91 protein-coding genes, 1 tRNA gene and 9 pseudogenes (1 of these 101 running past the window's edge) are annotated in these 115,343 nt (G+C 55.7%); 70 read left to right on the forward strand and 31 right to left on the reverse strand.

Annotated features, from left to right (window positions below):
- Positions 1–108 (forward strand): annotated as a pseudogene (locus tag F3J41_RS15140) (IS110 family transposase); the annotation flags it as partial.
- Between the two features lie 574 nt (positions 109–682).
- Here F3J41_RS15140 and F3J41_RS15145 read toward each other — a convergent pair.
- From F3J41_RS15145 to wbaP, 11 genes are all read right to left on the reverse strand, one after another.
- Entirely contained in the window at positions 683–2,023 is a 1,341-nt protein-coding gene (locus tag F3J41_RS15145; RefSeq protein WP_166711686.1) for an MOP flippase family protein, read from the reverse strand.
- Positions 2,020–3,243 carry a glycosyltransferase gene (locus tag F3J41_RS15150; protein ID WP_166711687.1) on the reverse strand — a complete coding sequence of 408 codons (1,224 nt, stop codon included), beginning with the start codon at positions 3,241–3,243 and terminating at the stop codon, positions 2,020–2,022. Before F3J41_RS15150 ends, F3J41_RS15145 begins: the two co-directional genes overlap by 4 nt.
- A gap of 3 nt (positions 3,244–3,246) precedes the next feature.
- Complete coding sequence (wcaK, locus tag F3J41_RS15155) at positions 3,247–4,509, reverse strand: colanic acid biosynthesis pyruvyl transferase WcaK (RefSeq protein ID WP_166711690.1); 1,263 nt, start codon at positions 4,507–4,509, stop codon at positions 3,247–3,249.
- 314 nt (positions 4,510–4,823) lie between these two features.
- Positions 4,824–7,034 (reverse strand): phage tailspike protein, encoded by a 2,211-nt coding sequence (locus tag F3J41_RS15160; RefSeq protein ID WP_031280062.1) that lies wholly within the window; start codon positions 7,032–7,034, stop codon positions 4,824–4,826.
- Between the two features lie 69 nt (positions 7,035–7,103).
- Positions 7,104–8,138, reverse strand: coding sequence for a glycosyltransferase (locus F3J41_RS15165; RefSeq protein ID WP_021509330.1), 1,035 nt, complete (start codon positions 8,136–8,138; stop codon positions 7,104–7,106).
- Positions 8,139–8,293: 155 nt separating this feature from the next.
- The gene (locus F3J41_RS15170) at positions 8,294–9,046 is read right to left on the reverse strand and encodes a glycosyltransferase family 2 protein (protein WP_058769966.1); all 753 of its coding nucleotides are present in this window, start codon (positions 9,044–9,046) and stop codon (positions 8,294–8,296) included.
- A gap of 70 nt (positions 9,047–9,116) precedes the next feature.
- Positions 9,117–10,034, reverse strand: coding sequence for a glycosyltransferase family 2 protein (locus F3J41_RS15175; protein ID WP_058757292.1), 918 nt, complete (start codon positions 10,032–10,034; stop codon positions 9,117–9,119).
- A 407-nt stretch (positions 10,035–10,441) separates the two neighbouring features.
- A complete protein-coding gene (wzc, locus tag F3J41_RS15180) occupies positions 10,442–12,619 on the reverse strand; it encodes a tyrosine-protein kinase Wzc (RefSeq protein WP_021509327.1) in 2,178 nt (725 codons plus the stop codon).
- Between the two features lie 12 nt (positions 12,620–12,631).
- Positions 12,632–13,066, reverse strand: coding sequence for a protein-tyrosine-phosphatase (locus F3J41_RS15185; protein ID WP_021509326.1), 435 nt, complete (start codon positions 13,064–13,066; stop codon positions 12,632–12,634).
- Positions 13,067–13,075: 9 nt separating this feature from the next.
- The gene (locus tag F3J41_RS15190; RefSeq protein ID WP_031280061.1) at positions 13,076–14,206 is read right to left on the reverse strand and encodes a polysaccharide export protein; all 1,131 of its coding nucleotides are present in this window, start codon (positions 14,204–14,206) and stop codon (positions 13,076–13,078) included.
- Positions 14,207–14,505: 299 nt separating this feature from the next.
- The gene (gene wbaP / locus F3J41_RS15195; protein ID WP_058757291.1) at positions 14,506–15,939 is read right to left on the reverse strand and encodes an undecaprenyl-phosphate galactose phosphotransferase WbaP; all 1,434 of its coding nucleotides are present in this window, start codon (positions 15,937–15,939) and stop codon (positions 14,506–14,508) included.
- A 789-nt stretch (positions 15,940–16,728) separates the two neighbouring features.
- Between wbaP and F3J41_RS15200 the strand changes: the two genes are divergently transcribed.
- Positions 16,729–18,297, forward strand: a complete 1,569-nt coding sequence (locus F3J41_RS15200; protein WP_166711692.1) for a TerC family protein — start codon at positions 16,729–16,731, stop codon at positions 18,295–18,297.
- A gap of 118 nt (positions 18,298–18,415) precedes the next feature.
- Here the strand turns inward: F3J41_RS15200 and asmA are convergent, their stop codons facing one another.
- The 3 genes from asmA to udk form a co-directional block, all read right to left on the reverse strand.
- A complete protein-coding gene (asmA, locus tag F3J41_RS15205) occupies positions 18,416–20,215 on the reverse strand; it encodes an outer membrane assembly protein AsmA (RefSeq protein WP_166711694.1) in 1,800 nt (599 codons plus the stop codon).
- 59 nt (positions 20,216–20,274) lie between these two features.
- A complete protein-coding gene (dcd, locus tag F3J41_RS15210; protein WP_021509321.1) occupies positions 20,275–20,856 on the reverse strand; it encodes a dCTP deaminase in 582 nt (193 codons plus the stop codon).
- Between the two features lie 120 nt (positions 20,857–20,976).
- Positions 20,977–21,615, reverse strand: a complete 639-nt coding sequence (gene udk, locus F3J41_RS15215; protein ID WP_010615887.1) for a uridine kinase — start codon at positions 21,613–21,615, stop codon at positions 20,977–20,979.
- 229 nt (positions 21,616–21,844) lie between these two features.
- On the opposite strand from udk, the gene F3J41_RS15220 reads away from it, so the two are divergent.
- The 3 genes from F3J41_RS15220 to yegD all read left to right on the forward strand — a co-directional run bounded on the left by F3J41_RS15220 (position 21,845) and on the right by yegD (position 26,792).
- Entirely contained in the window at positions 21,845–22,456 is a 612-nt protein-coding gene (locus F3J41_RS15220) for a phosphatase PAP2 family protein (protein ID WP_021509320.1), read from the forward strand.
- 343 nt (positions 22,457–22,799) lie between these two features.
- Positions 22,800–25,364, forward strand: coding sequence for a diguanylate cyclase (locus tag F3J41_RS15225; RefSeq protein WP_166711696.1), 2,565 nt, complete (start codon positions 22,800–22,802; stop codon positions 25,362–25,364).
- Between the two features lie 75 nt (positions 25,365–25,439).
- The gene (gene yegD, locus F3J41_RS15230; RefSeq protein WP_166711698.1) at positions 25,440–26,792 is read left to right on the forward strand and encodes a molecular chaperone; all 1,353 of its coding nucleotides are present in this window, start codon (positions 25,440–25,442) and stop codon (positions 26,790–26,792) included.
- 115 nt (positions 26,793–26,907) lie between these two features.
- Here the strand turns inward: yegD and F3J41_RS15235 are convergent, their stop codons facing one another.
- Both F3J41_RS15235 and F3J41_RS15240 read right to left on the reverse strand, forming a co-directional pair.
- A complete protein-coding gene (locus tag F3J41_RS15235; protein WP_021509317.1) occupies positions 26,908–28,242 on the reverse strand; it encodes a carbohydrate porin in 1,335 nt (444 codons plus the stop codon).
- A 221-nt stretch (positions 28,243–28,463) separates the two neighbouring features.
- A complete protein-coding gene (locus F3J41_RS15240; RefSeq protein ID WP_021509316.1) occupies positions 28,464–29,426 on the reverse strand; it encodes an aldo/keto reductase in 963 nt (320 codons plus the stop codon).
- A 240-nt stretch (positions 29,427–29,666) separates the two neighbouring features.
- On the opposite strand from F3J41_RS15240, the gene F3J41_RS15245 reads away from it, so the two are divergent.
- From F3J41_RS15245 to yegS, 8 genes are all read left to right on the forward strand, one after another.
- Positions 29,667–30,896: an MdtA/MuxA family multidrug efflux RND transporter periplasmic adaptor subunit gene (locus F3J41_RS15245; protein ID WP_166711700.1), complete on the forward strand. Its 1,230-nt coding sequence runs from the start codon at positions 29,667–29,669 to the stop codon at positions 30,894–30,896.
- Positions 30,896–34,018 (forward strand): MdtB/MuxB family multidrug efflux RND transporter permease subunit, encoded by a 3,123-nt coding sequence (locus tag F3J41_RS15250; protein ID WP_166711702.1) that lies wholly within the window; start codon positions 30,896–30,898, stop codon positions 34,016–34,018. The genes F3J41_RS15245 and F3J41_RS15250 overlap by 1 nt, the downstream gene beginning before the upstream one ends.
- Positions 34,015–37,089, forward strand: coding sequence for a multidrug efflux RND transporter permease subunit MdtC (mdtC, locus tag F3J41_RS15255; protein ID WP_166711704.1), 3,075 nt, complete (start codon positions 34,015–34,017; stop codon positions 37,087–37,089). The genes F3J41_RS15250 and mdtC overlap by 4 nt, the downstream gene beginning before the upstream one ends.
- Before the next feature lie 98 nt (positions 37,090–37,187).
- A complete protein-coding gene (gene mdtD, locus F3J41_RS15260) occupies positions 37,188–38,594 on the forward strand; it encodes a multidrug transporter subunit MdtD (RefSeq protein ID WP_166711706.1) in 1,407 nt (468 codons plus the stop codon).
- A complete protein-coding gene (baeS, locus tag F3J41_RS15265; RefSeq protein WP_058757282.1) occupies positions 38,591–39,976 on the forward strand; it encodes a two-component system sensor histidine kinase BaeS in 1,386 nt (461 codons plus the stop codon). The genes mdtD and baeS overlap by 4 nt, the downstream gene beginning before the upstream one ends.
- Positions 39,977–39,985: 9 nt before the next feature.
- Complete coding sequence (baeR, locus tag F3J41_RS15270) at positions 39,986–40,693, forward strand: two-component system response regulator BaeR (protein ID WP_031280058.1); 708 nt, start codon at positions 39,986–39,988, stop codon at positions 40,691–40,693.
- Positions 40,694–40,832: 139 nt separating this feature from the next.
- On the forward strand, positions 40,833–42,203 hold the full coding sequence (gene yegQ, locus F3J41_RS15275; RefSeq protein WP_166711708.1) for a tRNA 5-hydroxyuridine modification protein YegQ: 1,371 nt from the start codon (positions 40,833–40,835) through the stop codon (positions 42,201–42,203).
- A gap of 229 nt (positions 42,204–42,432) precedes the next feature.
- Positions 42,433–43,332, forward strand: a complete 900-nt coding sequence (gene yegS, locus F3J41_RS15280) for a lipid kinase YegS (protein WP_141495220.1) — start codon at positions 42,433–42,435, stop codon at positions 43,330–43,332.
- A gap of 131 nt (positions 43,333–43,463) precedes the next feature.
- Here yegS and F3J41_RS15285 read toward each other — a convergent pair whose 3' ends face one another.
- A complete protein-coding gene (locus tag F3J41_RS15285) occupies positions 43,464–44,585 on the reverse strand; it encodes a Gfo/Idh/MocA family protein (protein ID WP_136545886.1) in 1,122 nt (373 codons plus the stop codon).
- 308 nt (positions 44,586–44,893) lie between these two features.
- Between F3J41_RS15285 and F3J41_RS15290 the strand changes: the two genes are divergently transcribed.
- The 28 genes and pseudogenes from F3J41_RS15290 to F3J41_RS15425 form a co-directional block, all read left to right on the forward strand.
- Positions 44,894–44,969: transfer RNA gene (locus F3J41_RS15290), tRNA-Asn, on the forward strand.
- Between the two features lie 161 nt (positions 44,970–45,130).
- A complete protein-coding gene (locus tag F3J41_RS15295) occupies positions 45,131–46,381 on the forward strand; it encodes an integrase arm-type DNA-binding domain-containing protein (RefSeq protein ID WP_166711710.1) in 1,251 nt (416 codons plus the stop codon).
- Between the two features lie 421 nt (positions 46,382–46,802).
- On the forward strand, positions 46,803–47,810 hold the full coding sequence (locus F3J41_RS15300) for a TauD/TfdA family dioxygenase (RefSeq protein ID WP_047955801.1): 1,008 nt from the start codon (positions 46,803–46,805) through the stop codon (positions 47,808–47,810).
- A 26-nt stretch (positions 47,811–47,836) separates the two neighbouring features.
- Positions 47,837–49,420 carry a phenylalanine aminomutase (D-beta-phenylalanine forming) gene (locus tag F3J41_RS15305; RefSeq protein ID WP_166711712.1) on the forward strand — a complete coding sequence of 528 codons (1,584 nt, stop codon included), beginning with the start codon at positions 47,837–47,839 and terminating at the stop codon, positions 49,418–49,420.
- The gene (locus F3J41_RS15310) at positions 49,417–50,469 is read left to right on the forward strand and encodes a histidinol-phosphate transaminase (RefSeq protein WP_047955802.1); all 1,053 of its coding nucleotides are present in this window, start codon (positions 49,417–49,419) and stop codon (positions 50,467–50,469) included. The genes F3J41_RS15305 and F3J41_RS15310 overlap by 4 nt, the downstream gene beginning before the upstream one ends.
- A gap of 71 nt (positions 50,470–50,540) precedes the next feature.
- Complete coding sequence (locus F3J41_RS15315; protein ID WP_223813098.1) at positions 50,541–51,263, forward strand: alanyl-tRNA editing protein; 723 nt, start codon at positions 50,541–50,543, stop codon at positions 51,261–51,263.
- Positions 51,264–51,271: 8 nt separating this feature from the next.
- The gene (locus tag F3J41_RS15320) at positions 51,272–52,324 is read left to right on the forward strand and encodes a hypothetical protein (RefSeq protein WP_047955804.1); all 1,053 of its coding nucleotides are present in this window, start codon (positions 51,272–51,274) and stop codon (positions 52,322–52,324) included.
- A 45-nt stretch (positions 52,325–52,369) separates the two neighbouring features.
- The gene (locus F3J41_RS15325) at positions 52,370–53,725 is read left to right on the forward strand and encodes an FAD-binding oxidoreductase (RefSeq protein WP_047955805.1); all 1,356 of its coding nucleotides are present in this window, start codon (positions 52,370–52,372) and stop codon (positions 53,723–53,725) included.
- Positions 53,726–53,774: 49 nt separating this feature from the next.
- Positions 53,775–55,010 carry an acetyl-CoA carboxylase biotin carboxylase subunit family protein gene (locus tag F3J41_RS15330; protein WP_047955806.1) on the forward strand — a complete coding sequence of 412 codons (1,236 nt, stop codon included), beginning with the start codon at positions 53,775–53,777 and terminating at the stop codon, positions 55,008–55,010.
- A complete protein-coding gene (locus tag F3J41_RS15335; RefSeq protein ID WP_047955807.1) occupies positions 55,007–56,191 on the forward strand; it encodes an MFS transporter in 1,185 nt (394 codons plus the stop codon). The genes F3J41_RS15330 and F3J41_RS15335 overlap by 4 nt, the downstream gene beginning before the upstream one ends.
- A 259-nt stretch (positions 56,192–56,450) precedes the next feature.
- Entirely contained in the window at positions 56,451–57,368 is a 918-nt protein-coding gene (locus F3J41_RS15340; protein WP_047955808.1) for a hypothetical protein, read from the forward strand.
- Positions 57,369–57,717: 349 nt separating this feature from the next.
- The gene (locus F3J41_RS15345; RefSeq protein ID WP_041165340.1) at positions 57,718–57,912 is read left to right on the forward strand and encodes an AlpA family transcriptional regulator; all 195 of its coding nucleotides are present in this window, start codon (positions 57,718–57,720) and stop codon (positions 57,910–57,912) included.
- A gap of 53 nt (positions 57,913–57,965) precedes the next feature.
- Entirely contained in the window at positions 57,966–58,553 is a 588-nt protein-coding gene (locus F3J41_RS15350; protein WP_047955809.1) for a DUF2857 domain-containing protein, read from the forward strand.
- Positions 58,543–58,752 carry a TraR/DksA family transcriptional regulator gene (locus F3J41_RS15355; protein ID WP_047955810.1) on the forward strand — a complete coding sequence of 70 codons (210 nt, stop codon included), beginning with the start codon at positions 58,543–58,545 and terminating at the stop codon, positions 58,750–58,752. The genes F3J41_RS15350 and F3J41_RS15355 overlap by 11 nt, the downstream gene beginning before the upstream one ends.
- 395 nt (positions 58,753–59,147) lie before the next feature.
- Complete coding sequence (locus F3J41_RS15360; RefSeq protein ID WP_047955811.1) at positions 59,148–59,369, forward strand: hypothetical protein; 222 nt, start codon at positions 59,148–59,150, stop codon at positions 59,367–59,369.
- Positions 59,370–59,441: 72 nt separating this feature from the next.
- A complete protein-coding gene (locus F3J41_RS15365) occupies positions 59,442–60,086 on the forward strand; it encodes a lytic transglycosylase domain-containing protein (protein WP_047955812.1) in 645 nt (214 codons plus the stop codon).
- Positions 60,083–60,361: a TrbC/VirB2 family protein gene (locus F3J41_RS15370; protein ID WP_047955813.1), complete on the forward strand. Its 279-nt coding sequence runs from the start codon at positions 60,083–60,085 to the stop codon at positions 60,359–60,361. The genes F3J41_RS15365 and F3J41_RS15370 overlap by 4 nt, the downstream gene beginning before the upstream one ends.
- Positions 60,362–60,372: 11 nt before the next feature.
- A complete protein-coding gene (locus F3J41_RS15375) occupies positions 60,373–63,120 on the forward strand; it encodes a VirB3 family type IV secretion system protein (protein WP_047955814.1) in 2,748 nt (915 codons plus the stop codon).
- 22 nt (positions 63,121–63,142) lie between these two features.
- Positions 63,143–63,871: a type IV secretion system protein gene (locus F3J41_RS15380; RefSeq protein ID WP_047955815.1), complete on the forward strand. Its 729-nt coding sequence runs from the start codon at positions 63,143–63,145 to the stop codon at positions 63,869–63,871.
- A gap of 11 nt (positions 63,872–63,882) precedes the next feature.
- On the forward strand, positions 63,883–64,158 hold the full coding sequence (locus F3J41_RS15385; protein WP_047955816.1) for an EexN family lipoprotein: 276 nt from the start codon (positions 63,883–63,885) through the stop codon (positions 64,156–64,158).
- A gap of 71 nt (positions 64,159–64,229) precedes the next feature.
- A complete protein-coding gene (locus F3J41_RS15390; protein WP_047955817.1) occupies positions 64,230–65,261 on the forward strand; it encodes a type IV secretion system protein in 1,032 nt (343 codons plus the stop codon).
- An 89-nt stretch (positions 65,262–65,350) separates the two neighbouring features.
- Entirely contained in the window at positions 65,351–65,491 is a 141-nt protein-coding gene (locus F3J41_RS15395; protein ID WP_047955818.1) for a hypothetical protein, read from the forward strand.
- Positions 65,484–66,167 (forward strand): virB8 family protein, encoded by a 684-nt coding sequence (locus F3J41_RS15400; protein ID WP_047955819.1) that lies wholly within the window; start codon positions 65,484–65,486, stop codon positions 66,165–66,167. Before F3J41_RS15395 ends, F3J41_RS15400 begins: the two co-directional genes overlap by 8 nt.
- Positions 66,164–67,054, forward strand: a complete 891-nt coding sequence (gene virB9 / locus F3J41_RS15405; protein WP_185939365.1) for a P-type conjugative transfer protein VirB9 — start codon at positions 66,164–66,166, stop codon at positions 67,052–67,054. Before F3J41_RS15400 ends, virB9 begins: the two co-directional genes overlap by 4 nt.
- A complete protein-coding gene (gene virB10 / locus F3J41_RS15410; protein WP_047955821.1) occupies positions 67,051–68,358 on the forward strand; it encodes a VirB10/TraB/TrbI family type IV secretion system protein in 1,308 nt (435 codons plus the stop codon). The genes virB9 and virB10 overlap by 4 nt, the downstream gene beginning before the upstream one ends.
- Positions 68,348–69,040 (forward strand): annotated as a pseudogene (locus F3J41_RS15415) (ATPase, T2SS/T4P/T4SS family); the annotation flags it as partial. The gene virB10 and the pseudogene F3J41_RS15415, both read left to right, overlap by 11 nt.
- 625 nt (positions 69,041–69,665) lie before the next feature.
- A complete protein-coding gene (locus tag F3J41_RS23475; RefSeq protein WP_247656304.1) occupies positions 69,666–70,379 on the forward strand; it encodes a CHAT domain-containing protein in 714 nt (237 codons plus the stop codon).
- Between the two features lie 408 nt (positions 70,380–70,787).
- Positions 70,788–71,025 (forward strand): annotated as a pseudogene (locus F3J41_RS15425) (Arm DNA-binding domain-containing protein); the annotation flags it as partial.
- Positions 71,026–71,239: 214 nt separating this feature from the next.
- On the opposite strand, the gene F3J41_RS15430 reads toward F3J41_RS15425, so the two are convergent.
- The gene (locus tag F3J41_RS15430; RefSeq protein WP_047955833.1) at positions 71,240–72,157 is read right to left on the reverse strand and encodes a LysR family transcriptional regulator; all 918 of its coding nucleotides are present in this window, start codon (positions 72,155–72,157) and stop codon (positions 71,240–71,242) included.
- Between the two features lie 146 nt (positions 72,158–72,303).
- On the opposite strand from F3J41_RS15430, the gene F3J41_RS15435 reads away from it, so the two are divergent.
- From F3J41_RS15435 to F3J41_RS15480, 10 genes are all read left to right on the forward strand, one after another.
- Entirely contained in the window at positions 72,304–73,071 is a 768-nt protein-coding gene (locus F3J41_RS15435; protein WP_200900453.1) for a 5-oxoprolinase subunit PxpA, read from the forward strand.
- Positions 73,072–73,100: 29 nt separating this feature from the next.
- Positions 73,101–73,352, forward strand: coding sequence for an acetyl-CoA carboxylase (locus F3J41_RS15440; RefSeq protein WP_047063028.1), 252 nt, complete (start codon positions 73,101–73,103; stop codon positions 73,350–73,352).
- A gap of 16 nt (positions 73,353–73,368) precedes the next feature.
- Positions 73,369–74,766, forward strand: coding sequence for an acetyl-CoA carboxylase biotin carboxylase subunit (locus tag F3J41_RS15445; RefSeq protein ID WP_047955834.1), 1,398 nt, complete (start codon positions 73,369–73,371; stop codon positions 74,764–74,766).
- A complete protein-coding gene (locus tag F3J41_RS15450; protein WP_047063026.1) occupies positions 74,756–75,646 on the forward strand; it encodes an allophanate hydrolase subunit 1 in 891 nt (296 codons plus the stop codon). The genes F3J41_RS15445 and F3J41_RS15450 overlap by 11 nt, the downstream gene beginning before the upstream one ends.
- Positions 75,627–76,454, forward strand: coding sequence for a biotin-dependent carboxyltransferase family protein (locus F3J41_RS15455; RefSeq protein WP_223812790.1), 828 nt, complete (start codon positions 75,627–75,629; stop codon positions 76,452–76,454). Before F3J41_RS15450 ends, F3J41_RS15455 begins: the two co-directional genes overlap by 20 nt.
- 111 nt (positions 76,455–76,565) lie before the next feature.
- A complete protein-coding gene (locus F3J41_RS15460; RefSeq protein WP_047063024.1) occupies positions 76,566–77,240 on the forward strand; it encodes a TetR/AcrR family transcriptional regulator in 675 nt (224 codons plus the stop codon).
- Positions 77,241–77,292: 52 nt separating this feature from the next.
- A complete protein-coding gene (locus tag F3J41_RS15465; protein ID WP_080346974.1) occupies positions 77,293–78,537 on the forward strand; it encodes a S9 family peptidase in 1,245 nt (414 codons plus the stop codon).
- 54 nt (positions 78,538–78,591) lie between these two features.
- Entirely contained in the window at positions 78,592–79,461 is an 870-nt protein-coding gene (locus F3J41_RS15470; protein WP_047063023.1) for an aldo/keto reductase, read from the forward strand.
- Positions 79,406–80,755 carry an alpha/beta fold hydrolase gene (locus tag F3J41_RS15475; RefSeq protein ID WP_223812791.1) on the forward strand — a complete coding sequence of 450 codons (1,350 nt, stop codon included), beginning with the start codon at positions 79,406–79,408 and terminating at the stop codon, positions 80,753–80,755. The genes F3J41_RS15470 and F3J41_RS15475 overlap by 56 nt, the downstream gene beginning before the upstream one ends.
- Positions 80,756–80,780: 25 nt before the next feature.
- Positions 80,781–81,710, forward strand: a complete 930-nt coding sequence (locus tag F3J41_RS15480) for an NADP-dependent oxidoreductase (protein ID WP_047063021.1) — start codon at positions 80,781–80,783, stop codon at positions 81,708–81,710.
- A 371-nt stretch (positions 81,711–82,081) separates the two neighbouring features.
- On the opposite strand, the gene F3J41_RS15485 is transcribed toward F3J41_RS15480, so the two are convergent.
- Positions 82,082–82,732, reverse strand: coding sequence for a TetR/AcrR family transcriptional regulator (locus F3J41_RS15485; protein WP_052768068.1), 651 nt, complete (start codon positions 82,730–82,732; stop codon positions 82,082–82,084).
- Positions 82,733–82,759: 27 nt separating this feature from the next.
- Between F3J41_RS15485 and F3J41_RS15490 the strand changes: the two genes are divergently transcribed.
- The 8 genes from F3J41_RS15490 to F3J41_RS15525 all read left to right on the forward strand — a co-directional run bounded on the left by F3J41_RS15490 (position 82,760) and on the right by F3J41_RS15525 (position 91,729).
- A complete protein-coding gene (locus F3J41_RS15490) occupies positions 82,760–84,229 on the forward strand; it encodes an efflux transporter outer membrane subunit (protein WP_080346975.1) in 1,470 nt (489 codons plus the stop codon).
- Between the two features lie 14 nt (positions 84,230–84,243).
- A complete protein-coding gene (locus tag F3J41_RS15495; RefSeq protein WP_047063019.1) occupies positions 84,244–85,404 on the forward strand; it encodes an HlyD family efflux transporter periplasmic adaptor subunit in 1,161 nt (386 codons plus the stop codon).
- Positions 85,405–85,424: 20 nt separating this feature from the next.
- A complete protein-coding gene (locus F3J41_RS15500) occupies positions 85,425–86,972 on the forward strand; it encodes a DHA2 family efflux MFS transporter permease subunit (protein WP_072208238.1) in 1,548 nt (515 codons plus the stop codon).
- An 18-nt stretch (positions 86,973–86,990) separates the two neighbouring features.
- Positions 86,991–87,650, forward strand: coding sequence for a paraquat-inducible protein A (locus F3J41_RS15505; RefSeq protein ID WP_047955835.1), 660 nt, complete (start codon positions 86,991–86,993; stop codon positions 87,648–87,650).
- Entirely contained in the window at positions 87,647–88,270 is a 624-nt protein-coding gene (locus tag F3J41_RS15510) for a paraquat-inducible protein A (RefSeq protein WP_047063016.1), read from the forward strand. The genes F3J41_RS15505 and F3J41_RS15510 overlap by 4 nt, the downstream gene beginning before the upstream one ends.
- Entirely contained in the window at positions 88,267–89,928 is a 1,662-nt protein-coding gene (locus F3J41_RS15515) for an intermembrane transport protein PqiB (protein ID WP_047955836.1), read from the forward strand. The genes F3J41_RS15510 and F3J41_RS15515 overlap by 4 nt, the downstream gene beginning before the upstream one ends.
- Positions 89,925–90,542 (forward strand): membrane integrity-associated transporter subunit PqiC, encoded by a 618-nt coding sequence (locus tag F3J41_RS15520; protein ID WP_047063014.1) that lies wholly within the window; start codon positions 89,925–89,927, stop codon positions 90,540–90,542. Before F3J41_RS15515 ends, F3J41_RS15520 begins: the two co-directional genes overlap by 4 nt.
- 146 nt (positions 90,543–90,688) lie before the next feature.
- Complete coding sequence (locus F3J41_RS15525) at positions 90,689–91,729, forward strand: hypothetical protein (RefSeq protein WP_047063013.1); 1,041 nt, start codon at positions 90,689–90,691, stop codon at positions 91,727–91,729.
- 139 nt (positions 91,730–91,868) lie between these two features.
- On the opposite strand, the gene F3J41_RS15530 is transcribed toward F3J41_RS15525, so the two are convergent.
- The 5 genes and pseudogenes from F3J41_RS15530 to F3J41_RS15550 all read right to left on the reverse strand — a co-directional run bounded on the left by F3J41_RS15530 (position 91,869) and on the right by F3J41_RS15550 (position 99,531).
- Positions 91,869–92,831 carry an MBL fold metallo-hydrolase gene (locus F3J41_RS15530; protein ID WP_047955838.1) on the reverse strand — a complete coding sequence of 321 codons (963 nt, stop codon included), beginning with the start codon at positions 92,829–92,831 and terminating at the stop codon, positions 91,869–91,871.
- 171 nt (positions 92,832–93,002) lie between these two features.
- Positions 93,003–93,839, reverse strand: a pseudogene (locus tag F3J41_RS15535) (MipA/OmpV family protein).
- A gap of 258 nt (positions 93,840–94,097) precedes the next feature.
- Positions 94,098–97,181, reverse strand: a complete 3,084-nt coding sequence (locus tag F3J41_RS15540) for an efflux RND transporter permease subunit (RefSeq protein WP_047063008.1) — start codon at positions 97,179–97,181, stop codon at positions 94,098–94,100.
- A complete protein-coding gene (locus tag F3J41_RS15545) occupies positions 97,178–98,308 on the reverse strand; it encodes an efflux RND transporter periplasmic adaptor subunit (protein WP_047063006.1) in 1,131 nt (376 codons plus the stop codon). Before F3J41_RS15545 ends, F3J41_RS15540 begins: the two co-directional genes overlap by 4 nt.
- Before the next feature lie 632 nt (positions 98,309–98,940).
- Entirely contained in the window at positions 98,941–99,531 is a 591-nt protein-coding gene (locus F3J41_RS15550; protein ID WP_047063004.1) for a TetR family transcriptional regulator, read from the reverse strand.
- A 443-nt stretch (positions 99,532–99,974) separates the two neighbouring features.
- Between F3J41_RS15550 and F3J41_RS23310 the strand changes: the two genes are divergently transcribed.
- Entirely contained in the window at positions 99,975–100,175 is a 201-nt protein-coding gene (locus tag F3J41_RS23310; RefSeq protein ID WP_052768067.1) for a helix-turn-helix domain-containing protein, read from the forward strand.
- Between the two features lie 317 nt (positions 100,176–100,492).
- On the opposite strand, the pseudogene F3J41_RS15560 reads toward F3J41_RS23310, so the two are convergent.
- Positions 100,493–100,708: pseudogene (locus F3J41_RS15560) on the reverse strand (LysR family transcriptional regulator); the annotation flags it as partial.
- A gap of 258 nt (positions 100,709–100,966) precedes the next feature.
- Positions 100,967–101,175 (reverse strand): annotated as a pseudogene (locus tag F3J41_RS15565) (recombinase family protein); the annotation flags it as partial.
- Positions 101,176–101,322: 147 nt separating this feature from the next.
- Here F3J41_RS15565 and F3J41_RS23480 point away from each other — a divergent pair.
- Positions 101,323–101,571 carry a helix-turn-helix domain-containing protein gene (locus F3J41_RS23480; RefSeq protein ID WP_072057116.1) on the forward strand — a complete coding sequence of 83 codons (249 nt, stop codon included), beginning with the start codon at positions 101,323–101,325 and terminating at the stop codon, positions 101,569–101,571.
- A gap of 156 nt (positions 101,572–101,727) precedes the next feature.
- Here the strand turns inward: F3J41_RS23480 and F3J41_RS15575 are convergent, their stop codons facing one another.
- On the reverse strand, positions 101,728–101,874 hold the full coding sequence (locus F3J41_RS15575; RefSeq protein ID WP_154400831.1) for a hypothetical protein: 147 nt from the start codon (positions 101,872–101,874) through the stop codon (positions 101,728–101,730).
- A 338-nt stretch (positions 101,875–102,212) separates the two neighbouring features.
- On the opposite strand from F3J41_RS15575, the pseudogene F3J41_RS15580 reads away from it, so the two are divergent.
- The 5 genes and pseudogenes from F3J41_RS15580 to F3J41_RS15600 form a co-directional block, all read left to right on the forward strand.
- Positions 102,213–102,528: pseudogene (locus tag F3J41_RS15580) on the forward strand (IS110 family transposase); the annotation flags it as partial.
- A gap of 220 nt (positions 102,529–102,748) precedes the next feature.
- Positions 102,749–104,101, forward strand: coding sequence for an MFS transporter (locus F3J41_RS15585; protein WP_047955839.1), 1,353 nt, complete (start codon positions 102,749–102,751; stop codon positions 104,099–104,101).
- Complete coding sequence (locus F3J41_RS15590; protein ID WP_047062999.1) at positions 104,079–105,422, forward strand: enolase C-terminal domain-like protein; 1,344 nt, start codon at positions 104,079–104,081, stop codon at positions 105,420–105,422. Before F3J41_RS15585 ends, F3J41_RS15590 begins: the two co-directional genes overlap by 23 nt.
- Before the next feature lie 9 nt (positions 105,423–105,431).
- On the forward strand, positions 105,432–105,563 hold the full coding sequence (locus F3J41_RS23590; RefSeq protein WP_255467567.1) for a hypothetical protein: 132 nt from the start codon (positions 105,432–105,434) through the stop codon (positions 105,561–105,563).
- Between the two features lie 161 nt (positions 105,564–105,724).
- Positions 105,725–106,776 (forward strand): annotated as a pseudogene (locus tag F3J41_RS15600) (IS3 family transposase).
- 120 nt (positions 106,777–106,896) lie between these two features.
- Here F3J41_RS15600 and F3J41_RS15605 read toward each other — a convergent pair.
- From F3J41_RS15605 to F3J41_RS15620, 4 genes and pseudogenes are all read right to left on the reverse strand, one after another.
- Positions 106,897–108,011: pseudogene (locus F3J41_RS15605) on the reverse strand (IS30 family transposase).
- 403 nt (positions 108,012–108,414) lie between these two features.
- Entirely contained in the window at positions 108,415–109,188 is a 774-nt protein-coding gene (locus F3J41_RS15610; RefSeq protein WP_021509306.1) for a molybdopterin-binding protein, read from the reverse strand.
- On the reverse strand, positions 109,185–110,015 hold the full coding sequence (locus F3J41_RS15615) for a cytochrome b/b6 domain-containing protein (RefSeq protein WP_166711716.1): 831 nt from the start codon (positions 110,013–110,015) through the stop codon (positions 109,185–109,187). Before F3J41_RS15615 ends, F3J41_RS15610 begins: the two co-directional genes overlap by 4 nt.
- A 41-nt stretch (positions 110,016–110,056) precedes the next feature.
- Complete coding sequence (locus F3J41_RS15620; protein ID WP_104093096.1) at positions 110,057–110,692, reverse strand: hypothetical protein; 636 nt, start codon at positions 110,690–110,692, stop codon at positions 110,057–110,059.
- A gap of 230 nt (positions 110,693–110,922) precedes the next feature.
- Here F3J41_RS15620 and F3J41_RS15625 point away from each other — a divergent pair, with 230 nt between their 5' ends.
- The 4 genes from F3J41_RS15625 to F3J41_RS15640 all read left to right on the forward strand — a co-directional run.
- Positions 110,923–111,468: a chorismate mutase gene (locus tag F3J41_RS15625; RefSeq protein WP_058775774.1), complete on the forward strand. Its 546-nt coding sequence runs from the start codon at positions 110,923–110,925 to the stop codon at positions 111,466–111,468.
- A 296-nt stretch (positions 111,469–111,764) separates the two neighbouring features.
- Complete coding sequence (locus F3J41_RS15630; protein ID WP_021509302.1) at positions 111,765–112,775, forward strand: Zn-dependent oxidoreductase; 1,011 nt, start codon at positions 111,765–111,767, stop codon at positions 112,773–112,775.
- Between the two features lie 151 nt (positions 112,776–112,926).
- The gene (locus tag F3J41_RS15635; protein ID WP_021509301.1) at positions 112,927–114,210 is read left to right on the forward strand and encodes an MFS transporter; all 1,284 of its coding nucleotides are present in this window, start codon (positions 112,927–112,929) and stop codon (positions 114,208–114,210) included.
- A gap of 52 nt (positions 114,211–114,262) precedes the next feature.
- On the forward strand, positions 114,263–115,343 hold the 5' portion of the coding sequence (locus F3J41_RS15640; RefSeq protein WP_166711718.1) for a mannitol dehydrogenase family protein. The gene runs 380 nt beyond the window's last position; the window shows 1,081 of its 1,461 coding nt (coding positions 1–1,081); the start codon lies at positions 114,263–114,265; the stop codon falls past the right edge of the window.

Genomic DNA, 115,343 nt, shown 5'->3' on the forward strand with positions numbered 1-115,343 from the left:
ACGGGAAAAGTCGTGGTGTGCGCGGCGATGAAGAAGCTGCTGCAGCTGGCTTATGGCGTGCTGAAATCGGGTCGTCCGTTCGATGCCGAAATATGTCTTGCCAGGTAACCGGCAAGACGGTATCTACAGGATCACAGCAGGTTTTTGTAGGGTGCGCATTGATGCGCACCGGCAACTGCACGTCAGTCACCGATCACATCTGATTTTAAAGGTCGCCATGAATGGCGCCCCTGCGAGATCACAGCAGGTTTTTGTAGGGTGCGCATTGTTGCGCACCGGCGGCTGCACGTCAGTCACCGATCATATCTGATTTTGAAAGGTCGCCATGAATGGCGCCCCTGCAGGATCACAGCAGGTTTTTGTAGGGTGCGCATTTGATGCGCACCGGCAGCTGCACGTCATTCACCGTCCACATCTGATTTTGAAAGGTCGCCATAAATGGCGCCCCTACGGGATCACAGCAGGTTTTTGTAGGGTGCGCATTGATGCGCACCGGCAACTGCACGTCAGTCACCGATCACATCTGATTTTAAAGGTCGCCATGAATGGCGCCCCTGCGAGATCACAGCAGGTTTTTGTAGGGTGCGCATTGATGCGCACCGGCAGCTGCACGTCAGTCACCGATCACATCTGATGATGCCGGGCGGTCGCAGTTGCTAACGACCGCCCCCGTCATCACCGCTTACAGCCAGCCCTCAAACCACTCGGGCATCACGAACAGGTTGAAATGATTCACCAGCAGCATCAGGCCGACAAACACCACCGACACCGACACCCACTGGCGCGCATACGGCATAAAGCGGATGCCAATCACCGGTTTGATGAAGAACGGATGCGCGAAGGCGGAGATCAGCACCTGTGAAATCGACAGCGTCAGCGCCACGTAAATCACGTTCGGCCAGATCCACGTAGTGGCCAGCACCACCACCACCACCAGGCTGGCGACGATATTCCAGTAGAACTCGACGTTGGTGCGTCCGTTCGCCTGGGAGACCGCGCCGGTCAGGCCGCCCATCGGGCGCAGCATACCGAACAGCAGCATCAGCGGGATCAGGTGATATACCTGCTCGTGCGAAGCGCCATACAGCACACGCACAATCACCGGAGAGAGAATACCAATCGCCAGGTACATCGCACTGCTGAACAGCATGATGACGAAGGTGCCCTTGAGGAACAGTTTTTTCAGCTGCTCGGGATCGTGCTGCTTCTCAGCGAAGCGCGGCAGCGCCAGGCGGTTAATCACCGGCGACACCAGCTTCAGCGGCTGCAGAATCAGCTCTTTCGCCAGTGAGTAAATCCCCAGCATCTCGGCACCCATCACTTTACCGACGATCAGCGCATCGGCCTGAGTACGCAGCTGGTTAATGGTCTGCGAACCCAACTGATAGATACCGTAACGCACCGCGCTGACAAAGGTTTTGCCGTCGAACTCCCAGGTTGGCCGCCACGACTTCTCGCCAAAGTAGATCATGCAGAGAATGCGCGTGAAGGCGTTGATGAACAGCCCGAGAATCGCCGCCGCCACCGTCAGCGAGGTGAAATAGAGCATCGCCACCGTACACAGGAAGGCAAACAGCTTGGTGCCCATCTCAATCTTCGCCAGCGTCACCATGCGTTTGGTTTTGACATAGTGCGCCTGATACTGCGACAGGTGACCGAGCACGAGGAAGTTGAGACTGGTAAGCATAATCAGCGCCGTCAGCTCCGGCAGATGGTAGAACCACGCCACCGGCCAGGCGATGGCCAGCATGATCAGACCGGTACAGAAGCTCAGCGAGACGTTAACCCAGTAAATGGTGCTCTGCTCACGACGTGTAATCTCCTGACGATGCACGATGTAGCTGCTCATGCCCATGTCCTGCAGCACGGTAGCCACCGCCAGAATGGCGTTGATGATCGCCAGCAAACCCAGCTCGTGCGCTTCCAGCTTGCGCGCCAGCACCGCCAGCTGCAGCACCTGCAGCAGCGCGGCAAAGCAGGTGCTGCCAAACAGCCACACCGCCTGTTTTTTTAATCCACTCACACCATGCGCTCCAGAATTTTCGCCAGCTCGCCGTAAGCGATGTGCTGATTGAACTCGGTTTCCACTTTATGGCGCGCTGCGGCCACCACCGGTGCAACTTCAACGTCGCCGCGCGACAGGCGCAGCAGCGTGTCCGCCAGCTCGTCGGCATCATTTTCCGATACCAGCCAGCCGCTGACGTTATTCTGAATCAGCTCCGGGATGCCGCTGTGGTAGGTGGACACCACCGGCAGGCCGACCGCCATCGCTTCCATCAGCGCCACCGGAATGCCTTCCATATCGCCATCGGCGGCGGTTTTCGACGGCAGCAGGAAGATATCGGCCTCGCTCAGCGCCTGACGAATCTCCTCCTGCGGCTTGAAGCCCGGCATGGTCACCATGTCTTCCAGGCCGGCACGTGCGATGTGCTCACGCATCATGCCGTCCTGCTCGCCGTTACCAATGATGGTGAACTGGAACTGACCGCCGTTATCGCGCAGGATTTCACTGGCTTTTACCGCCACGTCCAGCCCTTTTTTCTCGGTCAGGCGCGCCACCGAAACGATGCGCAGCGGTTTGTGGAACGCGTCGCGTGGCTGGAAGTTAAACTTCTCCGGCTCGATGCCCATGCGCGTGACGTGCACTTTCTCGCGCGGACAGCCCATCTCAATCAGCTTGTTCTCCCACAGATGGCTGATCGGCAGCATCAGTTCGCTCTGTCTGAACAGGTTGATGTAATCCAGTTTGTGCTCTTCAAGAATGTGGCGACGCGAGATATCAGCGCCGTGGAACACCGTCGCCTGCTTGCCCTTCAGTACCCCCAGCTCGCGCAGTTTATTTGCCAGCGCACCGGCATAGCCGAAGTGCACCAGGAACACATCGGCGGTAAAGGTCTGCCGGGCGTTTGCGACAATGGCTGGCAGCAGCAGCTTTTTCGCCTGCGCACCGTAGCGGCCAACGTTAAGCGACTTCAGCAGCGCCGGTTTGGCGATTTTCGGCAGCATCAGACCGATGCGCTGGGTCAGTTTGTCGAGGTTTGATACCTTCTCTTCCGGCAGCAGATAGTGGGTTTTCGCCGCCAGATTGTACTCATCGAACGCGGCATGACGGTTGATCATGTCGCCCGGAAACACCGAGATGACCTCGACGTCATAGCCGGCATCGATGAAATGCGTCACCTGATTGAGGACAAACGTCTCAGAGGCAACCGGAAAACGCATGGTGAAAAAGGTTAGCTTCATCACTTACCCCAGGACGTTGAGAATTTCTTCGGTGATGCGGTTGCCGATTTCACGCTCCTGCGCCACCGCGGTGTTCACTTTTTGCTTCACGTTGTCGTAGTCCGCCAGCACCGTCTGCACTTTGTCGATCAGCGAGCCGTCCATCAGGCTCTGCACGTCGGTGGCCATCTGCGGCAGACCCAGCTGGTTCATCACGCCGAGCGATTTGTGCTCGTAGTTGATGGCCACGGCTGGCGTGCCGAAGTTCATGGAGATGATTGCCGAGTGCAGGCGCGTGCCGATGGTGAGATGGCAGTGGCTGAGCAGGATGCCGAGTTCCAGGTCGTTGAACTCGTCCATGATCACATGGTAGTGCTCCGGTTGCTCAACGTGGTCGCGCAGCGTCAGCGCCACCATACGGTCATCTTTGGCATAGCTGTCGATGCCGGTACAGGTGGAGAACGCCACCACCTGATAACCTTCGGCGATCATGGCGTTGATCACCCGGCCAAACGCGGCTTCATACTCTTTCTGCGTAACGCCAAGACGTTTGTCGAACGGTGCCAGCTCACGCACGGTGATGGCGATGGTTTTGCGCGACTGAATGATGTTCTGCCAGTGCAGCAGGTTGTGGCTCGGATTTTTCACCTCGCGCGCCTGCACCAGGAACGCGGTGTCCACGCCCTTCTTCACCCGGCTGGTGGTCACGCCATCCTGCTTCAGGCGATCGAGGCTGACCTCTTCGCGCAGCACCAGGCTGTCGACGCGGTCAAAAACAAAGTTTGCCAGCGCATTGACGCGCGGGTTTTCGAACGGGCCCACCGAGTGACCGATCATGTGCAGCGGCTTCTTCGCCATCAGCGCGCACAGCGCGTGATCGAACTGGGTGACGCCGTACAGATCGACGAAGAACGAGCCGCCGACCTGAATGATGGCGTCATATTTCGCCAGGCTGCGGGTGAATTCCGCCAGATGCGGCGGCACCGAGAAGGATTTATACACGCCACCTTTGCCGAGGTGCGCCATCATGATGTCCGGCATCAGACGGTTGGCGACTTTGCGCTTCAGGCTGCTGACCAGCCCTTTTGGCGCCTTGCTGTTATGCAGAAACAGCGAATCCTGCTGGATGTGCTGCTGCAGTAAATATCCGGAGCTGGTTGGATAGCGGCTGATGACATCGATATCCAGATCCCCACGCGCGGCCTGCAATGAATCAATCAGTCCACGTAAAATCGCGCCATCCCCACGATTTCCACAGGTATGGTTACCCACCAATAAAATCTTCATAAAAACTCCAGATAAATTTTTGTAATTTTTTACAAGCCGCCAGTTCCATACTGGCTAAGTGAACTCTGTAAGAAAAAACTGCTAATGGGCCAGCGGCCCGAAATTAACGACTACCTGTTGTGACGTAAATGCGTTACCTGTTTAGCGGTGCGCATAAATGCGCACCCTACATATCTGGCGCTGCGCCGGGTATCAATCCGCGCCCTGCATCGCCGGTATACGGTGCGCATAAATGCGCACCCTACAAGTCCTGTGCGCGATGATGAGAAGTGCACAGACGTAGGGTCGCCATTCATGGCGACCGCCGCTCACCCTCACGACTTCAGCGCAAAATACGGCAGCGCCACCTGCTCGCCGTTGATCACCACTGAAACAAACCCCTTCGGCTGGCGCGTGTCCACCTCTTCGGGCTTGAGCGCGCGCGACGCCAGCAGCAAATCGCCCTGCTCGTTGCCGCCGATGCCGGCTTTACCGTTGTGCAGGCTAAACCGCTGCGGGGCCGGCTGGCTGCCGCTGGTCGGACTGCCCTGCGCCATGGTGGCGTCAACGCGCGCACAGCGGCCGGTGAGGAAACGGTCTTTGGCGGTGCTCTTAATCAGCACCACCGCCGTCGGCGTCCAGCCCGCCAGTTTGACGAACACTTTGCTATCGGTATCGCTGCGCGCATCGACGCGCACCTCCAGCACCGGCGAACTGCCTTCCGCAGACCAGCTGGCTTCCGCCTTGCTGGTTTTGCGCTGCAGATGAATCACTGCGCGACCGCCGGTCTGTTTACCGCCCATCACGTCGAGCAGCGGCTGTTTATCGCTGCCGTTGCTGAACTGCGACTGACCAAACAGCTCGATCTCCCAGCTGTCACCCACGGTTGGCGAGTAAAAATTACCCAGCTCGAACCAGGTGGCCTGATTGGTGTTGTTGGTCAGACGGAAACGCGACGTGATGTAGTTGTATTTCAGGCTGCCGTCGATGGCCACGCCGTAAGACTCCACCCGCGTTGAGCCCATCTCCCAGATATTCAGCCAGCGCTCACCTTCCAGCGAGTTATCGATCCAGCTGCCAGACTGCAGATTGGTCTGGCGCATGTTGAGGCGGGAATTGCGCGCGTTCAGCGGGTTTTTACAATCTTCCAGGCTCAGCGCATCAATAATCCACTGGCCGTTCGAGATGTCGCCGGGGTGCTCACTGTGCTCAATCCAGCCGTTATGAATGATCGACTGGCTGCAGCGCGGCAGGTTGAGCACCATGCCGCCGGTACAGCGCTGGGCATTGAAGTTCGACAGTTCAATCGCCGTACTGTGGTCCCACGCACCCTGTTTCTGTCCGGACCAGCTGGCTTTGATCACGTCACCGGTACAGGTGTCGGCGTACCACTGGTCGATTTTGCAATCCAGCGTATCCAGCAGGCTGATTGAGGTGCCGCCGACGCGGTTGAAGCGCAGGCAGGCACCGCGGAAGAACTGGCCGCCCGGACAGGTGTTGCGGAACAGCCCCTGTTTGTTTGGCCGCTTGTCGTTCTGACCGTTGAAGATCAGGTTGGAGATTTCGGTCCAGCGCGCATTCACCTGGAACAGGAATTCGGAACGACCGTCAGATACCAGCGTGGTCGCCGGGAAATAGCCGAAGTTAACCATCGCGCCGGAAATGCGGAAGAAGCGCTGCTGCTGATCGCCAAAGTCACAGCCGGTCACGAAGAAGGTGCCTGCCGGAAACTGTACGCAGATCTGCTGGTTAGCCTTGAGCGACCACTGATACATGGCTTTGATCGCCGGTGCCGTATCGGTTTTGCCATCGGCGATGGCGCCGAAGTCAAACAGCGTCAGACGGTTGAAATCTTCCACCACGCGGCGCCAGTAGAACCCGTTGCCGCTGAAAATCACGCCGCCATCATCTTCGCCTTCGCCATACACGCCGACAAACTCGCCGCCGCCCACTTCCAGCCCTTCGTGCCAGCTTTTCAGCTTGATTTTCGCTCCGGCAAACAGCGGTCGGGTTTTACGCAGCTCTTCCACCGACGGGATTTCGCCGATCAGCTGATAACCATTCGGCTGCGCCAGGCGCTGGCTGAAGTTGCTGGCGTTCGGGCGCGACACGTCGCTGATGGAAAACAGCGTATTGCCCTGATTATCTTCCACCACCATCGAGTGCGCGGGATTGGCGATTAACGCGGCATTATCGTGAATAAACTGGGCAAAGTTGCCTTTATTGAGCGCAATGGGCTGACTCACCTGGGAAACCTTACCGCTGGCGTCGCGCAGATACACCGGAATCTGGTTGCCGGCCTGGCTGGCATCTTTGCCTGCTGCGCCAATCCACAGTTTGCCCTCAAAGTTCTGCCAGAACTGCGGTGGCATGGTATAGACGTTTTCCGGCGTCAGAATCGGCACATCGCCCGGCGGGACGCTGGAGGCATCAACCGCTTTCAGCGCCGGCTGACCACTTTTGGCGGCGTAACTGGAAAACGCGCTCACCGACAGCGCGGCAACAATGGAGGAGGCTGCAGTTTGCAAGACTTCTCTTCTTTTCATGCTAACAATCCCGTGGTCATGGGGCCGCATGGCGGCCGAAAAGGTATCCCCGAGGCACGATAAAAGTGGTTATACCAGCGCCAGCCAGCTCTGTTTGATCTGATTACCGTCAAACTTTAGCGCCGTCTCTTTGGTTTTTTCGCTCATGGCAAAGAACAGGCGATCGTCGCTGGCCAACTGCTCCATGCGCGCCAGGAAAGTGGCTTTGTCGTTCATTGGGACCAGGAAGCCATCTTCGCCGTGATTGATGATCTCCTGCGGTCCGGTCGGACAGTCATAGGCCACCACCGGCAGCGACCAGGATTTGGCTTCCAGCAGTACCAGCGGCAGTCCTTCATAACGTGAGGTCATCAGCGCCATGTCACTGTCGCGGTAGTAATCATTGATATTGCTGACTTTGCCGACAAAGTTAACGCTGCCGGTGATGCCCAGCGCCGCGGCCTGATCGTGCAGCTGCTGGCGCAGTTCGCCGTCACCGGCGATCACCAGCTTCCACTCCGGGTGTTTTTTGCTGAAGTCGGCCCAGATATCCAGCAGCAGGTCAAAGCCCTTCTGGTTATCGAGGCGGCCTACCGCCAGCGCCTGACGGCTGCGCGTCTCGCGCTGCCAGGATTTGTACACCACCGGGTTAGGAATTTGCTGGCTGGGGATATGCCAGCGGGTGAAGACCTGATGGTCTTTGTCAGTCAGCACGATCACCTGGTCGTAGTAGCGCAGCAGCAGCCACTTCAGCAGTTTGATCGGCTTGCTGAACGAGTTAATAGCGATGTGCTCGCAGGCGTAGGCTTTGAAGGTTTTTTTCTTCATTGCCATCAGGTTCCAGAAGGCAAACATCACGCTCAGGCGCCCCATACTGATCAGGAATACGCTGTCGAAGCCTTCCTGATGGATACGCGCCACGGCACTTTTAATCGGGTTGCTGTGGCCTTCGAAGCTGACAATCTCTTTCACCCGCTCAAACGGGTAAAAGGTTTTGCCGTGCCCTTCCAGCGAGTAAATGGTGACGGCATGCTCCTCACCGAGGCACTCCGACATGAAGTTGCAGATGTTCTCCGTGCCTGCGTAGGAGTAGGCATCCTTAATAACCAAAACAATCTTTTTCATCTGATACTTTTCACCTCAAATTGCTCAAATCCAGACCCAAGTCATTTGCGTTGCCGCAAGGCGGCAAGTGCGTTCATTCCCGGGAGCTTACTCAAGTAAGTGACCGGGATGGACGTGCGCAGCCAACGTAGCGGCAGCGCGAAGGACACAGGGTCTTAGCGATGTTTAAGGGTGAAAAGAACCCCATTCACCATATACCAGCCGTAATAGTAATAGATTTTTAAAGGATTGTTTTTATAGATAATTCTTAATAATTCGAGGTGCCATTTCGCCGCTTTATTTTTGTTACGCGACAGCGAATCGCCCAGCTCGTAGTAGTTGACCAGCGTCTTCTGGATCACCCGGGCTTGTTTGTAGCGGAGGAACAGCTCATAGAGGAACAGGAAGTCTTCATGGCCTTTACGCTGGAAGAAGATGCCCTGTGGCGGACGACGGAAACACACCGAGGAGAAGCAGACGCGATACTGCTTCTTCACGAAGTTTTCCTGCTGCAGATAAGGTTTGTTGTAATTGATGTCGTGATCGGCGGTTTTGGTTTTGTAGTGATAATGGGTGATCACAAAGTCGTCACCGGCGGCCAGCGCCGCGGCCTGCTCGGCCAGTTTCTCCGCGTGCCATTCGTCATCGCTGTCGAGAAACGCAATGATCTCCTCTTTGGCCGCGCGCAGGCCCACGTTGCGCGTTTCCGCCGCGCCGAGGTTGACCTCGTTGCTGAGGATAGTGATGCGCGCGTCCTGGCAGTGCTCGCGCACAAAAGCGAGTGAATCATCGGTGGATTTATCATTGACCAGGTAGAGATGCCAGTCGCTGTAGGTCTGATTCACGATCGACTCAACCGCACGCAGCACGGTGTTGCGCGCGTTGTACATCGGCATCACGATACCGATGGTGCCAACATGATTTGTCATTTGTATACCCGGAGTGTCAGGAACCGAAAAAATGCTCCCGCTGCGGGAGCAAGTGAAAGTCATAAATCGATCAGGAAACCGCTCTTCGCCCCGTGAAGCGCGACTTCAGCTTATCGACCAGGCGATTGATGAAGTAGGCGCGGTTATCACGGTTGGTGAGGAAGAAGTAGCGCGCAAAACTGACGCTGGCCAGCAGCGAATTGCCATCCATTTTGTAGCGCAGCGGCAGCTTGAACGCTTTGTAGGTATGGATATCGCGCGCCGTCAGGTGCGGCTTCATGGTGTCGAGCCAGAAGAAGGAGTACTTCACCGACTCGCCTTTGTGTTTGGAACCAAATTTGGTCACCAGATGGTAGGTCGCCAGCGGTTTAGCGATCATCACAAATTCGTAGCCCATGCGGTCGGCGCGGATGCAGAAGTCATAATCCTGATGGCGAATATAGCGCGCATCAAACTGGATTCTGGCGGCATCTTCGCGTTTCAGCACGATGGTACTGGTCTGGATAAAGCCGTAACAGCCAAACAGGTACTCCGCCACGGTCTCATTTTTCCCCGGCGGCTGCATCGGCATCACTTTGAGGAAGCTGCCGTCCTGATGAATATTGACCTGGCTGAAGATGACATAGCGCGATTTACCCTGCGCTTCCAGCTTGCGGATGGTATCGCACACTTCCAGCAGCTTGTCCGCGTGCCACTCGTCGTCGGCGTCGAGGAAGCTGATGAAGTCGCCCTGCGCCAGTTCAATACCTTTGTTGCGCGCGCCGGCACCGTTGAGTTTGACCTCAGACAGCTCCAGTTTGATGTCCAGATCCTGATAGCGCTCGCCGCGCACCACCTGCGCCAGTTCCGCGGCATCGGCGGATTTGTCATCCACGATGATGACTTCAAAGTTGCGATAGGTTTGCGCTTTGACGCAATCCAGCGTCGTGACAATCGATTTCGACGCGTTATAAGCGGGAATTACAATTGAGAAGCGGATGTCCTGCATTGCCAGCACCTCTTAAACAGCTGTTCCAGATTCAACGGTAACGCGAGCGGCCTGTAGAAAGGAATCGGCTTTGTTCTGAAAAATCATGCCGTTAGTATTCTTTTTCAATAAGACTTTTCGTACCGTCACGGAAATACCTAAGATTGTGCTGTGTGTATGTTGGATGGTGCAAAACGCACCGAAAAATTTAGTCGCCATGCATGGCGTTATGTTCGAGAAAGCGGTTTGCCGGTCGCCATGAATGGCGACCCTACAGCCTCGGGCACGGTTCTGACCGTCAGTGCATTTATGCGCACCAGCAAAGAGGTCAATTCTCCTGCACCGTCCACGTAGGGTGCGCATTTATGCGCACCTCGCTAACGCTTTTTAGCCATAAAAAGGGGCGGAAAATCCGCCCCCGATAGTGCTTAGCTTTTGCTCTCTTTACCGTATTCGTAGTTGTAATAGTCGTAGCCATAACCATAGGCATTCGACGCTTTACGGACCACGGCGTTGAGGATGACGCCTTTAATCTCGATACCGTTCTGGGCGAAGCGCTTGTAGCTGACATCCAGCTCTTTGGTGGTGTTGGTTTCGAAACGCGCCACCATCAGCGAGGTACCGGCCAGCTTACCGATGATGGAAGCGTCGGTCACAGCCAGAATCGGCGGCGTATCGATCAGCACCAGGTCATAGTTCTTGCTTGCCCAGTCCAGCAGCTCCTGCATGCGACGATGCATCAGCAGCTCAGACGGGTTCGGTGGCACCTGACCGCGCGGCAGGAAGTCAAAACCGTACACGCCCTTCTGAATCATCGCCGGCGAGAACTCGCTCTTGCCTGACAGTACGTTAGACAGGCCGGTCTTGTTATCCGCACCCAGCAGCTCGTGGGTATAGCCGCGGCGCATATCACCATCGATGAACAGTACGCGCTGACCTGCTTTGGATACCAGCGTCGCCAGGTTGGCACAGATAAAGGTTTTACCTATACCCGGGCTGGCACCGGTGATCATCAGGATGTTGTTTTTCGCTTCCATCATGGCGAAGTGCAGGCTGGTGCGCAGGCTACGAATCGCTTCGATGGAGAGGTCAGTCGGGTTACCCAGCGCCAGCAGCGTGTTGTGCGGATCCGACTTCTCTTTGCTGCCGCGTCGCGCCAGCGCTTCGGTGTCTTTCTTACGCTGCCACTCGGAGAGCGGTACGCTGGCATAGACGTTCATGCCCAGCTCTTCCAGCTGCTCCGGGTTGTCGATACCGTGGTGGAACAGCGCTTTCAGCAGCACCAGACCAACCGACAGCATCAGACCCACAATCAGGCCCGCGACAATAATCAGCAGTTTCTTTGGTGCCACCGGGCTGGTGCTGGTTTCAGCACGGTCGATGATGCGCACATCACCCACGGTACTGGCCTTGCTGATGCCCAGTTCCTGCTGACGGTTCAGCAGCTGCATGTAGATTTCCTGACCGGCCTGCACATCACGCGTCAGACGCAGAATCTCCTGCTGGGTCTGCGGCATGGCCGAGATTTTCTTGTTCAGCTGCGCCTGTTCCGCTTCCAGCGTTTTGCGTTTTTCCAGCAGCGCGCGGTACGTCGGGTGGTCTTTGGTGAACAGCTGGGAAACTTCGGCTTCACGGAAGGTCAGCTCGTTCAGCTGGCTCTGGACGCTAACGGACGAGTCGAGCGCCGATTTGGCTTCCAGCGACATGTCGACCGACTCGTTCTGACGACGGAAGGTGTTCAGCTTGTCTTCCGCATCGTCCAGCTTGGCACGCACGTTAGGCAGCTGAGTACGCAGGAATTCGAGGCTCTTCTCTGCCTGCTCAGACTTGCGCTCGACGTTCTGCAGCAGATAGTTGTTGACGATCTGGTTCAGCACGCGGCTCGCCTGCTCCTGATCTTCATCCTGGAACTCCAGGCCCAGCACGCCGGTGGTTTTGCCTTTATCGGCGACGGTCAGCGCGCCCAGTACGGTTTTAATCGCCTGCAGGTCGCTCAGCTTGGTGACGCTGAAGCTGGTGCCTTCGTCAGCCTGTATGCCGCTAACCAGCATGGTGACGTCGCCGTGCTGCTCCAGCTGACCGACGCGACCTTTGAACAGCTCGTCGCCGTCTTTGCTCACGGTATAGGTCTGCGGACCGGTGACTTCCAGCTCAACGGTACGTTTGTCGATGCTGCGCGGAATTTCCAGGCGGGAAATAGCAATCTGCGCTGGCTTGTTGCCCATCAGGCGCGACAGACCTTTACCGATTACCGGGAAGTAGTTTTGCTGAATGACCGTGTCCAGACCAAGGTCGTTAACGGTTTTACCAATCACCATGCGGGATTCGATGATCTGAATCTCGGTGTCTGATGCTGGCGTGGTCGGAATCACATCCTGTAATTCGTTCAGCACCGAGGCGGTGTTTTTCTGCTCCACCTGCACCATAGCGTCCGCGCTATAGATTGGCGTAGCAAACAGTGTGTAGAGCGTTGCCATCAGCATAAAGAAAGCGGTGACCGCCACGATGATCCAGCGATGATCGATCAGCTGTCCCACAAGATGCGCCAGATCCCATCCATTCGAATCTTCTTTTGGCGCAGTCATAACCTTGTTTTTGATATTCATGGATATTCCCAACTATCGGCTTAGTACGTTAACCCATTTCTGGGTAGCGTTTTCCAGTAACCCGTAAACCTCTTCAAAGGCCTCACGGCTTTTTTTGTACGGATCCGCAATTTCCTGTTGGTTAAGCCAGTGGCCCAGCAGCATGGTCTTCCCCCGCGCGGCCGGATCGATGCGATTCACCTGCTCAACGTGGCGCTTCTCCATTACCAGAATCAGGTCAAAGTCACGGCACATGCTGGCCGTTAACTGCTGAGCCTCATGACCGTCCAGCGAGACGCCATGTTCAGCGGCGACGGCGCTGGCCGTCTTATCCGCCGGATGGCCCTTCAGGGCGCCAAGACCGGCAGAGGCGATACGGGTATGCGGAAGTGCGCGTTTGAACAGACGCTCCCCGGTGGGGGAGCGGCAAATGTTGCCGACGCAGACGACTAACACTGACTTAATCATGGTAAAACCTTAGTCCGACCAGTTGCGGAAACGCAGCGCTGCGGAGCTTGCATCGTCGATACCCACGATGGTCGGCAGCAGTCCGGAAATCACGCGGTTCCAGCGGGTGATTGGTGTTGCGGTGACGTAGACAATGTCGTACGGCTCCAGTTGGAATTCGGTGCCCATCACCATCGACGCCGCATCTTTGGTGTTCAGCTGATAGATGTTGGCGATCTTGGTGCGGTTAGCACCGCGAATCGGACGAATGACGAATACGCCGGTGGCGTCAGAGGTGGTTTGATCCATGCCCTGTGCGTTACCCAGCGCTTCAGCCAGCGTCATGCCGCTGCGGTCCATCTTCAGCGTGGTCTGCTGTTTCACTTCGCCCATCACGAAGATCTTCAGATCGTCGTTACGCGGTACGTAAAGGATATCGCCCGGATAGAGCAGATGGTTCTGGCTCAGGTCGCCGTTTTGCATCAGCGCCTGCAGCGAGATGCGCTGCTCGCGGCCGTTGTGCGTCAGCACCACGTTGCGCCAGTCGGCGTCAGCGGCAAGGCCACCCGCGGCGTTCACCGCATCCAGCACGGTCAGCGGCACGTTGGTGATCGGCTGCTGGCCGGAGGTGGTGACCGAACCGGTCACGTAGGCTTTCTGCGAACGGAACGCGGCCACATTGACATCCACCTGCGGACTTTCAATGAACTGCGCCAGACGACGCGCGATTTCACTGCGGATTTCCGTCACGGTGCGGCCTGCAACGCGCACTTTACCGATGTACGGATAGAAGATGGTACCGTCTGCCTGCACCCAGTTACCGGTGTCGCTGGCGCTACGGTACTGACCGGCCGGCGTGGTCAGCTCAGGGTGATCCCATACGGTGACGTTCAGTACGTCGCCGATGCCAACGCGGTATTGATAGCTCTGAATCTCGTTCTGCAGCAGCGGGTTAGCCTGAGCAACCAGCGGCTTCGGACGCATCTGTTCAACCAGACGCGGCGTCAGAGGGAAGACGTTAACGTATTTGTCGATGTCAAAATTGCTATCCTGTTGCTCAATGACATCTTTTCCGCTAGTGGAAAGGTGCGAACCTGGTTCGATGGTGCACCCGGAGAGGAAAGTCGCGGATACCAGTAACGGTATCAATTTAGTTTTCATTATCATCTGGTTCTTCGCTATCAGTTAATGATTGATAGAGGCGAAAACGCCGCTGTGTAAGCGTCTAACAAAAATAAAGGCAAGGAATTAAACACTGAAACTGAGGTTCATTATCATTAGCTCCCTGGTTTATGTTGTCATCCTGATTGCAGACGACTTCAATTAAAGTGGGTTATCGTTAAGCGGCTTAATAACCCGCTCTGTTCGGGCTCGATAATGGCAGTTATCAGTTACAGACACTCCCAGCACCGGCAGTTATCAGGCGGGAACGTTATTTCGTCCCCTGCCCTTGCTGTCTATCAATAAGCGCCGTCGCGTTTGAGTACCACGCCGACCGTCTTAAACAGAATCGCGATGTCATTCCACAGCGACCAGTTTTTGACATACCACGAATCGAAATAGACGCGCGTCTCATAGTCAACGTCGTTACGACCGCTGACCTGCCACAATCCCGTCATGCCTGGCTTTGCCATCAGGTAATAATCAACATCACCGGCATAACGGCAGAGTTCATCTTCAATCACCGGGCGCGGGCCAACGAGGCTCATGTCACCGCGCACGACGTTCCACAGCTGCGGCAGCTCATCCAGGCTGGTTTTGCGGATGAAATGACCGACTTTGGTAATACGTGGATCGTTTTTCAGTTTGAAATCTTTGTCCCACTCGGCGCGGGCTACCGGGTCGGTGCGCAGCACCTCTTCCAGCACCTCTTTCGAGTTAATCACCATCGAGCGGAACTTCAGGCACTTGAACTTGCGGCCGTTGAGACCCACACGTTCGTGACCGTAAATCGGTGGTCCGCCATCACGGCCAACCATGAAGCCGAGTACCAGCAGCGCAGGTGACAGCGCGATGATGATGCTGAGCGCGCCGACGATATCGAATGCCCGCTTCAGGACACGCGAGGTGCGTTTCGCCAGGTTGTTATTCACACGCAGAATCATCACTTCATGGCTGAAGATGTAAGCCATATCAGTGCCGTACAGCGGAACGCCGCGCAACGTCGGGATAACCGAGACCGAGCGACAGTTATGCATCGCCAGCATTTTCAGCCAGCGGTCGCGGTGCTGACTCTGCTCAAACTCAACCGCGACGATAAACTGGGTTTCGCTGTTGGTCAGCTGCCACAGCTCCTGCTCGTTATGCAGCACCGGTACACCGGAGATGCTGGCCTGCGGGCAGCTGCCATCGACGTCGAAGAAGGCGATCACATCAAAGCCCATCACCTCTTCGCTCTGCAGCGCCTGCCAGGCTTCCTGCGCGTTACGGTTGCTGCCAATAATAATGGTTTGCTTTTTCCACATACCGAAATGATTCAGTACGCGTTTGGAAATAGCGCGCGCCAGCGGAATCAGCACCAGCGCTAAAATCCACGTTAATACCCAGACAAAACGGGACATCTGCCATTGTGATAATGCTGAAATTGACAAATCGATGACAGAGAAAATGAGAATGGTACGAAAGATCTCTTTCAGCTCAAACCAGAAGGGTTTGCGATAGGTATAATGACGCAGGCGAACCCAGAACCAGCCTGTACAAATTAAGGACAGACAGACATGGGTGGCGATTTTTAAGTTGAGGTCTTTTTCAGAAATATCTGCCAGTGGAGAATCGGCGAACGAATTAATCAGCGCGAGTGCAATAAACAATGCCGCGTTGAAACAAATTAAATCCGAGCACGCCAGTAAAATTTTTGTCAGAAGACTTTTATATGTAAATTCATTATCGCGCATATTTGACTCTTTTATTTTATTTCCCTTAATCCCTAACGCCTAAGCCTGAGTAATTAATGAGCGATGCACTAACTAAACCAGCGAGACAAACTGCGGCGAACTCCCCGGCATTTAGGCCAATTCTCTTTCAAGTTAAGCAAGAAAATTGTGATAAATACCAACAGATTAGTCTGACTTCCTTTTGCCGCAAGGCCAGACAATTCTTAACCTGTGAAAACCACATCAGGCACGCTACCGCCCTTGGCTGTCGCTGCCAATACCGCTTACAACACCCTATTTTTTGTCCGCGCTTTGTCGCCACGCCGGGAAATACCCGCCTTAACCCGTGCACGATCACAATTCACAACATTAAGAAGCTAAACAGCGCGCTATTAACAACATTGGCGCAGACATTTACTAACACGTTGCTATACTAGTTATTACTGGCTTGTTTACAAGTAGGCCCCGTCTTCCCTGCACTATTTTAGGAAAAAGACTACCAGCCATAAGTATTGATGCCAGCCCCGCCAGGCAATTTCACGCCAAAATTCAGAATAATTCGATACCCGCCTTCAGATTAGTCGCATTAAAAATGTACGCTTTTGCCGCTGGATAAGAATAAATAGTGGTCTTCATCCACACAGGATGTTTATCCATACTTTTCACTTATCGCCCGGCTGAACAAGGTAAGATTAATCCTAATAAGCCGCCAGCCCGCAACATCCGCGCGGCCGGGGCGTATTTGTACCCTGTCTGACGATTAACTATCATCAGACTAAGCTCATTTTTAGACATTATGGTGATGAAAGTATGTGGGAGTGGATCATCGATCCGTCGCTCTGGGCAGGATTAGTCACGCTAATCGTTCTTGAGCTGGTGCTGGGTATTGATAACCTGGTTTTCATCGCCATCCTGGTGGAGAAGCTGCCGCCGACGCTGCGCGACCGCGCGCGAGTGTTCGGTCTGCTGCTGGCGCTGATATCACGGCTGGTGCTGCTGGCGTCGCTGTCGTGGCTGGTTACGCTGACCCAACCGCTGTTCACCCTCTTCCAGCACAGCTTCAGCGCACGCGACCTGCTGCTGCTGGGCGGCGGTATCTTCCTGTTGTTTAAAGCCACCACCGAACTAAACGCCCGGCTGGAGGGCAGCGACGAGGAATCGGGTCAAAATAACTGTGGTGCTAAATTCTGGCCGGTGGTGGCGCAAATCGTGGTGCTGGACGCCATCTTTTCACTTGATGCCGTCATTACCGCCGTCGGTATGGTCAACGACCTGCCGGTGATGATGATCGCCGTGACCATCGCCATCCTGTTAATGCTGCTGGCCAGCAAGCCGCTGACGCGCTTCGTTAACGGCCATCCTACTATTGTGATTCTCTGCCTGAGCTTTCTGCTGATGATCGGCTTTAGTCTGGTGGCAGAGGGTTTCGGCTTCGTCATCCCGAAAGGCTATCTGTACGCGGCCATTGGCTTCTCGATTGTGATTGAGATCTTTAACCAGCTGGCGCTGTTTAATCGCCGCCGTTTTCTTACCGCCGGACGGCCGCTGCGCCAGCGCACCGCCGAAGCCGTGCTGCGCATTCTGCGCGGTGAAGCGCAGCGCGCCGATCTGGATGCCGACACGGCATCGCTGCTGAGCGATAACCAGGGCGCAGCGCTGTTTAACCGTCAGGAGCGGCGCATGATCATGCGCGTGCTGGGTCTGGGTCAGCGCCAAATCAACAGCATCATGACGTCACGCCATGACGTCGAGCATATTGATCTGAGCGAAGACCCGCAGTCGATCATGGATAAACTCGACCGCAACCAGCATACGCGCCTGCTAATCACCGAACAGGGACGCGAGCCGCTGGGCGTGGTGCATGTGATCGATCTGCTGCATCAGTCGCTGCACAGTAAATCGCTGGATTTGCGTGCGCTTATTCGCCAGCCGCTGGTGTTTCCCGAGCGCGTCACCCTGCTGCAGGCGCTGGAGCAGTTTCGCCATGCGCGCACCCATTTTGCCTTTGTGGTGGATGAGTTTGGTTCGGTAGAAGGCGTGGTGACGCTGAGCGACGTGATGGAGACTATCGCCGGCAACCTGCCCAATGAAGGGGAAGAGATTGATGCCCGTTACGATATTCAGCCTGCGGAACATGGCGGCTGGATCGCCAACGGCCATATGCCGCTGGAAGATTTAGCGCTGTATGTGGCGCTGCCGCTCGACGAGAGGCGCAATTACCATACGCTGGCGGGATTGCTGATGGATAGCCTGCAGCACGTGCCGGCCGAAGGTGAGGAGTTGCGCGTCGGGGATTATCTGCTGCGCACCCTGCAGGTGGAGAACCATCGGGTGCAAAAAGTCGAGATTGTGCCGGTCGCGCCCGCACCGTTTATTTAACCCGGTGCCGGGGCGTGATTTATCGCGTGTTGCTTAGCTGGTCGCCATAAATGGCGACCCTACACGGAAAGCATCGGTTTTTTGTAGGGTGCGCATTCATGCGCACCGGCATCGGGTTTTATTGCCGCGGTGCAGACTTCTGGTTATCCAGCCACTGATTGAGGCGCGTTTTGGCTTCGCCCTGCAACTGCTGGCGCACCACGTCATCCACCGGCAGCGAATACTGCAGATTGCCCCAGCTGCCGTACATGCGCAGCGGAATCGGCTGGCCGTTGAGGACTTTCGCCAGCCGGTCATCGCCCTGCCAGCCGCGCAGAATCATATTAATGGTGACATCCAGCTGCTGCTTGACTACATCCACGTTGCCGTGGGTTTGCAGCGCCAGCCGGCTGCTGCCGCCCTGCAGATCCGGCAGCGTGACGTTGCCCTGCTTCAGGCTGATGCGCCCGCTTAACTGTTCAATTCCCTGATCATCCGGCTGATCGTTACTGACGCGATTGCTGACGCGCGCCACGGCGCGGCGCACCATCTGCTGCAGATTCAGCTGCGCCAGCTGCAGATTAGTCGCTTCCAGTTCTGCATTGCCCTGCCAGTTCTGTTTCGCCTCTGCCACGCTCAGCCCGGCACCGCTGATGTCGCCCTTGAGCGAAACCGTGCCCTGCAGCGAAGCCGGCAGTTCCAGCGCTTTAAGCAGTGGCGCGATGGCAATGCTGCTCAGCTCCGGCTGAAACGCCACCTGCGTGACCGGCTGACGGATATCCACCGAGCCGGGAATGGAAAAGTGGCCGTCACCAAATTTGCCCTGCAGCTTGTTGAGCGTCAGCAGCCCGCGCTGATTGCGGGCGTCAATTTGCAGATTGCTGAGCGTCAGACCGCGCCACACGCTGCTGTCAGCGTCGAGCGTCAGCTGTAAATCCATGCTGTTGAGCGGCGAGTCGGCATTATTGTGCGCGCGCGGCTCAGCGATCACCGGCGTGCGCATCACGTTAGCCTGCTGCGTGGTGCTGTTATCGCTGGCGGGCGCGCTGGCCATCAGGTTATCCAGATTGAGCGAGGTCGCGTGCAGCGCGAGGTTGAGCTGCTGCGGCAGGGCCAGCCGGCCCTCAGCGCTGCCGTCGAGGGCGCTGTCGTTCGCGGTTAACTGCAGCTTGTTCAGCGCAAACTGCTGCTGGTCGCCATCCCACTGCGCCTGCCCGCTCAGCGTCCCTTTAATGCCCTGCGGCGGCAGGTTCGCGCCGTCCAGCGTGTAATCCAGCTCATCCAGCTGGCCGCTGATACGGTGCGGATAGTGCGCCACGTCCATCTGCCCTTTCAGGTTCAGGCTGAGATTGCGCTGATTGCGCGACACGCGTGTCGCCAGCTCAACGCTGGCCTGCCGGTTATCGTCCTGATTCAGATTGAGGTTGAGATCGCGGAAGTTATACTCGTCACCGCCCGGCTGCTGCCAGATGAGCAGGCTATCGGCAATGCGCAGTTTACTGATGTTAAAGGTCCAGCCGTTGCTGGCGGCGATGGCCGGTTCACTGTCGCCCGGCTCAATCGGCGCGCCCTGCGGTTTCTGCACCGCGCTGTCCGGCGTAGCGCGAATAATCGCGTTTTTCAGCATCACCTGACTGACGCTCAGCTGATGCGACAGCAGCGGCCACAGATTGACGTCCAGACGCATATTATCGGCGGTCACCATCGGCTGGCTGGCGCCGGGCGCGGTCAGGCTCATGCGGCCCGCCAGAATGCTGAGCTGCGGCCAGACGTGCCAGCGCAGGTCGCCGCTCACCTCAAGCTGATAACCACTGCGCTGTTTTACCTGCTGTACCATATAGGTACGAAAGTCGTTGGGATTGACCAGCAACACCAGTGCCGTCATGCCCGCTACGACCACCACTAACAGGATGGCCAGCGTGGTTATCAGTCTTCTCATTGCATCCTCATCACCGTCAGATTCCGGGCCGCTGGCGCGAAATCACTCCAGGAGAAACGTTAGTCTTTATCAATACGGCTGGCGTCAGCGCCCTGCTGCCCGCGATATTTGGCGTCTTCGCGGCGATTGTAAGGACGCGCCGCCGGCCCGGACAGCGGTTCAAAGCTCAGTGCGCCAATCAGCATGCCGGGACGCAGCGCCAGCGGCAGCTTACCGGAGTTGTAAAACTCCAGCACGATGCGGCCCTGCCAGCCCGGATCGATACGGTGCGCGGTAACGTGCACCATCAGCCCGAGGCGCGCCAGTGACGAACGGCCATCCAGCCAGCCCACCAGATCGTCGGGGATGGTGACGGATTCCAGCGTCACCGCCAGCGCCAGTTCTCCCGGATGCAGAAAGAACGCTTCGCCTTCCGGCAGCACAATCTCATCGCTCATCACGCGATCCAGCGCCGCGCTCACTTCATGCTTTGGACCACTCAAATCTATAAATGGGGCGGTGTGGCCGCTAAAGGTACGGAACTGGTTACCGAGGCGCACATCCACGGTAGCACCGTTGATGCGCTCAACCGGCGGACGGGGATCGATGGCCAGCTTGCCGCTGTCCAGCCAGCTTTCAATATCGCGATCGCATAATCTCATCGCAGAAACTCCATGATTTAAGTGTAGCGAAAGGTGGTCAGGTTGTGACAAACCGTTCGCGTCACGTCCATCCGGACGCACGGTGTCCCGTTCCGGTCCTGCTGAACCGGACAGGCGTCGTCAAAGATACTGGTTAATTTTGGCCTTGAGGATATCAATGGCGATGCGGTTTTTACCACCGCGCGGCACAATGATGTCGGCATACTGCTTGGAAGGCTCAATAAACTGCAGGAACATCGGGCGCACGGTCTTTTGGTACTGGCTCATCACCGAGTCCATCGAGCGGCCGCGCTCGTTGACGTCGCGCTTCATACGGCGCATCAGGCAGATATCCAGCGGGGTATCAACGAAGATCGAGAAGTTAAGCTCCTGGCGCAGCCGTGCATCGGTCAGCAGCAGAATCCCTTCCAGAATAATCACTTTCTTCGGCTTCAGGTGAATACACTCGTCGGTGCGGGTGTGCTCAACGTAGCTGTAAACCGGCAGGTCGATATCTTCGCCGGCCTTGAGCGCGCGCAGATGCTGCAGCAGCAAATCGTGGTCCATCGCGCTCGGATGGTCGTAGTTGGTTTTCACCCTCTCTTCCATGGTGAGGTGGCTTTGATCTTTATAGTAGGCATCTTCGGGGATCACACCGATATGCTCGTCACCGACCTGGTCACGGATTTCACGATAGAGCGTGCTGGCAATAAGACTTTTTCCGGATGCGGATGCACCTGCAATGCCAACGATCACGCACTGATGAGACTTGTCAGTCATACTTTTTTAAGACCTGATAACTGGAGCCGGTTTCTGTCTGCACAAAAACAGGCCGATTGAGAGGGTTAGTTGGCGGCAATTATAGGGATTTCACCGGGTTGATGCCAGTGAAAACCGGCGCGCCGCCTTTTCAGACTATCCCGTTTTGCAGCCAGCGGCTTAATCGATACACTGTTTCTCTGCCCGCCGTGTGACTGGCGGGAGCCCGATAGTCGTTGCAAGGAAAAGTATGAGCTGGAGAACCCTGACCTATTTCGGCGACAGTATGTTGCTGATCCCCACTGCGGTGATCATCGCACTGGTGCTGCCATGGAAAAGCGACAACCGTCGCACCGTCTGGTACTGGCTGCTGGCGTTTGGCCTGGCGGGCCTGCTGGTCAGCATCTCGAAAATTATGTTTCTCGGCTTCGGCATTGGCAGCGCGCGCTACAACTTCACCGGGTTCAGCGGCCATAGCGCGATGTCAGCGACGCTGTGGCCGGTGATGATGTGGCTGATTTCCGGCCGCTGGCCCACGTTCTGGCGCGCCCTGACCATCGGTATCGGCTATCTGATTCCGCTGATGGTGGGATTATCGCGCCTGGTGATCCATGCGCACTCGGTGAGTGAAGTGCTGGCCGGACTGATGCTGGGCTTTACGCTGAGCAGCGCGTTCCTGCTGAGCCAGCGCCGCACCGCGCTGAAGGGGTTTAGCGTGGTGCAGGTGGCGGTGGCATTTCTGATTCCGCTGTTGCTGATGGGCCACGGCCGCGTCGCCACCACTCAGCAGTTCCTCGAGCGTTTTTCCGCTGACCTCGCCGGGCTGGAAAAGCCCTTCACCCGCGCCGATTTGTTTCGCTGAGTGCGTTGCGCGGTAAAGGGTGTAAGGTATGTCCATTACGTTTTGAACACGTTCCACAAATGATTGCACATACGGTAGCGGCGCAATTTATTGCGCGATAAATCGCGCCGCTACAAAATCGTGCAATTTGTCGTGTCCTTCCCTGAATCGCTGCAGATCCAGCAGGCGCGATACTGCCAGCAGATTTCACCGGTTTTGTAGGGTGCGCATTCATGCGCACCTGGATGCAGGCCGCAAAAAAACATTTCCGCACAAAGATATCTGACAGATGTGCTAGCATGGATTAAGAGATTGACTGGCGCATTTTTCTTCGAGTAATCAATGCGCGCTGCTGGATTCGTGCATGACTCTTGAGATAGTAACCTCGCAGGATAATCCGCAAAAAAAGTGGCTCAGCGCCCTGCTGCTTTGCGCGCTGGCATTTTTACTGACGCTGTTCTGTCTGGAACTGATTGTCGTCAGCGGCCGCATTTCCCCGCTCTGGTACTCCACCGCGTTAATGACCGTCGTGGTGTTCCGCGCGCCCTCGCGACAGGTACCGCTGCTGCTGGCCAGCTGCGTGCTCGGCACGGCGCTGGCCAATCTGCTGGTGATCGGCCCGGCCCTGAGCAATGTCAAATTCGCCATCCTTAATATGGTGCAGGCCATCCTCGGCGGGCTGATGCTGCGCGCGCTGCTCGACCGCAAAGCCCCGCTCAACTCACTGGCCGACTGGATACGCTTTGCGCTGGCTGCGGGCCTGATCGCGCCGCTGCTGGGCGGCGTGGTGGCGCTATGGATGCTGCACGTCGACGGCCACGCCTCGCTGCCGTTTTTCTCCACCTGGGTGATCTCTGAAGTGATTGGCGTGCTGGCCTTCGGTCCGGTGCTGCTGCTGTGGCCTGATAAACCGCTGCGCCAGCTGATCACGCCGGAACGTCAGCTGGAGACGCTGCTCACGCTAATCGTCACGCTGCTGGCCAGCTATCTGGCGCTGCGTTTCCTGCCGTGGCCGTTTACCTTCATCGTGGTGATTCTGTTCTGGTGCGCGGTGCGCCTGCCCAAATTCGAAGCCTTTCTGCTGTTTTTCCTCAACGCCAGCTTTATCTCGCTGCTGCTGGCGCTCGACTGGGTCAACCTGGCGCGCAACGATCTGCTGCTCGGCCAGGTCAGCACCTGGCTGCCGTTTCTGCTGGTGCTGCTGCCGAGCCACGTAATGTCGCTGGTGATGGATGCCTTCCAGCGTGAAAAGCACCACATCAGCGAAAGCGAAACCCGCTTCCGCAACGCCATGGAGTATTCCGCCATCGGCATGGCGCTGGTATCGCCGGAAGGCGGCTGGCAACAGGTCAACCAGTCGCTGTGCCGCACGCTGGGCTTCGCGGCGGAGGAGCTGAAAAAACTCACCTTCCAGCAGATCACCCATCCGGACGATCTCAACAGCGACCTGCAACAGCTGGAGCGGCTGATCGCCGGTGAGATCCTGACCTATACGCTGGAGAAGCGCTATTTCCGCAAAGATGGCGAGATCGTCTGGGCGCGCCTCACGGTCTCGATGGTGCGTGATGCGCAGCTGCACCCGCTCTACTTTATCGCGCAGATTGTGGATATCTCCGAGCTGAAGCAGAGCGAGCAGGTCAACCAGCGGCTGATGGAGCGCATCACGCTGGCCAACGAAGCGGGCGGCATCGGCGTGTGGGAGTGGAACCTGCTAAACGGCGAGATGTTATGGGACAAGCGCATGTACGAGTTATTCGCGCTGGAGCCGCACCGGGTGCCGAGCTACGACCTGTGGCTGCATCTGGTCGATGTTCAGGAACGCGAAGCGGCCGCGCTCACCATTCAGCAGGCGATTGAACGCCGCAGCGCCTTCCAGCTGGAGTACCGTATCAATCTGCCGCAGGGCGTGCGCTACGTGCGCTCCGAGGCCAATAGCATCATCAGCAAAGACGGGCAGATCGAACGCATGCTGGGCATTTGTCAGGACATCACCTCGCTGCGTACGCTGAATGAAGCGCTGTTCCAGGAGAAGGAACGTATGGCCATCACCCTCGACTCGATTGGTGAAGCAGTGATTTGTACTGACGATGAGATGCGGGTGACCTTCATGAATCCGGTGGCCGAGACGCTGAGCGGCTGGCCGCAGGCGAAAGCGGCTGGCGTGGCGCTGAGCGAACTGCTGACGATTACGCGTGGCGCGCAGGGGCCGCGCGTGGAGAATCTGTTGCTGTGCAGCCTGCCCGCCAGCAAAACCACACCGGACCTCGAAGAAGAGCTGGTGTTGCATACACCGGATGGTGCCCAGGTCGAGATTCACTACAGCATCACGCCGCTGAAAACCCTGACCGGCAGCGACATTGGTGCCGTAATGGTCATTCATGACGTCAGCGAGTCGCGCCGCATGATGAAACGCCTGAGCTACAGCGCCTCCCACGATATGCTGACGCGCCTGCCGAACCGTCACAGCTTTGAACAGCAGCTGAAGCGACTGGTGAATGACGCCGCCGCGCATCACAGCGAGCACGTGCTGGTGTTTATCGATCTGGATAAGTTTAAAGCGGTCAACGATACCGCCGGCCATGCCGCTGGCGATGCGTTGCTGCGCGCACTGGCCGACCTCATGCAGCAGCACCTGCGCAATAGCGATGTGCTGGCGCGCCTCGGCGGTGACGAATTTGGCCTGCTGCTGCCCTACAGCAATGTTGACCAGGTGCGCGAGGTGGTGCAGGGCATCGTCAGCGCGGTGCATGACTTTACCTTTATGTGGCAGGACCGGCCGTATCACGTCGGCGCCAGCGCCGGTATCACGCAAATCGATCAGCATAACTGCATCAGCAATGTGGTGATGTCGCAGGCCGATGTCGCCTGTTACAGCGCCAAACACGCCGGGCGCGGCCAGTATCAGGTTTACCAGGAAGTTCAGGGATAAACTGCGGCGCTGCCCATTGCCAGCCCGCGTTGGCTGCGCTAAAGTCGCCCCCTTTTTTCTGGCATGGGGGATACAATGTTTATCGGATTCGACTACGGCACGGCTAACTGTTCCATCGCAGTAACGGATAGCGGCACACCGCGGTTACTGACACTGGAAAACGGTCAGCGCCTGCTTCCCTCCATGATTTGCGCGCCCACGCGCGAAGCCATCAGTGAATGGCTGCATCGCCATCATCAGGTCCCCACGCCAGACAGCGAAAGCACCGCGCTGCTGCAGCGCGCGCTGCGTTATAACCGCGAAGAGGATATCGAGGTAACGCCTGCCAGCGTACAGTTTGGTCTGACCGCGCTGCAGCACTATATGGTTGATCCGGAAGAGGTGTGGTTCGTCAAATCGCCGAAGTCGTTCCTCGGCGCCAGCGGCCTGAAACCCCAGCAGATCGCCTTCTTTGAAGATTTGGTGTGCGCCATGATGCTGCACATTCGCCAGCAGGGTGAAACCCAGCTCGACCAACCGATTGATCAGGCCGTGATTGGCCGGCCAATCAACTTCCAGGGGCTGGGCGGTGAAGATGCCAACCAGCAGGCGCAGGGCATTCTGCTGCGTGCTGCACAGCGTGCCGGGTTCCGCGACGTCGAGTTTCAGTTCGAGCCGGTTGCCGCCGGTCTGGAGTTTGAAGCCACGCTGCAGCAGGAGACACGCGTGCTGGTGGTGGATATCGGCGGCGGAACCACCGACTGCTCGATGCTGCTGATGGGTCCGCAGTGGCGTAATCAGTCCGATCGCCGTGCCAGCCTGCTTGGCCACAGCGGCTGCCGCGTCGGCGGTAACGACCTCGATATCATGCTGGCGTTCAAAACGCTGATGCCGCTGCTGGGTCTGGGCGGTAACACGCTGAAGGGCACTGCCCTGCCCGCCCTGCCGTGGTGGAACGCGGTGGCGATTAACGATGTGCCGGCACAAAGCGATTTCTACTCAGCCGCCAGCGGTAAGCTGCTGCGCGATCTGGTGCGTGATGCCGAACAGGGCGATAAAGTCGCGCATCTGCTGAAAGTTTGGCAGCAGAAGCTGAGCTACCGGCTGGTGCGCGCGGCGGAAGAGAGCAAGATTGCGCTCTCCGAGGAGCGCGAGACCGCGGCCTCGCTGGCGTTTATTGCGCAAACGCTGCAGGCGGAGATCAGCGCCGCGCAGCTGGAAGAGGCGATCAACCAGCCGCTGGCGCGCATTCTTGAGCAGGTGCAGCTGGCGCTGGCCAGTTGTGACACCCGTCCGGAGGTGATTTACCTCACCGGCGGCAGCGCCCGTTCGCCGATCCTGCGCGCCGCGCTGCAGCAGGCACTGCCCGACACGCCCATCGCCAGCGGCGATGATTTCGGCTCGGTCACCGCCGGCCTGGCGCGCTGGGCCGAAGTGATGTTCAGATAATTCCCTCTCCCGCTTGCGGGAGAGGGTTAGGGTGAGGGCCAGACAGCTCCGTGCGATTTTCCCCTCACCCTGCCCTCTCCCAAAGGGAGAGGGAAAAGTCACACATTCTGCCAGATTAGAAATTCACGTTCGCACTGATCCCACCCACAAACGCATCTTTCACTTCGCTCACCGCACCCGGTGCCACCACGTATTGCAGGTTTGGACGCAGCTGCAGCCATTTGGTCAGCTGCGCATTGTAATAAACCTCGTAGTTGTACTCGGAACCATCCTGAATCGGCAGATAGGTTGGGCTGTCGAAATCAGTTTCGCCGTTGGCATCATTCTGCTGACGCAGCGAACGGGTATACGCGCTGTTGACGTGAATACGCGCCGCGCCGACGCCAATCTCATCCTGCGGACGCGCATCAAACGGCCCTTTCCAGGTAAAGCTGATCGACTGATAGTTGTCGGTTTTCGAGGTTTTGTGATCGTTCATCACCGCCTGCACCGTCACGCCCAGACCCCGGCTGGCATCGCCGCCCTGCGCGGTCAGCTGCTGCTGTAACAGCACGTAGCCGCCGTAAGCGTGATCCTTGCTCTGATAAGCGCCATCGCGCCAGCTGCCGTAGTTATCGCCGTTGGCCGAAGAGTAGTAATAACCAATGCGGTAGTTACCAGGCAGGTTAGCCGGCCCGAAGGTCGGTTTCCAGCCCAGTTCCACCGGCACCAGGTTGCCTTCGGAGTTGCTGGTATCCAGACGGAAACCGTCACCGCGATCGTAGTTGGCACTGTTCTGGTTGTAGAAGCCCACCTGGAAGAACACTTCCGGCGTGAAGTTAACCTTCACGCGGCCGCCCCACTGGGAAACCGGCCAGTTAAACCAGCGGTCGCCGCGCCAGTTACCCGCCTGGCCGCTGCCGAATGCAAGGTTCTGGAACTTGCTGTCGAAGTTGTCGAAATCTTCCCCGACGGTGACGCGACCGGCTTTCAGGTTGACGGTGTTATCAAACAGCCCTTTGCTGAGCCAGAACTGCGTCAGACGCCAGGTCTGGCCACGTCCGTACACTTCCTGCACCGATGACAGCATGCCGGTACGGCGGTCTGCCACCTGATCGGAGATATTGCGACCGTTACGGTCGGTAATGGTCATCTGGAACTGCGCATCCTGCCAGTCGAGCAGTTTTTGCAGGTCAAGATTCAGGCCAAACGCCCACTGATCGCTGTAGCGCATCGAGGTGTTGGTATCGGCACCGCCGCCCAGGTTCGAGGCACTCTCCATGGTGTAGTTAACGTCGAACTTCACGCCGTCGTTTTCCAGCTGCGTTCGGTTACCGCCCCAGTCGCCAAACATATAGGGAGAATCGTAGCTGAACGCATCGGCTGCCACCGCCGACGCACTCAACATGGCAAACATCAGGGTGCCCGCTGCCAGGCGAGGCATATGCTGCACTGCTTTTTTTCTGTTCATGATGATTATTCTTCTGTGAATTTCCGGAGAGGAACGGGCAGAGAATAATGCTGAGGTTATGTCAATTTTTGCAAATCTGTGCGCAGTGAGTGCAAAGGTGACAGTGACTTAACGCAATTGTGACAGCGATCGATGAATGGATATCTTCTGGAGGAAAAAGGCATTTTTTGCGTGGCGAAAAAATTATTACGTGACGGGACGCCGCAGCGTCCCGCTTCGCGTTACGGCTTGCTGGCGCTGGCCAGCTCTTCAATCTCCTGCTTGCTGAGCTCCAGCTCAGTGGCTTTCACCAGCTCATCCAGCTGCTGCAGCGAGGTGGCACTGACAATCGGTGCCGTGATGCTCGGTCGCGCAATCTGCCACGCCAGCGCCACCTGTGTAGCCGAGGCGTCGTGCGAGGCCGCGACATCTTCCAGCGCTTCAATGATGCGCTTACCGCGATCGTTGAGGTATTTTTCTACAATGCCCTGGCCGCGCGCGCTTTTGCTGGCGTCTTCCGGCTTTTTGTATTTCCCGCTCAGGAAACCGCTGGCCAGCGAGTAGTAGTTAATCACGCCGAGACCGTTTTTCACCGCCACCTGCTCCAGTCCGCTTTCATACTCCTGGCGATCGTACAGGTTGTACTCCGGCTGCAGGGTTTCATAGCGCGCCAGTCCCTCCTGCTTACTGATGTCGAGCGCTTCCTGCAGGCGCTGCGCGCTGTAGTTGGACGCACCAATAGCCCGCACTTTGCCCTCTTTGATCAGCGAGTCGAAGGCTTTCAGCGTCTCCACCAGCGGCGTGCTGTCGTCATCACGGTGCGCCTGGTAGAGATCGATGACATCCGTCTGCAGGCGGCGCAGCGAATCTTCCACGGCCTGGCGGATATAGGCCGGTTTCAGCCCGGTTTTCTCCGGCGTCAGCTCCATGCCTACCTTGGTGGCGAGCACGATACTGTCGCGCTTACCGCTTTTTTTCAGCCACTTACCGATGATGGTTTCCGATTCACCGCCGGCGTTGCCCGGCGCCCAGCGTGAGTAAACGTCTGCGGTATCAATGAAGAACAGCCCCTTTTCCACCAGCGCGTCGAGCAGTGAAAACGAGGTTTTTTCATCGACCGTCCAGCCAAAAACGTTGCCGCCAAACGTCAGCAGCGGCACGCTGATACCGCTGTCGCCCAGCTGGCGGGTTTTGTGTTGACGCATGTGATCCTCCTTAGTGAAACGAGACTGGTCTGTCATTCAGCTTAGCAAAGGAAAAAGTCACGCTTATGCGTATTGCTGCCAAAATATTTACTGAATATGAATACTTAGCGTGCCCGGGGCGATATTCTTAATTCCTTCAATTTTTGCCCGGCCCGGGCGACTACAATCATTTCGTTTGCGCCGCGGTTCGTTTGCGCGCGCATGTGGGGAAAACGAAACCGCCGGAGAGCACACAGAGCAATGAATAAACGATTAAAAACAGGCCTGATTAGCGTGGTGGTGCTGGCTGCGCTGGCGGGCGCTTACTACTGGTGGCAGCATCCGGCCGAGCCTGCACAGGCTACCCAGGCTGATGGCCAGCCGCATCACGGACGCGGTGGCAACAACGGCGGCGGACGCCGTCCGCTGGCACCGGTGCAGGCCGCAACCGCGACCACCGAAAGCGTGCCCTATTACCTCAGCGGACTTGGCACCGTCACCGCGGCCAACACCGTTACGGTGCGCAGCCGGGTCGACGGCCAGCTGATGGCGCTGCACTTTACGGAAGGTCAGCAGGTGGAGGCCGGCGCGCTGCTGGCAGAAATCGATCCCCGCCCATGGCAGGTAGCGCTCACCCAGGCGCAGGGCCAGCTGGCCAAAGATCAGGCGACGCTGGCTAATGCGCGCCGCGACCTCAGCCGTTACGAAAAACTGGCGAAAACCTCGCTGGTGTCGCAGCAGGAGCTGGATACCCAGCGCTCGCTGGTTAGTGAAACCCTCGGCACCATCAAAGCCGACGAAGGCAATGTGGCCAGCGCGCAGCTCAATCTGACCTACAGCCGCATCACCGCGCCGATTGCCGGACGCGTCGGGCTGAAGCAGGTGGATGTCGGCAACTACATTACCGCCGGCGATACCAATGGTCTGGTGGTGATCACCCAGACGCACCCGATTGACGTGGTGTTCAGCGTTGCCGAGAACAACATCAGCCAGATCCTGAAAGCCCAGAAAAGCGGCCAGCCGCTGCAGGTTGAAGCCTGGGATCGCAGCAATAAAACCCTGCTGACCACAGGTGCGCTGCTGAGCATTGATAACCAGATCGACGTCACCACCGGCACCATTAAACTTAAGGCGCGCTTCAGCAATCAGGACGACGCCCTGTTTCCCAACCAGTTTGTTAATGCCCGGCTGAAGGTGGATACGCTGCAAAACGCGGTGGTGATCCCGACTGCCGCGCTGCAGATGAGCAACGACGGCCACTTTGTCTGGGTGGTGAACAGCGATAACAAAGTGAGCAAGAAACGCGTCACCGCCGGGCTGCAGGATAGCCAGAAAGTGGTGATTGATGCCGGGCTGCAGGCCGGTCAGCGCGTGGTCACCGACGGTCTCGACCGCCTGACCGAAGGCGCCACGGTGGAGATTGTCGCCGCACAGAGTACCGCCACGCACAGCACGCGCGCGGCGCAACCGGCTCGCGGAGAACGTCAATAATGCAGGTGATGCCTCCCGACGTCAGCGGCGGCCCGTCACGCCAGTTTATTCTGCGCCCGGTGGCCACCACGCTGCTGATGATCGCGATTTTGCTGGCCGGCGTGCTGGGCTATCGCTTCCTGCCAGTTTCCGCGCTGCCGGAAGTCGATTACCCGACCATCCAGGTCGTCACGCTCTATCCCGGCGCCAGCCCGGATGTGGTGACCTCGTCGATTACCGCGCCGCTCGAGCGCCAGTTCGGGCAGATGTCCGGCCTGAAGCAAATGGCGTCGCAAAGCTCCGGCGGTGCCTCGGTGATTACGCTGCAGTTCCAGCTGACGCTGGCGCTCGACGTTGCCGAACAGGAAGTGCAGGCTGCGATCAACTCTGCCACTAACCTGCTGCCTGGCGATCTGCCGAATCCGCCGGTGTACAGCAAAGTCAATCCGGCCGATCCGCCAATCATGACGCTGGCCGTTACCACCACCAGCATGCCGCTGACGCAGGTGCAGGACATGGTGGAAACGCGGGTGGCGCAGAAGATTTCCCAGGTCTCCGGCGTCGGTCTGGTCACGCTCTCCGGCGGCCAGCGTCCGGCAGTGCGGGTGAAGATGAACGCTCAGGCGCTGGCGGCCCTCGGCCTCACCAGCGAGACGGTGCGCACCGCCATCAGCAACGCCAACGTCAATTCGGCGAAAGGCAGTCTTGATGGCCCAACGCGCTCCATCACGCTGTCGGCCAATGACCAGATGACCTCCGCGGAGGATTACCGCAAGCTGATTATCAGCTACAGCAACGGCGCGCCGGTGCGGCTGGGCGACGTCGCCACGGTTGAACAGGGCGCAGAAAACAGCTGGCTGGGCGCCTGGGCCAACCGTCAGCCGGCGATTGTGCTGAACGTGCAGCGCCAGCCGGGCGCCAATATTATCGCCACCGCTGACAGCATCCGCGCGCTGCTGCCGTCGCTGACCGCCACGCTGCCGAAGTCGGTTGACGTCAAACTGCTCACCGATCGCACCACCAACATTCGCGCCTCGGTAGCGGATACCCAGCATGAGCTGATGCTGGCCATCGGGCTGGTGGTGATGATCATCTATCTGTTTCTGCGCAACGTCCCGGCCACCATTATTCCGGCGGTCGCGGTGCCGCTGTCGCTGGTCGGCACCTTCGCCGCCATGTATTTCCTTGGCTTTTCGATCAATAACCTGACGCTGATGGCGCTGACCATCGCCACCGGCTTTGTGGTCGATGACGCCATCGTGGTAATCGAGAACATCTCGCGCTACATCGAAAAAGGCGAAAAGCCGATGACCGCCGCGCTGAAAGGTGCCGGTGAGATTGGTTTCACCATCATCTCCCTCACCTTCTCGCTGATCGCGGTGCTGATTCCGCTGCTGTTTATGGGCGACGTGATTGGCCGTTTGTTCCGCGAGTTCGCCGTGACGCTGGCGGTGGCGATTCTGATCTCGGCGGTGGTCTCGCTGACGCTGACGCCGATGATGTGCGCGCGCATGCTGAGCGCCGAATCGCTGCGCAGGCAGAACCGCTTCTCCCGCGCCAGCGAGGCGATGTTCGATAAGGTGATTGCCGGCTATGGCCGCTGGCTGACGCGCGTGCTGCGCCACCCGTGGCTGACGCTGTCGGTGGCGCTTGGCACACTGCTGCTGACGGTGCTGCTGTGGGTGGTGATTCCGAAGGGCTTCTTCCCGCAGCAGGACAACGGCATCATTCAGGGCACGCTGCAGGCGCCGCAGTCGGTCTCTTACGCCAGTATGGCGCAGCGCACCCGCGACGTGGCGTCGATCATTATGAAAGATCCGGCGGTGCAGAGCCTGACCTCGTTCGTCGGCGTGGATGGCACCAACGCGGCGCTTAACAGCGCGCGGCTGCAAATTAACCTGAAACCGCTGGACCAGCGTGACGATCGTATTCCGGCAGTGCAGCAGCGGCTGCAGCAGGCGATCGATCGCCTGCCCGGCGTGTCGCTGTGGCTGCAGCCGGTACAGGACCTGACCATTGATACCCAGGCGAGCCGCACGCCGTACCAGTTTACCCTGCAGTCAGGTTCGCTGGAGTCACTGGGCAGCTGGGTGCCGAAACTGCTGGCACAGCTCAACACCTTGCCGCAGCTGCGCAACGTCAGCAGCGACTGGCAGGATCAGGGGCTGGAAGCCTTTGTGCGCGTCGATCGCGACAGCGCCAGCCGGCTCGGCATCAGCATGGCCGACATTGATAATGCGCTGTACAACGCCTTTGGTCAGCGCCTGATCTCAACGATTTACACCCAGGCCAATCAGTATCGCGTGGTGCTGGAGCAGGACAACACGCAAACCCCCGGTCTCGCCAGCCTCGACGCGATTCGCCTGAACAGCAGCGACGGCGGCAGCGTGCCGCTCAGCGCCATCGCGCAAGTCGAAGAGCGCCACGCTGCGCTGAGCATTAATCATCTCGACCAGTTCCCGTCGGCCACCTTCTCGTTTGACGTGGCGCACGGCTACTCGCTCGGCGATGCGCTGCAGGCGATCACCACGGCGGAAGATCAGGTCGGCATGCCGGCAGAGATGATGACGCAGTTTCAGGGCAGCACGCTGGCGTTTGAAGCGGCGCTGACCAGCACCATCTGGCTGATCGTCGCGGCGGTAGTGGCGATGTATATCGTGCTCGGCGTGCTGTATGAGAGCTTCATCCACCCGATTACCATTCTGTCGACGCTGCCCACCGCCGGCGTTGGTGCGCTGCTGGCGCTGATGCTGAGCGGCAACGAGCTGGATATCATCGCCATCATCGGCATCATTTTGCTGATCGGTATCGTGAAGAAGAACGCCATCATGATGATCGACTTCTCGCTGGCCGCCGAGCGTGAACAGGGCATGGCGCCGCGTGAGGCGATCTATCAGGCCTGTCTGCTACGCTTCCGGCCGATTCTGATGACCACGCTGGCGGCGCTGCTTGGCGCGTTGCCGCTGATGCTTAGTACCGGTGTCGGCGCGGAGCTGCGTCGTCCGCTCGGCATCGCCATGGTCGGTGGCCTGGTATTGAGCCAGGTGCTGACGCTGTTTACCACCCCGGTGATCTATCTGCTGTTTGATCGCCTTGCCCACGCCACGCGCCGGCGTCTGAAAGGCACGGAGGCGCAGTCGTGAAGTTTTTCGCCCTGTTTATCCATCGGCCGGTTGCCACCACGCTGCTGACGCTGGCGATTGCGCTGGCGGGCATTCTTGGCTTCCGTCTGCTGCCGGTGGCGCCGCTGCCGCAGCTGGATTTCCCGGTGATTCTGATCTCGGCCTCGCTGCCCGGCGCGTCGCCGGAAACCATGGCGGCCTCGGTCGCCACGCCGCTGGAGCGCTCGCTGGGGCGCATTGCCGGCGTCAGTGAGATGACTTCCACCAGCTCGCTGGGCAGCACGCGCATCATCCTGGTGTTTGATTTCGACCGCGACATCAACGGCGCGGCGCGCGACGTGCAGGCGGCGATCAATGTCGCCCAGAGCCTGCTGCCGACCGGTATGCCCAATCGCCCAACCTACCGCAAAGCCAACCCGTCTGATGCGCCGATCATGATCCTCACCATGACCTCGGACATTTATAATCCCGGTCAGCTGTATGATTACGCGTCGACGCAACTGGCACAGAAGCTGTCGCAGATTGATGGCGTCGGTGATGTCACGGTGGGCGGCAGTTCGCTGCCGGCGGTGCGCGTCGACCTCAATCCGCAGGCGCTGTTTAATCAGGGCGTGTCGCTGGATGCGGTGCGCACCGCCATCAGCAACGCCAACCAGCGCCGTCCGCAGGGTGCCATCGACGATACCCAGCAGCGCTGGCAGGTGCGGACCAACGATGAGCTGCAAACCGCCAGCGTCTATCAGCCGCTGGTGGTGCACTACAACAACGGCGCGGCGGTACGGCTGAGCGATGTGGCGAACGTGCAGGATTCGGTACAGGACGTGCGCAACGCCGGGATGACCAACGGTAAACCAGCGGTGCTGCTGGTGGTGCGCAAATCGCCGGACGCCAACATCATTGATACCGTCGACCGCATCCGAGCGGAAATGCCGGAGCTGCATGAGGTGATCCCGGCAGCTATCGACCTGCAAATCGCCCAGGACCGTTCGCCCACTATCCGCGCCTCGCTGCATGAAGTGGAGCAGTCGCTGGTGATCGCCGTGGCGCTGGTGATTCTGGTGGTGTTTTTCTTCCTGCGCGACGGCCGCGCCACGCTGATTCCGGCGGCGGCGGTACCGGTATCACTGATTGGTACCTTTGCCGCCATGTACCTGTGCGGTTTCAGCCTGAATAACCTGTCGCTGATGGCGCTGACCATCGCCACCGGCTTTGTGGTGGATGACGCCATTGTGGTGCTGGAAAACATCGCGCGCCACGTCGAAGCCGGCATGAAGCCGCTGCAGGCGGCACTCACCGGGGTGCGCGAGGTGGGCTTTACCGTGCTGTCGATGAGCCTGTCGCTGATTGCGGTGTTCCTGCCGCTGCTGATGATTGGCGGTATTATTGGCCGCTTCTTCTCGGAGTTTGCCATCACGCTGTCGGTGGCGATTCTCATTTCGCTGTTTATCTCCATCACCCTGACGCCGATGATGTGCGCGTATCTGCTGAAACCACAGGCGAAGCGCAGCCAGCCGCGCACGCGTGGATTTGGCCGCGTGCTGCTGGCGGTGCAGCAGGGCTATGCGCGCTCGCTGGGCTGGGTGCTGAACCACGCGATCTGGGTGCTGTTGCTGCTGCTCGGCACCGTCGGGCTGACCATCTGGCTGTTTATCGCCATCCCGAAAACCTTTATGCCCGAGCAGGACACCGGCCGTCTCAACGGCTTTATCTCCGCCGATCAGAGCATTTCGTTTCAGGCGATGCGCGGCAAGCTGCAGGATTTCATGAACATCATCAAGGCTGACCCGGCGGTCGATAACGTCACTGGCTTCACCGGCGGCTCGCGCACCAACAGCGGCTCGATGTTTGTGTCACTCAAGCCGCTGTCAGAACGCAGCGAAAGCGCGCAGGAAGTGATCGCCCGCCTGCGTGTGAAGCTGGCGAAAGAACCGGGTGCCAACCTCTATCTCAATGCGGTGCAGGATATTCGCGTCGGCGGACGCGAATCGAACGCCAGCTATCAGTACAGCCTGCTGTCGGATAACCTCGCCGATTTACGTGAGTGGGAGCCGAAAATCCGCCAGGCGTTTGCCGCGCTGCCAGAGCTGGCCGATGTGAACTCGGATCAGCAGGACAACGGCAGCGAAATGGCGCTGACTTACGATCGCGAAAGTATGGCGCGCCTCGGCATCGACGTGTCAGCGGCCAATGCGCTGCTGAATAACGCCTTCGGCCAGCGGCAAATCTCGACCATCTACCAGCCGCTGAATCAGTACAAAGTGGTGATGGAGGTGGATCCGCGCTATACCCAGGATGTCAGCGCGCTGGATCAGATGTTCGTGATCAACAGCGACGGCAAAGCGATTCCGCTGAGCTGGTTTGCCAAATGGCAGCCGGCCAACGCGCCGCTGTCGGTCAACCATCAGGGGCTGTCGGCGGCCTCGACCATCTCGTTTAACCTGCCAGAAGGGGTCTCGCTGTCGCAGGCATCGGAGGCCATCGACCGCACCATCACGGCGATTGGCGTGCCGTCCAGCGTGCGCGGCAGCTTCGCCGGCACCGCGCAGGTATTTCAGGATTCGCAGTCGAACCAGCTGTGGCTGATGCTGGCGGCGATTGCCGCGGTGTATATCGTGCTCGGCATTCTGTATGAGAGCTACGTGCATCCCCTGACGATTCTCTCTACCCTGCCCTCGGCGGGCGTCGGCGCGCTGCTGGCGCTGCAGCTATTTAATACGCCGTTCAGCCTGATTGCGCTGATCGGCATCCTGCTGCTGATCGGCATTGTGAAAAAGAACGCCATCATGATGGTGGATTTCGCGTTGGAGGCGGAGCGCAACGGCAACCTGTCGGCGCGCGACGCCATTTTCCAGGCGTGCCAGCTGCGTTTCCGCCCGATTCTGATGACCACGCTGGCGGCGCTGTTTGGTGCGCTGCCGCTGGTGCTGACCAGCGGGGACGGCGCGGAGCTGCGCCAGCCGCTGGGCATCACCATTGCCGGTGGGCTGGTGATGAGCCAGCTGCTGACGCTGTACACCACACCGGTGGTGTATCTGATGATGGATAAACTGCGCCGTCGGAAAAAGCAGCCGCGGTTGATAACGGAGCCATAACGTCATACCTGCACTAAGCGTAGCGGCGCAATCCAACGCGCGATAAATCGCGCCGCTACGCGACCTGCGGCTGATGAAACTGTTAACACGGGATGACCATGAACGCACAAACCGCCACCGTCCGCTGGCAACTGTGGATTGTGGCCTTCGGCTTTTTTATGCAGACGCTGGATACCACGATTGTGAACACCGCGATTCCGGCGATGGCCCACGATCTCAACGTCAGCCCGCTGCATATGCACTCGGTGATTGTCTCCTACGTGCTCACCGTGGCGGTCACGCTGCCGCTCAGCGGCTGGCTGGCGGACCGCTTTGGCGTGCGCAACATCTTCTTCTGCGCCATCGTGCTGTTTAGCCTCGGTTCGCTGCTGTGTGCCTTCGCCACGTCACTCGAGCAGCTGGTGATGGCGCGCGTGGTCCAGGGCATCGGCGGCGCGATGATGGTGCCGGTCGGCCGGCTGACGGTGATGAAAATCGTGCCGCGTGAGCAGTACATGTCGGCCATGACCTTTGTCACCCTGCCCGGCCAGATTGGCCCGCTGCTCGGCCCGGCGCTGGGCGGCATTCTGGTGGAGTATGCCAGCTGGCACTGGATCTTCCTGATCAACATTCCGGTCGGCATCATCGGTGCCATTGCCACGCTGCTGCTGATGCCGAACTACACCATGCAGACGCGACGCTTTGACTTCCTCGGTTTTGTGCTGCTGGCGGTCGGCATGGCTACGCTGACGCTGGCGCTCGACGGCCAGCGCAGCGCCGGCGGCTCGCCGCTGCTGCTGTGCCTGCTGATTCTGCTGGGGGTGTTTTCCCTGCTGTTCTACCTGATGCACGGCCGCAACAACGATAACGCGCTGTTTAGCCTGAAGCTATTTGACAACCGCATTTACGCCATCGGCCTGCTCGGCAGCTTCACCGGCCGCATCGGCAGCGGCATGCTGCCGTTTATGACGCCGATTTTTCTGCAGGTGGGTCTCGGTTTTAGCCCATTCCACGCCGGGCTGATGATGATCCCGATGGTGCTGGGCAACATGGGCATCAAACGCGTGGTGGTGCGCATCGTAAATCTGTTTGGCTATCGTAACGCGCTGGTGGGCGGCACGCTGGCGCTGGCGCTGGTGGTGCTGCTGTTTCCCGTGGTGGCGCTGCTCGGCTGGATCTGGCTGCTGCCCGTGGTGCTGCTGTTGCAGGGCATGGTCAATGCCATCCGCTTTTCGTCCATGAATACCCTGACGCTGAAAGAGCTGCCGGACGAGCTGGCCTCGAGCGGCAACAGCCTGCTGTCGATGATCATGCAGCTGTCGATGAGTATCGGCGTCACCGTGGCCGGTCTGCTGCTCGGCGCTTTCGGCCATGGCGCGGTGAGCGACAGCGCCGCGACCCATCAAACCTTTATGTACACCTATTTGTGCATGGCGCTGGTGATTGCGCTGCCGGCACTGGTGTTCTGGCGCGTACCCGCCGATGTGAGTAAAAACGTGGACCTGAGAGGCAGGAGAAAAGGATGAAGCAGCCGGTAAAACTCGGCATCAGCGCCAAACTGTTTATGGCGATTTTTTCCACCTGCATGCTGGTGATCATCACCATGCACTGGGGCGTGCGCCTCAGCTTTGAGCATGGCTTTGTCGATTACATCAAAAAGGGCAATGAGCAGCGCCTGACGCTGCTGAGCGATGCGCTGGCCGATCAATACGAACAGCACGGTAGCTGGGATTTTTTGCGTAACAACGACCGGCTGATTTTCACCATTCTGCGCTCGCTGGAACAGAACCCCGGCAGCGGCACTCAGCTGCCGCCACACGGCTGGCGCACCCAGTTCTGGATTATCGATCAGCAGTACAAAATACTGTCCGGCCCGCGCTCGCCGGTGCCGCCGGAAGGCTCGCGCCGCAATATCACCACCAGTAACGGCAAGATTGTTGGCTGGGTGATTGCCTCGCCCGCCGAGCGGCTGACGCGCAGCACCGATATCAACTTTGACCATCAGCAGCGCCAGACCAGCTGGCTGATTGTCGGCCTCACCACGCTGCTGGCCGCGCTGGTCACCTGGCTACTGGCGCGCGGCCTGCTGGCACCGGTGAAACGGCTGGTGGACGGCACCCATCAGCTGGCGGCGGGCAAATTTACCACCCGGGTGGAGGTCGGCAGCAGCGACGAAATTGGCCAGCTGGCGCGCGACTTCAACCAGCTGGCGCGCTCGCTGGAGAAAAATGAGAGCAACCGGCGCGCCTTTATGGCCGATATTTCCCACGAGCTGCGTACGCCGCTGGCGATTTTGCGCGGTGAACTGGAGGCGATGCAGGATGGCGTGCGCAAGCTGACGCCCGACGCCATCAGTTCGCTGCAGAGTGAAGTCGCGCTGCTGACCCAGCTGGTGGAAGACCTGCACCAGCTGTCGCTCTCCGACGCGGGCGCCCTCGCCTACCGCAAACAGCCGGTGGATCTGGTCAGCCTGCTGGAGGTGGTAGCGGGCAGTTTTGGCGAACGCTATCGCAGCCGGGGGTTGACGCTCAGCCTGATGCTGCCGGCGCAGGCCAGCAGCTTTGGCGATCCGGACCGGCTGATGCAGCTGTTTACTAACCTGCTGGAAAACAGCCTGCGCTACACCGATGCCGGCGGCACGGTGCAGCTCAGTATGCAGCTCAGCGGCGAGCAGTGGCAGCTGCAGTTTGCCGACAGCGCACCGGGCGTCGAGCGCCAGCAGCAGGCACAGCTGTTTGAGCGCTTCTTCCGCGCCGAAAGCTCGCGCAATCGCGCCAGCGGCGGCTCCGGGCTCGGTCTGGCGATCTGCAAGAATATTGTTGAGGCGCATGACGGCAGCATTAATGCGGCCGACTCTGATTTAGGTGGGCTGAAAATCACGCTAAACTTGCCGTATGTTCCTCACTAGACACCCTTTATGAGCACGGAAAATAGCGATCCCCTGATTCTTGTTGTGGAAGACGAACCCAAACTGGCGCAGCTGATGATTGATTATCTGCAGGCGTCAAACTACCGCACGCACCATCTCGCCGATGGCAACGCGGTACTGAGTTACGTGCAGCAAACGCCACCAGACCTGATGCTGCTGGATTTGATGCTGCCGGGCCGTGACGGCCTGACGCTGTGTCGGGAAATCCGCCGCTTCTCCGAGCTGCCGATTATCATGGTGACCGCACGCACGGAAGAGATCGATCGCCTGCTCGGGCTGGAGATTGGCGCTGACGACTATATCTGCAAACCCTTCAGCCCGCGTGAAGTGGTGGCGCGGGTGAAAACCATTCTGCGCCGGGTGAAACGTTCGCCAGAAGAGGCGCAGCTGGCCTCGCATCTGCTGATCGACGAAGGGCGTTTCCAGGCCAGCTGGCGCGAACAGCCGCTGGAGCTGACGCCCGCCGAGTTCCGCCTGCTGAAAACCCTGGCGCTGGAGCCGGGCAAAGTGTTCTCGCGCGAGCAACTATTGAACCATCTGTATGACGACTATCGCGTGGTCACCGATCGCACCATTGACAGCCACATCAAGAACCTGCGGCGCAAGCTGGAGAACCTTGATGCCGAACAGCCGTTTATTCGCGCCGTGTACGGCATGGGATATCGCTGGGAAGCGGATGTTGGCCGCCTGCTGTAACCGCTTAGATTGATCCAGGTCAATTTACATCGGGTGTCGCCCTGCCTACAATTCCCCACCTTTTGCAGGGCCGCCTGACGCGGCCGCTGCACGTGCCATCCGTGATGGCATGCTGACCTGACATCAGTGAGAACTTCCCATGCTCAAACCTGAACTGCTTTCGCCGGCAGGCACGCTGAAAAATATGCGTTATGCCTTTGCCTACGGCGCCGACGCGGTGTATGCCGGCCAGCCGCGCTATAGCCTGCGCGTGCGCAACAACGAATTCACCCATGAAAACCTCGCCAAAGGCATCAGCGAAGCGCACGCGCTCGGCAAGAAGTTTTACGTGGTGGTGAACATTGCCCCGCACAACGCCAAGCTGAAAACCTTTATCCGCGATCTGACGCCGGTTATCGAAATGCAGCCGGATGCGCTGATCATGTCCGATCCCGGCCTAATCATGCTGGTGCGCGACGCCTTCCCGCAGATGCCAATTCACCTGTCGGTGCAGGCTAACGCGGTGAACTGGGCCACGGTGAAGTTCTGGCAGCAGATGGGGCTGACGCGCGTGATTCTGTCGCGCGAGCTGTCGCTGGAGGAGATCGCCGAAATTCGCCAGCAGGTGCCGGAGATGGAGATTGAAATCTTTGTTCACGGCGCGCTGTGCATGGCCTACTCCGGCCGCTGCCTGCTCTCTGGCTATCTGAATAAGCGCGATCCCAATCAGGGCACCTGTACCAACGCCTGCCGCTGGGAATATAACGTGGCCGAAGGCCAGCAGGATGAGGTCGGCAACATCGTTGGCTTCCATCAGCCGGTTGCGGTGCAGCCCGCGACGCTCGGCGTCGGTCAGCCTACCGACCGGGTATTCCTGCTGGAAGAGAAGATGAAGCCAGGCGAGGTGATGAGCGCGTTCGAAGATGAGCACGGCACCTACATCATGAACTCGAAAGATCTGCGCGCGGTGGCGCACGTCGAACGCCTGAGCCAGATGGGCGTGCATTCGCTGAAAATTGAGGGCCGCACCAAATCGTTCTACTACTGCGCGCGTACCGCGCAGGTGTACCGCCGCGCAATCGACGACGCGGCCGCCGGCAAACCTTTCGATCCGGCACTGCTGGAGACGCTGGAAGGGCTGGCGCATCGCGGCTATACCGAAGGTTTTTTGCGTCGCCACACCCATGACAGCTATCAAAACTACGAGCAGGGTTTTTCCATTTCGGAGCGTCAGCAGTTTGTGGGTGAATTTACCGGTGAACGGCGCGGTACGTGGGCGCAGGTGGCGGTGAAGAACAAGTTCATGCTGGGCGATAGCGTAGAGATCATGACGCCGAACGGCAATCTCAACTGCACGCTGCAGGCGATGCAGAATGACAAGGGTACCGCGGTTGAGGTGGCTCCGGGAGATGGTCATCGCGTCTGGATCAGCGTGCCGGAGGGGGTCGATCTGGCCTATGCGCTGCTGCTGCGCAATTTTACCGACGGTAACAGCACTTACGATCCGCACGGTAAAAATCGCACTAAATGAAAAGAAAACGGCGAAGTTAGAACAGGATCACAGACCGCCGCTTCGCCGCGCTTTAGAATCGCGCCTGCTGCTAACGAGTAACAACAAACAGCAGGTAGTACCAGGAACCACCTCATTCACCCGCCCGGCTCCCCCGTGCGGGTTTTCTTTTTTTCATCGTTCGCCGATAAAGTTCCCGCCGCAGCTATGCTATAACCACAGCTCTGTCTTACTCATCAGGGAAGCGATAATGCAAAATAAACCCCTCACTTTGCTGATTCTGAATGGAAAAGGCGCAGGCAATGAAGAGTTGCGTGCCGCCGTGAATACCCTGCGCGACGAAGGCTTTAACCTGGCGGTGCGCGTGACCTGGGAAAAAGGCGACGGTGACCGCTACGTGCAGGAAGCGCTGCAGCTGCAGGCGGAAACCGTGGTGGCTGGCGGCGGCGATGGCACCATCAATGAGATTGCCACCGCGCTGGCCGCCCTGCCGCCAGCGCAGCGGCCGGTGCTGGGGATTTTACCGCTTGGCACTGCCAACGATTTTGCTACCAGCGCCGGTATCCCGGCAGAAATGGAAGCGGCACTGCGGCTGGCGGTACTGGGCAAAGCCACGGCCATCGATCTGGCGCGGGTGAACGGCGACCGTTACTTTATCAACATGGCGACCGGCGGTTTTGGCACACGCATCACTACGGAAACGCCGGAGAAACTGAAATCGGCGCTGGGCGGCGTCTCCTATTTTATTCATGGCCTGATGCGCGTTGATGCGCTGAAGCCGGACAGCTGCGAAATCAGCGGACCGGGCTTTCACTGGCAGGGTGACGCGCTGGTGATTGGCATTGGCAATGGCCGTCAGGCCGGTGGCGGACAGCGGTTGTGTCCGGAAGCGCTGATCAACGACGGACAGCTCAATCTCAGTATCGTAACCGCTCAGGAGCTGCTGCCAACGCTGCTGCACTCGCTGACGCGCGACGATGAAAACCCGAACATTGTCGCGGCACAGCTGACGTCACTGACCATCCGTTCACCGCATGAGATGACCTTTAACCTCGACGGCGAGCCGCTGTCCGGCAGCGAGTTTGTGATTGAGGTGCAGCCCGGCGCGCTGAGCTGCCGCCTGCCGCCGCAGTGTCCGTTGCTGGCGTAATCATTGGAAATTCCTGCATTATCCCGGTGCGCATAAATGCGCACCCTGTGAGGCTCGCCATCCCTGCACGCACCGTGTAGGGTCGCCATTCAAGGCGACCGGTTACGTGCGTCTGCGGCTGACGCTCTGCATCACACCTTCATCCAGCGGCGCTCCACGGCGGAAATCGCCACCGCTTCCAGCACCTTCTGCACCTGCAGCCCTTCGGCAAAATCCGGCCACATGCGATCGCCGGCGGCGATGCCGTTAATCAGATCGCGAATCTCAACCGTTTTCTGGTCGTTAAAACCGATGCCGTGACCGGCCGAGACGCAGAAGCTGGCGTAATCCGGGTGCGCCGGACCGGTGAGAATGGTTTTAAAGCCCTGGCGACCGGCCGGATCGTCGTGCAGATACAGTTCCAGCTCAGCCATGCGCTCCTGCGTATAGCGCAGCGTGCCTTTGGTGCCGGTCACCACATAAGTCAGCCCCATCTTGCTGCCGCAGGCGATACGCGAGGTTTCAATCACGCCGTGCGCGCCATTCTTGAAGCGCAGCAGCGCGCTGGCCTGATCTTCATTTTCCACCGGCAACATTCGTGACGGCGCCTTCGGATCTGGTCGCTGTTTGATCACCGTCATCATGTCACCGCTCACCTCATCAATATCACCGACCAGATAGTGCGCCATGTTGACGATATGCGCCGCCAGATCGCCAAGCGCGCCGAGACCGGCCAGCGCTTTCTGGCAGTGCCAGTCGAGCGGCGTCTCCGCGCGCGCCAGATAATCTTCGTTATGGGTGCCGTAAAAGTGCACCACTTCGCCGATCTCACCGCGCGCGATAATCTCCCGTGCCAGCTGACTGGTAGGGTTTTTCATGTAGTTGAAGCCCACCAGGGTTTTCACTCCCGCCTGCTCTGCCGCCTGCACCATCTCTTCGGCATCCGCCACCGAGAGCGACAGTGGCTTTTCGGAGTAGACGTGCTTGCCGTGGCGAATCGCCTCCAGCGCCATCTCTTTGTGCAGGAAATTGGGCGCGCAGATATCGACCACGTCGATGTGCGGATCGCGCACCAGCTCGCGCCAGTCGCCCGTCGAACGGGCAAAGCCAAACGTCGCCGCCTGCTGCGCCGCCAGCGCCGGATTCACCTCTGCCAGCATCTCGCGCACAATCTCACCCTTCAGGGCGAACACCGTGGGTGCCTGCGCATAGGCAATCGCGTGACAACGCCCAATATATCCACTGCCAATCATACCGATTCTGACTTTGTTCATGCTGCACCTGCGGTTCACGGGGATGAGTTTCCCGGAATATATGTTTCGTTTTGGGTGGCGACAACGGCGAAATGAAATATCTGTGATCATACATGCGAGGTATCTGACAGAAGCGACAAATCAGAATGTAATTTTGCATAGCATTGGTGACATCTCTCACAATCAGGCGCAGTGCTGGCGCGAATTCGCGCCATCGCGCGGGCCCGCGTCGGGCAATTGACGCTTTATTCAGCAGTCAGAAAAAATTGTGAAAAAGAGCTTTGACAAGCCACAGCCTGCCCGATAATATGCGCCCCGTTCCAAACGATTCCTCTGTAGTTCAGTCGGTAGAACGGCGGACTGTTAATCCGTATGTCACTGGTTCGAGTCCAGTCAGAGGAGCCAATTTCCTGTTTTCATGCCTCCTTGCGAATCTTTATCTGATACTGATTCAAGAGGTTAGCGTGAAAATTCTTCCCGGTGTATTTTGATTTAATCCTCCGCATCGGGAAAAATTGGTGGTCAAATCTGGGGTCAGGTTAGTTCGATAATGGAGTGACCCCCATATGTCCCTTACCGATGCGAAAATCCGCACTCTTAAACCTTCTGATAAATCCTTTAAAGTCTCCGATTCTCACGGTCTGTATCTTCTTGTCAAACCGGGCGGCTCACGTCACTGGTATCTCAAATATCGTATAAACGGCAAAGAATCCCGCATTGCACTGGGTGCCTATCCTGCCGTTTCCCTGTCTGATGCCCGCCAGCAGCGCGAAGATATCCGTAAGATGCTGGCGCTGAACATCAACCCGGCACAGCAGCGGGCAGTTGAACGCGGAGCCTACACATCGGAGAAAGTATTTAAAATCGTGGCACTGGCGTGGCATAAAAGTAATAAAAAATGGTCGCAGAACACCGCTGACCGTCTGCTTGCCAGCCTGAACAATCATGTATTTCCGGTTATCGGCCACCTGTCAGTCTCAGAGCTTAAACCCCGGCATTTCATTGGCCTGCTGAAAGGGATTGAGGAAAAAGGACTGCTTGAAGTTGCGTCCCGCACGCGGCAGCACCTCAGCAACATCATGCGTCATGCAGTTCATCAGGGGTTAATCGACAGCAACCCGGCGGCAAACCTTGACGGCGTAACGGCTCCTCCCGTCAGACGGCATTATCCCGCCCTGCCACTGGAGCGGCTGCCTGAACTGCTTGAACGTATTGAGGCATATCATCAAGGCCGTGAACTGACCCGGCTTGCCGTCCTGTTGACGCTGCATCTGTTCATTCGCTCCAGTGAGCTGCGCTTTGCCCGCTGGTCAGAAATAGATTTCAGAAATAGAACCTGGACGATACCCGCCACACGCGAAGCCATTGCAGGCGTGCGTTATTCCGGGCGCGGTGCCAAAATGCGCACTGCTCATATCGTACCCCTCTCAGAACAGGCCATCGCCATTCTGAAACGGATTAAAGATATCTCCGGTGATGGTGAGCTGGTCTTCCCCGGCGACCATAACCCATATAAACCGATGTGTGAAAACACCGTGAATAAGGCACTGCGCCTTATGGGTTACGACACTAAACATGATATCTGCGGTCACGGCCTCAGGGCAATGGCATGCAGCGCCCTGATGGAGTCCGGTTTATGGTCGCAGGATGCAGTGGAGCGCCAGATGAGCCATCAGGAGCGCAACAGCGTGCGGGCGGCTTACATACATAAAGCGGAATACCTTGATGCTCGAAAAGCGATGATGCAATGGTGGTCGGATTATCTTGCAATTAATCGAAAGGTTTTTATTTCACCATATCTTTTTGAAAAAAATTAAAATATTCATAATATCTTAGCTTTACAGAACGGCCCATTATCGTATTAATCATGGGCCTTTTTTATACTGCCATGCCGCAATCTCCCCCCCTCAAGCTTACTCGGTAATTATTTAAGTAAGCAGCTGATCTTTAATGGTACTCATTGATTCGCAAAGCCCAGTTTAATCAGGATTTTACTATCGATGGACCCAAAAACCTGGCAAACGACAACTGGAGAAACAAACTAATGAAAAATAATTCCAATAGTTTTATTTTTTTATATCTTATTGATTTTAAATAAATTAAATATCAATAAAAGATGTTTGAGTACATTTTATTTCTTTTAAAAGAAAAAATAATCTTTTTGTTGACTTTGATGATTCATGGCGATTAATTAGTAGACAGACATATCAACATTTCTTAAGACTCAAGGAGACTAAGATGGTGATGTTGAAAGAATGTAATGAGAGTGGACTGTCTGGATTCACCGTTGATGGGTTATCGGTCACTGATACGCAAAACTTCTTTACTCAAACTGCACCAGATATTCGGGAAGCAGTGCTCAATAACGGAGCGTTGCTACTACGCGGCGTTGTGCAAAGTGCAGAACCCGCTGTGTTTGAAGTGATAATGAATGCGCTAGGTTTTCGCACCAGAGATTACATTGGTGGTTCATCTCCCCGTTCAACCATAAAAGGTAAAGTGATGGAGGCAACCCGAACGCCTCCGGCATGGTCAATCATCCTCCATCAGGAAATGGCCTATGTAAAACACCCACCGGAAATCATTGCCTTCTCTTGCGTCAAACCCGCCACAGAGGGCGGAGAATCTACCATTGGCGATATGCGCCGAATAACAAAACTGGTCGAGCCTTCAACATTACAACTTCTGACAGAACGCGGCCTCAGACTGCGTAGAACACTGCCGGATGAAAACCGAGTTCATCTGAAACCCGGAATAAAAAAAAGCTGGCAGGAAGCGCTTTCTGCAAAAACAAAAGAAGAGGCAGAGTTTGCCTGCCGCTCCAGGGGTTGGGAATTTGAATGGTGGAATGATGATTTAATCCTTTGGCAGGACTGTATTTCACCGGTGCGTCAGCATCCTCGTAAAAATGAGTTGATCTGGTGCAATCAGGCACATTTCTGGGGTGCTGCTGCGATGATTGAATGGGCACGGGTGGATTCCAGAAACGAAGACGAAGAAGAGTTAAAAGAAGCTGCTCAGAATTGTCCTGAACTTCTCGAATCCATGTGTTTCGGCGATGGAGAACCGCTACCGGAAGAACTGACACTTAACTTATTTCATCTGGTCAAGGGGTTAGAACAGGACGTGAATCTCAACACCGGCGATATTTTGCTGCTCGATAACCTGCAGTTTGCTCATGGCAGGCATGCATTTTCAGGAAACAGAGAGATTAACGTCATTATTGCCGACTGGACTGAACATTAATTCAAACAAACAGAAGGAAAATGGTCATGAATATTACACAGCATAATAGCACATCCACAGGCGATACCTTCATTCTCAGCCCAGGCCGTAACGTCAGTCTGAAAGACTTTATTGAATTCTCTCAGTTCAGTAAAAAAATAGTTGCTTCAGAAGAAACCAGAGAAAGAATTGCCGCATCAAGACGAGCCCTTGAAAAATTAGTGAAAGAAGGCTCGGTTATATATGGTGTCAACACTGGGATGGGTGGGTTTGTCGATCATCTCGTTCCGCTCGAAAGGGCTGAAGAATTACAAAAAAACCTTATCCGTGGTGTTGCGACAAATGTTGGTGAAAGATTTTCAGATATAATTTGCCGGGCAACTATGTTCGCCCGAATTATCTCACTTTCTCGCGGCAACTCAGCATTATCTCTGGAAAATTTCGATCGATTTATCGCAATCTACAACGCTGGTCTGATTCCTGAGATACCACGTAAAGGGTCATTGGGCACCAGCGGAGATCTGGGGCCACTGGCAGCCATGGCCCGTATGCTCACTGGTGAGGGCAATGCCTGGTTCAATGGTGAACGCTTGGCTGCAGAAGATATTCTGCACCAGCTGGGGCTCGCACCGCTTGAGCTAAGTTATAAGGAAGGGCTGGCACTCATCAACGGCACCTCCTGCATGGTTGCGCTTGCCGCCCTGAATGTCATCGAAACCAGGTCACTTCTTGAACAATATGCGTCAATCTCCGCCTTTGCCTCAGAAACGCTTCTTGCCCGGATTCGGCCATTTCATCCCGACGTTCATCAACTAAAACCGCATACAGGCCAGCAAAAAATTGCAGAGATGATATGGAATAACCTCCAGGGAACAAGGCTGGCGGTTGATGATATACAGCTTTCATCAGAACTCGGAAGCAGGCTTACGAATAGCATCAAACAAGAAGATATGCCGATTGAAGATGCCTATTCAATTCGCTGCACACCACAGATACTTGGCCCGGTTTTGGAGACAATAGAATTTGTGGAACGAATAGTGAGTAATGAATTAAATTCGTCAAATGATAACCCCCTTATCACACCCGAAAACGGTCAGGTTTTCCATAACGGTCATTTTCACGGACAGTATATATCCGCCGCGATGGACTATTTGACGATAGCAATCATTACCATGTGTAACTTATCTGACCGGCGAATAGACAGATTGCTGACCAGTGCGAACAGCAACGGGCTCCCCTCTTTTCTATGTGCAGAAAATGGTGGGCTGCGGTTTGGTTTAATGGTGGGACAGTTTATGTCATCTTCTGTCACAGCGGAAAATCGTTCTCTGGCTACACCTGTATCAATACAAACACTAACAACAACAGGTGATTTTCAGGACGTAGTCTCTTTCGGTCTGGTTGCTGCTCGCAGGACGGCGGAGGTGCTCCAGAATACCCGCTATGTTATTGCTTTTGAGTTGATCTGCGCCGCTCAGGCAGCTGATATCAGGGATGCTACAAAATTAGGAAATTCAGGTCGCCTGTGGTACGCAAAAGTGAGGGAGTCAGTCCCTTATCTGGACCATGACGAGTCAATAACACCTTATCTGGAAGAACTCGTATCCCGGATACTTGGAGGCCACTCATGATGTTCTCTAAAAAAATCCGGGAATGTGTTGAGGGAGCAAATAATAATGCTTCCATCCGCCTGCACGCCAATGAAAATCCGTTGGGTTCACCAGACATAATACAAACAGGACAATATGATCTGTCTTTGCTGAGCCTGTATCCCGATCCCACCTACAATGCACTGAGAGCAGCAATTGGAGAACGCTGGAATATTAATCCGGAACAGATCATCACGGGTAATGGCTCTGACGAACTGATTGATATCACACTGCGTAGTCTGCTGAAACCGGGTGCACGGCTTACCGCTCCTCGTCACAGTTTTATGATGTACAAAAAGAGAACTGATATTCTCGGAGCCTTATACAGTGAGATCCCAGTGAAAAGTGGGCGCATCCTCCCTGAGGATTTAAAAGAGGCGGTCAGTCATAAACCTGACATTCTGGTCCTAGTTAATCCTTCTAATCCTTTGGGTCACTATATTGCACCTTCAGAAATGATATCTTTAGTTGAAACCATACCGCCAGAAACGACCATTATCATTGATGAGGCCTACGCAGAATTTACACCTGATATCGAAAATACGGCAGGTATTCAAATAGTTCATAAACGCGTTAACTCAATATGCTTACGAACATTTTCAAAAGCGTATGGACTTGCCGGATTGCGTCTTGGCTGGGCTTACGTCAGCACAGATCTGTATCCACAACTGGAAGCTCGCCGGGCGCCTTACAATGTCAGTGCTTTATCTGCTCTTGCTGGTGAACATGCACTACAGGATCGTGAGCATCTTTTCAAAACAACAGAATATTGTCTTAGCTGGGGAAGAAAACTGGTAGATTTATTTGAAGATTACGGAGTCAAAGCCAGTGCCCAATATGTCAATTTCGTCTTTGTTGAATTTGACAGTGAAGAACGCAGCCGGGAGATCCAGAACAGTCTTAACAGTGAAGGTTTCCTTATAGCCAGGCTGACCGATTATTCTTTGGATCATTGCCTGAGAATTTCATTCGGACCCCGGGAACAAATGGAAAAGTTACTCTTTGTTTTAGAGAAAGAACTAAAAGCATAGATTCTGCCAAGGTTATTTACATTCATTCAAATAAATAATTAAAAGTATCTATTCAATTGAGGTTTAAGAATATGAATAAAGTACCTGGGCTATACCATACAGCCCCCTATCTAAGTCAAACCCAAACGCGACTCCTTCATGTTAACCTTGATGAGTCAAATTCTCCCTATTGTGTCCTCAGTCCGACCATTTTTTACCCACAGGGTGGTGGGCAATTGGGTGACAGAGGTTATCTTGTTTTACCGGATATGCTGACATCACAACAAAAAATCGGTGTTCTCACAACAAAACGAAAAGATGAAGAGATCAGACACTATCTTGATATTAATGAGATCGGTTTTGACTTGCTGAAAAAGCAGGCAGGTCAGCAAGTGACTGCTATTCTTGATTGGGATCTGCGATATCACCAGATGCGTATACACTCGGCTGTACATCTGATCCATTGTATACTCGAGCAGGTAACAGGCCATTCAATCCCTTACCCTGTTCGTTCACCACTCAATGATGAAAGCGGAGAGAATCATTATCAACTTCTTGACTATATTGATAAAGATATTCTTGAAAAGGCAACAACAGAACTAAATGAATTTTGTTCATCGGGACATGAGATACAAACTGTAAATGTTCCCGAACAGGGAAATAACTTTCGGATATGGAAGTGTGGACGATGGTCAATTCCTTGTGGAGGTACACATGTAAAAGATACAAAAGAGATCGGGATGATATTTTCCACGTTGAAAATCAAAAAAAACATGACGCGTATAGCACTCAGGCTCTCTGATAATTCAGGTTAACCTGGTAGATGTCTATAGAGTCAATATCTAATCAACAAATAACGATGGTAGCCTCTGGTATGAGAACAGATAAAAACGAAACAAAACACGTAGATAGTCTCCCTGGTAAAACGTCTAACAAGACAGATGAAAAACATGCTCTTGGTTCATTCCTGACACAACTTCGTGTTGAAAGGGGACATCTTAAAGTTTCGACATTTCTGGAAGGGATAGATATTCCTTTTTCTGCTAATTATTATCGTGATATCGAAGCAGGCAGGAAATATCTCAGTATAGACTCAGCAGTAGAACTCCACAACTCTCTTGGTATAGAAACATCAAGCAAATCAAGCTTTGATTATTTCTGGCATTATTTTAAGGATTTATTACCTTCTGATATGCATGAAATGCTATTTGGGAAAGGAATAGAAACAAGAGATCTGTCTTCAAGACTAGAACTGAGAGACCATGATTCCAAAATATTACGCCGCGCACTCAGCCTAAGTCGATATGAACGCGAATTTATTATTTCTGATGAAATAATTAGAGGATTTAAGAACAATTTTGATTTATGGCCGCTTATGACATATCTATATATGGTTGACACTGCATCCGTGGCTGAAATTAAACAAGTTTGCCATCAACTTGACATTGCATTCGATTCTCGTGTGGTCGAATTTTTGAGTCTTGTAGCAAAAGAACGAAATCATGAGGAAGCCCCTTTTGTTCGCCTTGCACCGACACTCAGAATGCCAAGGACCCCAGAATCTATTAATCTTAAAGACAAATTTATGTGTTATGAAACTGAGAAATCCCTGTCCAAACCCGAAAAAAGTGAATATTTTGACATAGATGGGACATTTAAATTTAGTGCAATGGTTACGCTTAAATCGCCGGAAATTGAACAAATACAGGACAGACTTGTTGATCTCTTTTCCGCTATTGAGGTACACACTAAATCCGGACGACAGCTTGAGGATGAGAATGCACATCCTTATTTTTTGGAATTGATCATTTCAGGCAGACCAGAATATGACGGTCGAACTGCCAGAAAACCATCAGGGTTTAAAAAGCCAGAATAGTTCCACCATAAAGACCTGATTTTATATTTACAATGGAGGCAATGAATGAACATATCAGTTATCGAAAAATTACAGGAAAAATTTGGCGATCATTTTCATACGGAGCCGACATTCAGAGAACAGTACTGCCAAGCTCCGACGGGAATTACTCTTAGTCCTCCCGATGGGGTTGTGATCGTCCGAAATGAGCAGGATATCGTGGATATCGTGACGTTCTGTTCTGTTGAAGGACTGCCCATGATACCAAGTGGTGCCCGGACCTCGATCGAGGGACAGATCAATGCCCCGCAAGGAGGTATATGCATTGATTGCTCTGAAATGAATGCCATTACGGACATCAGCATTGAAGATATGACCGCGACAATCCAGCCCGGTGTCACGCGCGAACAATTGAATGAAGCTCTCCGGGGAACAGGGTTGTTTTTTTCAGTTGACCCAGGTGCAAATGCCTCAATTGGCGGTATGGCCGCAACCCGTGCCTCAGGAACAAACTCAGTGCGTTATGGCACGATGGCAACGAATGTCCGGGCTGCCCGTCTTGTCATGGTTGACGGGTCTATAGCAAACATAGGATCCAGAGCGGTGAAATCAGCTATGGGGCTTGACCTGCTTTCACTTGCCGTTGGTTCGGAAGGCACACTAGGCATTTTCAGTGAGTTAACCGTTAAGCTTCATCCACTCCCTGAAGTTATTCTTTCCGGTGTTTGTGCGTTTGACTCAGTAGAGAATGCCGTCAGGGCTGTGACAGACACCTTGAAATCTGCACTACCTATTGCACGTATTGAACTCCTTAATGTTTCCGCAGTTCGGGCATGTAATGCTTATTCAAAACTGGGATTATCAGAAAAACCGCATTTGTTTGTGGAGTTACACGTTAATAGCCTGTCAATGCCAGGTAATATTGCGTTATTTGAAGAACATGTGCACAGGTACGGGGGGGAAGTACAGCTTTCTTCTCATCCAGAAGAAAGAGAAGCACTGTGGGTAGCACGTCATGATGCGTGGTGGGCATTCCATGCCTTTTATGAAGGTTGCCAGGGGATCCCTACGGATATCTGTGTCCCTCTGTCATGCCTGAGTGCTTGTATTTCTGCAACAGAAACGGATATCGCGAATACAGGGCTCAAGGCTCCCTTAATAGGGCATGTTGGAGACGGTAATTTCCATCTTTTACTTATGCTCCGTGAAGGAGAGGAAGAAACTCCTGTTATACAGGGATTTCTGAGTCGTCTGGCTGAACGAGCTTTGTCATATGGTGGAACCATCAGTGGCGAGCACGGTGTCGGACAGGGAAAAATAAAATGGATGCCAGTGCAGCATGGTGCAGCCCTGCATTTGATGAAAGCCATTAAGTCTGCTTTGGATCCACATAATATCATGAATCCAGCAAAAATGTATTGAGCGGATTCAGCAGAACTATTCTGGTTACACTAAAACGGGAATATTTAGTATGCAATACATATTAATCGTAGGAATAAACAAGATATCGGTGAAATATATTAGTGACGCTATTCGCAATGCAGGTCACGACCTTATTCTTTCTATTGATAAATCTGCACTTTGTGGCGATGCCCTACAAGCAATTAGTGATGTTCAATGTATTCCTCTTTTTTCTGACCATAATGCTCTGTCTGACTATTTGAATGCCAATCCGGATGTCACTCAGAATATCCACAGCATTACTACTTTTTTTGATGAATTATTCCCGATGGTCAACAAAATCGCGGAGGAGTTTAACTTTAGAGGACCACCCTCCGTCTTTGCTGAGCTGGCGTCAAAATATGCGGTCGGTAAGATCGTCCCTGAGCATGTTCCGGAAGAGGTACAAATCTCATTTTCCGAAGATAAATTCGTTCTACCTTGGCTTAAGGTACGTGAAAACAATACGATCATATTGAAACCAGCGATCGGTTCAGGCGCGCTTGCTACATCCACACTGCATATTGAAGCAGACCGGGACCCGACGCATACGATCAAGTCAGCGATAATAGCAAGCGGTGCTAAATCCTGTGAAACCCTTCCCTGGATTATCCAAGAATATTGTTCAGGAACGCTAGTGAGCATGGAAGGATTTGTGCAGGGAGGTAAAACTATTTACCTAGGGTTGTCCAGACGTGAAAGAGTTCGGTTTACTGAGGTGGCAAACCATTTTCCAAACGACTGCGGTATTGAGCCCATCGTACATGCAAAAATTCAGGCGGCTATTCACGATCTTGTCTTACGTTCAGGATTTGATAACGGATTCTTCCACTGTGAATTTATCGCCACAGATACGACAGCATATCTTATTGATGCCAATATGGGACGTTTAGGTGGGGCAACTATCGTAGAACAGGTTGCTCTGGCCTATGGATATTCTCCTTCAACTGTTTTGCAGCATGCAGCATTACTCCCATTAGGTCTGGCAGAATCCGTCCCCGCATATGACCAAGCAGCGCAGATCAATAATACCTTGAGCTACTGGTATGGTCTGGCAGAAGAATCGGTTATCCGTGGATGGGACGTTCCGGCGATTTCATCCATTCATACCCCGATAGCCAGTCCAGGCAGCCGCATCCAGCCTGTGGGGGTATCGGATTATTCGTGGGTCGGGATGCTTACCGGGTACACCGACATTGTTCAGCAGGAAATCAACCTGATACGCGTAAAAACTGACCATGGGGACAGGATACCTGTATTCAAATGATATACATTATTCGCTTTTTCTCAGCTGCGGCCTGGAGCTTTTTTTATCCCTTCATGGCTGTCTGGCTTAATAGCGTTGTGGGACTCAGCAGTAGCGCTGCCGGTATCGTCGTCGGGTTTGCTATTGTGGCGAACCGTACAGGCGCGCTCGCTTTCCATCGCCTGCTGGACAAAACAGAACGAAAAGCAGAGATCGCACTGACGCTGTTGGGTGTTGCCATATCAGCATTCCTGATGCTCGTTGCAGCAGCAATGGGCGTTTCTGATATCTTTGTCTGGATTGTTCTTGCAACGTTATTTGGCCTGACTAACTCTGTATCAGTCATATCGCAAATTTCATACATCGTGCATGTTTTCCATGACGGCGAGCATGAGCGTGTGCTTTCATATGAAAACGTTGCAGCCAATGCTGGCGCTGGTATTGCACCATTTCTGGCGTCCTTCATGCTTTCAGGTACAGGTTACTGGTTTGTTGCCTTTCCCTTGTTACTTGGGACACTGGGCGCAATAGCCACCCGTCCTCTACCCTCTGCAACCCATCCTGAGGTGGCTGACACAAAAAGTGAAACAGCGAATTCATCAGAGGATACTGGTAATCACCAAATTATCGCTTTTATGGTGATTAATTTCCTGACGATGGTTGGCTATGCCCAGTTTTATTATGTATTGCCGACCTATGCGGTGGAAAAGTTTTCCAGTGAACTGGTAGGCACTCTATTTCTTCTATCAAGTATTATCATCATTATCGGACAGGTTTATATCACTTCATTCTCACAGAGGATAAGCCGACTATGGCGGGTTGTTATTTCAAACTTATGTATCGGTTCAGGATGTGCATTATTAATATTCTCATCTGAGCAGCAAGCCGTTCTGTATATCGTTGTCGTCCTGATAGTAACCGGAGAAATGATTTGTGGTCCGTTGTATCAGGCGCAGGCAGTTAGAATCTGGCGAGGACGTCGATCTGTTGTAATGGCAATACAGACCTGTGTCTGGGGCGCTGCTGAAGCCACTGCTACAGTAGCAGGGCTGTTACTTATTGCAGGAAAGCTGAGTGTTATTTCCTTCCTGTTGGGAGTTTTGACCTGTTTTATTGCAGCAGCTGGAGCATGGTTATCAATACTCCAGAAACGACCTTTAATCGGTATTGATACGGATAAAAATTTCGCAGACTCTTCATAATCAGACGAGGCCAACACTATAACATAATGATTGTGGTAACAGTTGTTACCGCAACGTATGTGAATGCTGCGGAAAACGGCATCATTAACTTTACGAACATCATGCATGACAATCTTAAAACTTTCTGAGTATATAATCTGATTTATCCGTAGGCAGTGGCACACGATTTTTTAAAATACATCAAAGATTACAAGAGTAAAATTATTAAGCATAGCAAGTAATATCATGTTTACTCTGTGATATTCAAGGAGTTTATTTTATGCAAAATGATGTTAGTAAAGTCAATACCTTTTTCCCTAAGCCAGCCTGGGTTACCATCCGTGAAGCAGTAAAAATAACCAATAAACTTAGGGATATAAAAATAGCAGAATATGATATTTATCGACATGCCTTATATGGTAACATTTCACTTTCGATATACTTTCAGTCACCTGTTATACTGAGAAAAATTCGTTCCTCAGTGAACAAAATAAAACTACGCCCAGTAGGCGATTCTCTACCATATCGGCTTTGCATGCTTGAACGAAATGTATTTTTAAATGGTAAAGGTTTAATTCTCAGTACAGAGGGGGAATATATCTCACCTGCTCAATTAGTCATGAACATAGGTATGCTGGGACATGAATTCGTTCTCATTCAGCGACTACTTGCACATTCTCTAAATATGCCGTTACCTATTACAGGTGCAAATAATGCCAATTATGGTATTACAATTGCTTTGGCAGGCCAATCATATCAGATTTTTGAAAAAAAGACATGGCAGGACAGAATTAATCAGCAAATCACGCGATTACCGGCGCATATCATTGCAGATATTTATGAGGATGAATCAGTAAACAGATTCATGAATTTTTCCGGTAAAGGATATTTTCCTGTTTATGAACTCCCGGAAGATGCCTGCTTTGTAATACGACAAGAGGAACTTGATAAATTACTCGGTACACATGCAGATCGCTTTACCCACACTTCATCCAGTAGGCTTTCCACACCTCTCTCACGCTTATTCTGGTTAGCATGCAAACATAATGATTCGATCAGTCCACTGCTCAGGCATCCCTATAAACTTCTTCCCATTTTTGAAGAATGGGCATCAGTCGATGGTATTACCGATCATCTGAGCGCGGACACGCTGAAAAGAGCGCTTGAACGCGGATCCCCGAATCAGAGTTCAAAATAATATGGCATACCCGAATAATATCCATATCAATTGTAAAACCATTCATAATACGTGCTCACACTCCCACTAATTTTTTTCATTCCCTGTCGAATCCCATTTCTTTTCATATCAAACCTGCCTTATCTCTCACCTAATAGAATAATCAAACTATCAAATCGATTATCTACTAAAAAGGACAAGCCACTACTCTGGCAATTAAACGCAAAAGTTAAGACATTTCATTCATCCTAAAAACTCGTAATAAGGGTATTGTAACCCTTAATAAGGGTTCAGAAACTTTCCCTCCGCTCTTACCTGTGTTTTTTATGATTGTCGGATACCTCGGTTAATTTTGATGCAGGAGCAGACAATGACAACACACCAGTTATTACGTTTAAAACAGGTCGAAGAAAAAACCGGCCTGAAACGCTCGCAGATCTACCTATATATGAAAAATGGCGACTTTCCTCGTTCCATTAAAATCGGCCCTGCCAGTGTGGCATGGCTCGAATCGGAACTTGATGAATGGATCAACCGGAAATTATCCAGACGTGAGAGTAGTTAAAACATCCGTTTATGTACTCAACTTTCCTCCCAACAAATTGAGGAGATAACAGAATGATCCCATCAATTAATTACGCCATCATGACCGATGCACTGCATGCACTAAAACAAGGCAATATTCGCCACTGCGAAGCTCTGGGATTTACTTTCGACGAAATAAATGCTCTCGATCAGTTATCTCTTGATGAACTGTTTACTGTCAGCCGGACGGCGGCACCCTTCATTTCGATTACTGTCAGCCATGATGTTCTGTCTCATTTACTGACACAGGCACGTCAGGAATATCGGCGACAACAGCAGATTAAACGCGCTATCCGCCTGGGTGGTTCTATCGCTTTGCTCAACCGCTATTTTGGCCTGACGTCAAATGAGGTCAGCCTTCGCCGACGGTTACTGGGTATCAGCGTGCCATATGGGCGCACACCTGAGCCAGATGAAGAGACGGATACCGAGATCTGGCGGCAATGGCAACGATGCCGGGTGGACAACCTGGAATCGCCCGACGCGCTGATAGCAATGATGAAGGTGACTGAATCCCTGCTGCCAAGGACCGAAGGACTGTCACTCACAACGGTCTGGAAGCGTATTACGCTGTGCGAACAGGAGGTCGTCGCTAACAGGAGGGTGCCCCATGCCGGATGAGATTGATCGCGATCAGGAATTTAATGAACAGCGACTAGAGGAGATGATTGAACAGAATCGTTTTAAACCTGGGTTAGAACCGTCATTACTCCACTGTCGTGTATGCGGTAAACCCATTCCTGAAAAGCGACGACAGACATTGCCGGGCGTAACCACCTGTACGGAATGTCAGGAAAAACTTGAGCGCCGTAGACGTTAATCATGGCAACAATGACGTGCGAAGATATTATTTCTCTGCACGTCCTTATCATTCTCATTAAATTTAAATGAGTCTCTATTTTCTTTTTTATACTTTTATCCTTCTCATAGCATCTTAAATTCCCCACTTATTAATCTCTCTTCTTTTTATTTTGAGTTTGTCGTTTATATCCTGCGATAAATATCCGATCCTGAAATTGCCATTACAGCATGGTTGCCAAGATAGACGTTAATTCGTCCGGGCCGGGTATTGCTCTTTAAAAAAATGGATCGGGCTGTCACGTGACCACAATTCAGGGTGCCGCTGAATGTTCTCGCTGCCCCGTTAAAACCGGAATGCAGAATTGGGATGTGACATTTATTTAACTCATCGATGTTTTTATTAGAGGAGACTTCATGCGAAAACCCATTTATCACGTATTTGTCACCCAGGAAAGTCAGCCCGATGCACAGGGTGAAAAAAACACGTACTGGACAAAAGTTGGCGTTGCCTTCGCGCATAACTGCAAGCCCGGCCTGAATATCGTGTTGATACCCGGTATTGCGGTTTCCGGCAGGCTGGTGCTGCTCGAACCGAGAGAAGAAAGCGACATTTCACAGGATGCCTCTGCCGCTTAATCCATTTTCTCTTCTTCTCCACCGGCGGCGTACTTTTCTATAAGCCGCCGTTCTCTCTGTTACGAGGCCAGCATGCTTTCCACCACTGCCTTTCTGGCACTGGCGGTGCAGTGCGCCGCCAGTATTCACCCGGCCACGTCACTTGATGTCGCACGGGTCGAATCCGGTTTCCACCCTTACGCCATTGCTGAAACTCTGCCAGACAGCCGGGGCGTGATTTCACATTTCCCCACGAGCCTGCCGGAGGCGATCCACCTCACCAGACAGCTGGCTGCACAGGGCCGACGCTATTCGGTCGGCCTGATGCAAATCACCAGCACCAATTTCCGCCATTACGGCGTCACGGCCAGCGACCTGCTTAACCCTTGCATCAATCTGTCGGTATTTGAGCGCATTCTCGCCGACTGTTACCGGCGCGGCGGAACACTGAAACGGGCGCTCAGTTGTTACTACTCCGGCAACTTTGAAACCGGCCAGCGACCGGAATCGGCCTTTAACCAGACCAGCTACGTGCAGCGCATTGGCTATGTCGTCCCGTCCACCCGGGAAGACCGGCAGCGTGACCCTGACCGGAACGCGCAACCGCCTGTCCGCTATCCCGCCGTTGTGCTGCGCGACGAGCCAGCCGGTGCCACTGCGCCGATCCTGACTTCCCTGCATTATCCCGGTTCCGTCATTCGCGGCGCTATCCCTGTTATCCCTGATGAGGAGAAATGATCATGCATAAACGCCGTTACTACGCTGTTGTTTCCGTGCTGCTGTCTTCCCCGGTGCTGGCGGCGGACAGTGGTTTTAACAAGGCCAATGAAACACTGAGCAATACCTCGACCGGCCTGCTGGGACTGGCCGCCGTCACCATCACGCTGGCGACCATGTGGGTGGGCTACAAGGTGCTGTTCGACGGCAAGAGCCTGCACGACATGCGTAACGTCATCATCGGCGCGATCCTGATTGTCGGCGCGTCCGGCTTCGGTGCCTACTGGGCGTCATAAGAGAGGCAACGATGGCTACGCTGAATAAAGCACTGACGCGGCCTGCCGCCATTATGGGTATTCCTCTGGTGCCGTTCGTTCTCGTCAGCGGGGCCATCGTCCTGCTGGCGGTCTATGTCAGCTATTACCTGGCGGTTCTGCTCATTCCTGCCTGGGCGGAAATGAAAAACAAAGCCCGAAAGGATATTCATTATTTCAGTCTGCTCTGGCTGGCGTTTAAAACCCGTGGACGACTTTTCACCAATACCCATTTTGGCGCGAATGCCCTGCTGGCAAACCAGTACGATAACGTTGATGTCTCGGAGTTTATTCAGAAAATGAAATTAAACGAGCGTATTACGCTGGATAAATATATTCCGTATTCCTCCCATATTCACCCCTACGTCATCAGAAATCGTCACCGTGATTTGGTTGCCACCTGGGAGCTGGGCGGCACAGTCTTTGAATGTGAAGACGAACATCTCCTGACCCTGATGGCCACGCACCTGAATAACGTTATTCGTTCGTATGAGGGGCTGCCGGTAACATTCTATATTCACCGGCTCCGTGAAAAATATCATGATGTCTTTGAGGCGGATTCCGGCATTCCCTTTTCCGATGAGGTAACACGTCGGTATTACCAGCCGGTAAAAGAAAAACCGTTCTGGCGGCACCGGCTCTTTTTCACCGTCTGCTACGCGCCGTTCTCTCAGATTGAGAAGAAAACCATGAAAGCGCAGTCGCACGGTAAACGCCTGGCAGCACTGGATGACGCGCTCAAAATCATGCTGGAATACCGCGAAGCACTGGAATCTTCATTATCCCGCTATATGGCAATGCCGCTGGGGATATATGAAGAAAACGGGCGGGTATATTCCTCGCAAATGGCGTTCTTCCACCGCCTGATCACCGGCCAGTGGCAGAAAGTGGCCGTAACGCGCTCGCCGTTTTATGAAACGTTAAGCACGCCGGACGTGTTTTTCACCACCGACACCGGTGAATGCCAGACGGTCAGCGGTTCCCGCTTCTTCCGCAGCCTTGAGATTAAGGATTATTCCCCGGAAACCCATACCGGTATGCTGGATGCGCTGCTGTACGCCGAAAGCGAGTATGTTCTGACGCAGTCCTTTACCTGCATGGCACGGGATGAGGCGCAGCATCATATCCGGCTGGCGGAAAAACGGCTGAACTCAGCGGACGACGACGCGATTTCCCAGCGCGAAGAGCTGATTGTCCTGCGCGACCTGCTGCAGTCCGGGCATGTGTCGTGCGGTAAATTCCACTTTTCCCTGCTGATCTCCTCAGAAAGTCCCGGACAGGTGGTGAAGGACACTAACGTTCTGGCCCAGCCCTTCGCCGATCTGGGTATTATGACGACGCTCTCCACCCTGTCACTGCCCGCCGCATATCTGGCGCAACTGCCGGGCGTCTATACGCTGCGTCCCCGACTGGTGGCCGTCAGCAGCCAGAATTTTGCCGATATGGCCTGCCTGCATAACTTCCATCCCCACAAACGCAGCGGCAATCCGTGGGGGGAAGCCATCGCCATCCTCACATCTCCCGGCGGTGGCGGGTATTACCTGAACCTTCACGACAGCCAGGCCGGGCGGGATGATACCGGTGAGAAAACGCCAGGGAATACGGCGATTATCGGGAAAACCGGCTCCGGCAAAACCCTGCTGATGACGGTCATGCAACAACTGATGCAGAAGTACCGCAACCCGGCGACGTTTGCGCCTTCTGCCACCATCAAACGGCTGACCACAGTGTATTTCGATAAGGATCGGGCGGCGGAGATGGCGATCCGCCAGGCGGGCGGGCGTTATTTCCGCATCCGTACCGGCGAGCCCACCGGCTTCAACCCGTTTACGCTGGAGCCAACCCGCCGGAACATCAGTTTCATTAAACGTCTGGTGCGCATGCTGTGCCGCCGCAACGGTAAGCCGCTCGATCCGCGCGATGAGGAGCGGATCAATGCCGCCGTTGACACCATCATGCTGGACTACCCGCCGGAGTACCGCCGGTTCGGGATCACCCGGCTGCTGGAAATGCTGCCAGAGCCGCCGACTGCAGATGCCCGCACAAACGGGCTGCGTATTCGCCTGAAACAGTGGGCGCAGGGGGGCGAGTTCGGCTGGGTGTTTGATAACGAGGCTGATACTTTCACCATCAGCGATGTCGATAACTTTGGTATCGACGGCACCGAATTTCTGGATGATGACGATATTCGCGGCCCCGTGACCTTTTACCTGCTGTATCGCGTGACCAGCCTGCTGGATGGTCGCCGCCTGGTGATGTTTATGGATGAGTTCTGGCGCTGGCTGGCCGATGTCGAATTTTCCCGCTTCTCGCTCAATATGCTGAAGGTCATCCGCAAGCTGAACGGTATCTTCATCCCGGCAACACAGTCACCGGATGAAATCGTCAGACACCCCATCGCCCCGGCGATTATTGAGCAATGCGGTACCCAGATTTTCCTCGCCAATCCAAAAGCCAGCCATGCGGATTACGTGGAGAAAATGAAAGTGCCGGACAGCGTTTATGAGACGGTCAGAAACCTTGATCCGGGCGAGCATTATATGGTCATCCTGAAAACACCGTTGCAGGCCGGAGAAACCCGCCCGTTTGTGGCAATGGCGAAAATGGATCTGTCCGGACTGGGTAAACTCACCCGGCTTCTCAGCGGCAGTGAGGACAACCTGAAAATATTCGATGCCATTTATCAGGACGGTATGCGACCTGATGAATGGAAAGACGCTTTCCTTGAGCGGGCAATCTGAAAGCCAACCGGAGGTAATATTAATGCGTACCCGGGATCACCTTCTGGCATTATCGTTATTTTTCTCGACGCAGGCTTTCAGCGCCGGAATACCGGTTTTCGACGCCGTGCAGAATACCGAATCCATTAACCAGTGGATGCAGAAATTACAGCAATGGGAGAATACAGTTACCCATTATAAAAGTGAACTTGATGCATATAAGAAGCAACTGGCTACCGCAACCGGCGTGCGGGATATTCAGAGTTTTCTCAGTGATGCCCGAAGCCTGAAAACCGATATTGATAATCTCCGTAAGAACGGTATTTCACTGGATGATCTGCTGACCACGCAGAACAGTTCATATTCTTCTGAACTGCAACACCTTTACAGTAAATACAAATCGTTCAGCGTATGCAGCGAGGAACAGGAAGGAATAAAATATCAGGCCCTGGCCGACAGTTGCAAACAGATAATCCTCAATCAGGCAATGGCGATCGAGAATACCACTGACGTTGAAAACAGGATCAACAGCACACTCAGCGATATATCAGACTTATCTGACCGTATATCGAATGCGCAGGACTCGAAAGAGTCTCAGGATCTGGCTAACGCCATCGCGGCGAAAAGCGTACAGTTAAATGCGCTGACGAATCAGTGGGAGATGTCTGTCAGACAGGCTCAACAGCGAACGACATTGCTGGAACAGCAAAGACAGAAAGCCTTTGAACAGCAGCAGCTAACGGCACCTGTTGCTGACCTTAATAATTTATAAGGAGGTTATCCGTGCTCAGATCCTTATTCACCTTATGCACACTCTCAGGCGTGATATTACTGTCCGGCTGCAAGGAAACCAAATCCGAAGCCTGGTATAAGCAACATCCTGACGAAACTTATGCGGTTTATACGCAATGCCTGAAGGATGGCGAGGCAAGCGATAACTGCGAGTTTGCTCAACGGGCTGCCATTATGTTCGCTCAAATTGGCAAGCCCAGAATAAAAGAAAAATTTGAGATAATCTTTCAGCAGGAAGCCGAAAAGAGAAAATCCGTCACACAGTAATATCTCCTCCAGCAAAACAGGGAATTCTCCCTGTTTTCTATTTCCTTTCTTTATATATCAGGTGAGGCACCATGTCCGGTGGTATTTTTGTGGGTATGGACAAAAACATCATGGATGGACTTAATGCCGTACTGGAAGGTCAGTCTTCCAGTTACGGTACGATGATCAGTGTCATCATCGTCAGCTCTTTTACCTTATTTATACTGTATCGCGGTTATCAGACGCTGGCTGGCAAACTCCGGGCCCCGGTTGAAGATGTCGTCTGGGATGTGGGGCGAATGTTGCTGATCACCACCTTTGCGTTAAACCGGGATGGCTGGCTGGATATGGCGGTAGCGGCTATCCAGGGACTCAAAGACGGTGTCAGCGGCAATGATAACGTCTGGGCGCTGCTTGATACCGTCTGGGAAAAGGCACAGACACTGGGGCAGACACTGTTCAGTATGGACACCTCGACTTACGTCAAACTGAATGGTGGCTTTGCCGAAGTGCTGGTATGGGGCGGCGCGATCGTTCTGTTACTGGCTGCCACCTTTGTCAACCTGCTCGCTGAAATTGTCATCCTGTTAATGACGACCACCGCGCCGCTCTTTATTTTCTGCCTGCTGTACGGTTTTCTTAAGCCGATGTTTGATAACTGGCTGAAAACGATTTTCGCGGCAATATTAACGATCATGTTTTCCGCCTTATCCATCCGTATCGCCATCAATTACCTGAATAAAATCCTTGATGCAGCGACCCGGACATCCAATGTCAGCAACATGGTGACGCTGGCGGCACAGTGCCTGCTGGCCGGGATTGCAGCCGGTGTGGTGGTCTGGTTCTCGGCGAAGCTCGCCAGCGCCCTCAGCGGAGCCGCTGTACAGGCGGTGTTACAGGGGGCGGCCATGAGTGGTCTGACCGGACTGGCGAACAAATCCGCCGACCTTGCCGGGCCGGGGATAAAGGGTGGTGCCCGCCTGGCTGCGAAAGGCGGTATGGCCGTCGCAGCGGCGACCGGCACACTCACTGGCGCAGGCGCGGGTAAAACCGTGAGCGCCTGGCAGAAACGCGCCGCCGCCATCGAAAGTATGAAACGCCTGAACCGGCAACGTCACCGTTAATCCTCCCGTCTCTTAATTTCCTTTCCCCGTCACGCCGTGGCCTGCGCCACCGGTGCGGCATTCCTGCATCCATACGATAAGGGGCTTCCATGAAATTCAGCATCTTCCTTCTGATGCTGTGCGCGCTCACGGGCTGCGCACGGCATCAGGGCGACCTCCCGCCGGTATCCGGCGAACTCGAGCCGGTGAATTCCCCCGCCATCATTCAGGAGCTGACTAACCATGTCTGATATTCAGAACATTGTTAATGTTTCCCGCTCTTTTGAATCCATCCTGCTGGAAAAGGAAGAGCGTTCCCGAAGAACCGCCTGGCGGGTGGCCACTGCCGGACTGATTCTGGCCGCAATGGCGATTACGGCCATTATTATTCTGCTGCCGCTGAAAACCACCGACACTGAATTATGGTCAGTGGATAAACAGACCGGGCGCTATGAATATATGACCCGCGTGAAGGAACGGGATATTTCGTCTGAAAAGGCACTGGCGCATTCACTGGCAGCACACTATGTCAAACTCCGCGAGGGATATAATTATTTCTCCCTCCAGCGTGATTATGACGACGTACAGTTATTCAACAGCGACAGCGTAAACCGGGACTATCTGTACGGGTTTAACGGCGACCAGGCACCGGACGTTATTTTTAACAAGGCGGAATATGTCGTTTATATCGACATTATTTCCAATGTGCATGCGCCTGCCACTAGGCCGGATAATCTGGCAACCCTGCGTATCAAACGCACTATCCGCCGTATTGCTGATAATTCCGTGAAAACGGATGTCTGGAATATCCGTCTCACATACCGCTACGTCCCGCACCGGCAACTGACCGACAGCCAGCGCGAAGTGAACCCGCTGGGCTTTATCGTCACCAGCTACCAGCGCGATAAAGAGCTGAGGGGGGAATGATGCTTAGACATACCCTGCTCCTCTCTGGCTTACTGGCGTCATGCGTGGCATGGAGCGCAGCGACACCGCGCGGCAGCGCGTATGACAGCCGGATGCAGAACGTCACATACAACAGCCAGAACGCCACGGTCGTCAGTACCCGCCCCGGCTACGTTACCATGCTGGTGTTTGATGACGATGAAACCGTTATCGATGCGCAGGCGGGTTTTCCCAGAGGCTGGACCGTGACGAAAAGCGACAACCGGGTGGGCGTCAGTCCGAACCCGATTACCCAGCCGGTCACGGATGCCAGCGGCAACACCGTCAGCCAGGTATTTCTGCCGACAGCAAAAGACTGGAAAACCAATCTGTTCGTGGTGACATCGAAGCGCGATTACAGCCTGGAGCTGAACGTCCTGGATAAAGACTCGCCCGCTCAGGCATTTGTTATCCGCTACCGCTATCCCGATGAGCAGAGGGAAAAGTCAGCCGCCGCCAGCGCCCCCCGTCAGCAACGACAGCAGGAAACACTGGACCGCAAGCGGATAGCGGCGGCATTCGGGAAGGCTACCACTCCGCGCAACTGGCGCTATACAAAACGGGTGGCAGCAGGCTCAGCCTTCATCGCCCCGGACTTTACCTGGGATGACGGCCGTTTTGCGTATATCGGTTTTTCCCCCACGAAAACCCTGCCTTCTGTCTTCCGGGTGGTTAATGGTCAGGAGCAGGCGGTCACGCCGCAGACAGTTCAACAGGGCAACTACACCGTGATGGTGGTTCCGGCATCGCCGCAGCTGGTACTGCGTTACGGCACCTCGGTGGTGGGGATCGAAAACGACGGATTCGGGCGTTTCCCGCTGACCAACAGTGACACCGTTTCGCCGTCCGTTACGCTGGAGGCAAAATGACCGACAAATCTTTCCCGGACGAACCGGAAAAAACCACCGCAGAACGGGAAGCGGAAGCCCGTGAACGCGCCCGCGCGGCAATGACATATCAGGAGCCGGAGCAGAAAACGCCGCCCGGCCAGCCGGAAGTGACCCGTTTCCGTAAGGCGTCCGGTCGCCGCACGCTGATCGTCAGCCTGCTGAGTCTGGTCCTGGTCATCGCGCTGGCATCCGGTGGCGATCGTCTTCTCAGCGCCCTGAAAAGGGATGATGAGAAAAAATCTGACACCGCGCCGCCGCCCTCCTCCGGGGCGGTGCAGCAGGAGCGTAAGAATCTGGGCATGGACAGTAACCCGTTTGGCCTGTTCGGGCCAGGGAGGCAGGAAAGCGCAGGCCCTGCCAGTCAGAGCGACACTGCTCCTCCCTTATTACCGCCGGAACCACCCGCCCTGAACAAGGCGGCAGCACTGGCCGATGGGCTGAACAACGGCAGTACAACAGCTGGCGGCAATACCCGCACGTCCCGTAGCGAACCGCACAGCGGCACGGGAACGTCGGGCAGTCCGGCATCATCCACGGCGTACACATCTTGTCAGTTGGTACTGGTCAGGGGGAAGGATGGCCGCCTGCACTGCCCGGATGGGGTCACATCGGCAGCCAGCAGTAACAGCGACGATCCGGGCCTCGCCAGCGTCACCGGTGTCAGGCGGCTGGGCCTCGATCCTGATCTCTATATCCCGGTGGATCGATATATTCCCTGTTCGATGATGCGGCGCTTCGTGTCGGATGTTGGCGGCCATATCTCCTGCCTTATCAATGAGGATGTCTGGAGCGCCAGCAACCATGTAAGGCTGATCCCAGCGGGAACAGTTGCCCGTGGTTTCTACCGCACCGGGGCACTGCATCACGGACGCAGCCGGATGTTTGTGCTGTGGACGGAGCTGCGCACACCGGAGCCCGGCAGCCTGCAAATCCCGCTCACCGATACGCAGGCTACCGGCCCGCTTGGTGAGGCGGGGATCGCAGGCTGGATCGACAGCCATTTCTGGGAGCGTTTCGGCAACGCCCTGATGCTGAGTACCGTGCAGGACGTGGCGGCAGCGGCATCAGATGCCGCGCCGGGTAAAGACCGCAATACCGACTATACCGAAAACACCCGTGCCGCCACGGCTGAAATGGCAAAAACGACGCTGGAAAACAGCATCAGTATCCCGCCCACCATGTACCTGAACCAGGGTGATGTGCTCGGCATCATGACCGGCACGGATATTGATTTTTCCTCTGTTTATCAACTTCGACTAAAAAAGAAATGGTATGAACGCTGAAAACCTGTCACTGGACTTTATGAAAAACCGGCTCTTTGGTGATTTTCTTGCGCAGGATGGCCTGACAGAAATTGCCGTTAACCGGCCGGGCGAACTGTATACGAAAATCCGGGGGAATTGGCAAAAACAGGCATCCCCGATCACGCTGCGTCAGTGTCATGCCTTTGCCAGGGCGCTGGCATCCTGGCATGACGATAATATTGACGATACATCACCCATCCTTTCTGCAACATTAAGATCCGGCGAACGTATTCAGGCGATTATTCCTCCGGCCTGTGAGCGTAATACGGTATCCATTACGCTGCGCAAGCCCTCGTTTGAGCAGAAAACACATCAGTCATGGATTGATGCGGGATTTTATCAGCGTGTGGCCGGTCAGGAGAAAACGGAAAGTCAGGATGATGCACTGATTCAGTTATATAACAGCGGGAATATTCCCCGCTTTATGGAAAAAGCGGTGGAATATGGCAAAACGATTTTTATTGTGGGTGAAACCGGCTCCGGTAAAACCACCTATATGAAAACGCTACTGCATTATATTCCGTTGCATCTCCGGCTAACCACCATTGAGGATAATCCTGAAATCCGTTTTTATCACCATGCCAATTATGTTCATCTTTTTTACCCGGCGGATGCCAATGAGAAACCAAACCATAGATTACGAGCTGATTTCCGACTCAATCTCATATGCTAAAACATCAACAGACATTGATAGTTCATATTATAACAATCATATTGCTGAATATCGGAATGAGTTATATTTCAACAGTCTAATATCATCCATTTATGCTTCATCGACTTTAACTCCTGAAATAAAAATAAGAATATGTAATAATGATCTTTTTAGCCTGGTTTCAGACATAGGTAAAAACATTAGAAATAGTAATATATCAAAAATACAAAAAATGATGAAGATTTTCTCATCTAAAGTAATTGATAAATCTGACACTATGTTTGATTATTTTTCTAAAACATCAAATAAGCAAATAAAAATAATATCAAACTTCCCTTTGGAATGGACTAATGTAAATGGCCTACCGTTGATGATAAGGCATAACACAAGTCGTATATTCAACACCCCGGGATTTATAAAACAAAACATTCTTCTCAATAATAACGAAGTTTCAATAAGCCTAGATAGTTTTAAAAAAATATTAGTCATCAGTTCCTTTAAAGCTGGGGAACGTATAAGTAATGATATAAAAAATGAATTGCATCGGGTAATAAAAGAATGCAACGACCCTAGTATTAATTCAGTAGTAAATGAAAAAGTTTCTAAAAAAGGGTCTTACATCCCGAACTTTGAAATGGAAGTAATATTTAAAGATGTCACAAATAAAAATGAGCTAGTGGATTCTTTGAATTCATTTAAATTCGCTCTTGTAATATTTGATATGCACGGTAGCCATGATTATGATGGGCATGGATTCCTTGAGCTATCAGGTGAAATTTTGTATCCTTATGAGTTAATGGGTTTAGCTAATATCCCACCAATAGTCGTATTAAGTGCTTGTGATACAAGCCCAGCCGATAGAAATCATTTTAATGCAGCAAATGCTTTTCTATGTGCAGGAGCAAAAACGGTACTGGCTAGTACATACCCCATATTAAGTAGAGATGCGGCTATCTATATAGGCCGATTATATAAACGCCTAAGATACTATCTACCTGAAAGAATTTTATTCACTAAAACAAGTTTAAGATGGTCAGAGTTCATTACGGGACTTAACCGCCGAGTTTATTTCGATTATTTTTTAATGTACATTTTCAGAAAATATAAAATTAATGATAAGTCCATATTAATAGAGTTACGGAATTATATAAATATCGCATTAGAAAATCACCCTCACGATTTTTTAGATGGAGTTTATTATTTCTTTGAAAATTTAACAGACCTATCTAAAAATCAAATTAGTGATGAACTTAATAATCACTTCTTGTTTGCTGAATGCCTGAACTATGTGCAAATAGGCTCTCCTGAAAAAGTTTTAATTTATGCAGAAGATCTAAGCATAGAATAAAAAACTTACTGATATAGGATCTGCAGATAAAAATCACCTGCAGATCTTAGAATCCAAACGAGGTAGGTTCAGGCCGTACAACAACCCAAGTTTCATAAATTAAATAGCGATAACCAAATGTACAAAAATGATCACCAGCTTCGATTGGTGGTCATTCTGGTGGTCTTGACAAAAAGGAAATTCAGGATTAGCTTAATTATTAGCCAGTTACTGGCAAAGGCGATCCCAGTCAGAGAGTCAAATTCTTGTTTTCATGTCGCTTTGCGAATCCCTGTACGATTTTGATTCAATAAGTTAGCGTGAAAAGCCTTCCCGATTCGTATTCAGTTTACCCCCCGCATCGGGAAAAAGTGGTCGTCAAATCTGGGTCATTTCAGTTCGATTGTGGAGTGATCGCCAAATGCCCCCCTTAACGACACGAAAACCCGCAGCCTCAAACCTTCTTGTAAAGCCTCTGATTGGTCTGTAGCTGCGTGTCCATCCAGACGGTTCACGTCTTTGGTATCCCAAATACCGTATCAACGGTAAAGCATCCCGTCCTGGCTTAAGTGCTTACCCTGTTATGTCGCTGGCTGGTGCCCGACAGCAACGCGAGGGGATCCGTAAGTTACTGGCTCGGAACATTAATCCCGCTCAACAACGCATTTTCGGCCACGGAATAACTACGTTCGATTATCTGGCGGACAGCCTCTTCTTAATTCGGGAGTAAAACGCGGTGTACCCATAGATTTCTTCAGTGCTCAAACTACAGGGCAGATTTGTCTACGGCTCGGGGCGCTCCAGTCTTGTCCATTTCTCAAATGCCAAAACTTTTGGTTATTAATAGGGAAAGGTTTACTCACGTCGGGCGCAGAGAGGTGTTAACGTCGCACCATATTGATTTGCTGCGTCACGAATGCGCTGCGGAAATACTCGCGCAGCGCCGCCATCGCCGGGGTTAAGTGGGCGTCATGACGCCATGCCAGGCCGACGCTCATCGGGTGCACATGGTTCACCAGCGAACGGGTCTCAATGCGCCGCCCTTCCAGCGACCACGGGCGATAAACCAGGTCCGATAAGATAGCAATCCCCGAACCATTAGCCACCATGCTGCGCACCGCCTCGACCGAACTGGTGCGCAGGATGACGCTCGGGCTGGCTCCGGCCTCTTCCCAGTAGCGCATGGCACTGTCTGCGGCTTCATCCACCGTGAGCATAATGAAAGGTTCCCCGGCCACATCCTCCAGCGTCACGTGCGATTTTTCACATAACGGATGCCGCGATGGCAGCCACAAGCGGCGCGTAGAATTAAACAGGGTTTCGGCATAAATCGACTGATGGCGTAAATTGCCAGTCAGCACCAGTGCCATATCCAGCTTCTGGTCAACCAATCCTTGTTCAATATCCTGCCGCTCATACTCAAACAACTGGATATCAATGTGCGGGTAATCCTGCGCCAGCCGTTGCAGATGGAACGGCAGAAAATAGCCAATCACCGTGTAACTTGCCGCCAGGCGCAGCGTGCCTCGCACACCCGTGTCATTAACCGGCATACTACGCACGGCATTATCCACGGTCTGTAACACGGTATAGGCATGGTTAAGAAAATGGTTCCCGTAGTCGGTCAGCATCATGCCGTGCACCGAGCGGGTAAACAGCTTCTTGCCCAATAGCTGCTCCAGCTCCTGAATCGCCCCGGTGACCGCCGACTGAGAAATATTGAGATGCAAGGCCGCCAGCGAGATCTGCCCCATTTCGGCGGTGGCAACAAAATAACGAACCTGGCGTAATGTCAGCATCTCTGCCCCTCTTTTTATTTAAGCAAAATGTTTGCCCATGAGCGTTCTGTTTTTCTGATATCAGACTATCTAAAAATAATACTTTTCGGATACAAATAAATCTTCATATAGTGAATTGACGTCCCCAACGGAAATAAGAAATTATTATGATGAAAACGGTCGATATCAACTCCGATATAGGAGAAAGTTTTGGCTCATGGATAATTGGCGATGATGTTGATAATGAACTTATGACGATAATCAGCTCCGACAATATTGCCACCGGGTTTCACGCTGGTGATCCCAGTATTATGCGAAAAACTGTCGAGTCGGCCAGAAAAAATGGCGTAGCCATTGGCGCACATCCGGGATTTAATGATTTACAAGGATTTGGTCGCCGCCATTTATCTATTCCGATGGACGAACTGGTTAACGACATTATTTACCAACTGGGTGCATTGCGGGAATTCGCACGTTTATACTCCTTGCCATTACAGCATATTAAACCGCACGGCGCGTTATATATGCACCTGGCGCGGGATGAAACGGCAGCGCAATGTTTTGTTGCCGCCCTGCATCAACTCGACGCCGGCCTCTATCTTTACTGCATGGCGGGCTCCGCCGTCTGGCAGGCAGCGCAGCGGCTGGAGCATCCGGTAGTCACCGAGTTTTACGCCGACAGAGAGTATGACGATCAAGGGCTTATTGTCTTCACCCGCAGTACCGGACGTCTTAATGTGCAGGCGATCACCGAGAAAGTGTTAATGGCCTGTCTGGAGGGGAAAGTCAAAACCGTTACCGGCAATACCATCCCGATTCGTTTCGATTCTATTTGTATCCACAGTGATACGCCCGGCGCACTGGAAATTATCAGCTCGGTAAAAATGGCGCTCATTAATGCAGGTATAAACGTCTGCTCACCGGGTATGGTTTAATCATTCCCGCTTATCTGGAGAGAAATACGATGTCTGATATTGAAATTTTTTCGCCATTGCCAGGTATTTTTTACCGGCAACCCTCACCGGAGGCTGCACCTTTTGTTAAGGATGGCGATAAAGTCGAACCCGATACCATTATTGGTTTAATTGAAGTGATGAAGCAGTTCAGTGAAATATTCGCCGAGACTCGCGGCATAATAAGCGCCATCACCATACAAAATGGTGATGCCGTCGAACCCGGACAGGTGATCGCCATAATAAAAACCGATAACGAATAATCACTGCGGAGGATTTATGACGGGGAAAATAAAAAAATTATTGGTCGCTAACCGTGGGGAAATAGCGGTGCGTATTATTCGTGCTGCGCAAACACTGGGGATCCCAACGGTGGCGGCATGCAGCGAGGCGGACAGCGAAAGCCTTGCGGCAAAACTGGCCGATGAGGTGTGCATTATCGGCCCGGCACCTGCCGCGCGCAGTTATCTCAACATTAATGCCTTACTGGATGCCGCCGCGCAAACCGGTGCAAATGCGATCCACCCTGGCTACGGTTTTCTGTCGGAAAATGCCCAGTTCGCCGAGCGGGTTGAACAGGCCGGGTATATTTTCGTCGGCCCCGACGCGCAAACCATTCGCGTGATGGGCGATAAAGCCGCAGCCCGCCGCACAGCAGCAGAAGCCGGTGTGCCGGTCGTTCCCGGCTCCCGGGTGCTGGAAACGGTACAGGCAGCGCAAGTTCGCGCCAGCCAGATCGGTTATCCCTGCCTGATTAAAGCCGCAGCCGGTGGCGGTGGTCGTGGTATCCGCGTGGTAGAAAATGATGAGGCACTGGCGCGGGAATTCCCCGTTGCCCAGAGCGAATCGAAAGCCGCTTTTGGCTCAAGCGCAGTCTATCTCGAGCGTTTTATCGCCCGCGCCCGTCATGTTGAAGTGCAGATCCTCGGCGATGGCGAGCGGGTGATCCACCTGTTCGACCGCGAGTGCTCGTTACAGCGCCGTCGGCAGAAAATCTTTGAGGAAGCGCCCTCGCCTGCCCTGAGTCCTGCCCAGCGGGCCGCGCTCTGCGACAGCGCAGTGCAACTGGCGCGGCACCTACGCTACCGCGGGGCAGGCACGCTGGAATACCTGTTTGATGAAACGCGCGGCGAGTTCTGGTTCATTGAAATGAATACCCGTATCCAGGTGGAACACCCGGTAACCGAGATGGTAACGGGCATCGATCTGGTGCAGTGGATGTTACGCATTGCCAACGGTGAACCGCTAACGTTGGCGCAGTCGGATGTGCACCTGAGCGGCAGCGCTTGCGAAATGCGCATTAACGCCGAAGACCCCGACAAGAACTTCTTCCCTTGCCCTGGCCGGATAGACGCAGTGGTGTGGCCGGGTGGCGAAGGGATCCGTGTCGACAGCCATGTCTTCAGCGGTTACAGCGTTCCCCCGTGGTATGACTCCTTGCTGGCGAAGGTAATTGCCTGGGGCCCCGATCGCGCCGACGCGCTGGCCCGCGCCCGCCAGGCACTCGGCGGGCTTGAACTACGTGGCATCAAAACCACCGCCCCGCTGCATCAATGGCTGCTGCAACACCCGCAATTGCAGGCGGGAGAATTTACCACCACCACCCTTGAGCAGTGGCTGGCGGAGCGCGACAGTGCAGCCACGCCGCCGCTACAGGAGAGGCGCTATGGCCAATAATCCGATTCGCTACTCGTTTGGCGGAGATGAGCATCTTTTTGCCGAAATTGACCAGTCAATGTCGTTAAATGCTTTTTTCCACGGCCTGACACTGACACGGGCACTGGAGGCATGCCAGCTCCCCGGTGTGCTGGATATTTGCCTGGCGAACGCCTCTTTCCAGGTACGCTTTAACCCGGACGTGCTGGCACCGCAAACGCTGCTCGACAAGTTGCAGGCGCTGGAAGCCGATAGCGAAGCCGACGCAACGCTGGCGACACGCATTATTGAGGTGCCGGTGCTGTACAACGATCCGTGGACACACGAGACGTTAATGCGTTTTCGCGATCGCCATCAGGCACCGGAAGGCAGCGACCTCGACTATGCCGCACACATCAACGGTTATGCGGATAAAGACGACTTTATTGCCGCGCACAGCGGTACGCCGTGGTTCGTGTCGATGGTGGGTTTTGTCGCCGGATTGCCGTTTATGTACCAGATGGTCGGGCATGACAAACAGCTCCAGGTACCGAAATACCTGCGCCCGCGTACCGATACGCCCGGGTTATCCCTCGGTCATGGCGGCTGCTTCGGCTGTATCTACTCGGTGCGTGGCGCTGGCGGTTATCAGCTGTTTGGTATCACGCCAATGCCGATCTATGATCCGGCGCAACGTCTGCCGTATCTGCAAAGCGAAATGGTGTTCTTCAAAGCGGGCGACATTGTGCAGTTCCGCGCCATCGATCATCAGACTTATGACGACATCAGCGAACAGGTGAAAAAAGGCATATTTTCCCCGCGCATTCGCGATGTGACATTTGTGCTTGCAGACTTTGTCGCCGATCCGCAGGGCTATCCTCAGTTATTGAAAAGGGGGTTGTATGACCATCAATGTGATTAAGCCTGGCCTTGCCACCACGGTACAGGATGCAGGGCGTGAAGGCTATTACCACCTGGGCATTCCCCCCTCCGGCGCATTGGATCCGTATTCAATGCAGATGGCGAACCTGCTGGTGGGTAACGCAGCCGATGATGCGGTGCTGGAGATGACGCTGCTCGGCCCGGAGTTACATTTTTCCACCGATGCGCTGATCGCGGTGTGCGGCGCGGCGATGACGCCGATCGTTGACAATCAACCTGCTGCTGCGCACAGCGCGCTGTATATCCACGCCGGGCAACATCTGCGCTTTGCCCCGGCCCGCCAGGGATGCCGTGGCTATCTGGCGATTGCTGGCGGCCTTGATGTGCCGCGCGTCCTGGGAAGCGGCTCGACCTATACGCTGGGGGCGCTGGGGGGCTTTCAGGGGCGGCGACTGGCAGCGGATGATGTGTTGAACGTGCATCCAGTAAACGCAGATCGCTTCCGCCGCGAGGGGAACACTGTTCCTGAGGCATTACTGCCGGTGCTGGAGAAATCCGTCACTCTGCGACTGGTACCGGGCCTCTATATCCACCGACTGACGGATGCCGCGGTCGATACCTTCTTTGCCGACGACTGGTATGTCAGTACCGAAGCCGACCGCACGGGCTACCGTCTGAAAGGCGGGCAGCCGCTGGCGTTTAACCCACGGACGCCACCGTTTGGCGCAGGCTCTGATCCCTCCAATATTGTCGATGCCTGCTACCCCATTGGTTCCGTTCAGGCACCGGGTGGGCTTGAGCCAATTGTCCTGCTGCGCGATGCGGTGGGCATTGCATTCACTGCCTGACAGTCTGATTGCGCTCTTACTCCTTCCAAAATCTTGCGCTTTGCCATTTGAACTGCTGCTATTTGTACTGTATAGTACAGTACAAATATCTATCCAGACCGGAAGAATAAAATGGTAGCTGACGAAAGAACCTCCGCTCCTAAGCACAGAACTGCCAGAGGAGCCCAACGTGTCCGTGACCTGACTGAGGCCGCCGCCGAGTTGTTCCTTGAACGGGGCTTTGATGCAGTCGCTGTTGATGACTTGATTGCGCGTGTTGGTGGATCACGAAGCACCATTTACAGCCACTTTGGAGGAAAAGAAGGTCTTTTCAGGCATGCAATGATCGACCTCTGTACCGAGGTTGCCAGGCCGCTGGAGCAACTGAACATCGCGGACGGAGAGCCAGGCGAGGTGCTGCCAGTTCTTGGCCGGCAACTACTGAGATCTGCCCTGTCTTCACGCACCCTTGCGTTGCATCGACTTCTGGTCAATGAAGGCCGGCGCTTTCCGGACGTTGCCAGAGCTATGTGGGACGTCAGCTACGGTAAAGCCATCCAAATTCTTTCAGTCTGGATTGCCGCTCAACAGCAGCCGGGAAAAGGATTAGGCCGCGACGTCCCCGCCAAAGCGCTGGCGGAACATTTTGTCAGTCTGGTGGCCGCTAACACCAAGCTTCAGGCTGCGTCTGGACTTCGATCACCAACATTGACTGATGCTGAAATCGAGGAAATCGTTGGTCATGCTGTACAAATTTTTCTTCATGGCGCAGCGGGTGGGCAAACGGACGAAGACAGTAAGAAATGAAACATTTTTTTAACCACGTAGCAACCAGCAAGAAGAATGGAGGTAGAAATGTATGAATACTCAAAGTAGTCAGTCCGGAAAAGAGCAGGCTAATACGAATGCGGCCAATGTAAAAGTTGCCAGCCCGGAAAAAAAACACTGGGCACAACCGAGTTTCTTTAACGACAACGTGCTGCTCGATGCGCTGATCAAGCACATCCTGGGCCTGATGCCCTATGGCATGACCGACTTCGGCGAGGTCATGGACGTGGTGCACCAGCTCAGGGGCAGCGACGAAGAGACCTGGGTCAGTGCCTGGGCCGCGCTGGCGACCCGGCTGCAAGACAGGGCCGAAGATGCGGACAGAAATAACAGGTCTGTCACCGCGGCCAGTGCCTACCTTCGCGCTTCGACGTACTGGCGCTGCGCGTTGCTTTATTTCAGCGACTTCGGGGACAAGCGTATGAAGGAGTACGCAGTCGCCAGCGCATCGTGCTACGAGCGACACATCTCTCTGTCCGGCTATCCCGCCGAACGCATCGAAATCCCCTACGAAGGCAGCTTCCTTCCCGGCTATTTCTACAGATCACCTCATGCTGACGAGAAAGCCCCGCTACTCATCGTCACACCGGGCCGGGATACCTGGGCCGAGGACACCCGGTGGGTTTGCGAAGGTGCGCTTCAGCGGGGCATTCACTGCCTGACCTACGATGGCCCTGGCCAGGGGTTCGCGCTGCGTCTGAACAACCTGACCTTCCGCCCCGACTGGGAGAAGGTTGTCAGCCCGCTGATTGACTTCGCGCTGGAGAAGTTTACGGAGATAGACGCCTCCAATATCGCGCTGATGGGCCTGAGCTTCGGTGGCTATCTGGTGCCTCGCGTGGCTGCGTTCGACAAACGTATCAAGCTCTGCATCACTGATCCGGGCAACATCAGTTGGGGACGTCAAATCATCGCGCAGCTGGAGCGTTTCGCCGACCGGCCGCTGGCCGAGCTTCCTGATCAGTTACGGAATCTGGTGAGTGATTACGCCTGGAAGCATGGCGTGCCCAACTCGATCAAAGATGTAGTGCAGGCCCTCCAGCCCTATGACAACTCAGCCATCCTGGACCAGGTGACCTGTGAAACGCTGGTGCTGGATGGAACCGGCGAGGTCTTCCACGGTGCCAGGCCGTTCTTCGACGCCTTGAATTGCCCCAAGGAGTATCTGTTGTTCGATGAGTCTTCGACGGCGCAGTCGCACTGCCAGATAGGAGGCTATGCCACGGCCACCGAATTCATCTTCGACCGGATTGCAGACCGGCTTGGGCGCGGGTAAATCGCGCGTCTCGCTGAACCTTGTGGTCTTCTCAAATTTTCCCAGGAGCATGACATGGACTCATCCGCTACCCCCTCCCCTGAATTCCGTCTCGGCGGGGATCTGTCGATCAACCGGCTCGGCTTTGGCGCCATGCGCCTGCCTTGCAATGGTTTCCGCGGTCCGGCTCGCGATCCGGAGACCGGCCGCGCGGTGCTGCGCCGCGTGGTTGAACTTGGCGTCAACCTGATCGACACGGCCGATTTCTACCAAAGCTCCGATGGTGTAGTACGAGCCAATGCGCTCATTCGTGAAGCGCTGCATCCCTATCCTTCAAATTTGGTGATTGCAACCAAGGTCGGTGTTGTATTCAACCCGGATGGCAGCCACCGGCCCGCCACGGGCGGAGACATGCGTAAGCTTGTCGAGGAGAACCTGGCAAGCCTCGGCGTGAACCGCCTCGACCTGGTGTACCTGCGCATCGGTGAGATGACGGTACCGCACGGCGAGTCGCTTGCAGAGCGCTTCGGGGCGTTGGCCGCACTTCGCGAAGAAGGCCTGATTCGCCACCTCGGCATCAGCAATGTCGATATCGGGCATTTCAATGAGGCCCGCGCCATCGCTCCGGTCGTGGCCGTGCAGAACAACTTTCACTTCGCCCGGCGCGAGGATCGGAGCCTGTTGCAGACCTGCGAAGAATCCGGCATCGCCTTCTGCCCGTTTTTCCCGCTTGGCGGAGGTGTGGGCGAGATCGACGACGGGCGGCTTACCCGAGTGGCAAAGCGGCACGGTGCCACGCCTGTTCAGGCCGCGCTGGCCTGGTTACTGGCGTCCTCACCGGCCATGCTGGCAATCCCTGGCACAGGGTCGGTCAGGCATCTTGAAGAGAATGTCGCCGCTGGCGGCATCCGGCTCACTGAAGAAGATCATGCCGAACTCGCGTGAAGCGGTTTGCCGCACGATACCGGGCCACCCGAGGCACCGTTTTATACTGATCGCAGCGACCCTTGTTACAGCGGGCATATTGACCGGCTGCGCCAGCGTAAAACTGAGCGCCCCGCCCGCTGCAGCAGTGAGCTTCGAGGACTATCGACGCGAAACAATCCAACATATACAGGCTGGTCGCCATTTTCAGCTTGCCGACCACGATGCCGAACTGACGTGGAATACACCTCAGGAGTGGCGACCCGCGTCGTCGGAGAAAGGAAGTTATCCCCGCAAAGGGATCCTGCTCGTGCATGGCCTGGGCGACTCGCCGTGGTCATTCCGGGACCTTGGCCAGCCGCTGGCAATGCAAGGGTTTCTCGTGCGAACGGTGCTTCTCCCCGGACACGGAACCCGCCCCGAGGATCTGTTGCAAACCACAGCAGAGCAATGGCAGCAGGTCGTGTGGGAACAGGCCAACGCACTGCAGAAGGATGTCGAAGGACCAGTCTACCTGGGGGGCTTCTCCACGGGCGCCAATCTGGCTCTCGACTACGCTTACTCCCATCCAGAAATCGCAGGGCTGGTGCTGTTTTCGCCAGGGTTCAAGAGCATGCCATTCGACTGGCTTGCGCCACTGGCAGCCCGTATCAGGCCCTGGCTCATCACACCGGACGGCAACGTTCCGATGCAGAATGCCGTCAAATACTTCAATGTACCGGCCAACGGTTTCGCACAATTCTACCGGACCAGCGCCAACGCGCGCCGGCTATTGCGAGAGCGGGCCTATGACAGGCCGGTATTCATGGCGGTCGCCGGGCATGACTCGGTGCTGGATACTGGTTATCTGCTCGACGTTTTCCAGCGGCGCTTCACACACCCGGACAGCCGCCTGATCTGGTACGGCAAGGCACCGGACAGTCTGGTGGATATGCAACGCGTTCTAGTTCGTCCCGACAGGCTCCCCGCATGGCGCATCAGTCAGTTTTCGCACATGAGCCTGACATTTGCCCCGGCCAACCCCGTGTATGGCGAAGGCGGAATTATTCGTATCTGCCTGAATGGCTTTAGTGCAAAAGACACGCAGGCCTGCGAGCAAGGCGTACCGGTCTGGTATTCGGACTGGGGCCACCGTGAGCAGGGAAAAGTCCACGCGCGGCTGACTTTCAATCCCTATTTCAACTGGCAGAACTCGGTTATGGCGACCGTTCTGGGCAGGTCGCAGACAGCTGATGCCTCTGCCGAAAGGCCGGCGGCTGCCAGCGTCAAAGACATCGACATCAATACTCCGCCGCGCGACGCGGTGACGTTCTAAATCCCATTGTCATTACGAGGCATCCATGAAGAGAGTCCAGTTCAGCCGCTACGGCGGCCCCGAAGAAATGTCGCTTGCAGAATATTCGCTGCCAGCCCTTGAACCCCGGCGAGTCCGCGTGCGCGTAAAGGCCGCAGCAATCAACCCGCTCGACTGGAAGATTCGCCGTGGCGTCATGAAGTTCGTTACTGGCAACCGGTTTCCCCAGGGCATGGGCTCTGACTTTGCAGGCATTGTCGACGAGGTTGGCACCGCCGTGACAGACGTCCGGGTTGGCGATGAGGTGTTCGGCACGGTAGAAATCAAAAGGCAGGGTGCGTTTGCCGAGGTCGTCGATGCTGACGCGAGGCTGGTTGCCCCCAAGCCCGCCGCGCTGTCATTCAGTGAAGCTGCGTGCTTACCCATTCCATTCGCCACCGCCTGGGCGGCCATTGTGGGCGCAGCGCGTGCTGGCAGCGAGTCGCGGATATTCATTCACGGCTGCAGCGGCGCGGTCGGCAGCAGTGCTGTGCAACTGGCTCAGGCCTGTGGAGCACAGGTTTCCGGCGCCTGCGGCGAAGCCTCGCTGGCAAGCGTGGAGCTGGCCGGTGTCCGCCCGGCCTTTACCTACCCGGACAAAACGTCCTTCGCCGCTTATGGCCCGTACGACGCGGTGTTCGACACGCTCGGCACGCTCGACGTCGCCGAGGGTCTGGCGATGCTGAAGTCCGGGGGACGCTTCATCGACATTAATCCGACACCTGGCAGAATGCTGCGCGGCTTTATTTCAGGGCGCTACCGGATGGTGTTCGCAACAGGGGGATTCAGGAACCTGCGGGAGATAGCCCGACTGGCCTGTGAAGGCAAAATCCATGTATCCATTGGACTGGAAGCGCCGTTCACCGACGCGCTGACTGTCATCAGGAACGCAGAACTCGGCCGGCGGCCTGCCGGGCGGATTGTGCTGATCATGTAATCAGCGACGGACCTGTCTCAGGAACCCGGCAATGGCAGAAAACGGCCATTGCCGAACATGATATCAACTGAAACTCAGTGGCGATCATGACGGGACATGGCGACTCTGGTTAAACAAGATTGTTCATGTATAGCTATGCCACAGCAATATCGCATGGACTGAAGCAACGAAACGACTCCAGCCTAGCCCGGGCGGCAAGGTACACGGATCGCCAGTGGTGCACGAGAATACGGGTTTTACAGCGACACAGGTATCAGTGCCTCCTGCTTTGCCGTGACGAAGGAGCCGGGCAGCATGTTGCCGGTGGTGACCTGTGCTCCATCGCTCTGGATTTGGACTTTGCGATGAGAAGGTCAGACCGAGAACAATAGTTACTGTCCCCCGCCGTTGCTGACATAAGCCCGAAGGAACGCATCGACCGCTGTTGCTACAGCTTCCTTTGGCGTAAACCAGGGTTGAGCACCAAATAACAACGGTTCAATAAATCCGATTTCGAGCAAACCCTTTAGATGCGCCGCGGCAACGCGGGCGTCTACCGGACGAATCACACCATTCTCCTGCTGACGGGCAATATAGTTTGTCATATGTTCCCACGCCCGCCCGGCCCCCATCTCGTAGAGCGTGGCTCCCAGCGTAGAACTTGCGCCTTCGGCAATGGCAGCTCGCATGATGGCAAGCGTATCTGCAGAAGTCAGCAAAGCAAGCAGGGCCTCACCAAAACGCCGAAGTGCCAGTGAAACATCCGGCTCGGACAGATCAAGCAGTCCCATAATCTCATCTGCTTGTTCTTCCATCACTGCCATCATGGCAGCAGCGAATAACGCTTCCTTGGATTTGAAGTAGCCATACAGGGTGCCTTTCGATCCTCCGATCCGCGCTGAGATCATCGCCATGCTGGCGCGCGCATAACCGACATCGCGAAATACCTCGATTGCCACATCAAGGATCGCCTTACGCCGATCGTCTGTCTTTACTCTCATTCGAAACCTCACTTTTTCATACAGCACTGTACGATTTTGCATTGACACCTGCAAGAACATATATCTAAAATGACCGTACAGTATGGTTATGTAGGGCATGTTATGGGGTCATCAAATTTCCAATGGCGGACCACGGCGTCGGGAGGTGTCACCGCCTTTGTGGTTGTGCTCATGCTAAGCAGCTGTGCTCCCCTGCCACAAAAAAATGACGTGGTGCCTGCAGGACCAGAAAGCTTCGCGAGTGCTACAAGCTTTTCCGCACCCGGGAGGGCCTGGCCCTCGGATCGCTGGTGGGAAGAATTTGGCGACGCCCAGCTCAATGCACTGATCACCGAGGGGTTGAAGGGAGCGACCGATTTGCGCGTGGCTTCAGCACGTTTTGCCCGTGCCGAAGCACTGGTTCAGGAGACCCGGAGCAGGTTGCTTCCCGCCATCACAGCAAATGGTGAGGTCGGATCGACCAAGCAAAGCTACAACTATCTTTCCCCGGCAAGTGGGCTGCCCGAGGGCTGGCGTGATTATGGTCAGACAACCCTCAATCTTACCTGGGAGCTCGACTTCTGGGGCCGCAACCGGGCGGCATTAGCAGCAGCGCGTTCACAAGCCGAAGCAACAGGTGCCGAAGCTGCGGCCACTCGTCTGGCTGTGTCAGCAGGCATCGCCAGCGCCTACGGAGATCTGGCCGGAGATTACGCCGAACATGATGCCGCCGAACATGCTATTAAAGTGCGTAAGCGCACACTGGAACTGATAGAGGGTCGTAATAAGCAAGGGCTGGAAAATAAAGGTGCGGTTGAGCGCGCCCGTTCAGCACTCGCCACAGCTCAGGGCGATCTGGCTGAACAGAATGAATCCCTCTCCCTCACTCGTCACCGGATTGCAGCACTGATTGGGGCTGGCCCTGATCGCGGACTGACTATAGCGCGTCCGGGCGCGACCATTACTGGCAGCTTCGGCCTGCCAGCCAATCTACCGGCCGAATTAATCGGACGACGCCCTGACATCATTGCCGCACGGCTCCGGGCAGAAGCTGCTGCGAGCCAGATCAAGGAAGCCAGGGCGGCCTTCTATCCAAACGTCAATCTGACAGGTCTGATTGGCCTGCAGGCTCTCGGCATCGGAAATGTGTTTGAGTCAGGGTCCGATTTTGGAACAGTCGGCCCGGCCATCAGCTTGCCGATCTTCGACGGCGCGCGTTTGCGCGGACAGTACCGTGCCGCCGAAGCCGATTACCGGGTGGCCGTCGCCCAATATGACGGCGCATTAACGCAGGCGCTGCGAGATGTGGCTGATGCAGCCACAAGCACACGCGCGCTGGACCTGCGGCTTGAACACGCACAGGAAGCAGAGCGCTCTGCCAGTGCCGCATGGTTCGTTGCCAGCAATCGTTATCGCGGCGGCCTTGCGACCTATCTTGATGTGCTGGCTGCCGAAGACGCCCTCATCAGCACCCGCCGCACGGTCGCGTCTCTGAAAAGCCGCGCCCTTGTCCTCAAGATCGCCCTCATCCGTGCGCTCGGTGGCGGCTATCGCGCATAAAGGAAATCCGAGCCATGTCTGAATCCACCAATACCATTGAACAAGATGTTCCCGTTGCCAACAATACTGCTGCGGATAGCAGAGCGCAAAACGCCAGGCGAAAGCGGCTATTTCTGGCCCTGCTGGCGAGCGTCGCTACGCTCGGGGGTGGCTATTACGCATATGATCTTTTCGTCGCATCCCGCCATGCTGAAACCGACAATGCCTACGTCGGGGCTAATATCGCTCAGGTGACCCCTCTGATTGGGGGGCCTGTGCGCGAAGTCCTGGTGGATGATGCGCTGCACGTGAAACAGGGGGATGTTCTCGTTCGACTGGACGATACGGATGCCAGGATAGCGCTAAAGCGCGCCGAAGCTGAGCTGGCGTTGACTGAACGCCGCGTGCGCGGTCTTATCGCCACGGATGGCGGTCTTGACGCGCAAATAGCGGCACGGGCTGCCGACGAAGTGCGCGCCCAGGCGCAGGTCTCTTCTGCACAGGCTGATCTTGCCAGAGCGAAAATCGATCTTGACCGCCGCAACGCCCTGGCTGAGTCGGGCTCCGTCTCAGGCGAAGAGTTGACCACAGCGCGCAATGCCTACAGCACTGCGCTCGCCAGTCTGAGAGTTGCTGAAGCAGCCCGTACGCAGGCCGCGGCCAATCGTGCCACTGCCATCGGGAGCCGTGACGCCAACCGGGCACTTATAGACAAGAGTACACCTGACACCAATCCCGAGGTGCTGGCAGCACGTGCTGCACGGGAGCAGGCTCAGGTCGACCTCGAACGCACCATTCTTCGTGCACCCGTTGATGGGATCATCTCCCGTCGCCAGGTGCAGGTTGGTCAGCGTGTGCAGCCTGGCGCAATGCTGATGGTCGTGGTCCCGATCCACGCCAGCTATGTGGACGCCAACTTCAAGGAGGGTCAACTCAGGAAGGTTAAGCCAGGCCAGTCGGTTAAGCTCACCTCAGACCTCTACGGTAATAGCGTTAAGTATGACGGCAAAGTCGTCGGTTTCTCCGGCGGTACCGGCTCGGCCTTTTCTGTAGTGCCGGCGCAAAACGCAACCGGCAACTGGATCAAGGTCGTCCAGCGCCTGCCAGTAAGGATTGCACTCGATCCCCAACAGCTTGCAGAGCATCCTCTTCGTGTCGGTCTGTCTATGACCGCCGATATCGACGTCTCCAACTGATTGTGAGGAACCAGACGATAATGGTTGATTCCATCTCTCAGCATGAAAATCCAGCCGCCCGGTCATTAAGGGGCGGGAAACTCATCCTCGCCGCTATCCTGATCGGGCTGGGCAATTTTTTGGTCGTGCTGGATACCACTATCGCCAACGTCTCGATCCCCCATATCGCCGGCGGGTTAGGGGTCTCGTCCAGCCAGGCAAGCTGGGTTATCACCTCCTACGCAGTGGCCGAAGCGATCACTGTGCCGCTTACCGGGTGGCTCATGCGCCGCTTCGGTGGTTATCGTGTGTTCATTACCTCTTATCTGGCCTTCGGCGTGCTCTCGCTAGTGTGTGGCCTGTCGGGCACGCTTGGCATGCTCGTCGCCGGGCGCATATTCCTGGGTTTGGCCGGTGGCACGATCATTCCCCTTTCGCAGACCCTTCTGCTGCGTATCTTCCCACCTGAGAAGGCGACAATCGCGACAATCATATGGGCGATGACAACCACAGTCGCACCGATCGCCGGTCCCATTCTTGGCGGCACGATCTCCGATAACGTCGGGTGGGAGTGGATATTCTTCATCAATGTGCCAATTGCTGCCGCCGGTGGCCTAGGACTTCTGTACCTGATGCGAGGCCAGCAGGAAACGGTCACCCGGTCTCCGATTGATGTAGTGGGTCTTGGCCTGCTTATTGTGTGGGTCGGTGCGCTCCAAATCATGCTTGATGAAGGCCGCAACCATGACTGGTTCGCTGCAACAGAAATCCGCGTGCTTGCAGTGATTGCAGTAATCGGCTTTGTCGCCTTCCTGATGTGGGAACTGACCGAAAAGAATCCCATCGTTAATCTGCACGTGTTTCGCCATCGCGGCTTCGTTGCGGCTTCCATTACCTACTCGGTTGCGTTTGGTGCGTTCTTCGCCAGTATTGTTCTGATCCCGCTCTGGCTGCAGCAGAACATGGGCTACACCGCCACGTGGGCAGGATATGCCACCGGGATCATGGGGATTCTCGCAGTAATTAGTTCCCCCATCATCGGTCAGGTAGCGGCAAGGCTCGATCCACGGCTGATTGTATCGGTCGGATTGCTGGGACTTGGTGGCATATCTGCGTGGCGGGTGGGATTCACGCCGGATATTACCTTCATTCAGATGGCCTGGCCGATGCTGCTGACGGGCCCATTCCTGATGATGTTTTTCATCCCTGTAACCGGTCTGTGTATGGCGAGCGTCACAACAGCAGAACAGGCCGACGCGGCCGGGATCTCAAATTTCATGCGAACGCTCGCCGGCGCGTTTGCGACTTCAATAGTTCAGACCGGGTGGGCCAACGCGACACGTGAGAACCAGACTGAACTGGCAAGCGCGATGACTCAGGGACAAACCACCCTCGACAGCATGATGGCCAGTGGAATGTCGAGAGAGGTTGCCACATCTACGCTGAGCAGCATCGTTGAGGGCCAGAGCGTCATGCTCGCAACACTCAACATGTTCGCTGCGATTGCTTTCTGCTTCGCCTTCGCCGCCGCATTAATCTGGTTCTCTCCAAAACCAAAGGGACCCATCGACATGAGCGGCGGTCACTAAACAACAGGGCATAAAACCATGGCAAAGAAACTGAGTCTCTCCGCTAAACTCATCGTGTTTCCAGACCTCGTTGTCTGCGAGCACTGCGACAGGGTGTACCGGCGCATCGCGCTGGCCCCGGGCGAGGTTGCACGCTGCGAGCAATGTACTGCCATCCTCTATCGCGCCAACCGTCTGGATGTCGATCGTTGGCTGGCGCTGACCGTCGCCGCAGCAATCGTGTTCGTGATCGCCAACGTCTGCCCGGTCGTTCGCATCAGTATGCAGGGGTTGCACAACGAGACCACGCTCTGGCAGTCGACGGCGGCGCTCGCCTACGGACCTGGCGCTCCCATTGCAGTACCAACTGCAATATCAATCATCGTGGCACCACTTCTACAGATCACTCTGCTGGCCTGGGTGCTGGCTTTTGCCCGCACTGGTCGGCGTGCGCCAGGCTTCGCGCAGGCGATGCGGATGCTGGTCGCGTTGCGCCCCTGGAGCATGATTGAGGTCGGTCTGCTCGGCATTCTGGTGGCGGTCATCAAACTGTCAAGTTTCCTCCAGGTAGCACCCGGACCGGGGATCTGGGCCACGGCCGTGTTAGTGCTGCTGATTACGCTGATCGCGAGCCGCGATATCCACTGGCTGTGGGAGCTGACCGAATACAACCAGCAACGGCAGGCGGGCCGCACATGAATCTGCCTCCCCGCGCGTGCCACCTGGGTGTCATCGGCTGCCATATCTGTAGACTCGTTTGCCAGGACAAGCTCGACGAAACGAAGCACGTACACTGCCCTCGCTGCGGCGCATCACTGCATCGTCGGCGCCCCGACAGCATTGTGCGGGCCTGGGCCTTGTTGATCGCTGGCTTGATTTTCTACATTCCGGCCAACGTGCTGCCGGTTATGTATACCAGCCTACTCGGCAGTGGCAGCGGTAGCACCATCATGAACGGCGCTATCGAGTTCTGGAAATCCGGGTCTTATGGCATCGCTCTGGTGATTTTCATTGCCAGCGTGGCAGTTCCCTGCACCAAGTTTCTTGTCCTCACACTGCTGCTGATAACTTCACAACGACGCAGTAACTGGGCGAGACGCGAGCGAGCCAGACTCTACCGGCTCGTTGAGGTGATCGGCTACTGGTCAATGCTCGACGTACTGGTGGTGGCTGTAGTTGCCGCGCTGGTCAAGTTCCAGGGCCTGAGTGATATCGAGCCACGAGTTGGCATCTTCTTCTTTGGCGTGGTGGTGATCCTTACCATGCTCTCAGCTATGACCTTCGACCCCCGTCTGATATGGGATGATAAACCGGAATGAATAACGAACCCGAACATATCCACCAGCCCGGCAATCCTGCAGTGGCCCGCCGTCGCTGGCGTATTTCCCTGGTATGGCTGGTACCAGCCATCGCTGCACTGGTCGGGCTGTCAATGCTGGCGCATACCTGGCTGTCAGCTGGTCCTGAAATCACTATAGCTTTCCGTACAGCGGCAGGACTGGAGGCAGGCAAAACACCGGTCAAGTACAAGGACGTGACCGTGGGCACAGTAACGGCAATCACACTCAGCGACGACGGCTCGCACGTTGCCGCCACGGTCTCGTTGGCCAGGAGCGCGGAAAGTCTGACCCGCAGCGACACGCGGTTCTGGGTCGTGCGCCCGCGTATTGGCACCGGCGGTATATCAGGCATCGACACACTTCTCTCCGGCGCCTATATTGCGGCGGATGCTGGATCGGAACATGCATCCAGCAAAGTCTTTACTGGCCTTGAAACGCCGCCAACGGTTATTGGTGGTATGCCCGGAAAGTCATTTGTCCTGCATACCGAAGATCTGGGGTCGCTGGATGTTGGCTCGCCGGTCTACTTCCGGCGTATCCAGGTGGGCCGGGTAGCCTCCTACAAGCTTGATGATGATGGTAATCACGTCAGCCTGCAGGTCTTCATCGACAAACCCTACGACAGCTTTGTCACTACCGATACCCGATTCTGGAATGCCAGTGGGATGGATGTTTCGCTGGGTGCTGACGGACTCAAGCTCAAAACGCAATCCGTGGCCACAATTGTGGCGGGAGGAATTGCTTTCGCCGCCTCTGCACGCGGCAAAGATCACACGCAAAAGGCACCTGAAAATACCCAGTTCAGTCTTGCACCGGATCAAGCCAGCGCCATGGCTGAACCCGACGGGCCGGAGCAGTTCGTCCAGCTACGCTTCGACCAGGCACTACGCGGTTTATCTGTAGGTGCTCCGGTTCAATTCTCGGGGATGGATCTGGGCAGGGTGGTATCAATAAACCTCGACTACGATCCAAGTACGCTCCGATTCCCCACAACCGTTGGCATCGTGGTGTATCCACAACGTCTTGGGCGTCTGTTGGATAAATTGCCTGGTACAAATACAGAGCAACAAGCCGCTCAATTTCTGAGAGAACTGGTCGAACATGGCCTGCGCGCGCAGGCGAGATCAGGAAATCTGCTGACCGGACAGCTCTATGTTTCGCTGGAATTTGTTCCGGATGCACCGAAAAGAACCATAGACATATCGGCACGCCCACTAAGCGTTCCCACAATCAACGGCAGTTTCGATCAGTTGCAGGGGCAGGTGGCCAGCATCGTCGGCAAGATAGAGAAGATGCCCCTCGACTCAATCGGGCGAAACCTCGACAGCACATTAGCAGAACTTGACAAGACCCTTAAGCAAGTCAACAGCCAGACGTTACCGCAAACCACGCAGACCCTGCTGCAGGCCCGGCAGGCCTTTGGTGCGGCACAAGGTGTGCTGGCCGAAGATGCGCCATTACAGCAAAACCTGGGCCAGACGCTACAGGAAGTTCAGCGGGTATCTCGCTCACTACGGGTGCTGACAGACATGCTTGGCCGGCATCCTGAATCACTGTTGCGCGGACGCCCGGAATCTCCCTCGCCTCCTGCCACAGGAAAAGACAACACAGTAAGTCAACAGGAATCGCATCAATGAAAAGTTACCGTTTTTCTGGGCTTCTCGTGCCGGTCTTCTTTCTGAATGCCTGCGCGTCTCCGCCAGTACATTACTACTCACTTCTCGCACCGTCCGGGGAAACAATAACGACGAAGCCACCGGCCCCCTTCATGGTTGATGTATTGCCGGTCGGTATCCCGTCACAGAACGATCAGTCACAACTGGTCGTACGACAGGGCGCCGCTGGTGCCGTTGTCCTTGATAACGAGCGCTGGACTGGCCCGCTGGATGACGAAATTCGTAGTGCCTTATCGTCAGTACTGACGCATGAGTTGGCCACCCAGGATGTGGCCGGGCTGCCACAGACCTCTGCCAGGCCTGTACTCAGAATCAAACTCCAGTTGCGTCGGTTTGATGCCTGGCCCGGACAACGGGTTCAGCTTGATGCCGACTGGAGTTTGGGATTCGCGAATGAGGCGGGAAAGCCACGGCTGGTCTGCCGGGGCTATCTGGATGAGCCCGCGCCAGGAGGCTATCCGGAAATGGTTCAGGCCCAACAACGACTGGTCGCTGCGTTAGCCAGGAGGATAGCGACAGATGCACGAGCCTGGGCACATTCTCGTCAGGCAGCTTGCGTGGACCCACAGGAGTAACCCCGGGAGTATTGCGCGTCCTGCCCGTGATCGACGGAGGATGTGATCGGGAGTCCGACGATAGTAGATTGATAGACAGCATCCGCAATCGCGAGAGGGTGGACCTCGCCTTCTTGAACCACCTCCCCATAAACATTGAGGGTTGAATGACAATGGATACACCCAAGAACCTGACAAACGGTGCAACGCAGGTAGCGCCGGTGGGATCAATCGAAGCCTCTGAAGACCTGACTGGAATTCCAGGCACGCATTGGCTGATCGTGAGCGTGAGAGCGTTGGCACCCGATGGCGAAGGGCGACTGGATTTGGTGAACACATCCACGCATGCAATCCGTGCCCTTTATCCCTCTCCGGAGGCGCAGGTACGCTTCGACGCGCACACCTTTCACGGCCAGCCCGACCGGCCGCCAGAGCGCTTCAATCCACACGGACTCACCATTCGTCGTGGCGCGAACGGTGTCCACCAGCTCCTCGTCGTGCATCACGGCGTCCGCGAATCCGTGGAGATTTTCACTGTCGATACCCGTGACGTTCTGCCCCGCATCCACTGGCGGGGTTGCGTGCTTACACCGGGTTCTGTGACCGGCAACGGGGTCGCACCAATGCCCGACGGATTCGTGATGACGCAGACCACGCTGCCCATCCCCAAGAAGGGAGGTCGTGCGCTGAATTTCGAGGAAATCGAGGGTGGGCGCAGCATCGGTGAGGTGCTGGCCTGGAGTTCCCGTTCCGGATGGAGCAAGGTCGATACCGGAGGCGACCTGATGCCGAACGGAATCGAAACGTCGGCTGACGGAGAATGGCTCTACTACGCAGATTCTGTCCGCCAGACCTTTAACCGCTTTTCGTTCAGAGCCGGTGCCGCGAAGAAACATGTAATTCAAACCGGTTTCCACAGCGACAATGTACACTGGGCGCCGGACGGTAGTCTTTTGCTCGCGGGCCAGCAAGGCACCCTACGGGAAATCGTTGAGTATTTCTCCGGGAAGGAAGGTGCTGCGTGCGGGAATGCGCGCGTGCTACGCATTGACCCACAAACAATGAGCGTGCAGCCGCTGGTTGACTGCGCGGATTTTCCTCTGGCGAGCGGCGCAGTCGAAATTCAGGGCACCCTGTGGCTGGGACGCATCAGGGGGACAATCGGCCGGGTGGATTTACGTCAGGTGCATACCGCATTGCCAGACTAGCGTGGGACGCCAGGGCTTGCAGGATCCACCCAGGCTTCCGCCAAGAAAGCGTGGGGACCGGGCTGCCAGCGGAAATCGTCAAGGCCTTACTCATTTTCTGTCTGTACGACAATGCGCTGACTGCCCGGCGGGTATGAGATTAGTCATTCGGATAACGCCACACGTCCGCGGTTTCGCCAACGGCAAGAACCCGCTTTTCCGATGCGGGAAGTCCAAGGCGCTCCCACTCTGCTGCCAGGCGAACCGGCGGTTCGTCTAGCGGCTCGTAGGTCAGCTTGAAAGTCCCCCAGTGCATGGCGAAGAAGCACCCGGCACCAAGATCCCTGTAGGCCCGGGCAGCCTCCTCGGGGTTCATGTGCTGGCGGCGCATGAACCAGGACGGCTCATAGGCGCCGATGGGCAAAAGTGCAGCATCGATCACCGGGAAACGGCGGCCGATTTCCCGGAACCCGTCAAAGTAGCCCGTATCGCCCGAATGGTAGATGCAGGCGGAAGCTCCCTCGAGAATGAATCCGCCCCACAGCGTTTCGTTTACGTCGGTCAAGCCGCGACGGCTGTAGTGCTGGGCGGGCACGAAAGTCACCCTCACGGGGCCGATGTCGATGGACTGCCACCAGTCCAACTCGCTTGCGGAAATCCCTTTTTTTGCGAGGAACGACGCCATGCCCAGGCCGGCGATCACCGGGGCATCGACGCTCTTCACGGATGGAAGGTCGAGATGGTCGTAGTGGTTGTGACTGATCAGCACCGCGTCGATGGATGGCAGATCCTCGGGGCGCAGGCCAGCCGGAACATTCCGCCCCCCTGGCCCCAGGGCAAGCTCACCGAAGACCGGATCGACGAGGAACGACTTCCCTTCGATCTGCACCAGCCAGCTCGCATGCCCGATCCAGGTCAGGCGCGCGCCTTCACCCGTGCCCGGTGGAGTGGCGATCGCGACGAGATCGGGCACCACACACGGCACCGAAGCCTTTCTCGGTACACCACGGCCCCGGCCTGCAAGACTATCGACGACCAGCATCCGAAATGCCGGCACCACGGTGCCGGGAGCTTCGCTCCCGTCAAGATTCCTGAAACGTCTGGATTTGCCGAAAATTGCCATAGCCACCCCTTCCACATTGACGATGAGGATGAACGCCTATGGCATGAGTCGCTCGATGAACACACCAATCGGTGTTCCAGAAGACCTTCCCAATACGTTGCATCCCCCTCATTTCGAGTCGAATGCGATACCCGGCAAACGCCAACAACGGGCGATGCCATCAATCGCTTCTCAGAACCGATAGAGGTAGCCGAGACCAAGGCCATACTGCGTGCTCTTTTCCACCAGCGGGCTGTTGCGGATCGAGCTGCCCATGTGCTTGGCGCCCATGTCGAGGAACATGGTGTGACTGGACACGGGCTGCCAGTCCACGCGAAGCCCGATTTCGGTATTGAGCGCGGAACTACCGCCGTAGGCCGGGCGCCAGCTCCGTGCCTCGTCTGACCTTACGCCGTATTAATAGTCCACGTACTCGCCATCCACCCACTCGGCCGCCAGCCGCGGGGCCAGCCCGATTGTGCCTGCGGTAAATCGCCTGTCGATCTGCAGCGTCGTCCGCATCCCCCCGCTGTTGCTCATGGCATCCGTGAGCACTTCAGCAGAGAAATTGGCAATGCCGGTACGCCAGATGGCGGCGGCGCCGAGCCAGAAACTGGAGTCTCGATCGCGCATGCCCGCGAAATATGGGGAATCGCCCGAATCGAAGCCTTCCCCGATGTACCGACCACGCAGCCTGAATGACACCGGCCCGACCGACGGAAGCTTGACGTCCAGGACAGGCCCGGCCACCTGAATCCATTTGTTCTCATAGGTAATCATTGGCAAGCCTCGAACGCGGTCGTCGAAGTCGCGGTAGACGCGGTACTGTATGCCACCGGCAACGCCAATCCCCCACGTCGGTTCACTGCGTCCGGCTTCGGGCATCGCCTGACCTCTCGCCGACTTATTCGTATCGTCGGTCTGAGCCCATGCAACGGGTGTTGAAAAAATGCCAGCGACCAGGATCGGTAGCGCAGCGTAAGACGGCTGCCGGCGCAGGCGGACTGCGCATTGAGGACGAGATGACATGATTGATCCCTTTTAAGGAAAACGTGAAAATGCCTCCCCTGTACTGGGGAATGGCAGCTCGCGGACCACGCCATCGGGCCATCTCGATGAGTTCGCGGACCATCACCAGCAGACGGCCGCACTGCACCGTCTGCCTGATTTCCATACCGTCCGGACGACACTGGGTCGTCCCGCACGGGTCAGTGCAGGCGCTGCGCATCAAGTTTCGATGTGACGAGTGAATTGCAGGACTGTTGAGTCGTGACGAGGTTAGTTGCGTCATCGCTCAACCTCGTCAGCGGTAGCGCGTACGGTGTGTCGAAAAAAACCAAGCGATGCCAGCCATTTCTCGATCCTGTCCACATACAGGAACACGGCTGGCACGACCAGCAGGCTCAAGGCAGTCGATGTGATAAGGCCGCCGATAACCGCCATGGCCATCGGCCGGCGGAAGCTAGAATCCGCACCTAACCCCAGCGCGATAGGCAACATGCCGGCGATCATCGCGATGGTGGTCATCACGATGGGACGGGCACGCTTGTGGCACGCATCCAGCAGCGCCTCGTGAACAGGCAATCCGCGCTCGCGTATACCGATAACCGCGTACTCGACGAGCAGGATGGAGTTCTTGGTGACGATACCCATAAGCATCACCAGACCGATCATCGAAGGCACACTCAACTGGCTGCGCGTGACCAGAAGCGCGAGGAACGCGCCACCTATGGACAGAGGAATGGCAGAGAGGATGGTGATGGGCTGAAGGAAATCCCTGAACAGCAGCACCAGAACGCAGTAGATGCACAAAACACCGACCACGAGCGCCATGGCAAAGCCCCCGCCGAGTTCGGCAACGATCTCCGCGTCGCCGGCCTCAATCACCTTCACACTGGACGGAAGGGACTTGATCGAAGTCAGGTTGGCCACAGCCGCCTGCGCCGTCCCGAGCGCGGTACCTCCCAAATCGGCCGAAATGGTGACGTTGCGAAGACGGTCATGGCGGTCGATCTGCGCGGGGCCACTTTGCACAGTCAGGCTGGCGACACTTGCCAGCGGCACCGACCCGTCGCGCCCCGGCACGCGCATGTTGCCGAGCGTGTCGATGTCCTGCCGCGCGGCATCGGGAATGCGCGCGCGGATATAGACCTGGCGGTTGTCGAGGTTCAGGCGCGCCACCTGAGCGTCGAAATCGCCTCTGGTTGCCACCCGCACTACGTCCCCGATCGCCTCGGTCGTCACGCCGCGCTCGGCGGCGCGCTCCGGGTCGGGACGGATGATGATCTCCGGGCGCTCCAGGCTGGCCGTCGAGGCAATGCCAGTAAGGCCCTTGACGTCGCGCAGTTCGGCTTCCACCGCATCCGCGCTCGCCTTAAGTGCCTCGGCATTGTCGCTGGCGAGGATGATCGTAAGCTTTTCGCCCGGCCCGCCGCCGCCGATGGCAAAGCGCGCCCCGGGAACATCGAGCAAGCGTTCCCGCACGGCTTTCTCGATGACCTGCTGCGAAGGGCGATCATTACGCGGCCCCAGCGTGAGCGTGAGCGACGCGCGCCGAACTTCGCCCGCCTGCGCCCCACCGGGGCCGGCACTTTGCGCCTTGCCCACCGTGGCGAAAACATGGGCGATGCCGTCAACATCGCCGATGGCTTTGCGGGCCGACCCGGCGACCGCCAACGTGTCCTCCAGCGAGCTGGCTGGCGGCAATTCGATGCTCAGGGTCGTGCTGCCGCTATCAGAGGCGGGGATAAAGCCCGTCTCGATGAAAGGCACCAGGGCGAGCGAAGCCGCGAGAAAGATGACCGCTCCGCTCAGGGTCGTCTTGCGATGCTTCAGGCACCAGCGCGCCGTTGCCATGTACCAGCGCATGACCCGGCCATCTTCCTTCTCGGGGATCGGCTCGGGCTTGAGCAGGTAGGCCGCCATCATGGGTGTGAGCAGGCGCGCCACCAGCAGCGAAGCGAGCACGGCGATCACGGCGGTCCAGCCAAACTGTTTGAACACCAGGCCGCCGATACCACTCATCATGGCCGTCGGTAGGAAGACGACCACCAGGCTCATTGTGGTCGCCATCACCGCCAGGGCAATTTCGGTCACGGCGTCCTCTGCGGCTTCCCGGACCGACTTGCCCCTGTGCCGGTGGCGCTCGATGTTCTCGATCTCCACGATGGCGTCATCGACCAGGATGCCGACGATCACCGCCAGCGCCAGCAGCGTCACGGTGTTGAGCGTGAAGCCCAGCCAGGCCATGGCCGCGAATGCCGGAAGGATGGACAGCGGCAGAGCGGTCGAGGCTATCAGCGTCGCCCGCCAGTCGCGCAGGAACAGCCAGACGACGATCATCGCGAGGATGGCCCCCTCGTACAGCATCGCCATGGAGCCCTCATACTGCTCAAGCGTCTGGCCGACCGACCCCGAAATCTCAGTCAGGCTGAGCGCCGGGTCGGCCTGTTGAAGGCCGGCCAGGGCCTCGCGAACGCCCTCGGCCAGCCGTACCTCGTCAAAGCCCCTGGCGCGGTACACGCTGAAGCCGACCACATGCTCGCCATCGAGCAGGGCCGCCTGCGTGGGGTCGGCCTGACCATCGACGATGGTCGCGATTTGGTCCAACCTGAAGCTCTTGCCGTTGGACAACGCGATTCGCAGGTCCGCAAGCTCCGATGCCTGGCGAACCGTGGCAATCGTGCGAACCGACTGCTCCTGGCCGCCAAGCTGACCACGGCCGCCGGAAGATTCCTGCTGAACCTGGCGCAGTGCACGGGAGACATCCGCCGCCGTGATGCCGAGGGCAGACATGCGCGACGGATCGAGCTCAATCCGAACCTCACGTTCGATTCCGCCAAGCCGCTCGAACCGACCGACTCCGGGAAGCGAGAAAATAGTCTTGGCAATGGTGTCATCCACAAACCACGAAAGCTGCTCCTCATTAAGCCGGGACGACGATATGGCGTAGGTCAGAACGGGCGAACCTACGCTCGTGGAAGCACTGACGGTCGGTTGCAGAAGATCATCCGGCAGATCAGACCGGATGCTGTCAACCGCGTTCTTGGTTTCGATCAGCGCGTCCGACAGGTTCTTCTCCAGCACGAATTCGACCTGGATTGAAACCAAACCATCCGTGATCGATGTGCGCAGATGGTTCAAACCACTCAAGGTCGCAAGTGAATCCTCGACCTTGCGCGCGACCTCCGTCTCCAGCTGCGCAGGAGCCGCCCCCGGCTGCGTCAGCATGACCGTGACCATTGGTAGATCAAGGTCTGGAAGATCCTGCGTAGGCAGCTTCTGGAACCCCCATAGCCCTGCGAGTGCCAGCAGTGCGAACAGCAGGATCGAGGGGATCGGATTGCGAATGGACCAGGTAGCGAAATTCATGGTCTGCCCGCCCCAGCAGGCTGCCCCTGCGAAACCCGGACCAGATCGCGATCCTTGAGGAAGCCGGCTCCCCGGACAACAACACGCTCGTCCTTGCCAAGCCCCTCGGTGACCTCGACCTCACGGCCATTACGCCGGCCGACGCTGACGCTTCGCAGCGACACGCGGGACGTGGCACTGGTGTCGGCCAGCACCAGGACGTGGCTGCGCCCATCGCGGATGACAACGCTCTCGGCGGGCACGACCAGCGCCGGCTCTGTCCCGAGTCCGAGCCTGCCGTTGGCGTACATACCAGCCCGTGCCGTGCTTCCAGGGTGGATGTCGGCGTAAACAGTGGCCAGGCGAGAGGTGCTATCCAGAATCGGCGAGGTCTGGCGAACCGTCGCCTTCGCTGTCTTGCCGTCGGGAAGGTCTAATGTTACCTGCTGCCCGATCTCGACCTGAGCGAGTTGCTCGGCGGTCAGTTCGCCACGCCACTCCAGGCGCCCCCGGCGAATCATGCGAAACAGTTCCTGGCCCACCGTAACGACGCTGCCGAGCGTTGCAGTCCTGTGGCTGATGACACCATCGTCCGGCGCAGTGACGTCGGTGTAACGCAGCCGCAACTGATTGGCAGCGAGCAGCGCATCCGCGGTCCTGGATTGAGTCACCAGCTGGAGCACGTCCTGTTCACTCATCGCGCGGCTGCTTTGCAACGCGAGCGCGCGCTGCCGGTTGGCGGCAGCCTGATCGGCATTCGCTTTCAGTTCCGCGCGTTCCGCCAGCAACAGATCCGGGTCAAAACGAGCGATAATCTGTCCCTTCCTGACGATATCGCCGACATTGACGCGAACATCGATGAGCTGATAACCACCAATCTGAGCACCGATGCTGGCTTCTTCCCATGCGGCAATCGCACCCGAAGCCCTGATCTCTATGGGCCACGAGACTTCCCGGGGGATGGTGCATGTGACGGTCAGCGCCGGCGTCGCCGCGGCAGTCGCTTCCTCCAGCGTCGTATCGCCCCTGCCGACGACTATCGCCAGCGCCGTCACAACGAGGGCCACTCCCCCCACGAAATACGCGATCCGGTGCCGCCGGAGGTGTCCCCGGGTGGGCTGGTTACGGTGTTCTTGTTCCTGACTCATGGCGATAATTTTCCTTACGGGCGATACAGGGGTGGCAGACGGAGCGTCGTCCATTTGCTCAGTCGTTGTGGGCTGCGGTACTGCGGCCCATAACGGCGGGTTCCCTGCGGCGCGCACAAGGAGACCCGGGATGGGTGCGATCGTAAGCAGCGGCGATGGCGCTTTCCTGCGCGCCCCTGAGCTGTCAACCCGGGCCTTCCTGCCCGAATAAGGTGATTACATCCGCCTTATACCGGACTTCGTTCGCGTGCGCGCAACTGCAGACGCATCGGCGGTCTGGAGAGAGGTATCCGCATCCAGCCACGCGGGGAACATAGCCGTCAGGGAACTCACGTCATTGGCGTTGCGCGCATCAGGCTCACTGCGGGCCACTTCTTCTGTCGCAGGGGCATCTCCCCACAGGTCTGGCTCTCACAAGAACCTGGCGCCAGAGAACCCCGAAGTGGTGCTGATCGTGTCTGTGCCACCTGTCTGGGTTTGCGATTTGTCTCGCGACACCGCGCCGTTGACCCCGGGCCATTGAGCGCATCTGGTCTGGCTGGGACCAGGGCCAGGCGCAGCGACCAGCACGCTCGTCATGAGCCGGGGACGATAGCGTTGCTGATGGCCCGACAAGACGTGCATAGCTGCCATCACAGTTCGCCCACCAATGAAAACGCCCTGGCCACGATGGAGCGCAGGTTCTGCCTGCCGCCATCCGCATACCACTCGTCAAGGGCAGCCGTCCATGCGGACGTCACCGCGCCCACGATGATGCGCGCTTTGAGCATGCTCAGCCCGGTCTCGCTTTCTCGTTCCACGAGTGCGGCAGCGAGCGACACCTCCCGATCCATCCGCTTTTCGCATCCCTTGGCGAGCAGAGCCGGCGTTTCCTTCAGCAGGCGCACCAGTGCAAAAGCCATGTCAGGATTGGCGTCATACCGCAGGAGCGTCGTGGCCAGCGTCTCTCTGACCGCATCCAGTGGCCCCTCGTGGTCGGGACGCCCCCGCAATTCATCGACCAGCTCATGCGTCTTCTCGTCGTGCCACAGGAAGATCAGATCTTCTTTAGTCTTGAAGTAGCGAAAGAACGTACGCCTAGCCACACCAAGCGGCTCGACGATGTGTTCGATGGTCGTGTGGGTAAAGCCCTGTTTCAGAAACAACTCAAGCCCGAGGTTGGATAGCTCCCTCCGGGTGCTCTCTTTGTGCCTTTCGCGAAGGCCGGGATTTTTATTTGCCATGAGAGTATTCTGTCATATCTGGCACCAAGTGACAATAAGGCACTTAGTGCCATAAGGCATCTGGTTTGCTCTAAACCGACGCTTCGAAGCGCTTCATTGCTGCCATATAATGAAGGTTTATAAAGACCGACCGGGAGACGCGGCTAGCACCAGAGATCAATGTGCCGGGAGGCTTCTTTCACAAGATCTTGGCCGCAGGTATAATCGAATGCTAAATCGCCTACATCAACTCAAGCGCTGCTTCGAGTCTTCCGTCGAAGTTCTGCACGATATCTGCGACACCATTGTTACGTGAGCTAGTGATCCGCTCCGCAAGTTTCTCTATGTTCTATCCAGAGGGCAGAAACACATCTGATTAGTTTACTTTTAGGTGAAATTTAGGTGGTACCAAGGGGGAATCTTCGCCTGCCAATGCCGCCCGATGTGCGACTGCAGAAGATCTCATGGAAGCCCCAATACACCGCGGGACCGTCCGCACTTGGGCTATTCGTGTCGGCCTGAGTGAACGCACTCTCGCACGGTTGCTTATTCAGGAAACCGGTATGAGCTTCGAACGCTGGCGCCAGCAGATCCAAGTCATTCTTGCGGTGAAATGGTTGAGTACTGGAATGTCGGTTCGACAGGTCGCCGATAGTCTGGGTTAAGAAAGTGCCGGTAACTTTGTGACTATGTTCCGCAAATCACTCGGCACTTCACCGAGGCGCTACATAGCTGAACGCAACCTCCGGCTCAGTTGATCGAGAGCAACGGCATCTTCGAGTGCCGTGGATGGATAGAATGATCTGTTTTATCGGGGTACCGCACGTTACTCCGACCGCGCATGACACTTCATGGCTGTGGAATGTGGCAGTGGTTTCCCGCCCCAGCCGTGGCTCGTTCACCGGCCTCCGTGGCAACAGCGAGAAGCTCGAAAAGGAATACACAGTCTGCTGCGGATTCTTGAGACCGGTTTGCAGGAAATTTATTCGCCCAAGCCATCGCGCAGACGATCGATAAGCCACTCTAGTGAAACAGACAAGCGGTTGTTCTCGGAGCGAAGCAAGTAAATAGTCAAAGCCGATTCGACTGCCAGGTGACGGATAACGACATCCGATCGTTGGCTTACCGGGATCTTGGTCGCAGTCATCAAGCCGATGCCATAGCCTGCGCCGTCCAATGTAAGCATCAGATCCAGCGAGGGACACTTCCCTCGATTAATCCTACCCTGCAATAGTGGACACGGGACTAAGTGAGAAAACTCTCAACCAGAGGGACTCATGACAAGATCATTATCAATAAGCAAAAAGCCCCGTAAATTACACACACCTGAATTCCTCAATGAAGCTCTGATTGTAGTGGCATAGAAAATTTGGCCACCTGATTAAAGGTTATATTCTCATTCAACACAAAACAAATGACTTAATGAGCAAGAAAACTAAGCGTACTTTCACCCCCTGAGTTCGTGGCATAATGTACTGACTTTCGTTTCTGGCCGTCCTATTAATGCCATTGCCGGTAGCGATTTTATTGGCGTCATTTTTTAGGCCGCCCCTTCTTCCCTCGGGTCCCTTCTGAGGCCTGACCTGCTGTTGTTCGCTCGGCAATCAATTCTCGCTCAAACTCCGCCTGTGCGGCAAAGATTCCAAAAACAAGCTTGTCACTGGCTTCCCTGAGGAATACACGAACCCCCTTCTGACGCTGCTGGGCTATGAAACACTCCGTTGTCGGGAATTGCCGCTGGCGCTGAAGCTGCCAACAGAACGCAGGGCGCGCAGCGTTGCAGACAAGCTGCTGAGCCAGCCGGCCTGCATAATGGATCAGCAACAGCCTGCCCATGAAGCGGGGCTCAGCATCAGAAGCATCAACTGTCTATTCAGTCAGCAGACCGGGCTGAGTTTCAGTCATTGGCACCAGCAGGCAAAGGTGGTGGCTTCACTGCGCTGGGTGTCAGAGGGATTGCCAGTCAGTGAAATCGCATCGCTGAGCGGTTATAGTAACGTCAGCGCCTATATTGACGTATTCCGTCAGAGCTTCGGTAAAACGCCCAGTCGGTTTAACTGAGAGCACGGCAGTACGGTGCATATCCGGTAAACATAAGTATATTCCCTGATTAACGAGAATTTACATACAGCCTTATAAAGCCTGAACAGAGCTTTGTGACGTGCATATATTAACCGCGCGCCTTATGCCGACTGACAGAGCGGCTGCATCCGTTACTCATCTGAATCCTGCTGCATCAACCAACGCGCGCACGTTGTCAAAGACATCGTTACCTTTATAATCACCTTCGTCTGGAGTTGTTGATAAAGCCTGCAGCGATACGCTCAGCGCCAGTATCAGTTTAGCGCGTTCTTCAGTTAGCATCGCTCTGGCTCAGTAAGAACAGTCCCCATGATTTCACTTTGACTAGGCTTAAACGTAGCTTTAAGACTCGCCTCCCGTTGTTTGCCAGGCATTGTACTTGATGACGGACAGGACGATTGCCGGCCTTAATGCAGCAATTGTTCTGCCGCGGGCCTTAATGAAATCCGCTGGCCCACATCTCACAATTACCTCAGCGAACTCAACGTTCGGAAGTCTTATCAGGTTTGGTGAACCACGGTCTGACCTGTTTTGGCATTACATTACACTGCCTGCACAACCTGTTGACATTCTCTTTGTACTCCCAAGCTCCGAGGCTTTGTGTTGCCAACTGTTCAGTTATGGGACCGCGCATGCTTGCCGCACTGGATGATAACCGCGACCGCTTCAACAGCGCCGAAGAAATTCAAAACTACGCTGGCGTTGGCAGTGTGCGAAGTTCGTCCGACAGACATTCGTGGAATGGACTGCGAAGACGGTTAACTCATCGTACTGGGCCAGCGAGAAAAAGGAAAATCGCATCAATCCGCTATCCGAGCTCTGGCGTTCAAATAGATCCGGATAATTTATAGCTGCTGGAAAAACAGAACCTGTTACGACGAAGCAAAGTATTTGCTGGCTCTCCAAGCGCGAAACTCGCCCTTACTGAAGCCATAAAAAGCTTGTCGAATGTCTCAGCGCGTGAAGCGGACATCACCTCCTGAGTGAGCCAGCGCACAAACCCGCACGAAACTCTTCGACGTGAATTTACATAACCTTATGAAATTTTATAACTGTATGGCATTTGCCTAACCCTTCCAGGGCAAAAATACATAACTACTCACCAACCCTGCTGCGTATAACTATAGCGGTGTTTTTCTCTCACTGAAGGTGACGCATGACACAACAACGCCATGAATTATCAGCCGATCATGAGGCGCATATCGCTTCTGCGATTGGCAAATTCTTCCGCCGCATTATCCCGATGCTGGCGCTGATGCTTATTATTAACCAGATTGATCGCGCCAACATTGGCTTCGTCAAAGCCCAGCTGCAAACCGATGCCGGAATCAGCGCGGCGGCCTTCGGCTTAGGCGCAGGACTGTTCTTTATCGGCTATGCGTTGTTTGAAGTGCCCAGCAATATGATGCTGAAGAAGTTCGGCGCAAGGGTGTGGCTCACGCGCATTATGATCACCTGGGGAACGGTGGTGGTACTTACCGGTTTCGTCAGCACGCCAATGCATTTTTATATGCTGCGTTTCCTGCTTGGCGTGGCGGAGGCGGGCTTCTTCCCTGGCGTGCTGTTCTATTTTCGTCAGTGGGTGCCCAATGCCTGGCGAGGCCGCGCAACCGCAATGGTATTGAGTGCAACCGCAAGCGCGTTTCTATTCTCTGGCCCGCTCACCGGCGCAATCCTGATGATGCACGATGTCGGCGGACTTGCGGGTTGGAAATGGGTCATGTTTCTGGAAGGCGGCGGATCGATAGTGATCGGCCTGCTGGCGGCGTTTGTACTGGTATCGAAGCCAGAAGGGGCGAAATGGCTCAGCGACGCGGAAAAACAGGCGCTCGCGCAGCAACTGGCAATTGAAGACGCGACGCGTGACGAGCGTGCCGTCACACAGGGACGCTGGGGATTGATCACCGATCGCAGCCTTATATTCTACTGCCTGATCTTCTTCACCATGACCATGACCGGTTACACGCTGGTGTTCTGGTTGCCGCAAATTATCCAGCGTATTCAGGGGTTCAACAGTTTCGAATCCGGACTGCTGACCGCCATCCCGTGGCTCTTCGCCATTGTTGCGCTGTTTCTGCTGGGCAAAGCCACCGACCGTTATCGCGATAAGCTGGAGAAAGGGCTGGGCATCGCCATGCTGATCGCCGCATGCGGCACCTTTATGGCCACGCTTGGCACGCCGTGGTTTGGCTTTGTGGCGATGATTGTGGCTTGCATCGGTTCCAAAGTCAGTGCCGCGTTCTTCTGGCCGATGCCGCAAAGCGAACTGCCCGTCTCGATAGCGGCACCGGGCATTGCGATGATCAACTCTGTCGGCAACCTTGGCGGATTCTTCGCACCCACGGTGTTTGGCTATCTGGAGATGCACACCGGCAGCACCACCGGCGGCCTCTACGCGCTGACCAGCGTGTCCGTGGTGACCGGCCTGTGGCTGTTGCTGCGCACCAAACCTGTTCCCCCCGCTTTAGGTCACAAGGAGAGACTTCATGTCAGACAGTCCAGTCATTAATACCATGCGCATCGTCCCAGTTGCTGGTTATGACAGCATGCTTTTGAATATCGGCGGTGCCCATAACTGCTTCTTCACGCGCATTATCGTGATCCTCACCGATTCTGCCGGGCATACCGGGGTGGGCGAAACGCCCTGTCATGCCTCGACGTTGCAGTTGCTGGAGCAGTTTCGCCCGCTGATTGTAGGCAGCTCGCTGCTGCGCCTGAATGCCACGCTGAGCCAGCTTTTCAACAGTGAGGCGCGTCAGAAGCACACTTCACACACCAACGACATCCACATTCCGCAGATGAATCCGGAGAAGTTTTATAACGCTGCGGCGGCGATTGAGGCCGCGCTACTAGACCTGCAAGGCAAGCTGTTTAACCTGCCGGTCGCCGATCTGCTTGCCAGCGGCAAACAGCGTGAGCGTATTCCGGTGCTGGGTTATCTGTTCTATATCGCCGATCGCAAGCGCACCACAATGCAGTACCGCTCGGGCGATAACGCGGCGGATGGCTGGTTCCGTCTGCGTCATGAGGCGGCAATGGACAGCGCTGGCGTTCAACGGCTGGCGGAAGCGGCAGTGGAGCAGTACGGCTTTCGTGACTTCAAGCTAAAAGGCGGCGTGCTGGCAGGCGAAGCGGAAGTGGAAACGGTTGAAGCGCTACTGGCGCGGTTTCCCGGCGCGCGCGTCACTGTCGACCCCAATGCCAGCTGGTCGCTGGATGAGGCGATTCGCTTTGGTAAACAGTTGGCAGGAAAGGTGCCCTATCTGGAAGATCCCTGTGGTGCTGAGCAAGGGTATTCAGGGCGGGAAACGCTTGCCGAATTCCGTCGCGCCACGGGCGTGGCGGTCGCGACCAATATGATTGCTAACGACTGGCGCCAATTACATCATGCGCTGCAACTTAACGCCATCGACATTCCGCTTGCCGATCCGCACTTCTGGACGATGCGCAATGCCAACGTGATAGCGCAATTGTGCAACGAATGGGGGCTGACCACCGGCTGCCACTCCAATAATCATTTTGATATCTCACTGGCAATGGTGGCGCACCTGGGCGCAGCGGCGCCTGGCGATCGTCAGACCGCCTTTGATACTCACTGGATTTGGCAGGATGGCCAGCAACTGACGCATCAACCGCCGCAGATCCGCGATGGCTATCTGGAATTACCGCCAGGCCCGGGTTTTGGCATCGAATTGAATATGGAACGCGTCGAGGAGGCGCATGCGCTTTACAACGCGCTGCCGGATAAGAACCGAAACGATGCGCTGGGGATGCAATTTTTAATTGATAACTGGCGCTATGATGCCAAACGTCCGTCAATGGTTCGCTAAGGAAGCGAAATGAAGAGAATATTACGTGCGGTGGCGCTCATGGCATCGATTGCCGCCAGCGCGCCACTGCTGGCGCAAACTTTTGTCTACATATTAGAAGCCAGTGATGGCACCATCGCACGCTACGCGCTGAACGAGTAAACCGACGCGCTGCAACTGCTGGGGTGACACTGACCCAAAATCCTGCTCCATTCAGAAACAGAATTCCGGCATGATAAACACTCCCCTGAACGGAGGTGGTGCCGATGAAAAAGTCACGATTTACCGAAGAGCAGATTGTCTTTGCCCTGTAGCAGGCCGAGCTGGGGATGTCCGTACCGGACGTCTGCCGCAAGCTGGGCATCTCCGACGCCACGTTTTACACCTGGTGTAAGAAATACGGTGGCATTTCACCCTCAGAACTAAAGCACATGCGCCAGCTGGAAGAGGAAAACCTGCGTCTGAAGAAACTGGTGGCCGATCTCAGCCTCGACAAGGCTATGCTGCAGGACGTGCTGGCAAAAAAGAACTGACGCTGGCACGCCTGCGCGAATGGATCAGGGATTTACAGGCCCGATACGGTGCCAGCGAAAGACAAATCTGTTTTGCGCTATGGCTCAGCCGCAGCTCGTTCCGGTACCATTCCGTTGCGGCAGACGACAGTGCGCTGCGCCTGCGCATCAGGGAGATTACCTAAACCAGGGTTCACCATGGCTACCGCAGGGTACACGTGATGCTCAGGCGGGAAAGCTGGCGTGATAACCACAAACGCATTTGCCGCCTGTACAGTGAACAGGGCCTGTCGCTGCGCCCCAAGCGTCCACGCCGTAATAAATCCGCACAGCGGCGACAGCCGCAGCCTCAGGGGCTGTATCCGAATCACGTCTGGGGCATGGATTTTGTCTCTGATGCGTTGTTTGACGGAAGGCGACTACGCCTGCTGACGGTTATAGACCTGTACACCCGCGAATGCCTGGGGATCTGCGTGGTGCAGAATCTGCGTTCAACAGAAGTGGCGGAAATGCTGAACAGCATAGAGCTCAGGCGTCCGTTACCTCAGATGCTGAAAACCGACAACGGCTCTGAATTTGCGGGGAAAATGCTGGACAGCTGGGTGTATGAACGGGGTATCCGTATCGACTTCTCACGCCCCAGAACGCCGACGGACAATGCGACGGTAGAGTCCTTCAACGGCAGGCTGCGACAGGAATGTCTGAACGAGAGCTGGTTCATGTCCCTGGAGGATGCGCGGTGCAAAATCGAAGCCTGGCGCATACACTATAACCAAAGTCGTCCCCATTCTGCGCTGGGCTGGATGACCCCCTCCGAATTTGCCGTAAAATCTGCCGGTTGCCAGAATATGCAGCCAGAATGAAGCCAGTTATTCCTGATTATGAATGGATCACATACGGGGAGCGGTTCAACAAACCGACATTATGGACTGACGGTTGTATCTAATACCGGGGGCAGGTCAAATCCTCTATGAGCTGTGAGTTCAACTGATGGATGCAACACACTGATTGAACCGTTCTGCGGGTGATTCATAGTCTAGCGTTTTTCTCGGTCTTTCGTTGAGCTGTCTGGCAACGCTGTTTAGTCTCTGCTGGCTGTGAATCGATAAGTCAGTTCTCTTTGGAAAATATTGTCTGAGCAACCTATTCGTATTTTCATTTGAGCCACCTGCCAGGGAGATTGAGGATCACAGAAGTAAATCTGGATGTCTGTAGCTACAGTAAATCGGGTGTGGCTGGTCATTTCAGCTCCTCGATCCCAGGTTAATGTTTTATAAAGCTCAACAGGTAATCCCCGGGCTTGCCTGATGAGTGCAGATATAACGGTTATGGTCTTGTTGTCCCTGATTTTGGCCAACATAACAAAGCGGGAATGGCGTTCTACGAGGGTGACGATACAGGAGTTTTTCGAGCCCTGGATCAGGTCACCTTCCCAGTGACCCGGTATGGCTCTGTCTGCGGCTTCAGGTGGCCTCTCGCTTATCTGTACCGCATTCGAGATTGATCCTAATCCTTTCCCTTTAAGCGATGACGTTCTGGATCTACGCACGGCTCTTCCGCTTCGGAGGCATTGCTGCAGTTCTTTTTTTAATGCCCCCCGAGTTTGTATGAAAAGCGTTTTATATATCGTTTCATGTAACACATGCATTTCCTGATTATCCGGATAACAGCGTTTCAGCCAACCGGCGATTTGTTCCGGCGACCAGTCCTGATGCATCTTCTCTGCGATGATTTTACAAAGTGTAGGTCTTTCAATTAGCTTGCAAGGTTTTGGTCTCAGAGCATTTTCCCACGCAGCAGCATCCGCTTTTGATGCACGATATTGTTTTGCACCACCGTGCCTCTTAATCTCGCGGCTAATCGTTGAGGGAGCTCTCGATAGTTTGTTTGCGATCGCTCTGATGCTGATTTTTGCTACAAGCGCTCTGGATATTTCCTCTCTTTCATCAAGTGAAAGCGCTAACGGGTGCCGCTTTCCGACAGGGGGACGGTATCCACCAGTCTGGTGGATAGTGGGCATAATAGAAGAATGATATCTGTCGAACATTCTGGCGATATCATGCACGGAATCACCTTGTTTGTATCTGTCTTGGATAATCGCTTTCTGTTCCGACGTTTAGTAAATCCGCGTTCTTCGTTTCATGGCAACGTCCCCCTTGATTAAGGATAGCGTTGCATCGACCCGTTGAACTCACAGCAAAAAGCGAACAAACCGCTTTTTGCTAACAAGTCTTATTGGCCTCAGTCAGTACTATTTTTATAGCAGGTACGACCGCACAAGTAGGCTTCCCAGCGCCACAATTAGGGAACATTGAATGCCTATAAACAGATTTATTTAACCCACAACTAATGGTGGTCATTTTGGTGGTCTTGACAGGATGAAGATTCAAGTTTAGCTTCCTTATTAGCCAGTTACTGGCAAAGGTGATCCCAGTCAGAGGAGCCAGATTTAGAAAAGCCTGCTTTTACAGCAGGCTTTTTGCTTTTCTGCGTTCTGACGTTCAGATACCGCCATACCACTCGTAACCGCGATCTTCCCAGTAGCCGCCGCGTCCGCCCCACAGCTGGGCAAACGAATCCACCACTTTAATTTCCATCAGATACTTGGCGTGCTTGTAACCGAGCTGGCGCTCGACCCGGAGACGCAGCGGCGCACCGTGCGCGACCGGCAGCGGCTGATCGTTCATACGGTAGGCCAGCAGCGTTTGCGGATGCCACGCATCCTGCAGATCGATACTTTCGTAGTAGCGCCCGCTGCCGTCCAGCGTCTGCTCCAGCTCGTCGGCACACAGGAATACCACGTAGCGGGCACCTGGCCGCAGGCGCGCCGCATCCAGCACCAGTCCGAGCGGTACGCCCTGCCATTTGCCAATCGCGCTCCAGCCCTCCACGCAGTCGTGACGGGTGATTTGCGTGCGACTGGGAAACCGCTGCAGATCGCTGAGCGATAAACTCAGCGGCTGTTGCACCAGCCCGGTGACGCGCAACCGCCAGTCGGCAAACCCGTTCGCCAGCAAACGCGCATATTCGTCGGAGTCGGGCATTTGCGTGCCGTTGGCGCGGAACAGCGGCGAAATATCGGCCTCGCTGAACTCCGGTGCCAGCCGCTGGCCGCCCAGCAGGCGCTGGCTGGCACGCGTCAGCCGCTCGGTCTGATTGAGCCAGCCGCTGACCGTGTCGTTTTGCGTCAGTTGATCGCAACCGCTCAGCAGCGCCGCGCCGGCGCCGGACAGCGCGCCCAGCAGCAGGCGGCGACGCGACAGCTCGATTTTCATGATGGGGTATCCTCTTTGTCGATCGCGTAACGTCCGGTGATCATCGAACGCAGGTTATTGAACACGCCTGACACCAGCACCATTACCACATGCACCAGCACAAACAGCACCAGCAGCATTGCGGTGACAAAGTGCACCGTGCGCGCCGTGGGACGGCCGCCAAACAGATCGGGTAAAAACGGCAGTGCCGCATCCAGCGCTGGCGACAGGGTTAATCCACTGAGCAGCATCAGCGGCAACAGTATGAAGATCACCAGCAGATAGCTGAGTTTCTGCAACGCGTTATAGCGCCGCGCCGCTTCACCGCGGGCGAAGCGCAGCCGGGCGTGGTCGCAAATCTCCTGCCACAAATGACGCGCGCCCAGCTGCTGACGGTCGGGCAACAGATCGCGGCGAAAGTGCCGGTGCCAGAAACCGTGCAGCAGATAAATCACGCCGTTGAACAGCAGCAGCCAGGCAAAAAAGAAGTGCCAGTGGCGACCGGCTCCCAAATCCTGCCACGACGGCAGCGTCAGCCAGCCGGGGAACGCGCGCGCCGTCAGCGTGCCCTCCAGCTTCGAGACACCGAGCACGCCGGTGGTATTCAGTTGCAGCGAGCCGAGCCGGACAAATCCCTGCTGCTGACGATTGCCGATTTCAAACACCGGCTGCTCATGGTCCGCGCCATACAGGCCGACATACAGACGTGGATGCGCATTAAAGATTTGCAGTCCGCTCATCAGCAGTACGGCAAAACACAGGGCGTTGACCCAGTGCGTCACGCGCACCAGCAGCGAATGACGACGGATTAGCGTTTTACTGCGGGAAGGTGAAGGCTGTTGCATCATCGAGCCCCTTACCAGCCAGGCGAGGCCTGGCTGGAGCCGGATTACATCGGCGGCACTACGCCGTTTTTGCCGACAATGATATTGCCTGCGGTGAGCTTACCGTCGGCGCCCTTCTCGGCAGGAACAAACACCGTGGTGCCGGGTTTCAGGTCATCCGGGGTAGCGGCGGCCAGCGTCACCACCGGCGTACCGGCCGGAATGGCAATTTTTTTCTGATGGCCGTGATAGCTCACCGTCACTTCGCTGTTGTCCACCGAGGTGACGCTATTGGCGACCGTGGCGTTGGTCATTGAGCTGCCCGGCTTCAGATCCCAGCTGAAGTTGCCCTCGCCAGCACCTTTCAGCTGCGCCGGGAAAATCAGCACTTCGAGCGCGCCATCACCGCCGCCCGCTTTCGGCAGCGAGGCTATGCCCACGTAATCGCCCTTTTTAATGTCGCTGATGCTGGCCTTCGCCACCGCAGACACCATCGCGCCTGGCTTCATGGCCACGCTGACCTCCGATCCTTCGCGTGACTTGATAGTGAGCTGCTGCCCGTTTACCGATTCAACAACGCCACGTACCTGCACTTTTTGCCCTGCCATCTCTGCCGCCATCGCCGGCGACAGCGTGGCGCCGGCCAGCAGTGAACCGGCAATCAGCAGTGAAAGGCGTTTGTAATGTGATAAGACCGTCATGGAGTGTTCCTTTTGATGATAAGCGCTGCCTCAGCGGCAGCCCTGTGCCAGAAATCATTCAACCTGAAGCGCAATAACATTGCGGCAAAAGGCGCTGGAAAACAAACCTACTAGTTGGTAGATTAAAAAACAAGATAATTTTTCACCCTGTACTTTGTCATGTCATTATTTTGTCTTAGCCTGAGCCTCGCGCAGATCCAGCGCCTGGGTTGAACATTGGGAGCATCAGTATGGAAATGCAGTTACGATCGGCCACGTTAGCGCTGCTGATTTGCAGCTGTTCCGCCGCCGCGGCAGAACTCAGCAGTCCTTCGCCAGGCCAGCTTATCAACACGCGTTTGTCTTACATGAAGGATGTGGCGGGCTATAAAGCGCAGCATCATCAGCCGATTGAAGATTTGGGTCAGGAGCGCAAGGTGCTGGACAAAGCCCTGGCGGAAGCGCGTCAGCTGGGTCTGGATGATGCCACGGTGCAGCCGTTTATTCAGGCACAGATGGATGTGGCGAAAGCGGTGCAGTATCGCTATCGCGCCGACTGGCTGGCAACGCCGGAGCCGCACTGGCAGCCGCGTCCGCTGGATGAGGTGCGCAAAAGCATTGGTCATTACAGCGACGCGATTCTGACGCAGCTTGCCGCGCAGTTGAAACAGGGCGCGACGCTGCAGGCACCGCAAAAGGCCGAATTTATGCGCGACATTCAGCAGCGTAACGTGTCGCCGCAGGATAAAGAGTTATTGTGGCGCACGCTCAGCGCGGTGACGTTACGGCGGCCGTAATGTTGCGCGGCGAACGTGCCGTCGATCGCAGCAGGCCTGTCATTTTGCTGCGTTTATTCCGGTCGCCCTGAATGGCGACCCTGTAACCGGTTAACGACTTTCAAGGGTGTGCAGTGATGCGCACCGCAACGCCATTCTGAAACTTCTCTTTCCAACTACCCCATGCGCTCTGTGATTGCGTTCACAACTCTGCAACAGCAACTTGTATGGTAGTATTATTGCGCGTATTTTTTCGTCATTACTGTCGCATTATTACTGGTGTGCCGCGCCTTCAGGCCACCAGCCAGGAGTGAATGATGAAAAGTGTGGTGATTGAACAACCGGGTAAACTGCTGCTGGCCGAGCGCGCGCTGCCACAGCCCGCCGCTGATGAAGTGCGGGTAAAAGTGAAATTTGCCAGTATCTGTGGCTCTGATGTGCACATCTGGCACGGTCACAATCCATTTGCCCGCTATCCGCGCGTGATCGGCCATGAGTTCTTTGGCGTGATTGACGCGGTCGGACAGGACGTTGATGCCAGCCGGCTGGGCGAGCGCGTGGCGGTCGATCCGGTGGTGAGCTGCGGCCACTGCTATCCCTGCTCCGTTGGCCGTCCTAATGTCTGTCAGTCACTGCAGGTGATTGGCGTCCACCGCGACGGCGGCTTCAGCGAGTATGCGGTGGCGCCAGCAAAAAATGCCCATCGCCTGCCGGCGAGCATTCCCGACCAACTCGCCAGCCTGGTTGAGCCCTTCACCATTGCCGCGAATATCACGGCGTTCCTCAAGCCGCAGCCACAGGATGTGGCGCTGATTTACGGTGCCGGTCCGATGGGGCTGACCGCCATTCAGGTGCTGAAAGGCGTATACGGCGTACAGCAGGTACTGGTGGTGGACCGCCTGCCAGAGCGGCTGGCGCTGGCGCAGCAAAACGGTGCCGATCGCCTGTTCAACAACAGCGAGATCCCGCTGGCGGCGCAGCTGGAAGGCGTTCAGCCGACGCTGCTTATCGACGCCGCCTGCCATCCGGCGATCCTCGCTGAAGCGGCTGCGCTGGCCTCGCCGGCAGCGCGCATTGGCCTGCTCGGGTTTTCTGCTGAGCCGTGCAGCCTGACGCAGCAGGCGTTGACCAGCAAAGAGCTGTCGCTGTTTACCTCGCGCCTGAACAGCAACCGCTTCCCGGAGGTAATTGCGTGGCTGGAACAGGGGCTGATCCAGCCGGAGAAACTGGTCACCCACTATTTCCCGCTGGCGCAGATCGAGCGCGCCATGACGCTGTTTGAACAAGACCCGCGCACCTGCTGCAAAGTGATCCTGCAAATGGATTGAGTGATGCGCCACACCAGATGTCCCTGATACCGGTGCGTACCCGCCGGCCACAACAATAATCCCCTGCATAAATCAGGCGCAGCGCCGCGGTCATCAAGGTCATCTCCCCGTGACGCTGCAGCCTGAAGAAGAACAGGGAAACGGAGTTTCTATGCTGAAGAATCTACGCTGGACCCTCGTACTGCTGCTGTTCCTGGTTTATATGATCAACTACCTCGATCGTATTGCCCTGTCGCTCACCGTGCCGCTGGTGGAAAAAGATCTGATGATCAATGCCGAGCAGTTCGGCCTGATCTTCGGCAGCTTCTTCTTCGGCTATGCGCTGTTCAATTTTATTGGCGGTTTAGCCACCGATAAATTCGGCCCGACGATTGTGCTCGGCACCGCCGTCGGCATGTGGTCGCTGTTCTGCGGCATGACCGCACTGGCGACCGGTTTCTGGTCGATGATGATTCTGCGCGTACTGTTCGGCATGGCGGAAGGTCCGATTTGCGCCTCGGCCAACAAAGCCATCAATGGCTGGTTTCCGAAAAAGCAGGCCGCCACCGCCATGGGCCTGCTGAGTGCCGGTTCCCCGCTCGGCGGCGCGGTCGCCGGGCCGATTGTCGGCTACCTGGCGCTCTCCTTCGGCTGGCGTCCGGCGTTTGTGGTGATCTGCCTGATTGGTCTGGTGTGGATGGCGCTGTGGTTCTTCTTCGCCGCCGACAATCCGGCGCGCAGTAAGCGCGTCTCTGCGCAGGAGCGCGCGCTGGTAGAGAAACTGAAAGCGGAAGAGCCGGCAGATATCATCGACGCGGACGGCAAAGCGCACGGCATGGGCTACTATCTGCGTCAGCCGATTATCCTCGTCACCGCGTTCGCCTTCTTCTGCTACAACTACATTCTGTTCTTCTTCCTGAGCTGGTTCCCGGCCTATCTGGTGCAGGCGCACGGGCTGGATATCAAAGCCATGAGCATCACGACCATGATCCCGTGGATTGTCGGCTTCATTGGCCTGGCGCTGGGCGGCTGGATTTCCGATAAAATCTTTAATATCACCGGTAAGCTGCTGCTATCGCGCAAGATTGTGCTGGTAGTGTCGCTGCTGGCGGCAGCGATATGTGTGGCGCTGGCGGGCACCATCAAAGAGGTGAATTCGGCAGTGATCATGATGTCGATCTCCATCTTCTTCCTCTACATCACCGGTGCCATTTACTGGGCGATTATTCAGGATGTGGTGCACAAGAGCCGCGTCGGCAGCATCAGCGGCTTTATTCACCTGATTGGCAGCCTGTCCGGCATTATCGGCCCGATCGTTACCGGCTTCATCGTGCAGCACACCGGCAAATTTGACAGCGCCTTTGTGCTGGCGGGCGTGGTAGCGGCACTTGGCGCGCTGCTGGTGCTGTTTGTGATTCGCAGCCCGAAAGCCAGCGACAAACCGGTTTCCGTTTAATCGAATGACTCTGCCGGGGCGCCGCGCGCCCCGTTTGCCACAAGGATTATGCATGTTACAACCCGATCGCCTTCCCGCTGACGTACAGCGCCCCACTTACGACCGCAGCCAGCTGAAAACCCGCATGGTGCACATCGGTTTTGGTGCCTTTCACCGCGCGCATCAGGCGCTGGCCACTGACCAACTGGCGCAGCACGGCAGCGACTGGGGCTACTGCGAAGTGAATCTCAACAGCGGCGCGCTGATCGCCGCTCTGCGCCAGCAGGATTTGCTGTACAGCGTGACCGAAATGGCCGACGACAGCCTGCACACGCGCATTGTTGGCGTAATTACCCAGGCGCTGCACGCGAAAAGTGACGGTATTGAGGCGGTGATTGAAGCGATGAGCCAGCCGGAAATCGCCATCGTGTCGATGACGGTCACGGAAAAAGGCTACTGTTCGCTGCCGTCGAGCGGCCAGCTCGACCTGACGCATCCGGACATCGTGCACGATGTGGCGCATCCTGACGCGCCGCGCTCGCTGCCCGGCGTGATCCTGGCGGCGATTGAACGCCGTCGCCAGCGCGATCTGCCGCCGTTCAGCGTGATGTCGTGTGACAACATGCCGGAGAACGGCCACGTTACGCGCAATGTAATAACCCAGCTGGCGCAGCGTCGCAGCCCGGCGCTGGCGGATTACATTCAGACCCACCTCACCTTTCCCTCAACCATGGTGGATCGCATCGTACCGGCGATGACCGATGAGGCTTTCGCGACGCTGGAAGCGCGGCTGGGCAGTCGCGATCCGGTGGCGGTGGAAGCCGAACCTTTTTTCCAGTGGGTGATTGAAGATAACTTCGTCAGCGGCCGCCCGGCGTGGGAACAGGCCGGTGCGGAGCTGGTGCGTGATGTGCTGCCGTACGAAGAGATGAAGCTGCGCATGCTCAACGGCAGCCACTCGTTCCTGGCTTATCTCGGCTATCTGGCCGGGTATCAGCACATCAGCGATTGCATGGCCGATGCCAATTTTCGTCAAGCGGCGCGCGCGCTGATGCTGCAGGATCAGGCACCCACGCTGCGCACGCAGAATGTCGATTTGGCCGCCTATGCCGACTCGCTGATCGCCCGTTACGAAAACCGGGCGATTAAACATC

It is taken from the genome of Pantoea sp. Ap-870 (genome assembly GCF_011752515.1).
Taxonomy (GTDB): Bacteria; Pseudomonadota; Gammaproteobacteria; order Enterobacterales; family Enterobacteriaceae; genus Pantoea; species Pantoea dispersa.

Coding starts and splice junctions, on each gene's coding strand:
- F3J41_RS15150 (WP_166711687.1), bottom strand. CDS start 3,243: ATGAAGCTAACCTTTTTCACCATGCGTTTTCCGGTTGCCTCTGAGACG.
- wcaK (WP_166711690.1), bottom strand. CDS start 4,509: ATGAAGATTTTATTGGTGGGTAACCATACCTGTGGAAATCGTGGGGAT.
- F3J41_RS15160 (WP_031280062.1), bottom strand. CDS start 7,034: ATGAAAAGAAGAGAAGTCTTGCAAACTGCAGCCTCCTCCATTGTTGCC.
- F3J41_RS15165 (WP_021509330.1), bottom strand. CDS start 8,138: ATGAAAAAGATTGTTTTGGTTATTAAGGATGCCTACTCCTACGCAGGC.
- F3J41_RS15170 (WP_058769966.1), bottom strand. CDS start 9,046: ATGACAAATCATGTTGGCACCATCGGTATCGTGATGCCGATGTACAAC.
- F3J41_RS15175 (WP_058757292.1), bottom strand. CDS start 10,034: ATGCAGGACATCCGCTTCTCAATTGTAATTCCCGCTTATAACGCGTCG.
- wzc (WP_021509327.1), bottom strand. CDS start 12,619: ATGAATATCAAAAACAAGGTTATGACTGCGCCAAAAGAAGATTCGAAT.
- F3J41_RS15185 (WP_021509326.1), bottom strand. CDS start 13,066: ATGATTAAGTCAGTGTTAGTCGTCTGCGTCGGCAACATTTGCCGCTCC.
- F3J41_RS15190 (WP_031280061.1), bottom strand. CDS start 14,206: ATGAAAACTAAATTGATACCGTTACTGGTATCCGCGACTTTCCTCTCC.
- wbaP (WP_058757291.1), bottom strand. CDS start 15,939: ATGCGCGATAATGAATTTACATATAAAAGTCTTCTGACAAAAATTTTA.
- F3J41_RS15200 (WP_166711692.1), top strand. CDS start 16,729: ATGTGGGAGTGGATCATCGATCCGTCGCTCTGGGCAGGATTAGTCACG.
- asmA (WP_166711694.1), bottom strand. CDS start 20,215: ATGAGAAGACTGATAACCACGCTGGCCATCCTGTTAGTGGTGGTCGTA.
- dcd (WP_021509321.1), bottom strand. CDS start 20,856: ATGAGATTATGCGATCGCGATATTGAAAGCTGGCTGGACAGCGGCAAG.
- udk (WP_010615887.1), bottom strand. CDS start 21,615: ATGACTGACAAGTCTCATCAGTGCGTGATCGTTGGCATTGCAGGTGCA.
- F3J41_RS15220 (WP_021509320.1), top strand. CDS start 21,845: ATGAGCTGGAGAACCCTGACCTATTTCGGCGACAGTATGTTGCTGATC.
- F3J41_RS15225 (WP_166711696.1), top strand. CDS start 22,800: ATGACTCTTGAGATAGTAACCTCGCAGGATAATCCGCAAAAAAAGTGG.
- yegD (WP_166711698.1), top strand. CDS start 25,440: ATGTTTATCGGATTCGACTACGGCACGGCTAACTGTTCCATCGCAGTA.
- F3J41_RS15235 (WP_021509317.1), bottom strand. CDS start 28,242: ATGAACAGAAAAAAAGCAGTGCAGCATATGCCTCGCCTGGCAGCGGGC.
- F3J41_RS15240 (WP_021509316.1), bottom strand. CDS start 29,426: ATGCGTCAACACAAAACCCGCCAGCTGGGCGACAGCGGTATCAGCGTG.
- F3J41_RS15245 (WP_166711700.1), top strand. CDS start 29,667: ATGAATAAACGATTAAAAACAGGCCTGATTAGCGTGGTGGTGCTGGCT.
- F3J41_RS15250 (WP_166711702.1), top strand. CDS start 30,896: ATGCAGGTGATGCCTCCCGACGTCAGCGGCGGCCCGTCACGCCAGTTT.
- mdtD (WP_166711706.1), top strand. CDS start 37,188: ATGAACGCACAAACCGCCACCGTCCGCTGGCAACTGTGGATTGTGGCC.
- baeS (WP_058757282.1), top strand. CDS start 38,591: ATGAAGCAGCCGGTAAAACTCGGCATCAGCGCCAAACTGTTTATGGCG.
- baeR (WP_031280058.1), top strand. CDS start 39,986: ATGAGCACGGAAAATAGCGATCCCCTGATTCTTGTTGTGGAAGACGAA.
- yegQ (WP_166711708.1), top strand. CDS start 40,833: ATGCTCAAACCTGAACTGCTTTCGCCGGCAGGCACGCTGAAAAATATG.
- yegS (WP_141495220.1), top strand. CDS start 42,433: ATGCAAAATAAACCCCTCACTTTGCTGATTCTGAATGGAAAAGGCGCA.
- F3J41_RS15285 (WP_136545886.1), bottom strand. CDS start 44,585: ATGAACAAAGTCAGAATCGGTATGATTGGCAGTGGATATATTGGGCGT.
- F3J41_RS15295 (WP_166711710.1), top strand. CDS start 45,131: ATGTCCCTTACCGATGCGAAAATCCGCACTCTTAAACCTTCTGATAAA.
- F3J41_RS15300 (WP_047955801.1), top strand. CDS start 46,803: ATGGTGATGTTGAAAGAATGTAATGAGAGTGGACTGTCTGGATTCACC.
- F3J41_RS15305 (WP_166711712.1), top strand. CDS start 47,837: ATGAATATTACACAGCATAATAGCACATCCACAGGCGATACCTTCATT.
- F3J41_RS15310 (WP_047955802.1), top strand. CDS start 49,417: ATGATGTTCTCTAAAAAAATCCGGGAATGTGTTGAGGGAGCAAATAAT.
- F3J41_RS15315 (WP_223813098.1), top strand. CDS start 50,541: ATGAATAAAGTACCTGGGCTATACCATACAGCCCCCTATCTAAGTCAA.
- F3J41_RS15320 (WP_047955804.1), top strand. CDS start 51,272: ATGTCTATAGAGTCAATATCTAATCAACAAATAACGATGGTAGCCTCT.
- F3J41_RS15325 (WP_047955805.1), top strand. CDS start 52,370: ATGAACATATCAGTTATCGAAAAATTACAGGAAAAATTTGGCGATCAT.
- F3J41_RS15330 (WP_047955806.1), top strand. CDS start 53,775: ATGCAATACATATTAATCGTAGGAATAAACAAGATATCGGTGAAATAT.
- F3J41_RS15335 (WP_047955807.1), top strand. CDS start 55,007: ATGATATACATTATTCGCTTTTTCTCAGCTGCGGCCTGGAGCTTTTTT.
- F3J41_RS15340 (WP_047955808.1), top strand. CDS start 56,451: ATGCAAAATGATGTTAGTAAAGTCAATACCTTTTTCCCTAAGCCAGCC.
- F3J41_RS15345 (WP_041165340.1), top strand. CDS start 57,718: ATGACAACACACCAGTTATTACGTTTAAAACAGGTCGAAGAAAAAACC.
- F3J41_RS15350 (WP_047955809.1), top strand. CDS start 57,966: ATGATCCCATCAATTAATTACGCCATCATGACCGATGCACTGCATGCA.
- F3J41_RS15355 (WP_047955810.1), top strand. CDS start 58,543: ATGCCGGATGAGATTGATCGCGATCAGGAATTTAATGAACAGCGACTA.
- F3J41_RS15360 (WP_047955811.1), top strand. CDS start 59,148: ATGCGAAAACCCATTTATCACGTATTTGTCACCCAGGAAAGTCAGCCC.
- F3J41_RS15365 (WP_047955812.1), top strand. CDS start 59,442: ATGCTTTCCACCACTGCCTTTCTGGCACTGGCGGTGCAGTGCGCCGCC.
- F3J41_RS15370 (WP_047955813.1), top strand. CDS start 60,083: ATGATCATGCATAAACGCCGTTACTACGCTGTTGTTTCCGTGCTGCTG.
- F3J41_RS15375 (WP_047955814.1), top strand. CDS start 60,373: ATGGCTACGCTGAATAAAGCACTGACGCGGCCTGCCGCCATTATGGGT.
- F3J41_RS15380 (WP_047955815.1), top strand. CDS start 63,143: ATGCGTACCCGGGATCACCTTCTGGCATTATCGTTATTTTTCTCGACG.
- F3J41_RS15390 (WP_047955817.1), top strand. CDS start 64,230: ATGTCCGGTGGTATTTTTGTGGGTATGGACAAAAACATCATGGATGGA.
- F3J41_RS15395 (WP_047955818.1), top strand. CDS start 65,351: ATGAAATTCAGCATCTTCCTTCTGATGCTGTGCGCGCTCACGGGCTGC.
- F3J41_RS15400 (WP_047955819.1), top strand. CDS start 65,484: ATGTCTGATATTCAGAACATTGTTAATGTTTCCCGCTCTTTTGAATCC.
- virB9 (WP_185939365.1), top strand. CDS start 66,164: ATGATGCTTAGACATACCCTGCTCCTCTCTGGCTTACTGGCGTCATGC.
- virB10 (WP_047955821.1), top strand. CDS start 67,051: ATGACCGACAAATCTTTCCCGGACGAACCGGAAAAAACCACCGCAGAA.
- F3J41_RS23475 (WP_247656304.1), top strand. CDS start 69,666: ATGGAAGTAATATTTAAAGATGTCACAAATAAAAATGAGCTAGTGGAT.
- F3J41_RS15430 (WP_047955833.1), bottom strand. CDS start 72,157: ATGCTGACATTACGCCAGGTTCGTTATTTTGTTGCCACCGCCGAAATG.
- F3J41_RS15435 (WP_200900453.1), top strand. CDS start 72,304: ATGATGAAAACGGTCGATATCAACTCCGATATAGGAGAAAGTTTTGGC.
- F3J41_RS15440 (WP_047063028.1), top strand. CDS start 73,101: ATGTCTGATATTGAAATTTTTTCGCCATTGCCAGGTATTTTTTACCGG.
- F3J41_RS15445 (WP_047955834.1), top strand. CDS start 73,369: ATGACGGGGAAAATAAAAAAATTATTGGTCGCTAACCGTGGGGAAATA.
- F3J41_RS15450 (WP_047063026.1), top strand. CDS start 74,756: ATGGCCAATAATCCGATTCGCTACTCGTTTGGCGGAGATGAGCATCTT.
- F3J41_RS15455 (WP_223812790.1), top strand. CDS start 75,627: ATGACCATCAATGTGATTAAGCCTGGCCTTGCCACCACGGTACAGGAT.
- F3J41_RS15460 (WP_047063024.1), top strand. CDS start 76,566: ATGGTAGCTGACGAAAGAACCTCCGCTCCTAAGCACAGAACTGCCAGA.
- F3J41_RS15465 (WP_080346974.1), top strand. CDS start 77,293: ATGAATACTCAAAGTAGTCAGTCCGGAAAAGAGCAGGCTAATACGAAT.
- F3J41_RS15470 (WP_047063023.1), top strand. CDS start 78,592: ATGGACTCATCCGCTACCCCCTCCCCTGAATTCCGTCTCGGCGGGGAT.
- F3J41_RS15475 (WP_223812791.1), top strand. CDS start 79,406: ATGTCGCCGCTGGCGGCATCCGGCTCACTGAAGAAGATCATGCCGAAC.
- F3J41_RS15480 (WP_047063021.1), top strand. CDS start 80,781: ATGAAGAGAGTCCAGTTCAGCCGCTACGGCGGCCCCGAAGAAATGTCG.
- F3J41_RS15485 (WP_052768068.1), bottom strand. CDS start 82,732: ATGCAAAATCGTACAGTGCTGTATGAAAAAGTGAGGTTTCGAATGAGA.
- F3J41_RS15490 (WP_080346975.1), top strand. CDS start 82,760: ATGACCGTACAGTATGGTTATGTAGGGCATGTTATGGGGTCATCAAAT.
- F3J41_RS15495 (WP_047063019.1), top strand. CDS start 84,244: ATGTCTGAATCCACCAATACCATTGAACAAGATGTTCCCGTTGCCAAC.
- F3J41_RS15500 (WP_072208238.1), top strand. CDS start 85,425: ATGGTTGATTCCATCTCTCAGCATGAAAATCCAGCCGCCCGGTCATTA.
- F3J41_RS15505 (WP_047955835.1), top strand. CDS start 86,991: ATGGCAAAGAAACTGAGTCTCTCCGCTAAACTCATCGTGTTTCCAGAC.
- F3J41_RS15510 (WP_047063016.1), top strand. CDS start 87,647: ATGAATCTGCCTCCCCGCGCGTGCCACCTGGGTGTCATCGGCTGCCAT.
- F3J41_RS15515 (WP_047955836.1), top strand. CDS start 88,267: ATGAATAACGAACCCGAACATATCCACCAGCCCGGCAATCCTGCAGTG.
- F3J41_RS15520 (WP_047063014.1), top strand. CDS start 89,925: ATGAAAAGTTACCGTTTTTCTGGGCTTCTCGTGCCGGTCTTCTTTCTG.
- F3J41_RS15525 (WP_047063013.1), top strand. CDS start 90,689: ATGACAATGGATACACCCAAGAACCTGACAAACGGTGCAACGCAGGTA.
- F3J41_RS15530 (WP_047955838.1), bottom strand. CDS start 92,831: ATGGCAATTTTCGGCAAATCCAGACGTTTCAGGAATCTTGACGGGAGC.
- F3J41_RS15540 (WP_047063008.1), bottom strand. CDS start 97,181: ATGAATTTCGCTACCTGGTCCATTCGCAATCCGATCCCCTCGATCCTG.
- F3J41_RS15545 (WP_047063006.1), bottom strand. CDS start 98,308: ATGAGTCAGGAACAAGAACACCGTAACCAGCCCACCCGGGGACACCTC.
- F3J41_RS15550 (WP_047063004.1), bottom strand. CDS start 99,531: ATGGCAAATAAAAATCCCGGCCTTCGCGAAAGGCACAAAGAGAGCACC.
- F3J41_RS23310 (WP_052768067.1), top strand. CDS start 99,975: ATGGAAGCCCCAATACACCGCGGGACCGTCCGCACTTGGGCTATTCGT.
- F3J41_RS23480 (WP_072057116.1), top strand. CDS start 101,323: ATGGATCAGCAACAGCCTGCCCATGAAGCGGGGCTCAGCATCAGAAGC.
- F3J41_RS15575 (WP_154400831.1), bottom strand. CDS start 101,874: ATGCTAACTGAAGAACGCGCTAAACTGATACTGGCGCTGAGCGTATCG.
- F3J41_RS15585 (WP_047955839.1), top strand. CDS start 102,749: ATGACACAACAACGCCATGAATTATCAGCCGATCATGAGGCGCATATC.
- F3J41_RS15590 (WP_047062999.1), top strand. CDS start 104,079: ATGTCAGACAGTCCAGTCATTAATACCATGCGCATCGTCCCAGTTGCT.
- F3J41_RS23590 (WP_255467567.1), top strand. CDS start 105,432: ATGAAGAGAATATTACGTGCGGTGGCGCTCATGGCATCGATTGCCGCC.
- F3J41_RS15610 (WP_021509306.1), bottom strand. CDS start 109,188: ATGAAAATCGAGCTGTCGCGTCGCCGCCTGCTGCTGGGCGCGCTGTCC.
- F3J41_RS15615 (WP_166711716.1), bottom strand. CDS start 110,015: ATGATGCAACAGCCTTCACCTTCCCGCAGTAAAACGCTAATCCGTCGT.
- F3J41_RS15620 (WP_104093096.1), bottom strand. CDS start 110,692: ATGACGGTCTTATCACATTACAAACGCCTTTCACTGCTGATTGCCGGT.
- F3J41_RS15625 (WP_058775774.1), top strand. CDS start 110,923: ATGGAAATGCAGTTACGATCGGCCACGTTAGCGCTGCTGATTTGCAGC.
- F3J41_RS15630 (WP_021509302.1), top strand. CDS start 111,765: ATGAAAAGTGTGGTGATTGAACAACCGGGTAAACTGCTGCTGGCCGAG.
- F3J41_RS15635 (WP_021509301.1), top strand. CDS start 112,927: ATGCTGAAGAATCTACGCTGGACCCTCGTACTGCTGCTGTTCCTGGTT.